We start from the raw sequence: 111826 nt of genomic DNA, 5'->3' as shown, positions 1-111826 counted from the left end.
TGAAGGTGCGCGACACCGGCCTTTTGGCCGCGCAACTTGAGGCTGACCACCGGACGTTTGAAAGGACGTTTGAAAAAGGATTCAGCTTGTTGATAACACTCTTCGACGCGGGTATTGAGTTGCTCGAGCATGCTTTACGGGTCTCCAGAAAGCCGAGTATGCCGCAAGCGTTGGCCGTTGCGAATCGTTGAGGCGCCCAGCGGTCGTCCCAGGCAGAACCACGCACAGAGGAGGGCCGCCTTGCGGCGGCCTGTGGTGGCAGATCGATTTTGGTTGGAGAGCCTTAATCCTTCAATAATCCTTCAATTGGTATAGACCGGGCCCACGCCCAGCCCCCAGACAATCACCGTGAACGCCATGATTGCCACCAGCACCACCAAACCCACGGCCAGCACCGAACTGGAAAACAGGAAACCTTCGTCCTGAGGGATGTTCATGAAGGTCGGCAGCCCTACGTACAACAGGTAGACCGTGTAGCAGATCGCCGCGGTCCCGACGATCATCCCCAGCCACATGTGGGGATAGAGCGCCGCCAGGCCGCCGATGAACAGCGGTGTCGCGGTATAGGTGGCGAACGCGACGCAGCGAGCCAGGCTCGGGTTGGCGTCATAGGTGCGAGCCATCCAGTGGATGAACGCTCCCATCACCGCCACGCCGCCCAACATGGCCAGGTAAGACATGATGGTCATCCACAGGGCGCTTTCCTGGGTGAGCATGACCGGTGGACGATTGCCGATGACCCATCCTACCTGCGTGGTACCGATGAACGCCGATACCGCCGGGATGGCCGCCAGGATCAGCGTGTGGGTGAGGTACATGTGGCTGATGCTTTCCTCCTGATCGCCACGGATTTCCTTCCACTCTTGATCAGGGTGGGTAAAGAGCCCCACGACATGATGGATCATAGTCAGTCACTCCTTTGTTATTGCCATCGCCCCCCAACGGAGCGCCTACGGGCCAATTGGCCAGGTAAGTAAAGGTCTGTAAGTGTGTGCGACCTTATGCCGCAGTATAGGAAGGAGTGGCCCTCAAGGGGATGGGGCGCTTAGAGCAAATCGCGCTGTAGCCGGGAACGCTAATCGCCGTTAGGTCTGTGCGCAGGGTTGCGCAACCCGACGGGGATAAATCCCCTCGCCATAAAGGCACCTGTCGTCAGCCTTCGCCGACAGCCAGTTTTTTGCGTAAAATGCCGGCCTTTCGTCACACCTCACGGATTTCGCGTCATGGGCACTCTTACGGTCAATCAGAACAAACTGCAAAAGCGCCTGCGCCGCCTGGCCGGTGAGGCGGTCGCCGACTACAACATGATCGAGGACGGCGACAAGGTCATGGTCTGCCTGTCCGGCGGCAAGGACAGCTACACCTTGCTCGACGTGCTGATGCATTTACAGAAGGTTGCACCGATCAAGTTCGACATCGTCGCGGTCAACATGGACCAGAAGCAGCCTGGGTTCCCGGAACATGTGCTGCCGGCCTACCTCGAGTCGCTGGGCGTCGAATACCACATCGTCGAGAAAGACACCTATTCGGTGGTCAAGGAACTGATTCCCGAAGGCAAGACCACTTGTTCGCTGTGCTCACGCTTGCGCCGCGGAACGCTCTACACGTTCGCCGACGAGATTGGCGCGACCAAAATGGCCCTGGGTCACCACCGCGACGACATCGTCGAGACCTTTTTCCTCAACATGTTCTACAACGGCTCGCTCAAGGCCATGCCACCCAAGCTGCGGGCCGACGATGGGCGCAACGTGGTGATTCGCCCGTTGGCGTATTGCAACGAGAAGGACATCCAGGCCTATTCGGATTTCAAGCAATTCCCGATCATCCCGTGCAACCTGTGCGGCTCCCAGGAAAACCTGCAGCGCCAGGTGGTCAAGGAAATGCTCCAGGAATGGGAGCGCAAGACTCCGGGCCGTACCGAGAGCATTTTCCGCGGCTTGCAGAACGTCATCCCGTCGCAACTGGCGGACCGCAACCTGTTCGACTTCACCAACCTGCGCATCGACGAAAACGCCACGCCGCGGTTCGTCAATGTGGTGAACCTGTAGGTTGCCAACCGGTTTTATCCACGGCGCTTGCGAGCGCCGTTTCTTTTTCAATACCAGGAGAGGGCATGCGCGATTACAAGTGGCTGCACGAGTATTGTCTGAACCGCTTCGGTTCGGCGGCTGAACTGGAAGCCCACCTGCCTGTACCCAAGACCCCGGCGCAACTGCGCAAGATCAGCGACGACCGCTACCTCTCGACCATGGCCCTGCGGGTGTTTCGCGCCGGGCTCAAGCACAGCCTGGTGGACGCCAAGTGGCCGGCGTTTGAAGAGGTGTTCTTCAAATTTGATCCGGAGAAAGTCGTGCTGATGGGCGCCGAGCACCTGGAGCGGCTGATGCAGGACGCGCGGATCATCCGCCACCTGGGCAAGCTCAAGAGCGTGCCGCGCAACGCGCAGTTGATCCTGGACGTGGCCCACGAAAAGGGCAGCTTTGGGGCGCTGGTCGCCGACTGGCCTGTGACTGACATAGTGGGCCTGTGGACTTATCTGAAGAAACACGGCCATCAACTGGGCGGCCTGTCGGCACCGCGTTTCCTGAGGATGATGGGCAAGGACACATTCGTGCCCAGTTATGACGTGGTAGCGGCGCTCAATGCCCAAGACATCATCGACAAAGCCCCCACGAGCCTGCGGGATCTTGCGACGGTGCAGGCAGCTTTCAATCAGTGGCATGAAGAGAGTGGCGGGCGGCCGATGTCGCAGATTTCGATGATGCTGGCTTATACCGTGAATCATTGAGACCGGGTTGCGGCCATCGTCGGATCGCCGCCCGGAGCAGGCTCGCTTTCACAGGGGATTTTCAGCGTTTACAAGTCCACTGTGGGAGCGAGCCCTCCTCGCGAAGGCGGCGTATCAGGCGACGGCGATATCGCCTTCGCCAGCCAACCGCCGGTTCAACTGAAACCGCCAGCGTACGTACAGCAACGCCGAGCAGAACACCGCCACGCTCGCTGCCATTTCCAGCAAGCCGAACACATGCCGGTTCGGATCGTAGGCGGCCAGGGCGCCCTTGATGAAATACAGATTGACCACGAAACACATCCAGGAATGCCCGCGGGCGCTGCCGCTGAGCATGCCCGGCGCGAGGATCAGCAGGGGCACCAATTCGATCAGCAAGATCACCCACGGGCGCGCGCCGTGCAGGTCGGCGATGAGCAAGTAATACGCGCTGAGCAACCCCACCAAGCCGAAAAAGCACAGCAGGCTGACGGCGCGGGCGATGCGTACGCGTGGCTCCAGCCATTGGATGGGCGGCAGGATTTTCGGCTTCTTAGCCACGGCCGTTCTCCAGCAACAGGGCGGTTTTCGCCAGGCGCAATCCCAAGGCGCGGCACAAGGCAACTTCGTGTTCGTTCAAGCCGCTTTTGCCATCGGCGCCAGCATGGTGGCTCGGCCCGTAGGGCGTACCGCCGCCCTGGGTATCGATCAAGGCCGACTCGCTGTAAGGCAGGCCGGTGATCAGCATGCCGTGATGCAGCAGTGGCAGCATCATCGATAACAAGGTGGTTTCCTGGCCGCCATGCAGGCTCGCGGTGGAGGTAAACACGCCGGCCGGCTTGCCGACGAGGGCTCCGGTGAGCCAAAGGTTGCTGGTGCCGTCGAGGAAGTATTTCAGCGGCGCGGCCATGTTGCCGAAACGGGTCGGGCTGCCGAGGGCCAGGCCGGCGCAATTTTTCAGGTCATCGAGCGTGGCGTACAGCGGGCCTTGTTCCGGAATGTCCGGCGACACCGCCTCGCACTCGGCGGAGATCGCCGGCACCGTACGCAACCTCGCTTCCAGGCCGGCCTGCTCGACGCCCCGGGCAATCTGCCGGGCCATTTCGTTGGTAGAGCCGCTGCGGCTGTAATACAACACCAGGATGTACGGCGCGCTCACGGCAGGATCTCCAGAATCTTTTCCGGCGGACGGCCGATCACGGCTCTGTCGCCGGCTTCGAGGATCGGCCGTTCCATGAGCTTTGGATGGGCGACGATGGCAGCGATCAGATCGTTCTCGCCCAGGTTCTCGTTGGCCAGGTCCAGCGCCTTGTACTCGTCCTCGCCGGTGCGCAGCAATTGCCGCGCGCTGATGCCAAGCTTGCCCAGCAAGGCCTTGAGCTGCTCGGCGTCGAGCGGGGTTTCAAGATAACGGATGACGGTGGGCGTCAGGCCTCGGGCCTCCAACAGTTCCAGCGCACCGCGGGATTTGGAGCAGCGCGGGTTGTGATAAAGCGTCAGATCAGTCATGAGCAGGTCGCATCTTGCGTAAGGTGGCGGCTATTCTACTGTGCAGCGCGGCGCCTAGCACGTGATGGGCGGCCAGCGTTCACATTTCAGACAAGGATTGGCACATGACAAGGCGATTGGCGGCGGCACTGGCTTTTTTCGGCATTCTATTGCTCGCCGGCTGTGGAAACGATTATGGGGTGGACCAGAACGGCCAGCCGATCGCTTCGAAGCGGTTGGACAAACAATGGGTGGTGCTCAATTACTGGGCCGAATGGTGCGCACCCTGCCGCACTGAAATTCCGGAATTCAACGCGCTCGCCGAGCAGCTAAAGGGTCGAAACGTGGGCGTGTTCGGTGTCAACTTCGATCAGGTACAGGGTGAAGAGCTCAGGAGCGCCAGCGAAAAAATGGGGATTCGCTTCAGCGTATTGGCCCAGGACCCGGCCGAATTCTTCGATATCCCTCGCAGCGAAGGATTGCCGGTGACCTACATCATCGATAACCAGGGCAAGGTGCGTGAGCAATTGCTTGGGGAGCAGACGGCGGCGGCGGTGATGGCGAAGCTGGAAGCGTTGCAGGCGCTGAAATAGCGGGGTTCAGTGGCGAGGGAGCAAGTCTCTCGCCAGTGCCTGGTCAGGCAAGGCCTCAGCCTTCCTCCAACCACCAGCGCAGCGGCTTGCCCTGGGCGGGCCAGAAACGCATCTGTTCGATGGGGGAAACATCCCAGCGTTCGACTTTCTGTAGCGCCTGCAAGAATCGCGTCTCCTGCTCCATCACTGCCGGGGGGCAGAGTTTGCGGGTGCTGCCGATCTTGCCGAAACTCAGCCGGTCGCCTTCCAGGGTGTAGGGCGCAAACCAATGGTTGCAGCCGGCATTGCCATAGGCCCGGCCATCATCGCCGAGGGTGATGGTCAGGTGGCTGTAGTCCATCAATGGCCGCTCACCGATCCATTCAAGAATATAGCTGCGGTTTTGCTGTAGCTGCACCGGATCGGCGGCGCAACCCATCAGGCCCGCGCCGACCAGCGTGGCCAGGAACAGGCGTTTCATCAAGCGGCTTCCTGGCATTGGGGGCACAGATGCTTCTCGCCGACCGTCTGCCAGCCCAGCTCGGCAATGCGCGCGGTGGCGGCCGGTTTCTGGGCCTTGGTGCCGAGCTTGGCATCGACGGCGAATTCGAAGCTCAGTTCCTTGGTGCAGCGGTCGCAATTGACCTGCCAGGTGTGGATCGCCAGTTCGCCGAATACCGGGCCGGTAGTCATGGCGGTCCACTGGCCCATTGGCTTGAGCAGATGGCGAACAGTGTCCACGGTCAGGCGCATGGACAGGTCCTTGCTGCCCTTGAGGGTCACGAGCAATACGTCGTTGGCCTGGATCGAACCGCCATTGCCAGTGACCTGGTAACGGCCTGGCGCCAGGGCGCGGACCTCGGTCAAGGTGTGCTGCGGGTTCATCAGGGTGTAGCGAAAATCGTGTTCGGCCATGGGTCCTCCAAATAGGCGCGACATGCTAGCACGGGGCATGGCTGGGGCATGGACTCGATGAAAGGTTGGCCGACGAAACTCCATTCACTCTGGGAGCGAGTCAGCTATCTATCAGGTTCTGCGGCGCGCCGGCGGCCCAGGCTGCGATGTTATCCAGTGTGGTCGTGGCGATGGCGGCCAACGCTTCGTGGGTCAGGCACTGATGCGAGCCTCGCTGGCCAGGCGATTGATGGCCAGCTCCAGGTCTTCCAGGGCCGCCGCGGCCTTCGGATCCTTCTGCTTGAGCAGGGTTTCGCTGCGCTGGCAGGCCGCGCGCAGTTGCGGTACGCCGCAGTAGCGCGTGGCACCGTGCAGGCGGTGGACCCGCTCGATCAGGGCGTTGTGATCGTTGGCTTCGCTGGCCTGGCGAATCGCCTCCCGGTCGGCTTCGAGGGATGCCAGCAGCATCGCCAGCATATCCGCCGCCAAGTCGGCCTTGCCGGCGGCCAGGCGCAGGCCTTCTTCATGATCGAGCACCAGCAGCTCACCGCTGCGATGGGCGTCCGCGCCCCGGTCCGGCACCTGGTTGCGCAAGGCCAGGCCGGTCCATTTGAGCACGACCTGGGCCAGCTGCCGCTCGCTGATGGGCTTGGTCAGGTAGTCATCCATGCCGCTTTGCAGCAGGGCGCGTTTTTCGTTGGCCATGGCGTGGGCAGTGAGGGCAACGATCGGCAGCGGTGTGCAATGCCGCTCACTTTCCCATTGGCGGATCGCCTCGGTGCTCTGGCGACCGTCCATGCCGGGCATCTGCACATCCATCAGGACCAGGTCGAAGGTTTCCTGTTGCACCGCCTCGACCGCGGCGTACCCGCTTTCCACCGCCAGCACCCGGGCGCCCAGGTCCTCCAGCAGGGTTTGCACCAACAGCAGGTTCGCCGGGTTGTCGTCCACGCACAGCACTTTTGGCGCTCGGCTGGCCACCGGTTCATTGGGTTCGTTGCGCGTTGGGCGGGGGTTGACCAGGTCGGAAAGCGACCGCCGCAACTTACGCGTGCAGGCCGGCTTGGCCTGCAATTGGCTGTGGGGGTTCGGGACGGAGAGGTGGTACAGCGTTTGTTCGGTGGTAGGGCACAGCACGAGGACTTTGCAGCCCAGGTGTTCCAAGTCCCAGATGTGCTGGTTCAAGCGCTCGGGTGGCATGTCGTTGCTGGTGATGCCGAGCACCGCCAGGTCGATGGCCTGTTCGGTCTGGTGAGCAACCGTGACTCCGTTGGTCAGGTTCTCCAGCGTGTTGAACGGCGTGACTTGCAGGCCACAGTCTTCGAGCTGGTGCTGCAAAGCCTGGCGCGCCAACTCGTGATTTTCCAGGACGGCCACCCGCCGGCCCAGCAACGGCGGGCCGGGGAGATCCTCGGCGTCATCGCGGGTCTTGGGCAGGCGCAGGCTGATCCAGAACTCCGAGCCTTCGCCTGGCGTGCTGTCCACGCCGATCTCGCCGCCCATCTGTTCCACCAGCCGCTTGGAAATCACCAGGCCCAGCCCGGTGCCGCCGGGTTGCCGGGACAAGGAGTTGTCGGCCTGGCTGAACGCCTGGAACAACGCGCGAACGTCCTGGCTGGACAGGCCGATACCGGTGTCCTGGATGCTGATGCGCAGCTGCACGCTGTCTTCGTGCTCGTCTTCGAGCATCGCGCGGGCGACGATGGTGCCTTCCCGGGTGAACTTGATGGCGTTGCTCACCAGATTGGTGAGGATCTGCTTGAGACGCAGCGGGTCGCCCACCAGCGACAGCGGCGTGTCCCGGTAGACCAGGCTCACCAATTCCAATTGCTTGGCATGGGCGGCGGGGGCGAGGATGGTCAGGGTGTCCTGCAACAGGTCCCGCAAGTTGAACGGGATGCTGTCGAGCACCAGCTTGCCGGCCTCGATCTTCGAGAAGTCGAGGATTTCGTTGATGATGCCCAGCAGGCTGTCGGCGGATTTTTCGATGGTGCCCAGGTAGTCGAGCTGGCGCGGGGTCAGTTCGCTTTTCTGCAATAGATGGGTGAAACCCAGGATGCCGTTGAGCGGCGTGCGAATCTCATGGCTCATGTTCGCCAGGAACTCGGATTTGATCCGGCTCGCTTCCAGGGCTTCCTTGCGGGCCAGGTCCAGCTCGATGTTCTGGATCTCGATGGTTTCCAGGTTCTGGCGCACGTCTTCGGTGGCCTGGTCGATGCTGTGTTGCAATTCCTCCTGGGCGTTCTGCAAGGTCCCGGCCATGCGATTGATGCCCGACGCCAATTCATCCAGCTCTTGACTGCCCAGCGGTGGCAGGCGGGTTTCCAGGTGCCCATCCTTGAGCTGCGCCACGGCCTGCTTGATCTGGCTCAGCGGACGGTTGATGGTGCGGCCCATGCGCAAGGCCAATAGCCCGGTGCATCCCAGCCCGGCGGCGATCAGAAGCAGGCTGGCGAACAGGCTGCGGTAACCGCGCAGCAACATGCCGCTGTGGGACAACTCCAGCTCGACCCAGCCCAGCAGGCGGTCGGCCTCTTCGGGGATCAGTTCGCCGGCCAGGTTGCGGTGCTTGCCGAACACCGGCAGCAGGTAGCGGGTGGCGTCGTTGCCGGTGCGTTGCAGCAGTTGACTGCTGTTGCCTTCCGGTGCCCGGTTGAGCATGGTCGGGCCGGCGTGGGCCAGCGGAGCGCGGTCGGGGGCCAGGAAGGTCACGGCCCGGACATCGGCTTGCTCGAGGGACTGGGTGGCGATGCGCTCCAGCAGTTCGGTGTCTTGGCGGCTAAGGGCGGGGGCGACCAGCGGCGCCAGCTGTTCGGCGATCATTTCGCCCCTTTGCAGCAGTTGGGCATGCAGGTCCGATTGCTGCATCCAGGTGAAATAGCCGCCCAGAACCAGCGCCATCAGGCTGGTTGGCAACAGGGTCAGCAACAGCACACGGCCTTTGATTCCCAGTTTCTTGAGCACACCTTGTCTCCTGCATCCAGCGGTCTGATTGAGCTTTGCGCGCATCCGGCACGCAACACCTGCGCAGTGTAGCGATTTGCAGGCGAGCCTTCTCCGTAAAATTCATGTCGCCGTGCATCCGCGTCGCTGCCAGGATTGAGCGGGGCGATACGCGGCGGTTGCCTGTAGGGAAGCGATCTTGAATAATTGCTCAACTGAGAATTATTTGCAGAAACTGATGAGCCCCCACGCCGCCGTGCCGCCCCGTATCCTTTCCATAGAAGACGACCCCGTACTGGGTGCTTATGTTCATGAGCATCTGGGCCGCAGCGGGTTCGACGTCACTTGGTGCCAGAACGGCCAGGAAGGCCTGGATATCGCCTGCCGGCAGGCTTTTGACGTCGTGTTGATGGACATCCTGCTGCCCGGCCTGGACGGTCTCGCGGTGTTGACGCATTTGCGCAAGCGCCAGGCGACGCCGGTGTTGCTGATGTCCGCGCTGGGCGCCGAAGCGGATCGCATCAGTGGCTTTCGCCTTGGTGCTGACGACTACTTGCCCAAGCCCTTCAGCATGGTGGAGCTACGGGTGCGCATCGAGGCCATCCTGCGGCGCGTCGCGCTGGACCGACGTCCGGCCCAGGTGGCGATCCTGCGCCAGAGCCAGGATCTGGGTTTCGACGAAGAGCGCAGCGATGTGCAGGTCCAGGGACAATGGGCGGGGTTGACGCGCAGCGAATATCGCTTGCTGGACGTGCTGCACCGCAGCGGCGAAGAAGTGTTGAGCAAGGCCTTCCTGTACCAGCACGTGTTACAGCGCGGTTACGCCCCCCACGATCGCAGCCTGGACATGCATGTCAGCCAGATACGCCGCAAGCTCAAGGCCATCGGCTATACCCAGCGCGAATTGCGCACGGTGTGGGGCAAAGGCTATGTCTTGAGTGTTGTCGATGAAATGGTCTGACCTGCCCGGCAGGCACTCGCTGTTCTGGAAGCTGGCATGCCTGCTGGTAGCGTTCTGCTTGCTGATGATCTGGCTGAGCTGGTCCTGGGGGCGCTACATGGAAGTGCGCAATCAGTTCCTGTCGGACGAAGCCCGCGGCACCCTCACGCGTTACGCCGCCGAAGCTGAGCAGGCGTGGCTGACCGATGGAAGCGCGGGCGTCGATCAATGGGTCTACGCTATGCAATATCGTGAAGCGAGCTGGGTAGGGGTCATTGGCGGTGACTTGCAGTCACTGAGCGAACACCCGCTCACGGACAGGGAAATCGAGCGCCTCACCTTTCTGCGCGGCCTCGATTGGCCCATCCACAAAAAGGGACGGCCGTGGTTGCGGGTGCCTTTCCCAGAGAATCCATCCATCGGCAGCCTGGTGATCGAACTGCCCGAGCGTTTCCTGCCGGGACGTTATCGAGTGTTCTGGCGCGTGATCACCAACGGTGTCATTCCTGGGCTGTTTACCCTGCTGCTGTGTGTCGGGCTGTATCGCTTGCTGGTGGTGCCGCTCAATCAGCTGCGCGAACAGGCCAATGTCTGGCGCGCCGATCAGTTGAACGTGCGCCTGCCTGCCCGTACCACCGATCGAGCCGACGAACTGGGCGAACTGGGCCGCGCTTTCGATCAAATGTCCGAACGCCTGCAGTCCACCGTCGCCTTGCAACAGCAACTGCTGCGAGACCTGTCCCATGAATTGCGCACGCCCTTGAGTCGCTTGCAGGTGGCGGGCGACAGTGAGCAGGACCTGATTCGCCTGCGCGAGCGCGTCGCCCGGGAAGTCGACTGCATGCAGGGGCTGGTCGAAGACACCTTGCAACTGGCCTGGCTCGATACCGACCGGGCGCCGTTGCCCGCCGAGGCGATCCAGGTCCAGGCGCTGTGGGAAATGCTCACCGAAAACGCCTGCTACGAAACCGGCTGGCCGGCGAGCCAGTTGCAATGCGCCGTCGACGCCAGCTGCTGGGTGCAAGGCAACCTCAATACTTTGGCTCAGGCCTTGGAAAACATCCTGCGTAACGCTATTCGCCATTCACCGCCCGGCGGCATTGTGCGCCTGGATGGTCGGCGTGAGGATGGGTTCTGGTTGCTGTGGCTGGAAGATGAAGGCGGCGGCGTGGCCGAGCAGGATCTCAACCGCATCTTCGATCCGTTCATCCGCCTGGATGGCTCCCGGCCAGGGAACGGCGGGTTTGGATTGGGGTTGAGCATCGCTCGCAACGCGGTGGAGCGCCAAGGCGGGCGGGTGTGGGCGCACAATGGCGTGAAAGGGTTGCGCTTGAATCTGCGGCTGCTGGCCGTTGAGCCGCACACCGCCGACGTGGCGAGAGAGCTTGTTCCCGCTGGGGCGCGAAGTGGCCCCTTACAAACGGCTTGAAATACCGCGAAGTCCCGATTGGGGCGGCTTTGCCACTCAGCGGGAGCAAGCTCCCTCGCCACGGGACTGCACCGATTCCTAAAGGCTTATTCCCATAAGCCATAACCCCCTCACTTTGCGTGATATGGCCTCGCCCGGTTTGCCGGTATGATAGGCGCCCCCGCAGCCCGGATTGCGAATACGCCATGACTTTGCAGTACCCAACCATCGCCGATTGCGTCGGCAACACTCCGCTGGTTCGCCTGCAGCGCCTGCCTGGCGCGACCAGCAATACGCTTTTGCTCAAGCTCGAAGGGAATAACCCGGCGGGTTCGGTCAAGGACCGACCGGCGCTGTCGATGATCACCCGCGGCGAATTGCGGGGCCAGATCCAGCCCGGCGATACGCTGATCGAGGCGACGTCCGGCAATACCGGCATCGCCCTGGCGATGGCGGCGGCGATCAAGGGCTACAAGATGATCCTGATCATGCCCGACAATTCCAGCGCCGAGCGTAAGGCCGCGATGACAGCCTATGGCGCCGAATTGATCCTGGTAACCCAGGAAGAAGGCATGGAGGGCGCCCGGGACTTGGCCGAACGCATGCAGGCCGAGGGGCGTGGCAAAGTGTTGGATCAGTTCGCCAACGGCGACAATCCAGAAGCCCACTACACCACCACCGGCCCTGAGATCTGGCGCCAGACCGACGGCACGATCACCCATTTCGTCAGCTCGATGGGCACCACCGGCACCATCATGGGCACGTCGCGCTATTTGAAAGAACAGAACCCGAACGTACAGATCGTTGGCCTGCAACCAATGGAAGGCTCGGCCATCCCCGGCATCCGCCGCTGGCCCGAAGAGTATCTGCCGAAGATCTACCAGGCCGACCGCGTGGACCGCATCATCGACATGGCCCAGAGCGAAGCCGAGGACGTGACCCGGCGCCTGGCGCGGGAAGAAGGCATCTTCTGCGGCGTGTCTTCGGGCGGTGCCGTGGCGGGCATGCTGCGCCTGTCCCGGGAAGTCGAGAATGCGGTGATCGTCGCGATCATCTGCGACCGTGGCGACCGTTACCTGTCGACCGGCATTTTCGACGCGCCCAACTGATGGCCAAGCAAGAAAGAGGCTTGCGCTTCCAGCCCAGCGGCGGAAGCCGGGCCCCGCAAGTGCCCACCGGTAAAAAGCAGCGCTTGACCATCGAACGCCTGGCCAACGATGGCCGGGGCATTGCGTTTGTCGACGGGCGCACCTGGTTTGTCATCGGCGCCCTGGCCGGTGAAGAAGTCGAGGCGCGGGTGCTCGGTGCCCACGGCAAGGTGGTCGAGGCCCGCACTGAACGAGTGTTTTCGCCCAGCGAGCTGCGTCGTGCCGCGCCGTGTGTCCATGCCGGTCGCTGCGGTGGATGCAGCGTGCAGCATCTGCCCCACAACGAACAACTCGCCCTTAAACAGCGCATGCTCGCCGAGCAGCTGTCACGGGTGGCGGGCGTTGAGCCGCAAGAATGGGCCGAGCCCTTGAGCGGGCCGGAGTTTGGCTACCGGCGTCGAGCCCGGGTGGCAGTGCGTTGGGATCAGAAAGCGAAGAAGCTCGAAGTGGGTTTGCGTGCCGTCGGCAGCCAGGACATTGTCGCCATCGACCAATGTCCGGTGCTGGTACAGCCCTTGCAACCGATCATGAGTCGCTTGCCCCAGATGCTTCGTCGCCTGGGCAAGCCCCAGGCGCTGGGCCATGTGGAATTGTTCGCCGGCTCGTCCCTCGCGCTGCTGTTGCGGCATATGGCCACACTGTCGGAAGCCGACCTGACGATCCTCAAGGATTTTTGTGCGTTCCACGAAGCCCAACTGTGGCTGCATGGCGAAGGCGAGCCGCAACCGGTCGATCCGGGACGCTCCCTGGGCTATCGCCTGGAAACCTGGGACCTGGACCTGGCTTACCGGCCAGGGGACTTCATCCAGGTAAACGCCGCCGTCAACGAAGCGATGGTCGCCCAGGCCTTGCAATGGCTAGCGCCTCGCTCCGAAGAGCGGGTGCTGGACCTGTTCTGCGGCCTGGGCAACTTTGCCTTGCCACTGGCCAAAAGCGTGCGCGAGGTGGTGGCGGTGGAAGGCGTGCAAACCATGGTCGACCGTGCCGCGGCCAACGCCGTCAGCAACAATTTGCATAACACTGCTTTTTTTCAGGCCGATTTATCCCAGCCGTTGGCGGGTGCCGAATGGATCGGCGAAGGCTTTTCTGCGGTACTCTTGGACCCACCCCGTGACGGTGCTTTCGAGGTGGTGCGCAAGCTGGCATCCCTGGGTGCCAGACGGTTGGTTTATGTATCGTGCAACCCGGCAACTTTGGCGCGGGACACGGTCGAATTGATCAAGCAGGGCTACCGGTTAAAACGTGCCGGGATTCTCGATATGTTTCCTCAGACGGCGCATGTCGAGGCCATGGCGTTATTTGAAGCGAGCCAGGATGGCTTGTCCGACTGACCCGTTCGTGCACTCCGCCACGGCCCTGGGCGGAAACACGGGCAACGAAGGTCAGCGATGTTGACGCATTGAATCTGCGTCGTAGGGAAGGTAAGTAAAGATGGTACAGGTGAGAGCACACCAGCCGATCAACACTGACGGCAGTATCAATCTCGAGGCTTGGCTCGATCACGCGGTCAGTATCGACACGGCACTGGATCGCGAAGCCTTGAAGGCCGCTTGCGAGTTCGCTCGCGAGGCGGAGCAGCAACACAATGCGGCGAAGAACCTGTGGTCCGAAGGCACCTCGAGTTTCCAGACGGGCCTGGAGATCGCCGAGATCCTCGCCGACCTCAAGCTGGACCAGGATTCGCTGGTCGCCGCGGTGCTGTACCGCGGCGTGCGCGAAGGGCAGATCCAACTGCCGGTCGTCAGCCAGCGCTTCGGCACCGTGGTCGCCAAGCTGATCGACGGTGTGCTGCGCATGGCGGCAATCAGCGCCAGCCTCAGTCCGCGGCAATCCATGGTGCTGGGCACCCAGGGCCAGGTGGAAAACCTGCGCAAGATGCTCGTTGCCATGGTCGACGACGTGCGTGTCGCGCTGATCAAGCTCGCCGAGCGTACCTGCGCGATCCGCGCCGTGAAATCCGCCGACGACGAGAAGCGCAATCGCGTTGCCCGGGAAGTATTCGACATCTACGCGCCGCTGGCTCATCGCCTGGGTATCGGTCACATCAAGTGGGAGCTGGAGGATTTGTCCTTCCGCTACCTGGAGCCCGACCAGTACAAGCAGATCGCCAAGTTGCTGCACGAGCGACGCCTGGATCGCGAACGCTTCATTACCGACGTCATGACCCAGTTGCGCGAAGAGCTGCAGGCCACCGGCGTGGAAGCCGATATCAGCGGCCGGGCCAAGCATATCTATTCCATCTGGCGAAAAATGCAGCGCAAGGGCCTGGAATTCAGCCAGATCTACGACGTTCGCGCCGTTCGCGTGCTGGTCCCTGAAATGCGTGACTGCTACACCGCGCTGGGTATCGTCCACACGTTGTGGCGGCACATTCCGAAGGAATTCGACGACTACATCGCCAACCCCAAGGAAAACGGCTACCGCTCGTTGCACACCGCCGTGATCGGCCCGGAGGGCAAGGTGCTGGAAGTGCAGATCCGCACCCACGCCATGCACGAGGAAGCAGAGCTGGGGGTCTGTGCCCACTGGAAATACAAGGGTACCGACGTCAAGTCCGGCTCCAACCATTACGAAGAAAAAATCTCCTGGCTGCGCCAAGTGCTGGAATGGCACGAGGAACTGGGCGACATCGGCGGCCTCGCCGAGCAATTGCGGGTCGATATCGAACCGGACCGGGTCTACATCTTCACGCCTGACGGCCATGCCATCGACTTGCCCAAAGGCGCGACGCCGCTGGATTTCGCCTACCGGGTGCACACCGAGATCGGCCACAACTGCCGTGGCGCCAAGATCAACGGGCGGATCGTGCCGCTCAACTACAGCCTGCAAACCGGTGAGCAGGTCGAGATCATTACCAGCAAGCACGGCACGCCGAGCCGCGACTGGTTGAACCCGAACCTGGGCTACATCACCACCTCGCGGGCACGGGCGAAAATCGTCCATTGGTTCAAGTTGCAAGCCCGCGACCAGAACGTCGCCGCCGGCAAGACCTTGCTCGAGCGCGAGCTGAGTCGCCTGGGCCTGCCGCAGGTGGACTTCGACAAGCTGGCCGAAAAGGCCAACATGAAGACCGCCGAGGACATGTTCGCCGCCCTTGGTGCCGGCGACCTGCGCCTTGCGCAACTGGTCAACCTGGCCCAGCAGCTGGTGGAGCCGGAGCGGGGCAACGAGCAACTGGAGCTGATTCCGCGCAAGGCCACCGGCTACAAGCCGGGCAAACGCGGCGACATCCAGATCCAGGGCGTGGGCAACCTGATGACCCAGATGGCCGGTTGCTGCCAGCCGCTGCCGGGGGATGCGATCGTCGGCTACATCACCCAGGGTCGCGGCGTGAGTATCCACCGCCAGGACTGTGCGTCAGTGCTGCAATTGGCGGGTCGTGAACCGGAACGGATCATCCAGGTCAGCTGGGGCCCGGTGCCGGTGCTCACTTATCCGGTGGACATCGTCATCCGCGCCTACGACCGTTCCGGCTTGCTGCGTGACGTGTCCCAGGTATTGCTCAACGAGCGCATCAACGTGCTCGCGGTGAATACTCGCTCGAACAAGGAAGACAACACCGCGCTGATGTCCCTGACCATCGAGATTCCGGGGTTGGACGCGTTGGGGCGGCTGCTGGGGCGGATTTCCCAGTTGCCGAACATCATCGAGACCCGGCGTAATCGGACGCCGGGCTGATCGCTGGTTGTCTTGGTTGATGTGGGAGCTCGCTCCCACATGTTTTTTTGTGACGGGACGGATTGATGTACAGCCTTGAAGACCTGCTCCACCTGATGAACCGGCTGCGGGACCCGCAGTACGGGTGCCCCTGGGACATCAAGCAAACATACGCCACCATCGTTCCCCATACCCTGGAAGAAGCGTATGAAGTGGCTGATGCGATCGAGCGTGGCGATCTTGATCATTTGCAGGGTGAGTTGGGCGACCTGCTGTTCCAAGTGGTGTATTACAGCCAGTTGGCCCGGGAGGAGAACCGTTTCGAATTCGCCGGCGTGGTCGACAGCATCACCCGCAAGCTGATCCGTCGCCATCCCCACGTGTTTCCCACCGGCGAGTTGTATGCGCCCGTGGATATTCCGCGCCTGAGCGAAGAGCAGGTGAAGCAGCGCTGGGAGGAAATCAAGGCACAGGAGCGAGCTGAAAAGACGTCGGCGCCCGAGCAATTATCGCTGCTCGACGATGTGCCAGCGGCGCTGCCGGCCTTGTCCCGTTCGGCAAAGTTGCAGAAGCGTGCCGCACAGGTGGGGTTCGACTGGCCGGGGCCGTTGCCGGTACTGGACAAGGTTCGCGAGGAGCTGGACGAAGTGCTCGAAGCCATGGCGGACAATGATCCGGCTGCCATCAATGACGAGGTGGGTGACCTGTTGTTCAGCGTGGTCAACCTGGCGCGACACCTCAAGGTCGATCCCGAGACTGCCCTGCGTGGCGCCAACGCAAAGTTCGAGCGACGGTTCCGATTTATCGAACAGGCATTGCGCGACACCCGTCGTCCCATGGAAGATTGCACCCTCGAAGAGTTGGACGCCTTGTGGGGCGAAGCCAAACGTCAGGAAAAGAATTTGCCCAGCTGTGGCTGAGGCCGTTGCCTAAGTGAGTAAGCACCATGAGCCTTTCCCTTCGCGACCAGTTGCTCAAAGCAGGGCTGGTCAACCAAAAGCAGGCCAAGCAGGTCGGCAAAGAGAAACAGAAACAGCAGCGCCTGGCCCACAAAGGCCAGGTCGAACTGGATGATTCCCAGCAGCGGGCGGCTCAGGAAGCCATGGCCGAAAAGGTCAAGCGCGACCAGGAGCTCAACCGTCAGCAGCAGGAAAAGGCCGAGCAGAAAGCCCGTGCGGCGCAGATCAAACAATTGATTGAAGTCTCGCGCCTGCCAAAGCTGACCACTGACGACTACTACAACTTTGTCGATGACAAGAAGGTCAAGCGCATTTCGGTCAACGCGCTGATGCGCAACAAGCTGAGCAGCGGCTCCCTGGCGATCGTCCACCACGCTGGCGGCTATGAAGTGATCCCGCGTGAAGCGGCGCTTAAAATCCAGGAGCGCGATCCCAAGCGCATCGTGCAGCTCAACACCCAGACTGAAGAAGTCGATGCCGATGATCCGTACGCGGCTTATCAGATTCCTGATGATTTGATGTGGTGAGAATGAACTGATCGCAAGACCTGTGGACGACCTGTGGGAGCGAGCCTGCTCGCGAAAGCAGTGTGTCAGCCAATACTGTTTGACTGATGTACCGCTTTCGCGAGCAGGCTCGCTCCCACATTAGGGTATATGTTGTTTTTCAGGATTGCGCGGTCTCACGCAAGCGCTGCAGTTCCTCTCGCTCCAGCTCGGCCTTATAGCTGTGGGCGTCCGTTTCGGAGTGGAACATCCCCACCAGCAAATCCTGTTGATGCACATCCCAGATCCGGATGCCGGCGGCAATGCCTTCGTGGGACATGTGGGCGTCGTCGCGTTCAGTTACTTTCACAGTCATCTTGCAAGCTCCAATCTCTGTTATCTGCAGCAAGGCGTGTGCAGGGTTTTGTTATAGATTTTGATAGCGTGCTAGGTAAATCCCTCGGTTCGTTAAGAAGTTTTCATGGAAAGTCCAACGATCCTGGAGGCCAGGCGGTGCGCGGCATTCGGTCGCAAGTGGTTTTTCATGAAGAAGTTTTCATGTCGTCAAGCAGGCTCGCTCCCACAGGGGTAGGTGGTGGGCTTGGAATAGCGAACAAAAAAAAGCCCCGCGTATGCGGGGCTTCGTGTTGTTGATGTGGATCAGCTGCCTTTCACAGCCTTGCCGTTGACCGTGCCGTCCTGGAGCATGATGTTGTACTCCTTGCCGTCAGTCTCGACCTGTTGCAGGCGTATCAGCAGGTAGTCCCAGTCCTTGGCGAACCAAAGCACGGTGATGCGCTTGCTCTGTGTCGGGTCGCGCACGCGCTCGACCTTGATCGCGTCGATCTGGCCGGCCTTGGTGTCGACTTTCTCCGAGCCCAGCACGCGGAAGTCATAGGTATCGACTTCGCCATCATCAACGACCTGGTAGCTCATGCTTTTCTTGCCGGCCGCGACGTCATGCTGAAGGGCGAGCTGATAAGTGGATTTGTCGACCATGCCCCGGTTCAGCGGGATCTTGACCGCGTCACCGCGATCGGTGCCGGTGACCATCTTGGTGTTCCAGTCGAAGTCCAGATCAGCCTTCTTTGCCTTGCCCAGACCACCGCGCTCGAAGTGGTAGGACTGTGGCAGGAGAGTGTCCTTGTCCAGGGTCAGGGTGCTTTCTTCGGTCAGGCTGGCGATCATCATCGAAGCCTTGAAGCTCAGCTTCCAGATGCCGTTGGCCTCTTTGGTCAGGCTGCGTTCGGCGGTGCCGCTCATGGGCAACTGCTTCCAGTCGGCGGTGTAGCTGGCGGAGAACGGTTGAAGGTCTGCCGCTTGTGCCAGGGGCAGGGCAAGCAGAGCGCAAGCGAAGAGCAGGGCGCGACGCATAAAATCTCCTAGTATCGAATCAAATGGCCGCTGGCGGCGAGCAACTGGCCGTCCAGTGAGGCTCCCCGATCGTCGAGGGCCAGCCGGCCTTCGGCAAACCAACGCACGGCCATCGGGTAGATCTGGTGCTCGCGGGCATGGACCCGTTGCGCCAGGCTTTGCGGCGTGTCGTGCAACTCTACCGGTATTACTGCCTGTACGACCAGTGGTCCGCCATCGAGTTCCTCGGTGACGAAGTGCACCGAGCAGCCATGCTCCGTGTCTCCGGCCTCCAGCGCCCGCTGGTGAGTGTGTAACCCTTTGTATTTGGGCAGCAGCGAAGGATGGATATTGAACAGGCGGCCTTGGTAATGACGCACGAAGCCGGCGCTGAGGATGCGCATGAAACCGGCCAATACCACCAGTTGCGGATTAAAGGCGTCGATCTGTTCGATCAACGCGGCATCGAAGGCTTCGCGGCCTTCGTATGCCTTGTGATCCAGGACGCGGGTGTCGATCCCTGCGTCCGTGGCACGTTGCAGGCCGTAGGCATCAGCGCGGTTGGAAATCACCGCGCGGATACGGACCGGGCTGTCGCCGGTCCGCGTGCTGTCGATCAGGGCCTGCAAGTTACTGCCGGTGCCGGACAGCAGCACCACCACGTCACAGGTTGCGGACATCAGTGTGCCTTAAGGTTTTGCAGCTCGACTTGCGCAGCGCCTTCGGCCGCGGTGGCGATCTGGCCGATGACCCAAGGCTGTTCGCCTGCGTCACGCAGCACGTTCAGGGCAGTCTCGACGTGCTCCTGGGCCACGCAGATGACCATGCCCACGCCGCAGTTCAACACGCGGTGCATTTCGGTTTCGTCGACGTTGCCTTTTTCCTGCAGCCAGTCGAATACCGCCGGGCGGGTCCAGCTCGCCACGTCGACCACGGCCTGGGCGCCTTTTGGCAGCACGCGCGGAATGTTGTCCAACAGGCCACCACCGGTGATGTGGGCCATGGCCTTGACGGCGCCGGTGTCCTTGATCAGCTTGAGCAGCGGCTTGACGTAGATGCGGGTCGGGGCCATCAGCAGGTCGGCCAGCGGCTTGCCGTCGAGCTGGGTGTTCTCGATGTCCGCGCCCGAGACTTCGATGATCTTGCGGATCAGGGAGTAGCCGTTGGAGTGCGGGCCGGAAGAAGGCAAGGCAAGCAGGGCATCGCCGGCGGCAACTTTCGAGCCGTCGATGATTTCGGCTTTTTCCACGACGCCTACGCAGAAACCGGCCAGGTCGTAGTCTTCGCCTTCATACATGCCAGGCATTTCAGCGGTTTCGCCGCCCACCAGGGAGCAGCCGGACAGCTCACAGCCGGCGCCGATGCCGGTCACGACCTGGGCAGCGGTGTCGACGTTCAGTTTGCCGGTGGCGTAGTAATCGAGGAAAAACAGCGGCTCGGCGCCGCAGACCACCAGGTCGTTCACGCACATGGCCACCAGGTCGATGCCGATGCTGTCGTGCTTGTTCAGGTTCAGGGCCAGGCGCAGCTTGGTGCCGACGCCGTCGGTGCCCGAGACCAGTACCGGTTGCTTGTAGCCGGCCGGGATCTCGCAGAGGGCGCCGAAACCGCCCAGGCCGCCCATGACTTCCGGGCGCGCAGTGCGCTTGGCGACGCTCTTGATGCGTTCGACCAATGCTTCACCGGCGTCGATGTCCACACCGGCGTCCTTGTAGCTCAGGGAAGGTTGCTTGCTCATGATCCAGGCCTTTAAAGGGGGGAATTCTGGGTAACGACCGATCGCCGGGGCCCTTGGATAACCGATGTACGATTATTCCGGATGCCCAGCCATTGCCGGTCTGCGAAGGCGCGCGATTTTATCAGGCTTGTGGGGCAGCGGCCATCCTCGCGCCGACGGGCAGGGTCATATCCGCCAAAAAAACCGATATTTCTTCTGTTGGTACTGCACGGCGCGTCTGTATAAGGTGTAGCGGTAAGCGACTGTGGTTGTGACGGTGTCGAAACTTGCCTCGGGCGGCTGAATGTTTTGCCGGGCGCCGTGTCACAGCCATGCTCAGTCTTCTCCACACGGCCGGTGCCAGCCGTTTTGTCCGGGAATTTTCCATGCGTCTGTTCAAACTCTTGTCTGTTGGCTGCCTGTCGCTGATCAGCCTGGCGAGCCATGCCGAAACCCTCAACAACCTTTATCAGGTACGTGAACCGGTCAGCAGCCAGGCACCGGACGAGCGTAACCAGGCAACATTGCGAGCGCTGGATACCCTGGTGCTGCGCCTGACCGGCGACGCCAAGGCCGCGCAGAACCCTGGCCTGGCGGCGATCCGCAAGGACCCGCAACAAATCATTCTTCAATACGGCTACGACGCCGGCCCGCCGGAAAGTCTGCAGGTGGATTTCGATCCCGCCAGCACCGACCGGGCGTTGCGTTCGGCGGGGTTGTCGCTGTGGGGCGCGAATCGCCCCTCGATCCTGGGCTGGTGGCTCAACGACTCGGTAGAAGGTTCCAGCCTGGTGGGGGATGGACAGGCCAGCGCCACGCCGTTGCGCCGCGCTGCCCAGCACCGGGGCTTGCCGCTGCACCTGCCGCTGGCGGACTTGAGCGAGCAGATTGTCGCCACTGCGCCGAACCTTGAAGGCAACGACCCGGCGCCGTTGCGCGAGGTGTCGGAGCGTTATGGTTCCGACGCGTTGCTGGCGGTCCACGCCAAGGAAGAGGGTGGGCAGTGGCAAGCGACGTGGCGCCTGTGGCTGGGCGACCAGCGCGAGCAGGGCAGTGCCCAGGGCGGCGATCCTGCCGCACTGGCCGACGCCGTGATGTTGGCGGTGAGCCAGCGCTTGGCGCCGCGCTTCGTGGCCAAGCCGGGGGTGGCGACGGAACAATTGCTCGAAGTGCAGGGCATGAACCTCGAACGTTACGCGGCGCTAGGGCGGTTGCTCGAACCGTTCGGTGGGCAGTTGCAGCGGGTCGAAGGCGACGTGATCGTCTACAAGGTCAATGGCAGCGCCGAGCAGTTGAAGGCACAACTGGCCTTGGCGAAACTCCAGGAAGTACCCGCCGGTGAGGTTGTCGCGCCGCCGCCCGTGGCTCAGCCTGCTGCCGATGGAACAATCTCGCCCGCGCAGCCAACACCGGCGCCGACCCCGAACCTGCGGTTTCGCTGGTAGGATTTCTTCCTTTATAGAGTCAGGAGTGGTTCATGGGCGATACGCGGCGTTGGTTCTGGTTGGGTGGGGTCGCCCTGCTGATTGCGTTTATCTACTTGCTGCACCCGATTCTCACGCCGTTCCTGGTTGCGCTGCTGTTGGCCTATCTGTTCGATCCGGTGGTGGATCGCCTGGAAAAACTCGGCTTGTCCAGGACGTGGGGCGTGGTGGCGGTGTTCGCGCTGTTCACCTTGATCGTCAGTGCCCTGTTGCTGGTATTGATCCCCATGCTCGCCAAGCAACTGTTGCGCCTGTATGAGCTGGCACCGCAGATGCTTGATTGGCTGCAACACACCGCGGTGCCTTGGGTGCAGTCGAAACTGGGGCTGGCCGATGGCTTCTGGAAGTTCGACAAGGTCAAGGCGGCCATCAGCGAACATATGGGACAGACCACCGATATCGTCGGCGTGGTGTTGAGCCAGGCCACCGCTTCGAGCCTGGCGTTGATTGGCTGGCTGGCGAACCTGGTGCTCATTCCGGTGGTAGCGTTCTATCTGCTGCGCGACTGGGACCTGATGATGGCCAAGATCCGCAGCCTGCTGCCGCGTCACCGCGAAGAACGCATCATGACGCTCACCGGCGAATGCCATGAAGTGTTGGGGGCGTTCGTGCGCGGGCAACTGCTGGTCATGGTCGCGCTGGGCTTTATTTATGCGGCGGGGTTGATGCTGGTAGGGCTGGAGCTGGGGTTGCTGATTGGCATGATCGCCGGATTGGCGGCCATCGTGCCGTACATGGGCTTCGTCATTGGAATTGGCGCGGCGTTGATCGCCGGACTCTTCCAGTTTGGCGGGGACCTGTATCCCATGGTTGGTATCGTGGCGGTGTTCATGGTCGGGCAGGCCCTGGAAGGCATGGTGCTGACGCCGTTGCTGGTGGGTGATCGTATTGGCCTGCATCCGGTGGCGGTGATCTTTGCGATCCTGGCGGGGGGCGAGCTGTTCGGCTTTACCGGGATCCTGCTGGCGCTGCCGGTGGCGGCGGTGATCATGGTGCTGGTGCGGCATATGCACGATCTGTACAAGGATTCGGACATCTACAGCGGCGTTGAAGACCCTGAACTGTAGGTTAAATCCAGGGCGGGGCGTCAGGGAAACTGACGCTTCGCTCCCTTGTCGCTGCAAACCTTTGATTTTGCTCGTGGTCCGGCGCATTGTGCGGTCTGCGTCACGGGTATAAACTTTGCAAACTTTACACAGAGGCCACTAATGGTTCCTTTGGAGCCGTTCAGTCAGCATGAAACCGATTCAGCTGCCCCTTGGTGTGCGTCTGCGTGATGACGCCACCTTTATCAACTACTACCCAGGCGCCAATGCCGCTGCACTCGGCTATGTCGAGCGGCTTTGCGAAGCCGACGCTGGCTGGACCGAAAGCCTGATCTACCTGTGGGGCAAGGACGGAGTAGGGCGCACGCACCTTTTGCAGGCCGCCTGCTTGCGGTTCGAGCAGCTGGGCGAGCCGGCCGTCTACCTGCCGTTGGCGGAACTGATGGATCGCGGCGTTGAAATCCTCGACAACCTCGAGCAGTACGAACTGGTCTGCCTGGATGACCTGCAGGCCGTGGCCGGCAAGGCGGACTGGGAAGAGGCGCTGTTTCATTTGTTCAACCGACTGCGCGACAGCGGCCGACGCCTGTTGATCGCCGCATCGACCTCGCCACGGGAATTGCCGGTGAAGCTGGCGGACCTGAAATCGCGCCTGACCCTGGCGCTGATTTTCCAGATGCGTGCGCTTTCCGATGAGGACAAGCTACGGGCATTGCAACTGCGTGCTTCGCGACGTGGCCTGCACCTGACCGACGAGGTTGGTCATTTCATCCTCACCCGCGGCACGCGCAGCATGAGCGCATTGTTCGAATTGCTCGAACGCCTCGACCAGGCATCGCTCCAGGCCCAGCGCAAGCTGACGATTCCTTTTTTGAAAGAAACCTTGGGGTGGTGAAAATTTTTTGGACGAGATCTTTTGTGGCGAGGGAGCTTGCTCCCGCTTGACCGGGCTGGCGCTCCAGTGCGAAGCGCTCACAAAAGGGGCCGCTGCGCCCGAGGCGTCGGACCGGCCCAACGGGAGCAAGCTCCCTCGGCACCGTTCAAAATGGGCTTAAGCGCTTAGATGTAAACGAAAAACCGAGAAGTCACATTTGCATCGATTGAATTTGCAAATGAGGTCGATAGAAGGCATAGTCTCGCCATCTTTACTACTTCAGCCACGGTCGTGCCCATGCTCAGTCGCTTCGCACCCCTCGTGCCTCTCGCACTCGTTACCCTGTTGTTCGGTTGCGCTGCCCACTCTCCAGTGTCCCAGCAAGCGCAGCAACCCCAAGTCAAGAGTTCTGTAACTGCCCAATCTTCCTCCGTTGCGTTCCAGGAAGAAGTGGCCTCCGATAAAGAGCTGGCAGACTTCGCCGGCAGCAAGCCTTATCAGCTTCCGGTGCTGGCGGACAGCATCCTGGAACGCGGCATGTCCTTGATTGGCACTCGTTACCGTTTTGGCGGTACCTCCGAGGCCGGCTTCGATTGCAGTGGCTTCATCGGTTACCTGTTTCGTGAAGAGGCGGGCATGAACCTGCCCCGTTCCACCCGCGAAATGATCAACGTAAATGCCCCGCTGGTTGCTCGCAACCAGCTTGAGCCTGGCGACCTGCTGTTTTTCAGCACCAATGGTCGTCGCGGTCGGGTCAGCCACGCCGGTATCTACCTGGGCGACAACCAGTTCATCCACTCCAGCAGCCGCCGCAGCGGTGGGGTGCGAATCGACAGCCTGGGCGACAGCTACTGGAGCAAGACCTTCATCGAAGCCAAGCGTGCTCTTGCCATGGCACCGACCGTGGTCACGGCTCGCAAGTAAGCGCACAGTTTGTAGGGCAAACTTAAAGTCTTACTTGAAGTTTGTCCCATAGCCGCTAGAATCCTAGATCATTGATTGATGGCAATCCGCCTGCGTACTACGCGGGCGGATTTGTTTCCATCTCCACGGCAGAAAAGCCGCATCCAGATCAGGATTGTTCCGCATATGTCGACGTCGGCCCGCCTCGTTCTGATTGTTCTTGCCGCGCTGCTCAGCGCCTGCGCCAGTCGCACCCCACCGCCCGCGCCGGTGCGGGCTCCAGTGGTATTCGCGCCCTCCCAGACTTTTTCTCCCGCCGCTGAAGACGTGCTTTTCCGTGCGCTGGGCTTGGTGGGGACGCCCTATCGTTGGGGTGGCAACACGCCGGACTCAGGTTTCGATTGCAGCGGTTTGATCGGCTATGTGTACCGTGACGCTGCCGGGATCTCTTTGCCGCGTTCCACCCGCGAAATGATCAGCATGCACGCGCCAGAGGTTGGCAAAGATGCGTTGCAGACGGGCGACCTGGTGTTCTTCGCCACCAATGGTGGATCTCAGGTCAGCCATGCCGGGATTTATGTAGGGGAGGGACGTTTCGTCCACGCACCGGCCACCGGCGGCACGGTCAAGCTCGACAGTCTGTCCAAGGCCTATTGGCAGAAGGCCTACCTCGGTGCCAAGCGGGTGTTGCAACCGGAACATCTGGCGCGTAATCCCTGACCCTGACGATTGGATTCTTGCGCTGCTGGATCGCTCTTGTGGCGAGGTAGCTTGCTCCCTCGCCACGGGGATCGGTTTGAGCGTTAATTTTTCGATACCCGCCAGATCTTGTTCCCTACGTCATCAGCCACCAACAACCCACCTTGTTTATCGATCACCACGCCCACCGGCCGCCCCTGGGCTTTTTCGTCTGCGTTGAGGAAACCGGTCAGCACGTCCACGGGCTGGCCCACGGGTTTGCCGGCATTGAACGGGACGAAGATTACTTTGTAGCCACTGTGGGGCTTGCGGTTCCAGGAGCCGTGTTGCCCGATGAAGGCGCCTTCTGTAAACGGCGCGGGCAATGTGCCGCCTTCGGCGAAGGTCAGGCCCAATGAAGCCGTATGAGGGCAGACGGCATAGTCGGGAGCAATGGCCTTGGCCACAAGTTCGGGATTTTGCGGCTCGACGCGCACGTCGATGTTCTGCCCGTAGTAGCTGTACGGCCAGCCATAAAAGCCGCCGTCCTTCACCGAGGTGATGTAGTCCGGCACCAAGTCGCTGCCGATCTCATCCCGTTCGTTGACCGCCGTCCACAGGGCGCCGCTGCGGGGCTCCCATGCCAGGCCGTTGGGGTTGCGCAGCCCTGAGGCGAAGATGCGGTGACTGCCGGCGGCCCGATCCACCTCCCAGATGGCCGCGCGGCCTTCTTCCGCGTCCATGCCATTTTCCGCGACGTTGCTGTTGGAGCCGGTCGTGACGTACAACTTGTTACCGTCCCGGCTGGCAATGACGTTCTTGGTCCAGTGGTGGTTGAGGGGGCCGCCGGGCAAATCGACAACCTTGGTGGGTTGCGCCTTTATTTGCGTATCGCCTTCCTTGTAAGGGAAACGGATCAACCGGTCGGTGTCGGCCACATAGAGGTCATTGCCCACCAGCGTCATGCCGAACGGGGAGTTGAGGTTTTCCAGGAAAATCGTCCGGGTTTCGGCGACGCCGTCGTGATTGGCGTCCCGCAGCAGGGTGATGCGATTGGGGCTGGGGACGCCAGCGCCGGCGCGGTCCATGACTTTCTTCATGACCCAGCCACGAATGCCTTGGGTATCGTCGGGCTTGGGGGGGGCGTTGGTTTCGGCCACCAGCACATCGCCGTTGGGTAGCACGTAAAGCCAGCGCGGATGATCCAGGCCTTCGGCAAAGGCAACCACCTTCAGGCCTGGGGCCGGGGTTGGCTTGGCGCCGTCCGGCCATCCGATGGCTTCAGCGATATTCACCGTGGGCATCAGGGTCTTGTTCGGCTCGGGCAGTTTCGGTGACGGGCCGATGCCGTCGGAAACCTGCAATGTCGACGACTCGCCGCAAGCGACAAGCCCTGTAGCAAGGGCGGCGATCAACAGGTGATTTGGCTTGAGCATGCGGACTTCCCTATGAGTGCATGTGATTACTCATAGAGAAGCGTAGACGTGGGATGGTTCAACGGTGGGGCGACCCGCCTGGCAAACGAATTTCCTGAGGGAGCGAGCCTGCTCGCGAAAGCAGGTCAACCTGGCAGTGAAATGCGGATTGCTCCCCCGTCTAGCGAGCAGGCTCGCTGCCACAATCAACCATGAGCCTGCTTGAACAGCACCGCGACCCCTGGGTGATAGTGTCCGGCCTCGTTGCGCAACTTGCGGTAGGCATAAGGGAAGTACCAGGCCACGGCGCAGGTGTTTTCCTTTTGCAGGTCATCGATCATGTCCTGCAACTCTTCTGGCGTCGCGCTTTGCTGGGCTTTTTGCGGGGCGATGAACAGGCAACCCAGTTTCAGGTCGCTGGCGTAGCTGATCCGCTTGGCGTCGCTGGTGGCTTCCAGCAACGGTTGGGTCAGGTTCAGGTTGTTGACCTTCGGCCAGCGCTGCGTGCTCTGGATGTAGGCGCGTTCATCGCTGCTGGCAATCAACAGATCGGCGCTGACATTACGTTCGCCTTCTTCATTCTGCTTGCGAGTCGCTGCGTCCTGCAGCGTGACCATCTCCGCCATCCAGGCTGCGGCCGACAGCAGGCCGAGATTGGCTTTTTCATTGTGCCAATAGGGTGTGTCGTTATCGCCGCGCACGGCGTTGTAGCGGTCGATACAATCGAACCAGCGTTCCAGCACCGGGCGCAGGAATTCCAGTTTCGGATTGCTGATGATCATGCCTTGCATCGCATTTGCCCTCTTGTTCTTGTGATATCGGGTCGTAGTGTCTCTTTGATATCACTTGCCGCAGGATCACACAAGATTGACGTCAGCTTATTGATCCCGGCCAATATCCATTGCGCTGCCCATCGCGGCTTTAATTGACGCTCAACCCCCAACCCTCTAACCTTCGCGGCTTGTTTCAGGTGCTCTATGGCAATGGCCGATAGGGTGAAACAGGGAAGCCGGTGCGTGCACACAAACCCGGCGCTGCCCCCGCAACGGTAAATGAGTCAAGGCTGCGTATAGGCCACTGTGTCGCATGACATGGGAAGGCGCACAGCCAGGCGTTACGCCGCTCATGAGCCCGGAGACCGGCCTGATTCATCCAACGGCATCACGGTGGGCGATGCCAGGCTCGTTGCCGTCCTTTTTTATGCCCGCCCGCCGTTATCCAGTCCCAACGGAGAGCTCCCCCATGACCGACACGCCCGATCGCGACGAACGCCACCTGGCGCGCATGCTGCGCAAGAAAGCCGTGATTGACGAGCGCATCGCCAATTCGCCCAACGAGTGCGGCCTTCTGCTGGTGCTGACCGGCAACGGCAAGGGCAAGAGCAGTTCTGCGTTCGGCATGCTGGCCCGGGCCATGGGGCACGGCATGCAATGTGGCGTGGTGCAATTCATCAAGGGTCGCAACAGCACCGGCGAGGAGCTGTTTTTCCGCCGCTTCCCGGAGCAGGTGCGCTTCCATGTCATGGGAGAGGGCTTTACCTGGGAAACCCAGGATCGCCAGCGCGACATTGCCGCCGCCGAAGCCGCGTGGGCGGTGTCCCGTGAGTTGCTCAGCGACCCGTCCATTGGGCTGGTGGTGCTCGACGAACTGAACATCGCCCTCAAGCACGGTTACCTCGACCTGGATCAGGTCTTGAGTGATCTGCAGGCTCGTCCGCCCATGCAACATGTGATCGTGACAGGCCGCGGCGCCAAGCCCGAGATGATCGAGCTGGCCGACACCGTGACCGAAATGGGCATGATCAAGCACGCTTTCCAGGCCGGGATAAAGGCGCAGAAAGGCGTTGAACTGTGAGCCGAGTGTCGACCGCCAGCCGCCATTGCCCGGCGGTCTTGATTGCCGCCCCGGCTTCAGGCCAGGGCAAGACCACCGTCACCGCGGCTCTGGCCCGGTTGCACCGCAACCAGGGGCGCAAGGTGCGCGTGTTCAAGTGTGGTCCCGACTTCCTCGATCCAATGATCCTTGAGCGAGCCAGTGGCGCGCCGGTCTATCAGTTGGACATGTGGATGGTCGGAGAGCAGGAAAGTCGCCGGTTGTTGTGGGAAGCCGCCGCAGAAGCGGACCTGATTTTGATTGAAGGCGTGATGGGGCTGTTCGACGGCACACCGTCTAGCGCCGACCTGGCCCGGCATTTCGGCGTGCCGGTGCTGGCGGTTATCGATGGCACGGCCATGGCCCAGACATTCGGTGCCTTGGCCTTGGGCCTGGCACGGTATCAGCCGGATTTGCCCTTCGCCGGGGTCTTGGCCAATCGGGTCGGCACCTTGCGCCACGCGCAATTGCTCGAAGGGAGCCTGACCGAAGGCTTGCGCTGGTACGGCGCGCTTTCGCGGGAAACCGGCATCGAGCTGCCGAGCCGCCATCTTGGCCTGGTGCAGGCCAGCGAATTGAATGACCTGGACGTGCGTCTCGATGCCGCCGCCGAGGCGCTGGCGGGCAGTTGTGAAGTGGCATTGCCGCCTTCGGTGGAGTTCGCGGCGCCGGAACTGACGGCCGTTGAGCGGTGGCTCGACGGCGTCCGCATCGCCGTGGCCCGTGACGAGGCATTTGCCTTTACCTATGGCGCCAGCCTCGATCTGCTGCAAGCCATGGGCGCGCAGTTGAGTTTCTTTTCGCCGATCCACGACACCCAATTGCCCGAGGCGGACAGCCTCTATCTACCCGGTGGATATCCCGAGCTGCACCACGTTGCCCTGGCGCAAAACGCGCCCATGCTGGAGGCGATCCGCGCCCACCATGCATCCGATAAACCCTTGCTCGCCGAATGCGGCGGCATGCTGTATCTGCTCGATTCACTCACCGACGTCGACGGCACGCGCGCCGAACTGCTGGGTATGCTGAGCGGCGATGCGCAGATGCAAAAACGCTTGGCGGCCCTCGCGCTGCAATCGGTGGATCTGCCGGAAGGCAACCTGCGCGGGCATACCTATCATCATTCCTTGACCAGCACCACGCTTGAGCCGATTGCCCGTGGGCATAGCCCCAATGGCGGGCGAGGGGCGGAGGCGGTTTTCCGACAAGGGCGGATGACGGCTTCGTACGTGCATTTTTATTTTCCGTCCAATCCGAGGGCGACTGCCGCTTTGTTTGCGCCGGACCGAGAAGCAGCCTTCGCGAACAGGCTCGCTCTCACAGGGGATGGTGTGATCCCCAGTACGACGCCTGCCAGTGTGGGAGCGAGCCTGCTCGCGAATCGGCCATGACAGACAGCACTTTTTCCCAAGCAGAACGCGAGGCCGTCTACCGCGCCATCGCCGAACGCCGAGACATGCGTCATTTCATCGGCGGCAGCGTCGAGCCGCAATTGCTGCGCCGCCTGCTCGAAGCCGCGCACCAGGCGCCTAGCGTCGGGCTGATGCAGCCGTGGCGGTTTCTGCGCATCAGCGATCACGCCTTGCGCGGCGAAATCCAGAACCTGGTGGAAGAAGAGCGCATTCGCACCGCTGAAGCCCTGGGCGAGCGTAGTGATGAATTCATGAAGCTCAAGGTGGAAGGTATCCACGACTGCGCCGAAGTGCTGGTGGCCGCGTTGATGGACGACCGCGAGCGGCACATTTTCGGTCGCCGGACCTTGCCGGAAATGGACTTGGCCTCGCTGTCCTGCGCGATCCAGAATCTGTGGCTGGCGGCCCGCGTCGAAGGGCTGGGGATGGGCTGGGTGTCGTTGTTCGAGCCCCAGGCCCTGGCCGATCTGTTGGGCCTGCCGGAGGGCGCAAAACCCCTGGCGATCCTGTGCCTGGGGCCGGTCGAGGGCTTTTACCCAGCGCCCATGCTCGCCTTGGAAGGCTGGGCGAAACCGCGGCCGCTCGAGGAACTGATTTATGATAATCGCTGGGGAGTGCGTCCATGAGCGTAGCGTTGCTCAGTGCCGCCGCGGTGGCGCTGGATGCGTTGCTGGGCGAGCCCCGGCGCTGGCATCCTCTGGTCGCGTTCGGCCGTCTTGCCAATCGTATCGAACAGCGTTTCAACTCCGGTGGACGGGGCTGGCGCAGTCACGGTGTCACGGCGTGGATCATCGCCGTGCTGCCCTTGACGTTGCTGGCCACAGCCTTGTCCTGGGCGCCCCTGGTAGGGTGGCTGGTGGACATTCTCGCGTTGTATTGCGCCCTCGGCTTGCGCAGCCTTGGTGAACATGTCGAGCCAGTGGCCCGGGCGTTGCGCAGTGGCGATCTGGACGAGGCACGCCAGCAGGTGAGTTATCTGGTCAGCCGCGAAACCGCCGAGTTGGATGAAAACGCCGTGGCCCGCGCCGCCACCGAGTCGGTATTGGAAAACGGCAGCGACGCGGTGTTCGCCGCCTTGTTCTGGTTCGCGGTGGCTGGCGCGCCTGGCGTGGTGTTGTATCGGTTGAGCAATACCCTCGACGCCATGTGGGGTTATCGCAACGAGCGCTTCGAACGTTTTGGCTGGGCGGCGGCAAAGATCGACGACGTGCTCAACTATATTCCCGCGCGCCTGGTGGCCCTGACCTACGCGTTGCTCGGTAAGACCCGACTGGCGTTCAGATGTTGGCGCACCCAGGGGCCAACCTGGGACAGCCCTAATGCCGGGCCGGTGATGGCCGCCGGCGCCGGAGCGCTGGGCGTGGAACTGGGCGGCGCGGCGATCTACCACGGCGAGCTGCACCAACGTCCGTCCTTGGGCGAAGGCGTGCCGGCCAGTGCCGATTCCATTGATCGCGGCTGGCAATTGGTGCAACGCGGCGTATGGTTGTGGCTGCTGATTCTCTGCCTCGGAGCCGAGTTTTATGCTTGAGCATGGTGGACGACTGCGCAAGGCTTCCCGGCAATATGGCATTGCCGAGGCCGACTGGCTCGACCTGTCCAGCGGCCTGGCGCCCTGGCCGTTCGACGTTCCGCCGATCCCGCTGCGGGCCTGGGCGCGCCTGCCCGAGACCGACGATGGATTGGAGCAGGCCGCCTGCGATTATTACGAAGCGACGCACGTGTTGCCGGTGGCCGGTTCGCAGATGGCCATCCAGCTGTTGCCGCGCCTGCGCCGGGCCGGCAAGGTGGGTGTTTTGTCGCCCTGTTACGCCGAGCACGCCGAAGCCTGGCGCCGCAGCGGGTACATCGTGCGCGAAGTGCTGGAGACGGAAGTCGATTTTTTCCTCGACAGCCTCGACGTGCTGGTGGTGGTCAATCCGAACAACCCCACGGGCCTGAGCCTGAGCCCCGAACGCTTGCTGAATTGGCACGCACGGTTGGCCCAGCGCGGTGGCTGGCTGGTGGTGGATGAAGCGTTCATGGACATGACACCGCATCTGAGCCTCAGCGCCCACGCCCATCAGGTCGGGCTGATTGTATTGCGATCGTTTGGCAAGTTCTTTGGCCTGGCCGGGGTTCGCCTGGGGTTTGTCCTGGCGGAGCGGCGTTTGCTCAAGCTGCTCGCCGAGCAAGTCGGACCCTGGGCGGTGAGCGGGCCGACCCGGGTCCTGGGCGAGGCGTGTCTTCTGGATACCGAGGCCCAGGTTCGTCAACGACAGCGTTGCGAAGAAACCAGCCAACGCCTGGCATCGACGCTGCAACGCTTCGGCTTCAAGCCCCAGGGCGGCTGCGCATTGTTCCAGTGGCTGGTCACACCGCACGCCCATGCCCTGTATGAATTCATGGCCCATCGCGGCATTCTGCTGCGCCTGTTCACCCACACCAGCAGCCTGCGTTTCGGGTTGCCCGCCGATGATGTCGGGTTCCTGCGCCTCGAGCAGGCTTTCGAGGCCTACGCCAAGGACATTCGATGACAACCTTGATGGTGCAGGGCACCACCTCCGATGCCGGCAAAAGTACCTTGGTCACGGCGCTCTGCCGTTGGGTTACGCGCCAGGGTGTGAGGGTGGTGCCGTTCAAGCCGCAGAACATGGCGCTCAACAGCGCGGTGACTGCCGACGGTGGCGAAATCGGCCGGGCCCAGGCTGTTCAGGCACAGGCCAGTGGCCTCGAGCCCCATACCGACATGAATCCGGTGCTGCTCAAGCCCAACAGCGATACGGGCGCACAGGTCATCATCCATGGCCGTGCCGTGACCACCATGAACGCGGTGGCCTATCACGATTACAAAGCCATCGCGATGCAAGCGGTACTGGCCTCCCACGCGCGCTTGAGCGCGACATACCCGGTCGTCATGGTTGAAGGCGCGGGATCGCCGGCGGAGATCAACCTGCGGGCCGGGGACATCGCCAATATGGGCTTTGCCGAGGCGGTGGACTGCCCAGTGCTGCTGATCGCCGACATCAATCGTGGCGGGGTATTCGCCCATCTGGTCGGCACACTGGAGTTGCTTTCGCCCAGCGAGCAGGCGCGGGTAAAGGGTTTCATCATCAATCGTTTTCGCGGTGATATCGCCTTGCTGCAGCCGGGGCTGGATTGGTTGGAAACGCGCACTGGCAAACCGGTGATCGGCGTGTTGCCGTATGTAATGGACCTGCACCTGGAGGCCGAGGATGGCCTCGACCAGCGCCAGGCCGACAAGGCTGAACAGGTGCTCAAGGTGGTGGTGCCGGTGCTGCCGCGCATCAGCAACCACACCGATTTCGACCCGCTGCGCCTGCATCCGCAGGTCGACCTGCAATTCATTGGCCCTGGCCAGGCCATCCCGCCTGCCGACCTGATTATCCTGCCCGGGTCCAAAAGCGTGCGCAGCGATTTGGCCTACCTGCGGGCTAATGGCTGGGAAACGGCCATCCAGCGCCATTTGCGCTACGGCGGCAAGTTATTGGGTATCTGCGGCGGTTTGCAGATGCTCGGCCAGCAGGTCCACGATCCGCTCGGGCTGGAAGGCGTGGCAGGTTCCAGCGCTGGGTTGGGCTTGTTGGATTTCGAAACGACCCTGGAGCGCGAAAAGCAACTGCGCAACGTCCGCGGGCGACTGACCCTGGAAGACGCCGAGGTCAGCGGCTACGAAATCCATGCGGGCGTCACCGTCGGCGCGGCCCTGGAACATGCGGCGGTGCGCTTGGACGATGGCCGTTGCGATGGCGCCCAGAGCCGCGATGGACAGATTTTTGGTACTTATCTGCATGGGCTCTTTGAGTCGCCGGCAGCCAGCAGTGCATTGCTGCGTTGGTCGGGTCTGAAGGACGTACAGACGGTGGATTACCACGGCTTGCGCGAGCGAGATATCGAACGGTTGGCGGATTTGGTGGAGCGGCATCTGGACACCGGGCTGCTGCGTGAGCTCTGTGGGATCTAGGGTGGCTGGGCTGGCGTCGTCGCGAGCAGGCTCGCTCCCGCATTGGTCTTGCGGCGCACAGAGATCCTGTGGGAGCGGGCCTGCTCGCGAAGGGGCCGGCACCCACACCGCCTATTTTGAAAGGGTATGAACATGCTCCAACTGATCCTCGGCGGCGCCCGCTCGGGCAAGAGTCGCCTGGCCGAAAAACTCGCCGCGAGCACAGGCTTGCCGGTGACTTACATCGCCACCAGCCAACCCCTGGACGGCGAAATGAACGAGCGTGTCGCCCAGCACCGCGCCCGGCGCCCTGCCGAATGGGCGCTGGTGGAGGAACCGTTGGCGCTGGCGCGGGTGCTGGAAGAAAACGCCGCGCATGATCAATGCCTGTTGGTGGATTGCCTGACGCTCTGGCTCACCAACCTGCTGATGCTTGATGACGCCGACCGGCTGGTCGCCGAGCGTGAAGCGCTGCTGGACTGCATCAGTGCGCTTCCCGGCGAGGTCATATTCGTCAGCAACGAGACCGGCATGGGCGTCGTGCCGCTGGGGGAGTTGACCCGTCGTTATGTCGATGAAGCCGGTTGGCTGCATCAAGCCCTGGCCGAACGTTGTCAGCGCGTCGTGTTGACCGTCGCCGGCTTGCCCCTGACCCTTAAAGGAACTGCGTTATGAATCACCGCTGGTGGCTGGACCCGTGCAAGCCCGTCGATACCCAAGCGCTGGAGCAGGCCGCGGCCCGTCAGCAACAGCTGACCAAACCGGCCGGCTCCCTGGGGCGGCTGGAATCGGTGGCGGTGCAACTGGCGGGCCTGCAAGGGCAGGTCAAACCGAACCTTGACCGGTTGTGGGTTGCGATTTTCGCCGGCGATCATGGCGTCGTGGCCGAAGGTGTCTCGGCGTATCCCCAGGAAGTCACCGGGCAGATGTTGCTCAACTTCGTCAACGGCGGCGCGGCCATCAGCGTTCTGACGCGGCAATTGGGCGCGTCCCTGGAAGTGATCGACCTGGGCACTGTAACGCCTTCGCTGGATTTGCACGGCGTGCGCCATTTGAACCTGGGTCCTGGCACGGCGAATTTCGTCCGGGGGCCGGCGATGACCCTGGCGCAAGGCGAACAGGCCCTGCAAGCCGGACGCGACAGCGTGGCGCGCGCGGTCGCGGCTGGAACGCAATTGTTCATCGGCGGCGAGATGGGCATCGGCAATACCACTGCGGCCAGTGCCCTGGCCTGTGCCTTGCTCGACTGTCCGGTGACGCACCTGGTCGGGCCGGGCACGGGCTTGGACGCGGCAGGTGTCAGCCGCAAGGCCCAGGTGATCGAGCGGGCCCTGGCGTTGCACGGTGGTGCGAGCGGCGACCCGTTGCAGACATTGTTCAACCTCGGCGGTTTCGAAATCGCGGCGTTGGTCGGTGCGTACCTGGCCTGCGCTCAGCAGGGCGTCGCCGTGCTGGTGGATGGGTTTATCTGCAGCGTAGCGGCGCTGGTGGCGGTGCGGCTCAATCCCGGATGCCGCCCATGGCTGCTGTTCGGTCATCGCGGTGCCGAGCCGGGTCACCAGCACGTGTTGGAAACCCTCGGCGCCGAACCGCTGCTGGACTTGGGCTTGCGCCTGGGCGAGGGCAGTGGCGCGGCGCTGGCGGTGCCGTTGTTGCGCCTGGCCTGTGACCTTCACGGGCAGATGGCGACGTTTGCCGAAGCGGCCGTGGCGGATCGCCCGGCATGACCTTGCGCCTGGACCTGCTGCGTCACGGTGAAACCGAGCTGGGCGGCGGCTTGCGCGGCAGCCTCGACGACGCCCTGACGGCCAGGGGCTGGGAGCAGATGCACGAGGCGGTCGCCCAAGGCGGGCCGTGGGATCGCCTGGTGTGCTCGCCATTGCAGCGATGCGCCCGTTTCGCCGAACAACTTGGCGCCCGACTTGGCGTTCCGGTGCAGGCGGACAAAGACTTGCAAGAGTTGCATTTCGGCGCCTGGGAAGGTCGCAGCGCGGCGGCATTGATGGAGACCGACGCCGAGGCCCTCGGTCGCTTTTGGGCCGATCCTTACGCCTTCACACCTCCCGGAGGTGAGCCGGTATCGGCGTTTTCGGCGCGGGTGCTGGCGGCGGTCGAGCGCTTGCACCTCGCATATGCCGGTCAGCGCGTGTTGCTGGTCAGTCATGGCGGCGTGATGCGCTTGCTACTGGCCCAGGCCCGGGGGTTGCCACGCGAGCAATTACTGAATGTCGAAGTCGGCCATGGTGCGCTGTTTTCCCTGGCGGTGTCCTCCGGCCCCGTGCTTAGAGAGGCTGGCTGAGCATGTTGTCCTTCTGGATCGCCCTGCAATTTCTCAGCAGCTTGCCGATTCGCTTGCCGGGCATGCCTGAGCCCCGCGAGCTGGGGCGTTCGCTGTTGTTCTATCCCGTGGTGGGGCTGTTGTTCGGCGGTTTGCTGTGGTTGCTCGATGCACTGTTGGCGGGCGCGCCGGTGATGCTGCATGCCGCGCTGCTACTGATGGCGTGGGTGCTGCTCAGCGGCGGGCTGCACCTGGACGGCCTGGCCGACAGCGCCGATGCCTGGCTCGGCGGTTTCGGCGATCGTGAGCGTACGTTGCTGATAATGAAGGATCCACGCAGCGGGCCGATCGCCGTGGTCACGCTGGTGCTGGTGTTGCTGCTCAAATGGACCGCGCTGGTAGCGCTGATCGAGCAGGGGGATGCGTTGGCCTTGCTCGTTGTGCCGGTGCTGGGGCGTAGCGCCTTGCTGGGGTTGTTCCTCACCACGCCGTATGTGCGTGCCGGCGGGCTGGGCCAAGCGTTGGCCGATCATTTGCCGCGCCGCTCGGGCTGGCAGGTGTTGTGGGCCGGAGCGCTGGGGTGCGTGCTGGTGATGGGATGGGCGGGGCTGTGGACGTTGGCGGTCGCCGTGCTGGTATTTATCGGTTTGCGCCACATCATGCTGCGCAGGCTGGCGGGATGCACCGGCGACACGGCGGGCGCCTTGCTGGAATTGCTGGAAATGGCGGTTCTGGTGGCGTTGGCCTTGAGCTGAATCCCGGCTTGTCAGCGGTCAGGGCCTCATTTAAATTTGCATTCATTTAGTCGCGGGTATATACACGCATCATGCTTCCTTCCCAATGTCTGTGCATCAACCTGCGTCGCGCCGCGCGTGGCGTCAGCAGGTACTACGACGGCGCTCTCGATGGCTTCGGGATCAACGTTGCCCAGTATTCTTTGCTCAATAACCTGGCGCGCCTGGACCAGCCGAGCATTTCGTCCCTGGCCGAGGCCATGGGCCTGGACCGCAGCACCCTAGGGCGCAACCTACGGGTGCTGGAAGGCGAGGGGTTGGTGAAGTTGGCTGAGGGCGACGATTTGCGCAACCGCATCGTTGTGCTCACCGAGGCGGGAAATGCCCGGTTGGCGGCGGCATTGCCGGCCTGGGAAGCGGCACAACAGAAATTGATCGACAAGCTCGGTGCCGAAAAGCGCGCGACCTTGCTGGCCTTGCTGGATGAGTTGGCGTGACGCCGGTTCGTCCGATGATAAGTGGGTATATACCCGCGACCGGAGAATAAGAATGACATCGATGTGGCGTACCTGTGGTTGGGTCCTGGTGGGCAGTGCGCTGATCCTGGCGTTGTCCCTGGGCGTGCGGCATGGCTTCGGGTTGTTCCTGGCGCCGATGAGCGCCGAATTCGGCTGGGGCCGGGAGGTGTTTGCCTTCGCCATCGCTTTGCAGAACCTGATCTGGGGCCTGGCGCAGCCTTTCACGGGCGCCCTGGCGGATCGCTTCGGTGCGGCAAAAGTGGTGTTGATCGGTGGTGTCCTGTATGCGGTCGGCCTAGTCTTCATGGGCATGGCCGACTCGCCCTGGTCGCTGTCGTTGAGCGCCGGCCTGTTGATCGGCATCGGCCTGTCCGGCACTTCGTTCTCGGTAATCCTTGGTGTGGTTGGGCGGGCCGTGCCGCCAGAGAAACGCAGCCTGGGCATGGGTATCGCCAGTGCGGCCGGCTCGTTTGGCCAGTTCGCGATGTTGCCGGGCACGCTGGGGCTGATTGGTTGGCTCGGCTGGTCCGCGGCGCTGTTGGCGCTGGGCCTGCTGGTGGCGTTGATCGTGCCCTTGGTCAGTATGCTCAAGGATGCACCGGCACCCCTGAGCGGCAACGAGCAGACCTTGTCCGAAGCATTGCGCGAGGCGTGCAGTCATTCCGGTTTCTGGCTGTTGGCGGTCGGTTTTTTTGTCTGCGGTTTCCAGGTGGTGTTCATCGGCGTGCATCTGCCGGCCTATCTGGTGGACCAGCACCTGCCGGCCAGCGTCGGCACCACCGTGTTGGCACTGGTCGGTCTGTTCAATATCTTCGGCACCTACACCGCCGGCTGGCTGGGCGGGCGCATGTCCAAGCCGCGCCTGCTGACTGGCCTGTACCTGGTGCGAGCGGTGGTGATCGGCCTGTTCCTGTGGTTGCCGGTGACGACGACCACGGCTTATCTGTTCGGCATGGCGATGGGTTTTCTCTGGTTATCGACGGTGCCATTGACCAACGGGACGGTCGCCACGTTGTTCGGTGTACGAAATCTCTCGATGCTGGGTGGGATCGTGTTCCTGTTCCACCAGTTGGGCTCGTTCCTCGGTGGTTGGCTGGGCGGCGTCGTGTACGACCGCACGGGCAGCTACGACTTGATCTGGCAGGTGTCGATTTTGCTCAGCCTGCTCGCGGCTGCGTTGAACTGGCCGGTGCGTGAGCGCCCGGTTGCCCGCCTGCAAGCCCAGGCGGGTGCGGCATGAGCCGCGTCGGCCCATGGTTGATCGCAGCCGGCGCCGCCGCGCTGCTGGCGGTCGCCTGGTGGGGCTGGCGCCAGGGCGGGTTGGCTTTGATGCAGCTGGGCATGGGCAGCTGCTGACGTGTGGACGGCATCGGGCGCGCGGAGTAACGTCGTGGTCTGACAGGCTTACAAGGAAAATCCGACATGATGCGTTGGTTTGCTGTTCCCACCCTGTTACTGGCTATGACCGGGCATGTATGGGCGGCTGAATGCCCGTCACTCTTGGAGGGTTCGCTGCCCAAGCTGCGGGCCAAGGAAACCGTCGATTTGTGCCAGCGTTTCGCCGGCAAACCGTTGGTGGTGGTCAACACGGCCAGCTTCTGTGGGTTCGCTCCACAATTCAAAGGGCTCGAGGCGCTTAACCAGCGCTATAAAAGTGAAGGGCTGGAAGTGCTGGGCGTGCCGTCCAACGACTTCAAGCAGGAATCCAAGGACGGCGCGGAGACCGCCAAGGTTTGCTACGTCAACTATGGCGTGACCTTTACCATGACCGAACCGCAACCGGTACGGGGCGCGGATGCCATTCCCTTGTTCAAGCACCTGGCCGAACAGTCCAGCGCGCCGAAATGGAATTTCTACAAATACGTCGTGGATCGCCAGGGCAAGGTGGTTGGCAGCTTTTCCAGTCGGATAAAACCCGACGATCCTGATTTCATCAAGGCGGTGGAGACGGCTATCGCTTCCAAACCCTGATCCTCAACCACGAAAAAGCCCCGCTTTCTTTACAGAGAGCGGGGCTTTTTTTTGCTTCAGGTGGCGACCGGCTGTTTATGCCTGCTCGCCGTGGATCATCAGAAGCGGTAGGTTGCGCCGACGCCGAAGCCGTTGGCGCTGTTTTCGTATTCAGCATTGTAGGCCTGGCCCAGGGCGTTGGCTCTGTTGACGTTGACTTTTTCTTCCTTGAGATAGGAATAGGCCACGTCGATGGTCAGGTCGTCGGTTGGGCTCCAGCCGGCACCCAGGCTGAAGATGGTCCGGTCGCCGGTAGGAATGCGAGGCGAACGGTCGGCGTTGTTGGTCGGCGACTGGTCGAAGGACAGGCCGGTGCGCAGTACCCATTGCTTGTTCAACTGGTAGGAGGTACCGATGGCGTAGGCCCAGGTGTCGTGCCAGTTCTGTTCTTCGGTGATGGTGCCGAAGAGGGTTGGGTTCAATGCGCCGCCGCCGGTGATGTCGTTGTTCACGGTGATGTCTTTCAGGCGGCTCCAGCGAGTCCAGGTGCTACCGGCATAGACAGTCCAGGCATCGTTGATTTCCTGGGTTACCGAGAAGTCCACGGACTCAGGGGTCGTGATGTCCAGCGATGCGTCGTATCGGTCACCGCTCAACAGGAAGCCTGGCGTACCAGCACCCGGGCTCACTTCGGTGTGGCCCTCAAGCTTGTATTTGACCTTCGAGTGGTAAGTCAGGCCGACACGGGTGGTGTCAGTGGCTTGCACCAGCAAACCGATGTTGTAGCCGTAGCCAATATCGTCGCCCTTGATCTGGACGTTGCCATCATTAGGCGAGAATGGCGTGGTCAACGCCGACTCCAGCGAACCCGAAATCCGGTTGATAGTCGGGCCAAAACCGATCGACACCTTGTCATTGAAGGCGTAGCTGATGGTTGGCTGGAAGGTCACGACCTTCACTTCGCTCTTGCTGCCGAAATTGCGGCCCTGGAAGCTGCTTTCGTAGTCGGTGATCAGGCCAAAGGGGGCGTAGACGCCCAGGCCGAATGCCCATTGATCGTCGATTGGCTTGACGTAGTAGCCCATCGGAACGCCGGTGAACGGGACCATGTCGCCATCGTTCGTACCGGACTGGGTGCCGCTGGCATCGTTGATGTCGGTGGATGCGTCGATGACGGCGAAGCCGCCGGTGACTTGTTGGCGCTTGAGGCGCGACATGCCGGCAGGGTTGCCAAACACGGTGCTCGCATCATCGGCAGAAGAAGAACGACCCGCGAAGCCAGTGCCCATGCCACTGATGCTTTGTTCGTTCAAGGCAAAGCCACTGGCGAAAATTTGGGTGGATGCCAAGGTAACGGCAAGGCCAAGGGTGGTTTTGAGCATCATTTTTTTCATTGTTAGAACTCCAGGTGATCACCGGGGCGAAAATTACCAACATTTTTGCCCAAGCGCTATAGCTTGTATGGCTTGATTTAGAGGGGTTTTGTAGGACAATCCGACCAAAATCGTCGCAGTTGTAGGAAGTTTCCTTTTTTCCATTCAGCAAGCGACCTGGTTCAAGGGTGAAACACAGTTTTGCCACGCGCAGGTAAAATCCCGCAGGCGACCAGTGGGATGAAAAACCTGGCGCCAGATGCGGGCCATGGCGAGCAAATCGTTTGAATCGGGAAGCGAGGTGGCGTGTTCTTCAACCAGCAACCAAGCGATGGCCGTGGCGTAGCGCAAATTGACGGTCAATTCCTGATGAGGGCCGCTCAGGAAAGCATGCTGGCTCGCCAGGCCTCGCACCAGGCTGGCTCGTTCCGGATCCAACGCCAGGTAATCGTCCCACAGGGCTTGATGGCGCGGTTCAGTGATGCGGTACAAGCCGTGCCCACGACGATCGTGCAACGCGGCGCCCAGGCCTGATTGACTGGCGGCGATCCCCAGCAACAGGTTTTCCGCCGTTGTGCTGTGGCTCCCCAGGTAAAGGAGCGTCGGGCGGATCACATAACGACACAGTTCGCTGGCAGCGATACCCATAAAATCCTCGAAACGGGAAATGGGCGGAGCCTGACGGTGTGGGCTTGGCAGCAGGTGGATCGGATCAGGCTCCGCCGAAGCGGATCATGCCGCTCGAGTTGAAGTGTAGTGTCATATCTGCGCTGTAAAGGCCTGTTTTTAAACCATGTTCATCGAACGGTTATGACCGTTATAGCTGTTTGTACTTAAGCCGTTGCGCTTTATCGAGAAATGCCGGGCAATAAAAAGCCCCGCGTTTTGGGCGGGGCCTTGGATGCTTCAGTGTCCTGGCGTGTCAGGCAACGAGTGCCTGACGGGTACGCTCGATGACCGCCTGCAGCGGTTCTGCGCTGGAGTACTGGTCGGGATACAAGCGTTCGCTGTGACGGGCGATGCCGTGTTCGTTGACCAGCGTGAAGCTGAAGCAGCCTTTGCGAGCGGCCATGATCAGGCAGTTCATTGGAGCAAAGGCGTTGGTTAGGGTGCGGATGGCATCCTGTGTCTGGATTTGATTAGACATGTTATGGGTGTTCCTACAAATGACACGATTAAGAACCGTGCAACGTTAAAACGTTCCAGTAACGTCGACCACCATTGGTCGAACGAAGAACCCGACTGGAACAAAGCAGCCAGTTTGAGCGCTATAAAAGGGCGCGCTTGGGCTGGCAGGTAGGTACTTAGGAGGGCAGGCAACACATCGAGGGCAAAGGTTCTGGGCCCGGGGTGAAGATCCTGATCAATTTGCAGGTTGGTTCGGTCAGAATAATGAGCCTGGCGGCAGCTTCGGATTCGTTCGAAGTGCGCAGCGCGAGCATTACCTGGAAACCATCGAGGGGGGCGGTCTCTTTTTCGGCAGGCCTCCCGTGGGGATAGCTGACCGCTGAGATGTTTCCGACCCGGAATTGACTTTCAGCTTGGTACTAACGCCGCGGATATTATCGAATCAAGCCGCGTTAGGGAAGGCCGTTGGTCAGAAAAATGCCGGTGCTGCCGCTGGGGCGCGAAAGCGCGCAGCGTGTAAAAGTCTGGGATCGGGGGCTTTTCCACAGGGTCTTGAGCGCCAGATGCGTCAAAAAAGCGCAGCGATATAACCACTTCAGCTGTTACTTGTACACACTCCTATGGGCCGCTGTCACCGTATTGTCATCTTTGAACAATCCGGGGCGGGTGCCTGTATCCAAAATTTAAGTCAATGAAAAACATCGCTTTTTTTTACTGGTGAAAAAATCGACAGTTTGAGCGCAGGCCCCGTTCCATAGGGCTTGCGGCGAGTTCAGGGTAGGTTGTCCACTGAGTTATCCACAGCTTCTGTGGATTGTCCCAAGCGCTTGCTCTAGAACGGGCGTGCCGGTTTTTTTCGACTTTACCCGTACGAAAAAAGGAGTAGAGTTGCGCGCCTTCCGATCTGTCCCGTAGTGCGTTATGAAGTTTCGCTCAGTATCAAATCCTGTTACCTCCGCACCCTCAGGTGTTACCCCTCCCAAGCGCATATCGATGCGAGTTGCCGAGTGGCTGCTGGACAGCCCGAGCCTGGGAGAGCGTCCCAGCGTCAAGCACCTGGCTGGACGCCTGCTCAAACAACCGGCGCGCGAAGGCGTGGTGGCCGCACAGAGTCGCCTCGGTCAGCTGATGTGCCGCGAATGCGGCAATGCACGGGACCGGCGTATTGGCCAGGACCTGCTGCGCCAGGCCGCGCGGGCCGGCGATCATCGTGCCCGCCAGGCATTGGGCGAGATCGAAGACTGAGCTGGGCAACGCCGGGTTGCTTGGTTAACCTTCGGGCTTTATCTCTTGCGCGGGAATTGTCATGGCGATGGATTTGACCAGCCTGTTGCTTGGCCTGGCAGGCGCTGCGGTGCCGCTGTTGGCATTGGCCTGGCACCTGAAACGCCAGGCAAGCGCGGCACAGACCGAGCTGGCGTTGATGGAAGAACGCCTGGCGACCGCCCACATGGCACACGATGGGTTGAATGCCCAGCTCGATGCCTGCCGCGACGAAATCAGTGACTTGGGCCAGGCCAATGCCGCCAGGCAAGCCGAGCTTGCGGCTGCGCGTCGCGAGGTCGAAATGCTGCAGATCGAGCGTGACAACGCAAGGGACGCGGCGCATGCCTGGAACCTGGAGCGTGCCAATAAGGAAGCTGAATTGCGACGCCTGGATGCCCAGGCTGCTTCGTTGCAGGCCGAATTACGCGAGCAGCAAGAGAGCCATCAGCAGCGCCTGGACGATCTTCAAGGCTCGCGGGACGCATTGCGGGCCCAGTTCGCCGAGCTCGCGGGAAAAATCTTCGACGAGCGTGAACAGCGTTTCGCCGAAACCAGCCAGCAGCGCCTGGGTCAGTTGCTCGACCCACTGAAGGAACGCATCCAGTCCTTTGAAAAACGCGTCGAGGAAAGCTACCAGGCCGAGGCCCGGGAGCGATTTTCCCTGGGCAAGGAACTGGAGCGCCTGCAACAGCTGAACCTGCGCCTGAGCGATGAAGCCACCAACCTGACTCGTGCGCTCAAGGGCCAGAAGACCCAGGGCAACTGGGGCGAGTTGATCCTCGAGCGGGTCCTGGAACATGCCGGCTTGGAGAAGGGCCGCGAATACCAGACCCAGGTCAGTCTCAAGGGGCCGGATGGCGAACGGTTCCAGCCGGACGTATTGATTTATCTGCCCGGCGACAAGCAGGTGGTGGTCGATTCGAAGGTCAGCCTCACGGCCTACCAGCAATATGTGGCGGCCGAAGACAATGCCATCGGCCAGTTGGCTCTCAAGCAGCACGTCGTGTCATTGCGAGCCCACGTCAAAGGCTTGGCCGGCAAGGACTACAAGCGTCTGGACGGTCTGCACAGCCTCGATTTCGTCTTGCTGTTCGTGCCGATCGAAGCGGCATTTTCCGCAGCCTTGCAAGCCGAGCCGAACCTGTTCCAGGAAGCTTTCGACCGCAACATCGTGATCGTCAGCCCGACCACGCTGCTGGCGACGCTGCGGGTGATCGACAGCTTGTGGAAGCAAGAGCGCCAGAGCCAGAACGCCCGGGAAATCGCCGAACGGGCGGGGTGGCTGTATGACAAGTTCGTCCTGTTTATCCAGGACCTGGACGAAATCGGCAGTCGCTTGCAGCAGTTGGACAAAGCCTACAGCGCCGCACGCAATAAGCTGACGGAAGGGCGCGGCAACTTGGTCAGCCGCAGCGAGCAGTTGAAACTGCTCGGCGCCAGGGCGAGCAAGAGCTTGCCTACGGAGTTGCTTGAACGGGCGATGGCGGACATGGATGGGTTGCCAGAGGAGACCGGCGAAGAAAGCCAGGGTCAGTAGCCTCCGAGGTTTGCACCGGACCCCTGTGGCGAGAGAGCTTGCTCCCTCGCCACAGGGGTTTACTTTTTCCCCTATTACAACGGCAAGTGCCGGCTCAACAACGCCCTCAACGCCGCCGGCTTCACCGGCTTGGCCAAGTAATCCAATCCCGCCGCATGCACCTGGGCCACGGTCTCGGGCCGGCCATCGGCACTGATCACCACTCCGGGCACCGGCTCGCCCATGCGCGTGCGCAACCAGGCCATCAGTTCGGTCCCGGTTTCGCCGTCGTCCAGGTGAAAATCCACCAGCGCCAGTTGCGGCCGGCCGCCCTGGGCGAGCCAGCGCTCGCATTCTTCACGATTACGCGCCGTCCATACGCGGCACCCCCAGCGGGTCAGCAGGCTGTTCATGCCGATCAGGATGCTGTCTTCGTTATCGACACACAGCACCTGTGCGCCGCTGGGCAAATGGCCGTTGGCTTCGATCACGATAGTGGGCTCGACGGCTTGGCTACTGGCCAATGGCACGCTGACGCTGAACACGCTGCCGCGCCCTGGCCAGGAACGCACGCGCAAGGTATGGCCGAGCACGCGACACAGCCCATCGGCAATTGCCAGGCCGAGGCCGAGCCCTTTTTCGGCCCGGGTCTGATGGCTGTCCAGGCGTTTGAATTCTTCGAAGATGACTTGCAGCTTGTCTTCGGCGATCCCCGGCCCGCGGTCCCAGACCTCCAGGCACAGCTCGCCGTTGCCCCGGCGCACGCCTAGCAGCACCGGGCCCTTGGCGTAGCGGAAGGCATTGGTGAGGAAGTTCTGCAGCACGCGGCGCAGCAGCTTGATGTCGCTGTCGACTCGCAGCCGCGAGCCGCGAACCCGGAATTTCAAGCCTTGCTCTCGAGCCAGCACGGTAAACTCGGCGCCGAGGGTATCGAATAGATCATTGAGGACAAACGGCTTGCGGTCGGGGTTGATCTTGCCGTTTTCCAATCGGGAGATGTCCAGCAGGTCCGTGATCAAGTCCTCGGCCGAGCGCAACGAGCTGTCCAGATGTTGCACCAACTGCCGGGCTTCGCTCGGCAAGCCGTCGTGCTGATGGGAAAGCGCGGCGGAGAACAGGCGCGCGGCGTTGAGAGGCTGCATCAAGTCATGGCTGACGGCGGCCAGAAAGCGGGTCTTGGACTGGTACGCGGCTTCGGCCGTGCTCTTGGCTTCGGTCAGCGCGAGGTTGAGTTGCGACAGTTCGCGGGTGCGTTCGGCCACCCGCTGTTCCAGCCCTTCGTTGGCTTCGGTCAAGGCCTGTTCGGCTTCGCGGTAAGCAGTGATGTCCGTGAAACTCATGACGAAACCGCCGCCGGGCATCGGGTTGCCGATCAGCTCGATCACACGGCCGTTGGGGAACAGGCGTTCCGAGGTGTGTGCGCGGCCCTGGCGCATCCAGTGCAGGCGCCGGGCGACATGGACTTCGGCCTCGCCCGGGCCACAAAGGCCGCGCTCGGCGTTGTAGCGGATGATGTCGGCGATTGGCCGACCGACGCTGATCAAGCCGTCGGGGTAATTGAACAGTTCCAGGTATCGACGGTTCCAGGCCACCAGCCTGAGGGACTGGTCGACCACGCTGATGCCCTGGGTAATGTTTTCGATGGCGCCTTGCAGCAGCGCTCGGTTGAATTGCAGCACTTCGGACGCTTCGTCGGCGATCCGCACGACGTCTTCCAGTTGCATCTCGCGGCCTTCGATGGCCGCTTTCACCACGGCTCGCGTCGACGACGCGCCGAGTACACCGGCCAGCAGCCGCTCGGTATGGGCGATCCATTCGCTGTCGGCGTTCTGGCTCGGGTTGAAGCCTTTGCCTTGGCGATAGGCAAAGCGAATGAAGCTCTGGCGCGCCCGTTCTTCGCCGACGAAGCGGGCCGCCAGCTGCAACAGATCCTCGATCTGGACCGCCAGCATCGAGCGAGGATTGGGTCGGGCGCTGATCTCCTGACCGATGAAGCGTCCAGCCTGCCAATGCTCCGACACGCGTGTGCGCGACAGGACCGAAACCCAGGCGAACAATATGAAATTGCCCGCCAGGGACAGGACGACACCTTGGGTCAGCGGCGTGATCGGCAAATCCAGCGGATTGCCATGCAGCCAGGCCAGGCCGGGGAAGCTGCTCAGTGACCAGCCCAGGCTATGGGCGGCGATCGGCAGCACCAGCGTGTAGAACCACAGGAATATGCCCATGGCGAGGCCGGCGAACACGCCGCGTCGATTCGCCTGTTTCCAGTACAGCGCGCCGATCATGGCGGGTGCCAGTTGCGTCACGGCGGCGAAGGCGATCTGGCCGATGGTGGCCAGGCTCGCGGTCGAACCCAGCAGCCGGTAGCTGACATAAGCCAATAGGAGAATCGCGACGATGCTCACCCGGCGTACCGACAGCATCCATTGGCGGAACACTTCGAAAGGCCGCTCGGCGTTGTTGCGGCGCAATAGCCATGGCAGCAGCATGTCGTTGGAGACCATGGTCGACAGGGCGACACTCGCCACGATGACCATGCCGGTGGCGGCCGAGGCGCCGCCGATGAAGGCCAGCACCGCCAGCGCCGGATGGGCCTGGGCGAGTGGCAGGCTGATGACGAACGAATCCGGCAGTACCGAGCTGGGCAACATCATTTGCCCGGCGAGGGCGATCGGCACCACGAACAGGGCGGCCAGGGCCAGGTAGGCTGGGAACACCCATTTGGCCAGGCGCAGGTCCTGGGGTTCGATGTTCTCCACCACGGTGACGTGGAACTGCCGTGGCAGGCAGATGATCGCCATCATCGCCACGCCTGTTTGCACCACCATGGACGGCCAGTTGATGGTCTCCTTCCAATACTGCTCCAACCGTGGCGCGAGCATCGCCTGGTTGAACAGGTCGTCGAAGCCGTCATAAAGGCCAAACGTGACGAACGCGCCAACCGCCAGGAAGGCGAACAGCTTGACCAGCGATTCAAAGGCAATCGCCAGCACCATGCCGCGGTGGTGCTCGGTGGCGTCGAGGTTGCGAGTGCCGAAGACTATGGTGAACAGCGCCAGGATCAGCGAGACGATCAACGCAGTATCCTGCGCTCGGGTGCCCATGGCGTCGGCACCGGCGCCGATCAACAGGTTCACGCCGAGCACGATACCCTTGAGCTGCAAGGCAATGTAAGGCAGCACGCCGACCAGGCAGATCAGGGCGACCACCACTGCCAGTGATTGGGATTTGCCGTAGCGGGCGGCGATGAAGTCGGCGATGGAGGTGATGTTCTCCTGCTTGCTGATCATCACCATCTTCTGCAAGACCCACGGCGCCAGTACCAGCAGCAGGATCGGCCCGAGGTAGATCGGCAGGAATGACCAGAGCTGTTCGGCGGCCTGGCCCACGGCGCCGAAAAACGTCCAGCTGGTGCAATACACCGCCAGCGACAGGCTGTAGACCCACGCGCGCACACGTGGTGGCAGCGGTGTGCTGCGTCGGTCGCCGTAAAAGGCGATGGCAAACATGATGGCCATATAGGCCAGGGCGACAACGGCGATCAGCCCGCTGGACAGCGACATGGAAACTCCCAGACAAATACGCCCGGGCTTGGGCCCGGCAAGACAGTCTCGCACGCCCGCTCGGGTTCGTCAGTGTCGACCAAGGTCGAGGCGTGGCGGGGTGTCGCGGGTGGGATTTTTTTATGCAGCGATGTTGCCGGCCTCATCGCGAGCAAGCTCGCTTGTATGTTTAGACTTGAAGGGGTGGGCAGGACTAAAAGCTCGATTCCGACTCTAGCCAGTACGGACCGTGGGAGACTTCTCATCCCGCCCTTTCTACCTAAAGCGCCGATAAGGAATTCATCGGTAAAACCGACGATAGAAGCAAGCCAGCGCTACGGTAGACCCCGACAAGCATCTAAACCCTAGCTCCGAGGATTCGAGATGACAATCCTTACCTCTCCAGCGGTTATCGGTATTGATGTCGCCAAGGCTGAAATTGTCGCTTATCGCGAGGATCTGAAAAGCATTCAAATCGTCGATAACAATCGTGAAGCCCTTGTCCGTTGGCTCAAAATGTTGCCAGCGCAAAGCTTGATTGCCTTGGAAGCCACCAGCTTTTATCACCTGGATACGGCTGAACTGGCCCATGGGATGAGGCACAGGGTTTATGTTGTGGATGCCTATCGTGTGGCCCATTACCGCGAAAGCATTGGGCAGCGGGCAAAAACCGACCCTTGTGATGCACGTTTGCTGGCGCGTTATCTGACGAATGAACAGCAACGGTTACGTGCCTGGACACCACCTTCAGATGCCTACAAAGTGCTAAGAAGCCTGCTACGCAAGCGTGCAGAACTGATCAAAGCTCGCGTCAGCCTCATGCTGAGCTGGTCGAGCGAACCGCTTCTGAAAGATATCCTGACCCAGCAACTGGACGCCTTCAAGCAAAGCGATCGGGCCATTCAGAAGTTATTGCGTGAAGCCAGCCAAGGGGCGGGGATTACTGAGAATATCAACCGCTGCAAAGCCATTGAGGGTGTGGGCGAACTGACGGCAACAAGCCTGGCGACCGCATTCATGCGAGGTGACTTCGCCAGCGGCGATGCGTTCATTGCCTTTTTAGGGATGGACCTGAGGCCAAAAGACTCCGGAAAAAAACACAGTCCCAGACACCTGAGCAAGAAAGGAGATGGCGAGCTGCGACGCTTGGCACACACCGCAGCAATGGCGGCTTGCCGGTCTCCAGTCTGGAAGCCTTACTACGAGTCCTGCTTGGCAAGAGGTTTCGCCAGAACCCAAGCGTTGGTGAGCCTCGCCCGTAAATTGTGTCGGGTGGCATTCGCCCTGATGAAAAACCAGAGCGAATATCGCTCTAATTCTATGCTGCAGGGTTCCCCTGCAACATAGAATCTCCCACAATGGCTATTTATCGAATACAAGATTTGTGGCACACCGAAATCCAATGTGGGAGCGAGCTTGCTCGCGATGGCATTTTCACTGATCCAACGCCATATCCACCAACCGATACAGCTCCTCGACCTCCAGCGGCGCAGTGGCGAAGAGGATTCGAAATACCGTCGGCGCAACGATCACATTCACCAGTCGCTCGATACCCGGGTTCGGCTCGTCGGGATAACGATCCAGGATGATCTGCAACTGGCCGCTGATAATGCCCACGCAATACCCCGGCGTGGCGCAAGCCTGGATGTCACGCATCATATTGCGGCCAGGTTCTGAACTCATCTCGTCGAGGTACTGCTCGGCCCAGGCGCGCAGGTCGCCGCGCAGGCTGCCAGTGTTGGCCGGCTCGCTGTCCGGGCGCATGCGCGCGATGGCAACGTCGGCCAACAGCGCCGGCAGATCGCCCCAGCGCCGGTAGATGGTGGACGGCGTGACCCCGGCGCGCGCGGCGATTTGCGGCACGGTCAAGGTGGCGCGGTCCTGCTCCTGGAGCAGGGCGCGTACCGCCGAGTGAATCGACTCCTGAACCCGGGCACTTCTGCCGCCGGGGCGTAAACCTTCTTTAATAGCCATGCATCGGACCTTAACACAAAGAATTTGCTTTAAGCGCATGCCGGTAGCACACTCCGCAAAAGCAAAAAATTAGCTTTTATGAATCTCCTCGTGGAGCGTGCCCATGTCTCGTCCAGCTTCGACCCGCGCCAGTCTCATCTTCCTGGCGATCACCTTGCTCGGTTTTCTGGCGGCCTCCAGCGCGCCGACGCCGTTGTATCACCTCTACCAGGAACATCTGCAGTTCTCTCCGGCGATCCTCACGCTGATCTTCGGTGTGTATGCGTTCAGTCTGTTGGCGGCCTTGCTGGTCGTCGGCTCGTTGTCCGACTACCTCGGTCGCAGACCGGTGATCTTCGCGGCATTATTGCTCAACATGCTGGCGATGCTGCTATTCATCAATGCCGACAGTGTGGGCTGGTTGATGGGCGCGCGACTGATACAAGGCTTCGCCACCGGCATGGCCACCAGTGTGCTGGGCGCCGCGTTGCTGGACTTCGATCGCCAGCAAGGCCCCCTAGTCACCAGCTTTGCGCCCCTGCTGGGCATGGCGTGTGGCGCGATGGGGTGTGGCCTGCTGGCAGAATTTGCGCCGATGCCGTTGCAACTGACTTATTGGCTGCTGCTGGCGTTGTTTCTGGTCCAGGCGGTTTATCTCTGGCGCCTGGCCGAAAGCGTTAGCCCGCAGCCCGGGGCCTGGCGGTCGTTGCGCCCCACCTTGCATGTGCCGGTCCAGGCGCGGCGCGCGTTGTGGCTGATCCTGCCGCTGGACCTGGCGGCCTGGGCGGTCGGTGGTTTCTATCTGTCCCTGGCGCCGTCCCTGGTTCGCGCCGCCACCGGTTCGACATCGAACCTGATCGGCGGCTCGCTGGTGGCCGTGCTGACACTCAGCGGCGCATTGTCGATCTACATGTTGCGTAACCGCGCCGCGCAAATGATGCTGCGTCTTGGCGCGACGCTGCTGGTGCTTGGCCTGGCCCTGGTGTTGATGGCCGTACACGCGGCCAGCCTGCCGTTGTTTTTCATCGGCACGCTGGTGACCGGCAGCGGTTTCGGCGCGGGATTCATCGGCGCGCTGCGCAGCATCATGCCCTTGGCCTTGCCCCACGAGCGGGCTGGCTTGATGTCGGCGTTCTATGTGCTCAGCTATCTGGCCTTCAGCCTGCCATCGTTGCTGGCGGGGAATCTGACCCGTATTTTCGGCCTGATTCCGACCACGGACGGCTACGGCGCGGTGTTGATTGTCATGGCCGCCGGCGCGCTGGTGGGCTTGTTGCGTGAACCCGCACGGCCGCTGGCGGACGGGCTTCGGCCCTGATTGCTTATCTATAGAACAGAATAGATATAGAGAAATTACCCGTTATATAGATATTCGATCCGGTTCTAGCATAGCTCCACCTCATCCGAGGAGAGGAGTGATCATGACCTGCTTTGCTGAAAACCGTTTTCGACCGCTGAGCCATTTGCCGGGGCCATTGGAGGTCGTCCGCCAATTCACGCCGAACTGGTTTGCCGCGACCATGGGCACCGGTGTGCTGGCGTTGGCCCTGGCACAACTGCCTGGGGCCAACCCTGGCGTATATGCGATTGCGCAAGGATTGTGGCTGTTCAATATCGTCCTGTTTGCCCTGTTCACCGGGCTCTACACTGCTCGCTGGGTGTTGTTCTTCGACGAGGCCCGGCGGATTTTCGGGCATTCAACCGTGTCGATGTTCTTCGGCACGATCCCGATGGGGCTGGCAACGATCATCAACGGTTTCCTGGTGTTCGGCGTACCGCGCTGGGGCGAGGGCGTGTTGTCGCTGGTCGAGGCGTTGTGGTGGACTGACGTGGCGATGTCGCTGGCCTGCGGTGTGCTGATCCCGTTCCTGATGTTCACCCGCCAGGAACACCGCATCGACCAGATGACCGCCGTGTGGCTGTTGCCCGTGGTGGCCGCCGAAGTCGCCGCCGTCAGCGGTGGCCTGCTGGCGCCGCACCTGGCTGACGTGCATTCGCAACTGATCATATTGGTCACCAGCTACATACTCTGGGCATTTTCCCTACCGGTGGCGTTCAGCATTCTGACCATCCTGCTGTTGCGCATGGCCTTGCACAAACTGCCCCACGAGAACATGGCCGCTTCGAGCTGGCTGGCCCTCGGCCCCATCGGCACCGGCGCACTGGGCATGTTGGTGCTGGGCGGCGATGCGCCGGTGATCCTTGCCGCCAATGGCCTGCCGGGCGTGGGCGAGGTTGCATCGGGCCTGGGGTTGGTCGCCGGTATCACCCTGTGGGGCTTCGGATTCTGGTGGATGTTGATGGCGCTATTGATCACCGCGCGCTATTTGCGTGAAGGCATCCCGTTCAACCTCGGCTGGTGGGGCTTCACCTTTCCCTTGGGCGTGTATGCGCTGACGACGCTGAAGCTGGCAAGCCTTCTGGACCTGGATTTCTTCAGCGTGTTCGGCTGCGGGCTGGTGGCGCTGCTGGTGGTGATGTGGATGATCGTCAGCTGGCGCACGCTGGTCGGCGCCTGGCATGGCGAGTTGTTTGTGTCGCCGTGCCTAGTGTCCTGTACCTCAAATACTGCTCCTTCTTGACTGCGTCTGTTGTCGTCATGCAGCGTTGCCGCTCCTCGCCATAACGGACTATGACTCTTTGCTACGCCTTGCCTGACGACAACAGCCACTCGCCAAAAAGAAACGTATTTGCGAAACAGGACACAGGAAGTGCTGGGGAAATAATCGCCAAAGACAGGTAATGTGTGGCCTGGATCGAAAAAGCGTCATTCCAATAAGCGTCCACGCCACTCAGGAACATGGAAGATGAGTCACCCTTCACAGTTCACCTTGCTTCGCACGCGGCGCTTCCTGCCGTTCTTCGTTACGCAGTCCCTTGGCGCGTTCAACGACAACGTCTTCAAGCAATCATTGATCCTCGCCATCCTCTACAAACTGGCCATCGAGGGCGACCGCTCGATCTGGGTCAACCTTTGCGCGCTGCTGTTCATTCTGCCGTTCTTCCTGTTCTCGGCGCTGGCGGGGCAGTTTGGGGAGAAGTTCGCCAAGGACGCCTTGATCCGCCTGATCAAGCTGGGCGAAATCGCGATCATGGCGGTCGGCGCGGTGGGTTTCCTGTTCGATCACCTGTGGCTGATGCTGGTGGCGCTGTTCGCCATGGGCACCCACTCGGCGTTGTTCGGGCCGGTGAAATATTCGATCCTGCCGCAAGCCCTGCGCGAAGACGAACTGGTCGGTGGCAATGGCCTGGTGGAAATGGGTACGTTCCTGGCCATCCTGGCGGGGACCATCGGTGCGGGGATCATGATGTCTTCGGCGCACTACGCGCCGGTGGTGTCGGTGGCCATTGTCGGCATTGCCGTGGCCGGTTACCTCGCCAGTCGCGGCATCCCACGGGCGGCGGCGGCCTCGCCGCAGATGCGCTTGAACTGGAATATTTTCAGCCAATCGTGGGCGACCTTGAAGCTGGGCCTCGGGCAGACTCCGGCGGTGTCCCGCTCCATTGTCGGCAACTCCTGGTTCTGGTTCGTCGGGGCGATCTACCTGACGCAGATTCCCGCGTACGCCAAGGAATGGATGCACGGCGACGAAACCGTGGTGACCCTGATTCTCACGGTTTTTTCCGTAGGGATTGCCCTGGGTTCGATGCTCTGCGAAAGACTGTCAGGGCGCAAAGTGGAAATCGGCCTGGTGCCGTTCGGTTCGTTCGGGCTGACGGTGTTCGGCCTGCTGCTGTGGTGGCACTCCGGTGGAATCCCCGACAGCGCCGACGGCCATGGCTGGCTGCAGATTCTCGGGTTTGGCCACGCCTGGCTGGTCCTGATCGATATCCTCGGCCTGGGTATCTTTGGCGGCTTCTACATCGTGCCGCTGTATGCGCTGATCCAGTCGCGTACCGTTGAAAACGAGCGGGCGCGGGTGATCGCCGCCAACAATATTCTCAACGCCTGGTTCATGGTGGTCTCGGCGATCGTTTCCATCGTCCTGCTGAGCCTGGCCAAGCTGTCGATCCCCCAGCTGTTTTTGGTGGTGTCGCTGCTGAACATTGGCGTCAACGCCTACATCTTCAAGATCGTCCCCGAGTTCAGCATGCGCTTCATGATCTGGCTGCTCAGCCATTCCATGTACCGTGTGGAGCATCGCAACCTGGAGGCGATTCCCGATGAGGGTGCCGCGCTGCTGGTGTGCAATCACGTGTCGTTTGTCGATGCCTTGCTGATTGGCGGTGCGGTGCGTCGGCCGATTCGCTTCGTGATGTACTACAAGATCTACAACCTGCCGGTCCTGAACTTTATCTTTCGAACCGCTGGGACGATTCCGATTGCCGGACGCCAGGAAGATATTCATATCTACGAAAAGGCCTTCAGCCGTATCGCCCAATATTTGGAAAACGGCGAACTGGTGTGCATCTTCCCGGAAGGAAAGTTGACCGCCGACGGTGAGATCAATGAATTCAGGAGCGGCTTGACGCGCATCCTTCAGGAAACGCCGGTGCCGGTGATTCCGCTGGCGTTGCAGGGCTTGTGGGGGAGTTTCTTCAGTCGCGACCCGGGTAAAGGGATGTTCCGTCGGTTCTGGTCCCGCGTGACCTTGGTGGCGGGGACGGCGGTAGCGGTCGAGTCGGCTGAGCCTGCGAAGTTGCAGGCGTTGGTGGGCGAGTTACGTGGGGCTGTCAGGTGATAGCTGTTATTTTGCGGGCCTCTTCGCGAGCAGGCTCGCTCCCACAATGGACCGCATTCACTCGGTCGACTGTGGGAGCGAGCGTGCTCGCGAAGGCGGTGGAGGCTTAAGCGCTGGCCTTGAGCCCGATCAGCCCGGCAATGATCAACGCGACGCTGGCCAATCGGATCAGTGCCATCGATTCACCAAACAGAATGATCCCGGCGATCACCGTGCCTACGGCACCGACCCCGGTCCAGATTGCGTAGGCCGTACCCAGCGGCATTTCCTTCATGGCAAGGCCCAGCAGGCCAAGGCTGATCGCCATGGCCGCGATGGTCAATGCGGTAGGAAGCGGGCGGCTGAAACCGTCGGTGTACTTAAGGCCGACAGCCCAGCCGACTTCGAACAGGCCGGCAAAAAATAGAATGATCCAGGACATCACACACCTCATCGATGGATGGGGTCGTCCCCGGACAAAAACGCTATGGCGCGCAGGGTCGTCCCCGCATCGGGCGCCAGAATGCCCAATGCTGACTGTTCGGTCAAGTCCGCCTGTCAGTCCGCCGTCTGCCGGGAGAGCTCTTCTCTGTCCTGCTTTTCGCTCATGCGACGGAACCAGGTCGAGAGCAGGGCGCCGGAGATGTTGTGCCAGACGCTGAACAAAGCGCTGGGCACCGCCGCCAGCGGCGAGAAGTGCGCACTGGCCAATGCCGCGCCTAGGCCGGAGTTCTGCATGCCTACTTCCAGGGACAAGGTTTTGCGCTGGGCCAGTGGCAATCCAAACAGCCGACCGGTGAAATACCCCAGCAGATAACCGAAGCTGTTATGCAGGATGACGATAGCCATGATCAACAGGCCGGATTCGGCGATTTTCGCCTGGCTGGCCGCCACCACGGCGGCGACGATGATCACGATACTGACCACCGATACCAGCGGCAGGACTTCTACGGCGTGACGTACCCGCGCACCCAACAAGCGCTGGGCAACGATGCCCAAGGCAATGGGTAGCAACACGATTTGCAGGATCGACCAGAACAAGGCGGAGAACGACACCGGCAACCAGGCCGACGCCAGCAGCCAGATCAGCGCCGGGGTCAGCAAAGGGGCAAGCAGGGTGGTGATGGCGGAAATCGCCACGGCCAGCGCCAGGTCACCGCGTGCGAGCCAGGTCATGACGTTGGACGAGGTTCCACTCGGGCAGCAACCCACCAGAATGACCCCGACGGCAATTTCCGGCGGCAGGCTGAACGCTTGGCAGAGCAGCCACGCGGTGCCCGGCATGATCACGAACTGGGCAATCACGCCCAGGGCCACGCGTCCTGGACGACGAGCCACCTCGGCGAAGTCTTCGAGCTTGAGTGCCAGGCCCATGCCGAACATCACCAGTCCCAGCAGTGGCACGATGGCGACTTTCAAATCGACGAACCATTGCGGTTGCATGAACGCCAGCACCGCAAAGAACAGCACCCAATAAGCGAATGTATTGCCGACAAAGCGGCTTAACGCAGCCAACGCACGCATGACCTGATCCTTATTATTAAGAACACCAAATACTAATGTGGGAGCGAGCTTGCTCGCGATAGCGGCGTGTCAGTCAACACCTCGGTGGCTGTCATACCGCTATCGCGAGCAGGCTCGCTCCCACAGGGCAATCGTTACTTCTTAGATCCCCTGCGGAATCTCTTCCCCACCCAGCGCTTCAACCAACGCCGGCAGGAATTCGCCGAACGTCAGCATCATGAGGGTAAAGCTGGCATCCAGTTGGCCGAGGGCTTCATCGCCGCCATCCTGCTCCGCCTGGTCCTGCAACAGGTCTTCGAACTTGAGGCGCTTGACCACCATCTTGTCGTCGAGCACGAAGGACAGCTTGTCCTGCCAGGCCAGCGACAGCTGCGTCACCACCTTGCCGGTGTTCAAGTGCAGTTGGATCTCGTCACTGGTCAGGTCCTGGCGCTTGCAACGGACGATGCCACCGTCTTCATGGGTATCGCGCAGCTCACATTCGTCCAGAACGTAGAAATCATCCGCAGCTTTCTGCGTCTTGACCCAGTCGGTCATGATCGCGGTAGGCGCTGTCTTCACTGTGAGTGGGCGTACCGGCAGTGAGCCGATGACTTCGCGCAGGGTGGAGAGCAGGTCTTCGGCACGTTTCGGGCTGGCGGAGTTGACCAGAATCAGGCCCTGTTTTGGCGCGATGGCGGCAAAGGTAGACGAGCGTCGGATAAACGCACGAGGCAGGAACGCCTGGATGATTTCATCCTTGATCTGGTCCCGTTCCTTTTTATAGACCTTGCGCATTTGCTCGGCTTCGATCTCTTCGACCTTTTCCTTGACCGCGTCGCGCACGACGCTGCCCGGCAGGATGCGTTCTTCCTTGCGTGCGGCGATCAACAGGAAGTCCTGGCTGACGTGCACCAGGGGTGCGTCTTCGCCTTTGCCAAATGGCGCGACGAAACCGTAAGTGGTCAACTCCTGGCTTGCACAGGGGCGCGCCAGTTTGCTCGCCAGTGCAGTTTCCAACGCCTCGGCATCAAAAGGCAGATCTTGGGTCAGGCGATAGATAAGCAGGTTCTTGAACCACATGGGGTGAGTCTCTCCTTTATACAAAGGGGGGCATTATTCTCTTCGCGGCGTCATAGGCCAACCCTTCGCTAAGCCTTTGGAAGACCTGAAAAAATTAATTTAAAAAGTGCTTGCCAGGTCGGGGAGTGCTCCGTAGAATGCGCGCCACACCGAAAGTGAAGGGTGATTAGCTCAGCCGGGAGAGCGTCTGCCTTACAAGCAGAATGTCGGCGGTTCGATCCCGTCATCACCCACCATTCGCTTCCAGTGTTACGCGCAGCGGTAGTTCAGTCGGTTAGAATACCGGCCTGTCACGCCGGGGGTCGCGGGTTCGAGTCCCGTCCGCTGCGCCATATTCGGTTACCTGGAACACTGAACGCCAGGTCACCACAGAAAGCCCGCTAACGCGGGCTTTTTGCTGTTTGCAGTTACCGCGGTGCGTGTGAATCACATTTTTTTGCTGAATTTATCAATTAAATCAGCACGTTATAAAAAACTGTGAGAGAATGCGCCCCGCATCGAAAGTGAAGGGTGATTAGCTCAGCTGGGAGAGCGTCTGCCTTACAAGCAGAATGTCGGCGGTTCGATCCCGTCATCACCCACCAAACTTTCAATGTTACGCGCAGCGGTAGTTCAGTCGGTTAGAATACCGGCCTGTCACGCCGGGGGTCGCGGGTTCGAGTCCCGTCCGCTGCGCCATATTCGGCACTTGGAACACTGAACGCCAAGTGCTAACCAAAAAGCCCGCTCATTGAGCGGGCTTTTTGTTGCCTGTCATTTGGCCCCTTGCTACTGCTCAGCGTTCCGGCTGTGGCGGTAATCACTGACCGCCTCGTACACCGCCTTGCGCAAACGGTTGATCCCACCAATGGGTCGATGGGCCTCGATGCCAAACCACGGGTTGAAAGACTGGTTGTCACACGCCAGGTTCAGCTTGGGCGTATCGAAATCCTGTGCCGGAACCTTGATCCGCGCTACCGTTTCGAACGGCGCATCGCTTTCCTTCCATTCAATACTGGTGTCTTCGATCGGCATGTATTTGCTCGGGTCCTGGCGCTGGATCTGCAAGACAAAACAGGCCGGCACGCGATCGGTGGATAACTGCTGATTCAGCGCGCTACGCAAGAAATTCGGCAGATCCTGGTTTTGAGGCGGCAAGGTGTAGCCTGGGCAACTGTCTGCATCCGGCGTGACGCGAAACTTGGCATTGGCTTCGCCGAACTTGTAAGGCGAAACCGAAAAATAGGTGGTCTGGGTCGGGCTTGCCGGAGGCGGCGAAAGTGTCGCCAGGGCGATAAACAGATGGCGGATCTGCCAAGTGCGTGGGTCCAGGCTTGGAAAGAACGCCATTGCCTTTTTTCCATCGGCTTGCGCGGCCACATTCTGACGGTACTCGGCGACATCACTGACGAAGAAATTCGGATGATTGAACATCACGAAGTCCTGCTCGCCCTGTGATTGCCGATCAGCCAGCAGTTGCTTGCCGGGCACGTCCCGCAGTTTGATCGCCATCCCCCGCGCATCGCGCAGGCTGTCGAACTGGGGATAAGCGTTGCCATTGGAGAGGCGGATCGTTGCCTGCCAGGTCTTGCCCGGTTCAGCGAACACACCCTGGCGCAATGGCGCAGGCAGGTCACTGGGCACCTGGACTTCGGCCATGACGCAACCGTGGGCTTTGGCATGGGCATCGCGCAGGTAGCGGGTACCTTCGCGGTGCTGGTCGACGATGCGGATGGCGGTCTGGATGATGTCCTGGGTCATGGCGCTTTCGTCGGGCGGTATCTGTTCCTTGTCCGGGACCGGTCCGCTGTGTTGCCAGGCGAACCAAGCGGCAGCCAGGGCCCAGCCGAGCAGCCCGATGCCCAGCAGCCATAGAAGCGTCTTGCCCAAAAAGGCGCCGAGGCGCAGCCAGAGCGTGATCAGCATGCAAACATCCTTTTACCTGTGGGGTTCGTCATTACAGTTGCGACTCCAGTGGCCCGCCGAGCACCTTTAAATATTCCAGCAAGGCCCAGCGCTCTTGCGGTTGCAGCAAGCGACCGATAACGCCATTGCCTCGCTCGCCCGCGCGGAACTCATGGCCGCTGTTGTGATTGCCAGTGACCCGCGTATCGAAGAGAAATCCATTGGCAAAGGCCTCCGTGCGATAGCCCAGGTGCCGCGGATCGTACTCGAAGCTGCCTTTATAGAAGGTGGTGGCCCGCTCAGCCTGGGGCGACAACAATTGATAGAGGGTTGGCACGGAGCCGTTGTGCAGGAAGGGCGGGGTGGCCCAGACGCCCGCCAGCGGTCGCGCTTTGTAGGCGCGCAGTTCACGCACGCCGATGGGCAGGCCAAAACCATCCAGGGCCGGGCGCTCGGCTGGCGTGACGCCGGCGTCGCGATAGGCGCGGTTTTCGACGAATGCCGTGACATAGGCCAGGCCCTTGGCGACCGAGACCCGGCTAAGGTCCAGTGGCTCTGTCGGGGTCGGGTGCAGTTGTACATCCAGCTTCGCCAGTTCAGCCGGATCCCATTGCAGACTGGTCAGATTGAAACGGTGGTCGGCGATATTGTTCGCAGTGCCGGGGTCGGTGCCGATCACTTTCACCGGCAGCATGTGCAATTGCTGGACCGGTCTGTCGGGGCCCTGGATAACCTTGGGCACATGGCAGCCGGCACAGTTTTCGGTAAACAGCTCCCGGCCTTTTGCGGCCAACGGCTTGTCGATCGAGCCCAGCAATGCTTCCGGCCACGCTGGGGGCTTGAGCAGTTGCAGGGTTTCTTCGATCTTGTTCAGGTCGCGCACGCGTACGCTGGATGGATAGCGTGCGTCGCCCTGTAGCGGTTTGCCCTGGGCGTCGAAGAAGCTCAACGTGGCACCGACGCCCAACGCTTCGCCGACATTGCGGGCCATCGGTTGCTGGGCCGAGCCGTTCCATTGCACCCAGTCGAATGTCCACATTTCCCATAATTGCGGGTAATCCACCGGCGCGTTGGCGACCCGGTAGTTTTCTGCCGAGATGGCATCGCCAAAGCTTGCATTGGCGATACGGCCGAAGGCGTCGGTACGGCCAGGGCCTTCCTCGGTAGGGTAGAGGCCGCGGTGGGTGTCGTTCCAGGCCGTGCGCAGAAAAGTGTTCAGGGACACCTTGAACGCCTTGCGCAACTCTTCATGGCGGGCGTCGTAGTCGTTGCCCAACACCTGGCGGGCGAAGCGTTCGAATTTCCATGGGTTGTAGTAAGTCGAGGCGAGACTCGCGACCAATGCCTGTCCGAAACTACCTCCACGCAGTGTCGGAACAGTCGATGGCAACACGTGCTGGGCTGAACCGCCGTCGATCCGTATCGCTTGGCCCTTGAAGCGCAATTCGCCGGTGTGGCAGGCCGCGCAGGTGATGTCCAGATATTGCTCGCTGCTGTTGGCGTTTTGGTGCCGCGTGAAGCCTACCGGCAGGTTGCCGGGGTTTTCCGGCGTGGCCTTCTGCGCCGGATCGACGAGGAAACCGAAGCGCGCCAGGTACTCCGGCGAAGCGAAGCGCTGTTGCGAAAAAGGAAGTTCCAAGGCGGTGAACCAGTCATAGCGCAGGCCTTTGACCTGGGTGCCCTGGGGCGTGAAGTAGTAGGTTTGGCGCTCGGCGGGGCTCCATTGCTCCAGGTAATGCACCTGTTCGACAGGTGTATAGGCGGGCAGGCGCGGGTTGGCGACGTAATAAAGCACCACGGCCGCGGCGACGACCAGCAGTGTGAGGATCAGCAAAAGAATGCGAGAGAGGAGGCGCACGGTAACGTCCTTGTTTTTTTTGATATGCCCTTATGCCTCAGTGCCGCTTGGCCGGCAAGTGGCCATTACCGTGGGCTGGCGGCGGGGCGGCTATTTGTCCCGGTTCGTAATAGATGACAGATGCTTCATCTGCCCAGGATTAAAAAGCGTTTGCCGGCCTGAACTTATCATCACTTTGCGGCTCACATGCCGGTAGCCATTGGTCGTGGCCGCCTGATAAGCTCGCGGCTTTACTCGATTGCCCTTTAGGCGCATGAACAAGGAAATAGCATGAAACAGCATCGGTTGGCGGCGGCGGTTGCCCTGGTTGGCCTGGTACTGGCGGGTTGCGACTCGCAGACCAGCGTAGAGCTGAAAACCCCGGCGCAGAAAGCTTCCTACGGTATCGGCCTGAACATGGGCAAGAGCCTGGCTCAGGAAGGTATGGATGACCTGGACTCCAAAGCAGTGGCCCAGGGCATCGAAGATGCCGTCGGCAAGAAAGAACAGAAGCTGAAAGACGAAGAGTTGGTCGAGGCCTTTGCCGCACTGCAAAAACGTGCCGAAGAGCGCATGGCCAAGATGAGCGAAGAGTCGGCTGCGGCTGGCAAGAAATTCCTCGAAGAAAATGGCAAGAAGGCCGGCGTGACCACCACCGCTTCGGGCCTGCAGTATGAAGTCGTCAAGAAAGCCGACGGCGCGCAGCCCAAGCCGACCGACGTAGTGACCGTTCACTACACCGGCAAGCTGACCAACGGTACTGTCTTCGACAGTTCCGTGGAGCGTGGTAGCCCGATTGACCTGCCGGTCAGCGGTGTGATCCCAGGTTGGGTCGAAGGCCTGCAATTGATGCACGTCGGTGAGAAGTACAAGCTGTACATCCCAAGTGACCTGGCGTACGGCGCCCAGAGCCCGAGCCCGGCGATCCCTGCCAACTCGGTCCTGGTGTTCGACCTGGAGCTGCTGGCCATCAAGGACCCGGCAAAAGAAGACGCAGCCAAGTAATCGCGTCTGCTATAAAGACAACGCCTCGCTCATGCGGGGCGTTGTTGCATTCGGCTTTCGGCAAATGAACAAAAAAACCGAACGCCCGGCAGCGACCACAGTCATAGGCAATACAGGCGTCGTGCTAGACCCAGTCGGCCAACCAAGTCAATGAAATATTGGGTTTTTTTATGTGAGTAAAAAACGCCCGATCTAAGCCGAGCCCTTATGAACCGTGGGCTTCAGCGGTGAAATGCAGCTCTGTTCACAAGGTTATCCACAATTTGTGTGGATAACATTTCAGTGGGAGAAGAAATGAAGGCGCCGTGGAATTTCACGAGATTTCTGCCCCTGGCGGGACGGCTTTTGGCCCGCGGCCGATTGCCGACATTACTGTTTGCCGTCGCCAGCAAGGGCGCGCGTGAAGGAGGGCGGCTGGGCAAGCTCAAGGACGACCTGCGCTTGCTTCAGGCGTTGTGCCTGGCTTACTGGCGTGGTGAGTACCGGGCAGTCAGCGCCAAGTCGTTGCTTTCGATAGTGGCCGGGCTCATGTATTTCCTGAGTCCCTTGGACGCGATTCCGGACTTGCTGCCCATGCTCGGCATGTTCGACGACATCGCCGTGCTGGCGTGGATCATGAAGACGCTCGACGACGAACTGAGCGCCTTCCGTGCCTGGCGAGACCGGCAGTCACCCGAGAAGCTCGCGTTGGTGGAAAGACTTCCCGATACCCCGGAACAACTTCAGCTCCAACGCCCGAAAAAGATCTGATCCAGCCCTATCCCTTCAGAAGATCATCGCCCCCGCGACCTTAGCCGCTATTTAGGATTACACTTCCTAGGAAAAAAGCTGACTCGCTAAGTGTTGTTGTCCTACGGGGTAGTCATGGATATTCAAGTAATCACACGCGACGGAGAGCCCGAGTACGCGGTTTTACCGTGGGATCAGTACCAGTCGTTATTGAAGGCAGCAGGCATTAAACAAGCTCCGCCGCGCGAGGCAGACGTCCAGCCTGCGGCGGCACCCGGCCAGGTTCTCCCTGGTCTGGATCAATTGCGCAGTCTGCGCGAAGGGAAGGGCATCGCCATCGAGGCGTTGGCCCGCACGGTAGGCATCAGCCCGTCTTATCTGGCCATGATCGAGAGTGGTGAGCGTCAGCCCGACGCCGCTATCAAGCGCAGTCTGGCCTGGGAACTGACGGTGCCGGGTTGGAGGGATGAATCGTGAGTGTACGCATCAGTCGGCAACATTGGGACGGGTTGTTGGGTGAGTTGGACCAGGCGCGGCGCCAGCGCCATTTGTTGACCTATCGCGCCTTGCTGGAACGCTTGCAACTCCCCAGCCCGGCCATGCAGACCTTGACCGCAGCGCTTGAACACCTGGCCGCGCTGGACGCCCGCGCCGAACAACCGCTGCGCAGTTCGCTGGTCATCAGCCAAGGCGCCAGCCGGCTGCCGCGTACTGGATTTTTCGAATGCGTCGAGCGTCTTGGGCGCTTTTCCGGTCCTTCCGACGGCGTAGCCGCCGCGTCCTGGCATGCTTCGGAAGTGGTCCGGGTGTTCGAGTACGAATATCCCGAATCGGCGGAAGCCTAGTGCTCTGGCGTATCAAGGCCCGTGCTGGTTATTGGCTCGCGCGCCGGTTGTTTCATTGGCCATGGTTCGTTCGACAGCCGCGTGGCTGGGCCTGGCTCGAAGGTCAGTTCGCACGCATGGCGAACCTGGGCGACGTTGGCGCCCAGAGTTTCTACGGGCACATCCTGACATTTCGTGGCCAAGGGCTGGGCGCCCGGGAAGAGGGCATTCGCTTGCTGCGCCTCGCCGCACTGGCCGGCGATGGCAAAGCCGCATACCAGCTCGGTGTCATCAGCCTTGCCGGCAGCACCACTGGCGCGCCGGATCCGGTGGAAGCGGCTCGCTGGTGGACCTTGGCCGCAAAGGCTGGGCACCCACTGGCTGAAATAAAGCTCAAGTCGCTCAAGGGCCAGGAACCTTAGTTTCCTCAGTCTTTATTCCCCCGTTCTGAGGGGGATTGCCCTGCGGGGCTAATCAAAGAATTGTCCTACGCGCTCCGCCTCCTTATCTGACTTATTTCCCAAGCCGTCCCCGGCAAAGTCTCGCGCTCCGATTTCTTGCGAGACGCTTGCCCATGCCCGATCGTTTTCTCCTGCCGGTTCTTGATCGAGCCATGCGCTGATGGATCAGGCGCGCCGCATCGAGGCTGAACTCGACAGCTTCCAGGACACCCTTTCGCTTTATCGCGAGCAGCTTGATCGTTGGTATAGCCGGGCTGCGGATCGCCTCAGCCAAGCGGCCGACCTGCCTTCGCTGATGGGCATGGAACGACTGATTCGTTTCGGCCAAAGCACCACGGCAGTCGACGTCCGGGACAGGGACTTTCTATCCGTCGTCGCCCAGTGCCCGCAAGGCGGGATCATGACGATCGAGAGCAAGCTCGAGTCCGTGTACGACATCCCGCTGGGCGATATCGTGGTGGATGTGGTGGCGGTGGACACGGGCGAGGCCACGCCGGTCACGCTGGATGCTCAGGGCGTGGGTCGCTTCAAGGGCGAGGCGGGGCGGTCTTACCGGGTGCGTGTCCAGGGCGAAGTGTCCCCCAAGCGAATCGATGAGCTGTTTTCTTCCTACGACGGCCTGACGAATGATCTGACGGACTGGCTTCGCGGCGAGTGGCAGGGCTTCAAGCCGCAGTGGGCCCAGCAGTCATTGGCGACTTCGGCGGTAGCGGTGGGCAATGGCTTGCTCGCCGGCGGTTGGGCGGCGATCGAAGGCGTGTGGGACAGCATCAGTTTGCTGTCGGACATCCTCAAGGATCCCTCCCGGTTCGGCGGACGGTTGGGCAGCAGCGCAGCCGAGCTGGCCCAGCTTGCCGAGTCGGCGCCGCTGGTCATGGCGAAGCTGCAATTGCTCGCCAGCGACGAAGCGGCGCTGTGCTTGTTGGTGCGCACCGCCAGTCTCTGGCTGGACATGCTGCCCCCCAGTGAACTGGCGGGCGACACGGCGACGGTGTTATCCACAGTGGTCGTGCAGTTGGTCATTGACCTGTTGATCGGCGTGGTGCTGACCTTCGTCGGGGCAGGCGCGGGCATTGCTTATCTCTCGATGCGCCTGGGCCGGCACGGTGCTCGTCTGCTGGATGCCGTGAAGCGTTTCATCAGTGCCATTTTCGAGCTGGTGAACGGCTTCATGGGCTACGTTGACCGCTACAAGGCTGTGGCCGCGCGGGGCATTGCCGCCGGCGTAAAGAAGGGGCGCATGCAGTTGCGCTGGGATGCGCAGCGCAACACCACGCTGAAAAAGCAAGAACACCACGAAGACGCCCCCGCCCAATCGAAAAACCCCAACGGTGACCCCGCCGACAGCGCCGCCCAGACCCGCACCGACGGTTGCCCGGTGTCCATGGTCACCGGCGAAGAGCTGCTCACCCTCGAAGACGGCACCCTCGACGGCCGCTTGCCCTTCGTCTTCACCCGCCTCTACCGCACCAGCGCCGCCGACCTGGACATCGGGCTCGGCCGCGGATGGACCCATGCCCTGGCCCATCGCCTGTTGATCGACGGCGAGCAGGTGACCTGGGTCGACCAGGAAAACCGCCGCACCACGTTTCCCCGGCCCAGCCTGCAACGCCCCGCCATCCACAACAGCCTGGCCCGCGCGGCGATTTACCTGAGCAACGAGCCGGACGAATTGATCGTCGCCCAGCCCGACGAAGACGCTCCTTTCCTACATTTTCGCGACGGTCATCTGACGGCCCTGAGCGATCGGTACGACAACCGCCTGACCGTCCAACGCAACATCTACGGCGACATCAGCCGTCTGGACAACGGTGCCGGCCGCTGTTTGCGTTTGCGCTACGAACATCGGCACTTGGTCGCCATCGACTATCAGAGCTTCCACCCGGCGCTGACCCTCGACGAAGCCTGGCGCACCGAACAGACCCTGGTGACCTACCGCTACGATGCGCGTTCGCGCCTCATCGAAGCGACCAACGCCGCCGGCGAGAGCGAGCGCTACGACTACGACGACCAGCACGTCATCCTCCAGCGGCAACTGGCCGGAGGCGCGAGTTTCTACTGGGAGTGGCAAGGCCTCGGCCCGGCGGCGCGCTGTGTCCGGCATTGGGCCTCGTTCGCGCAGATGGACAGCCGCTACACCTGGGGCGACGACGGCAGCGTCACGGTCCGGCATATCGATGGCAGCCAGGACGTGTATGTCCACGACGACCACGCGCGGCTGGTGCGCCAGGTCGATCCCGCCGGCGGCGAACACCTCAAGGCTTATGACGAACAGGGCCGGCTGATCGCCGAGCAAGACCCGCTGGGCGCCGTCACCGAATACCGCTACGACGAAGTCGGACGGCTGGTGGCGCTGATTCCGCCGGAAGGCGAGCCCACGTCCTACGAATACCGAAACGGTTTCCTGCACGCCCGGACTCGCGGCAAGGCCGTGTGGACCTACTGGCGCAATGCCCAGGGCGACATCATCGAAGTCGTCGACCCGGCTCGCCAAAGCACCTGGTATCACTACGACGACCAGGGGCAACTGAACACCATCAGCTACCCGGACGGCGGTGCCCATCATTTTGTGCGAAACCCGTTGGGCCAACTGACGGAAGAAATCCTGCCGGACGACGGCCAGCGAGTTTTTTCCTACGACGCCCTGGGCCGTCTGCTGACCCGTCAAGACGAACGCGGCGCCGTCACCCATTACCAATGGGACGCCGTGGGCCGCTTGCTACAGACCACCCTGCCCACCGGCGCGACCCGTGCATGGAGCTACAACGCCTACGGCAAGGTCACCGCGGAGCGGGACGAACTGGGGCGCATCACCCGCTACGAATACGCCGACGATCTGCACCTTGTCAGCCGCCGCCTCAACCCCGACGGCAGCGAACTGAAGTACCGCTACGACTCGGCGCGGCTGTTGCTGACCGAAATCGAGAACGAATCCGGCGAAAAGTATCAGCTGGACTACACGCCCAACGGACTGATCCGACAGGAAACCGGCTTCGACGGCCAGCGCACCGGCTACGCCTACGACCTCAACGGCCACCTGCTGGAAAAGACCGAATTCGGCGCCGACGGCAGCCAGCGGATCACCGCCTACCAACGCGACACCGCCGGCCGCCTGCTGCGCAAGACCTTGCCCGACGGTGCCACGGTCGAGTACGGCTACGACGCCCTCGGGCGACTGATCAGCGTTGAAGACGGCCATTGGCCGCTGGCCTACGAATACGACAACCAGGACCGCCTCGTCGCCGAACACCAGGGTTGGGCGAGCCTGCATTATCGCTACGACAATGTCGGCCGGTTGGTCCATTGCCGCCTGCCCGATCGCAGCACCCTGGATTACCGCCACCTGCGAGGCGGGGCGCTGATCACCATCGACCTCAACGGCACGTGCCTGACCGAACACCGCTTCAAGGGCGGCCGCGAACGCCAGCGCCAGCAGGGCCAGTTGCTCAGCGACTACAGCTACGACGAACAGGGTCGCCTCAAGGCCCAGACCGTGTGGCAAAGCCAGCAAAAACAACTGTTCTGGCGTGACTACTCCTACAGCGCCAACGGCAACCTCGCCGCGCTTTCCGACACGCGAAACCGACGCGGCTACCAGTACGACGCGCTGGATCGCCTGGTGCGCATCGACTACGCCCACAGCCAACCCCCGGAACACTTCTCCCACGACCCGGCCGGCAATGTGTTGTTCAACGACCGTCCCGGCCCGACCACCCTCAAGGGCAACCGCCTGCTGATGGAGGGTGATCGTCACTATGACTACGACGCCTACGGCAACCTGGTCCGCGAACGCCGCGGCCATGCCCAGTGCCTCGTCACGCAATACCGCTACGACAGCCAACATCGGCTCATCGGCGTCACCACCCCCGACGGGAGCGAAACCTCCTACCGCTACGACGCCTTCGGCCGACGCATCGAGAAGACCGTGGACGGCCTCACCACGGAATTCATCTGGCAGGGCGACCAGGTCATCGCTGAAAGCAGCGACCGTCACTACCAGAGCTACGTCTATGAACCCGGCACCTTCCGCCCCCTGGCCCTGCTGGAAGGCGCAGGCCCGGAAAAAGCCACGCCGTTCTACTACCACCTCGACCACCTCGGCACTCCCCAGGAACTGACCAGCCACCAAGGCGAAGTCGTCTGGGCCGCGCGCTGCAACGGCTACGGCAAACTCACCGAACTGCGCCACGGCGACGGCAAACGACTGGAGCAACCGCTGCGCTTTCAGGGGCAATACCACGACCGGGAAAGCGGCCTGCATTACAACCGGCACCGGTACTACAATCCGGAGACGGGACGGTATTTGACGCTGGATCCGAGCAAGCTCAAGGGTGGGCTCAATGGGTATCGGTACACCCTGAACCCGACGGGGTGGGTGGATCCGTTGGGGTTGGAAGGTTGCCCTGGCGACGGATGTAAAAAACCTGCCATTGGTAAACAAGACCCGGCGACTAAGGTTGGGGTAGATGAGGGTGAGCCTGCGTTGCCGATGACGGCGGAGCAGCGGAGGGCTCGGATTGATGCGTTGGCGGAAACGAATGCTTATCGGCGTTTGGATGAGATGGAGCGATCGATACCAGGCGCGCATTTCCTACAGAAACATGGTGCTCAGACTACTACGGAGGCTCAGTTGGAGCGCGTTACGACAGGGCGAAATCCTGGCACTGGGCAAATCGATGTATATCACAGTGGAAGTAATGCAGGGCTACCTGCTATTCCGTCTGCCGCAACTCGTTTCCTTAATCATCGTGATCAGCTCAATGCTATTTATCGAGCTCAATTGATTTTCAGGCGAGCAGGAATCGCCGAGTCTAAAGAACCAATTGAAATGGGGCGGGTAATTGGTGAGGGTTATAAAAGAGATGGTTTGGAGTATATACAGCAAACTAAGGCGATTGTTATTCTTGATACAAGTGGCCTACCTAAGACAGCTTATACAGGACCGAGCACATGAAAAAACCGTTTGATTTGCACTGTATTTGGGGGTTGCTTTTTGTTTTCAGTATTGAGAATACTAATGATGTGGCGCGTGAGGAAATAATAACTTCAAAAAATGTAAATGATGACGAGGAATTGAGCCAGCTATTTGACTTGTTGATTCGTCCGGATTTTTTATGTCACACTTCAAAAGAGCAGATTTTACTAATTGATACTCTTGCCTATTTCTTAGGGTGCGATGACAGTTTTGATAGAGTTTTTTTAAATTTGGATACATACTTCGATCAGAAGGTTGAAGATCAGCGCAGATTTATGAGGGTTCTACTGGCTTCTTTAATGAAGTATAGAGCCGAGGCAATCTGATTAAGTTAGGGTTGGTTATAAATCTAGAAACAGCCTACGCAATTAACCAGACACACAACGTTTTCCATAAGAGGGGCTGCTACGCAGCCCAGCGGGAGCAAGCTCCCTCGCCACAGGATTTGTAGCTGCCATGCCGTTGGGGTGAAGGCACCCATTTTCACACCGACAGCCCCAACTCCAGGACCGGTACCTGCTCGATCGCACCATTAATCAAGTATAAACTCCCCCCAACAATTTCCTTGGCATGGTGCTTAGCCTGGGAAGCGAGTTCGGCCAGCTGACTGGCATCCAGCCCCGCACAAGCCTCCGAGCGCAGGTGCACCACCCCAATCGACAGCGACAGCAACGCAAATTCCTGCCGCACCCCCTGTCGGTTCAGCGCAGTAAAACAACCAGCCTCCAAGTGCTCGGGCCGGTAGAAGCGGCGGCAGTGGTTCTGGAAGTCTTTCAATAATTGGGTCAGGCGTTTGCGCCAATCATCCGGGCCGAGGACCAGTAGGAAGTCGTCGCCGCCGATGTGGCCGACGAAGTCGCGGCTGGGGTCGATGCGTTCGTTCAGGCATTGCGCCAGGCACAGTAGGACTTCGTCCCCGCGACCGTAGCCGTAGATGTCGTTGAAGGGTTTGAAGCTGTCGATGTCGACGTAGCAGATTACCGACTCCTGACGCTGCTGCAGCAAGCGGGTAAGGCATTGTTGGATCGGCACGTTGCCGGGCAGCAAGGTCAGCGGGTTGGCGTAGCGGGCCTGTTGGATCTTCAGTTCGGTGATGAGCTTGAGCACGTCGATCACGCGCCCCAATCCCATGTAGCTGCCATTGAGGGTGATGATGAAATCTTCTTCGATGCGTTGTCGGGCGCGGCTGGTGATCAGGCGGCTGACTTGTTGCAACGATTGGTTGAGTTCCACCGCGAGGAAGTCGTCGCTCATCAGGCGGCTGATGGGCTTGCGCGCGAAGAGGTCGGTGGCGAATGGTTTGAGCAGCGCGTCCGAGAGCGAATGACGATGGACGATGCCGCACGGCTGGGCACGGTCATCCAACACTGCTAGGGAGTTGAGGTTGGCCTGGCGGCGGAACGCATCCAGGACTGCCGCCGTCGGGGTGTCGTGGGCCACCGCCGGTTGTTCGTTGAGCAGGGCGCCGAGGTCGCTCACTTCATCGCCCAAGGGCACCACCCCGCTGTCCTGCCGGGGCATCAGCGCTTTGGCATCCTGGCACGGGTGTTCCTGGGGCCGGGCAAGCAGATAACCCTGGACCAGATCGACGCCCATCTCGATCAGCACGGCCAGTTCTTCCGGCAGTTCTATTCCCTCGGCGATCACTTGGGCCCGTGATGCCTGGGCGATTTTCAGGATGGAACCCACGAATTCTCGCTTGAGCGCGTCCTGGTGAATGCCATCGATGAAGTGCCGGTCGATCTTCACGTAATCGGGGCGCAGTTCCGACCAGAGCCGCAGGCTTGAATAACCGGCGCCAAGGTCGTCCAGCGCAATGGAAAAACCCATCGCCCGATAATGATGCAGAGCGGTTTGCAGGAGCTGGAAATCATCGATCGGGGTTTGTTCGGTCAGTTCGATGACGACTTGGCTGGGCGGGATGCCGAAGTCCTGCAACAACTGCAACGTACGACCGGTCTGGTGTGCCGATTCAAGCAGGGATTCGGGCGAGACGTTGAGAAACAGCTTGCCCGGCAGTTTTTGCTCATTGAAGCGCTGGCAGGCGCTGCGACGGCAGGCCAGCTCCAGTTCGCTGAGCCGCCCGGCCTGGCGAGCCACCGACAGCAATGCGACAGGGGAGTGCAAGGGGCTGTTGGATGGGCCGCGAGTCAACGCTTCGTAACCCAGGATGCGTCGTTCGGAGAGGCATACGATGGGTTGGAACAGACTGTGCAAACCGCTTTGACTCAGGATCGAGCTCAAGGCACCCAGCTGTTCTATCGTGGTCATGGCAGTCTCTGGCGATAAAAAAAGGACGGGGCGCAACCCCTGCTGGGGCGCGCCCGGTCCTGTATTTCACGACAGACTGATGTCAGTTTGATGACACTCCGACGAGCATCACCATTAAATGGCCATCATCTCAGTGCTTGGCGACCGCCGTGTTGAGTTTCAGGTAATCCAAAAGGATTCGCCCGGTTTCACTCAGGTAGGCATCATCTTCCGGCTTGGTCTTTTCCGGCTCGGTGATCAGGTCTTCGTCTTCTTTCTTCAGCTCTTTGAGCGGCTCTTCGCCCTTGGCCTTGCGACGCAGGTTTTCCATCGCCAGTTGCTTGGCCTCGATGTCGGCATGCTGTGCGCGGCGGTCGGCTTCATTGAGCGTGACGGTTTTTTCGGTCATCAATTTTTGCGCCAAGGCCAGCTTGTCGCGAATGAACACGAATTCTGCGTCCTGGGCGGTGCGGGTGTCATGTTCGGACTTGAGCTGGGCCAGGAATGGCTTGAACGGGTCCACGGCCGGCTTGATCGCGGGACGGATGGTGTCCCACGGCATGGCTTCGGGCAGGGCGCTTTCACCGATTTCCTTGGTGTCGATGATCGACGGGTAATCGATATCAGGCAGCACGCCCTGATGCTGAGTGCTCTGGCCGGAAACACGGTAGAACTTCGCCAGGGTCAGTTTCAGTTCGCCGTGGTTCAACGGCTGGATGGTCTGCACGGTGCCCTTGCCGAAAGTCTGGCCGCCGATGATCAAGGCGCGGTGGTAGTCCTGCATGGCACCGGCGAAAATCTCCGAGGCCGAAGCGGACAGTCGATTGACCAGCAAGGCCATCGGGCCTTTGTAGAATGCGCCCGGGTTCTCATCTTCCAGCACATCGACCCGGCCATCGGCATTGCGCACGAGCACGGTCGGACCTTTGTCGATGAACAGGCTGGTCAATTCGGTGGCTTCTTGCAGCGAGCCGCCGCCGTTGTTGCGCAAATCGATGACGACGCCGTCGACCTTTTCCTTTTGCAGTTCGGTCAGCAGCTTCTTGACGTCGCGCGTGGTGCTCTTGTAGTCCGGATCTCCGGCGCGGAAAGCCTTGAAGTCCAGGTAGAACGCCGGGATCTCGATGATGCCGAGCTTGTAGTCCTTGCCGTCCTGCTTGAGTTTCAGGACCGATTTCTTCGCGGCCTGTTCTTCCAGCTTCACTGCTTCACGGGTGATGGATACGACTTTGCTGGTCTGGTCATTTGGCGCATTGCTGGCCGGAATGACCTCCAGGCGGACGACCGAGCCTTTCGGGCCACGGATCAGCTTGACCACTTCATCCAGGCGCCAGCCGACCACGTCGACCATTTCCTTGTTGCCTTGGGCGACACCAATGATCTTGTCCGCCGGACCGACCTGCTTGGTCTTGTCCGCCGGGCCCGCGGGCACCAGGCGCACGATTTTGACCTGGTCGTTGTCGCTTTGCAGGACCGCGCCGATGCCTTCCAGTGACAGGCTCATGTTGATGTCGAAGTTCTCCGCGTTATCCGGCGACAGATAATTGGTGTGCGGGTCGTAGGACATTGCAAAGGTATTGATGTAGGCCTGGAAGATATCCTCGGCTCGGGTCTGGTCCAGACGCGCCAATTGGTTCTTGTAGCGCTTGGTCAGGGTTTCCTGGATCTGCTTGGGATCCTTTCCGGCGATCTTCATGCGCAGCACTTCGTCCTTGACGCGTTTGCGCCACAGGTCGTCGAGTTCGGCCGTGCTTTTGAGCCAAGGCGCGTCCTTGCGGTCGACCAGCAAGGTTTCCTTGGCATTGAAATCGATTTTGTCGACACCCTTGTTCAATTCGGCAAGGGCGTAATCCAGGCGCGCCTTGACGCGGTCCAGGTAACGTTTGTAGATAATGAACCCGGCGTTCAGGTCGCCGCTTTTGAGGAAGTCGTCGAATTGAGTCTTCCACTTGTCGAATTCGGCAATGTCACTGGCCAGGAAATAGCTGCGCGACGGATCAAGCAGCTTCAGGTAGCTGTCATAGATGATGACAGAGCGCGCGTCATCGAGCGGCGGCTTGCTGTAGTGATGACGCTTGAGCAACTCAACGACGTTAAGGCTGGCGATCACCTCGTCGCGATCGGGCTGAAGCTTGTCCCAGCTGTTGGCCGCGAGCGCAGTGCTCGAAAGCGTCGAAACGCCGAGGCCAATGAAGAGGGCAAGTGCAGTACTGGGGAACAAGTGCTTCATGCTGATTCGACGCAGGGACAATTGATAACGCATATTAGGCCGTCTTTGAAGTCGCCGGTTCCATGTGGCCCGGGCGCATAATGCAAGAAAGCCCGGCGTTATAGCAGCGGGCCCAGTCGAGACTCACTATGGAGGCACCGTGAAAGCATTGCAAGGCGTTGAAGGCCAAGTGGTATGGGCAGATGAGCCAAGTCCGGCCTGCGATGCGGGCCAAGTTCGCATCCGCGTGGCTGCCGCCGGCCTGAATCGGGCCGATTTGCTGCAAAAAGCCGGGCATTATCCACCGCCACCCGGCGCGAGCCAGGTGTTGGGGCTGGAATGTTCGGGAGTGATCAGTGAAGTCGGGCCGGGCTCCTCCTGGCAGGTCGGTGACCGCGTCTGCGCGTTGCTGGCTGGCGGGGGAATGGCCGAAGAGGTAGTGGTCGATGGCCGCCATGTCTTGCCCGTGCCGGAAGGCCTGTCGATGGCCGAAGCGGCCGCGCTGCCTGAGGTCTACGGCACCGCGTGGCTGAATCTGTTCCAGCTTGCCGGCCTGCGGCCAGGTGAAAAAGTGTTGCTGCATGCCGGCGCCAGTGGCGTCGGTTCGGCGGCGATCCAGCTCTGCAAGGCGTTTGGCAACCCGTGCTGGGTCAGCGTCGGTTCGGCGGATCGCCTGGCCTATTGCGAAGCATTGGGGGCCCAGGGCGGCGTGGTTCGCACCGACGATATCAACAGCCTGAACGACTTCGCGCCCTTCGACGTCATTCTCGATCCGGTCGGCGCGAACTACGCCGGCCTCAACGTGAAACTTTTGTCAGTTGACGGCCGCTGGGTGCTGATCGGCCTCATGGGCGGCCGCACGACCGAACTCGACCTGGCCCAGGTGCTGGGCAAGCGCATCCAACTGCTGGGTTCGACCCTGCGCAGTCGCAACGATCAGTTCAAGGCTGACTTGATCAGCGAATTGGGGCAGAACGTATGGCCGCTGTTTACCGATAAACGCCTGAGTCCGCAGTTGGCCAGGACGTTTGCAATCACCGATGCCGAGGCGGCGTTTGCGGAGCTGGCGACCAATCAGGTGTCCGGAAAACTGGTGCTGGTGGTCGATGAAAGCTTGAGCTGATACAGACCTTGTGGGAGCGAACTTGCTCGCGATAGCGGTGTGACAGTCAACAAAGCTATTGAATGCTCGACGGCCATCGCGAGCAAGCTCGCTCCCACAGGTTTGTTTTTTTGCCGTAATACACAGGCCGGTACTCACTTATCACTTTTGATCGACGAACAATTCAAGCAGACCTTTGGTCGGTGATTCGTATCCGATGCCCGCGCCCTGCTAGCGTTAGTCAATGAGGGGATGGGGTAACCGCGGCTTTCATTTCACCAGCAGGTGAAGAGGGTGATCATGGCCATCGCCGAATGGCGCATGCAGGGCGTCGAGTTCATAGCCTGCAACTGCAACTGGGGCTGCCCTTGTCAGTTCAATGCGCCACCGACCCATGGCCACTGCCAGGCAGTGGCATCGATGCGAGTGGAGCGCGGGGATTTCAATCAAGTCACGCTGGACGGCTTGTGCTGGGCCGCCACCTTCGCTTGGCCAGGCGCTATCCATGAGGGCAACGGTAGTTGCCAGGTGTTCATCGATGAACGCGCCGATGAGGCGCAACGCCAGGCCCTGTTGACCATCCTCTCTGGCCTGGAGAGTGACCCCGGGGCCAACGTGTTCCAAGTGTTCAGCAGCACCATGACTGAAGCGTTCGAACCGCAGTTCGTGCCCATCACCCTGTCCATCGATGTCGATCAGCGCTTGGCGCACCTGGACATTCCAGGCGTGCTCCAGGCCAGCGGCGAGCCGATCCGCAGCCCGATCGACGGCTCCCCCCATCGCGTCCGCCTGTCCCTGCCCGACGGCTTCGAGTTCCATGAAGCTGAAGTCGCCAGCGGCAGCTACCAGACGCATTCAGCCCTCAAGCTGCAATCCCGAGGCAGCCATAGCCACCTCGCCCATGTGCATTTCACCGGCCACGGCATAGAGCCGTAGCGATGGCAGAACCCCAAGCCGTAACGCCCGGTAAGCGACTGTCCGGCGAGCAGCTGCTGTTCCTGTTCTGCCTGCTTGTGCTGATCGCCCTGGCCTGGCTGATGCTGCTGCGCATGTCCCGCGACATGGGCGCGCCGGGCGCGATGGCGGATGTGGCCATGGCAGGCATGGTCATGCCCTGGAGCCTGGCCGATGCTCTGGTGATGTTCACGATGTGGGTGGTGATGATGCTCGGCATGATGCTGCCCAGCGCGTTGCCCATGCTGCTGATCTACCAGCAGATGCTGCGCAAGCGCATCCCGTCGCCGCAACGACACTTCGCCCTGCTGCTGTTCTGTAGCGCGTATGTTCTGGTCTGGGTCGGTTTCGCCCTGGGCGCCACGGCGTTGCAGTGGGCGCTCGAACAATTGGCCTTGCTCAGTCCGGCGATGCGCAGCAGCAGCACCTCGCTGGCGGCTGGCCTGCTGCTGGTCGCGGGCGTCTACCAGTGGCTGCCCGGCAAGGCGGCCTGCCTTGAGCATTGTCGCGGGCCGTTGCATTTTCTTCTCAGCTACTGGCGCCCCAACGTGCTCGGCGGCTGGCGCATGGGCCTGGCCCACGGGGCGTACTGCCTGGGCTGCTGCTGGGCGCTGATGGGCCTGCTGTTCGTCGTTGGCGTGATGAACCTGTTCTGGGTGGCAATGATCGGTGCCTTCATCCTGCTGGAGAAAAACCTGCCCCAAGGACTCTGGCTCAGTCGCATCTGCGGTCTGTTGTTGCTCGGCTGGGGCCTGTGGCTGCTGCTGGGCCAGGGCTGAACCCGTGGGAGCGATCTTGCTCGCGATGGCGGTGTGTCAGCTGGTACAGATGCTGGCTGTGCCGCCATCTTCGCGAGCAAGCTCGCCCCCACAAGTAAGAGGGGTTACTTCCAGGTATGGATTGGCCAGCCAGCCAACTCAGCGTGAGCTTTCAATACCGGGTCCGGATTCACCACATGCGGATAATCCACCCGCAGCAGCAACGGCAGGTCATTGCGCGAATCGGAGTAAAAACTGGCGCCTTCGAGGTTCTCTTCCTCGGCATCCAACCAATCCAGCAAGCGGGAAATCTTGCCCTCGCGGTAGGTCAGGGTGCCCACGGTCTTGCCGCTGTACACCCCATGGGCCACTTCGAGGTCGATCGCCAGGATCTCATCGATGCCCAGGCGGTCGGCAATCGGCTTGACCAGGTGCGTGCCCGAAGCCGAGATCACCAGGATCCGGTCGCCGGCCTTGCGGTGTTCGGCGATGGCCTTGGTGGCGTCGCTGAAGATGATCGGCTCGATGAAATCTTCCACCCACGGTGTCACCAGGTGCTCGATCTCTTCGGGCGTGCGGCCGATCATCGGTTCCAGGCTGAAGTCCATGTACTCTTCCATGCGCAATTTACCGTGGCTGTAGGCATCCATCAGCTCGTTGTTGCGACGCATGAACGACTCGGGATCGACCCAACCCAGGCGCCCCATCTGTTCGCTCCAGAGGGTGGCGCAGTCGCCGTGGATCAGGGTTTCGTCCAGATCAAAAATTGCCAGGGCCATCAGCGCGTTTTCCTTCTCAAGATCAGCTTCAAAAATCAACAAGGCCGTCAGGCTACCTCACACAGCGCCGACGGATCGATGGAAAGTGCCAACCGCGCACCGTCAGGATGCAGGTCGGCGGCCGAACGGTTGAGCACATCGACCACCAGCTCCACGCCACGGGCCTCGACCCGGTAGCGGATGACATTGCCCAGCAGGCTGTGGCTGCGGATCAGTGCATCGGGCTCTCCATTGCGACTCAGTTCGATGGCTTCCGGGCGAATGGCGATGCGACCGTTCACTGGGCGTTGCAGCAGCTTCGTGGCGCTGTCGGCGTCCAGCAGGTTGTAGTTGCCGATGAAGCCGGCGGCAAAGACATCGACTGGCGCAGTGTAAAGGGTCTCTGCATCGCCGCTCTGTACGATCTTTCCCTGGTTCATCAGGAAAATCCGGTCAGACATGGTCAGGGCTTCTTCCTGATCGTGTGTGACGAAGATCGTGGTCAAGCCCAGTTCGCGCTGGATCTGTCGGATCTGTTCACGCAGGTGTTTGCGAATCCGTGCGTCGAGGGCCGAGAGGGGTTCGTCCAGCAGCAACAGGCGCGGCCGGGTCACCAGGGAGCGGGCAAGGGCGACACGCTGGCATTGGCCTCCTGAAAGCTGGTGGGGATAGCGCGCTGCAAAATCATGCAACTCCACCAGACGCAGGATCTCCAGTACACGCTGACGGCTGTCCGAGGCATCAACCTTTTGCATGCGCAGGCCGAAGGCGACGTTCTGTTCCACGGTCATGTTCGGGAACAAGGCGTAGCTCTGGAAGACCATGCCGATCCCACGCTTCTGCGGGCTCAACGGGACGATGTCCTGGCCGTCCAGCAAGATCTTGCCGTCATCCACCGCCGTCAGGCCGGCAATGCAGCGCAACAAAGTGGACTTGCCGCAGCCCGAGGGGCCGAGAAGGGTGACGAATTCGCCCTTCTGGATTTCGCAGTTGATGTCGCTGAACACCGGCGTGCCGGCGTAGCTTTTTTGCAAGTGTTGGACGCTGACGTAGCTCATTGGCTTTTGTCCTTGTTCAAGATGTTGGCCGCCCAGGTCAGGACCAGTACGAAGAAAAAGTAGGAAATCACCAGCGCACTGGTGAAGTGGCCGCTGCTGTTGCGCATGTTGTTCAGGTACACCTGCAGGGTTTCATAGCGGGTGCCGACGAGGATGTTGGCGAACACGAACTCGCCGAACAGGAACGAGAAGGACAGCAACAGCGCCACCATCAGGCCCTTGCGCAGGTTCGGCAGCACCACCAGCAGGGCGGCCTGGAAAGTACTGGCGCCGAGCAGTTGGGCAGCGTCCATCAGGTCACGCAGGTTGATGGCTTGCAGGTTGTTGGTGATCGCTCGGTACATGAACGGCAGGGCGACGGTGAAATAGCAGCCGATCAGGATCCACGGCGTGCCAACCATCGCCAGAGGCCCGGAACCATAGAGTTGCAACAGCCCCACCGACGACACCACCGGCGGCACCGCGAAGGGGAGCAGGATGAGGATGTTCATCAGCGCATCGAGCTTGGGAAAGTGGTAATGCACCACGAACAGCAGCGGCAGGATCAGCACCACCGAGAGCACCAGCGCCCCCACACAGACGACTAGCGATTGGCCGAAAGCATGGAGAAAGCGCGGATCGCTCCACAACTGCACGTACCATTTGAAGGTAAAGCCGCTGGGTAACACGGTGGCCGACCAGCTGCTAGCGATGGAGTAGACCAGTGTCCCGACCAGGGGCAGCAACAGAATGGCGAACAGCAGGTACACCACCGCTCGATGATAGAGCCCGACGGAGCCCGATTCAGCGCGAGACATGGTAGCTCCTCTTGAGCAGCAATTGATGGACGATGGTTACCAGAGTCATCAGCGCCACCAGCACCACGGCCAATGCACTGGCCATGTTCGGGTCGAGGGAAATGTCGCCGGAGACCATGGCGGCGATGCGAATCGGCAGGACGTTGAAGTTGCCGGTGGTCAATGCATAGACCGTCGCGTAGGCGCCGAGAGCGTTCGCCAGCAGGATCACGAACGTGCCCAGCAGCGCCGGGGTCAGCACCGGCAAGCCGATGTGCCGCCAGAACTGCCAGCCGCTGGCGCCCAACAGGGCGGCGGACTCACGCCAGTCTTCACGCAGCGCGTCGAACGCCGGGTAAAGCAGCAGTACGCCCAGGGGAATCTGGAAATAGGTATAGAGAATGATCAACCCGGTTTTCGAGTACAGGTTGAAATCCTCGATGATGCCCGCCTGCTTGAGCATGATCGTGATACTGCCGTTGAACCCCAGCAAGATGATGAAGGCGAATGCCAGGGGCACGCCGGCGAAGTTGCTGGTCATGTTGGCGAATGCGTTGACGAAGTTGCGCAGCCGCGAATCCACCCGACGCAGGGAGTAGCTGCCGAGCACGGCGATAACGATGCCGAACACGCTGGACCAGAAGCTGATTTCCAGGCTGTGCTGGATCGCTTGCCGATAAAACTTCGAACTGAAGATCTTGCTGAAGTTGGCCAGGCCCCAGCCGAACTCTTCCGATTCCAGGCTGTTGACCAGCACCCAGAGCAGCGGGGCGATCTGGAAGACGATGAAGAATATCGCGAAGGGCACCAGGCACAACGCTGCCAGCCATTTGCCGCGCGTCATGGCGTTCACTTGAGCAACTCCTGGCAAAAGGGTTTGTCGTGGGCGATGCCAAGCAATTGGCAAATCGTGCCGCACAGTTCGGTTTGCAGGGGAGCCGCGTCGGCGTTCAGGCTGAAACCATCCCCGAGGACAAACAGCGGCACTTCCCGTTCTTCCGCCAGCAGCCCGTTGTGGGAGCGATCGTTGTTCATGCCATGGTCGGACGTCACCAGCACTTGGTAACCGGCGTCGAGCCAGGCTTGCAGGTAGACGGCCAGGTTGATGTCGGCCGAGCGGGCACTGTTGCGGTATTGCGCAGTGTCGAGGCCGTGCTTGTGGCCGGCGTCGTCGATGTTCATCGGATGCACCAACAGAAAATTCGGCAAGTAGCGCTGCCGCAGGTGTTCGGCATCAGCGAACAGGTGGGAATCGGGGTAGTGGTCGTTCCAGTAGAAATGGCCGTATTGGATCGGCAGGTCGGGGTTATGCGTATGGCGGTCGCGACCGGCAACGAAGGGCGAAACGTTATAGAGCTCGCTGACCCAATGGTAGGCAGCGGCCGCCGTGCTCAGGCCGGCCTCGGTGGCGTAATGGAAAATGCTGCGCTGGTTCGACAGGCGCGAGACGTTGTTGTGCACGATCCCGCTGTCGATAGGCACGACGCCGGTGAGTATGCATTCATAGAGCGGGCGGGACAGTGCGGGCAATTCACATTCCAGTTTGTAGAGCGCCGCGCGTCCTGCGCCGACATACGCCTGCAAATGTCCCATGGCATGCCGGGCGACCTCGTAGTTGAGACCGTCGAGCACCACCAGGATGACGTTGTGCTTCATGGGGACCGGGACTCCGGGCAAGAACCAAAAAACCGGGTTCACCAAGCGTCCAATGTGGGAGCGAGCCTGCTCGCGATTGCGGTGTGTCAGCCAATATTCATGTCGACTGACACTCCCTCATCGCGAGCAAGCTCGCTCCCACAATGGATCAGCGGTGATCCGGGAGTGGACGCTAGCGCCTCACTTCATCTCGACGATGACTTCTTCGTTCCACTGCTGCGGCAGTGCCTTGGAGGTCTTCTCCCACGCATCCGCATCCTTGATCGGGGTCACGCCTTTGTACTGCTCGTTCGGCAGCAGCTTTGCCTGGACCTCTTCCGGCAGTTTCAGGTGCTCGGCGCGAATCGGGCGGGCGTTGCCCTTGGCGAGGTTGATCTGGCCGGCGTCGCTGAAGATGTATTCGCGGGTCAGCTTGGCGGCGTTCGGGTGCTTGGCGTATTTGTTGATGATGGTGGTGTAGCCGGAGATCACCGAGCCGTCGGACGGGATCAACACGACGTAGTCATCCGGGTTGGCCATCTTGGCCTTGTAGCTCAGGCCGTTGAAATCCCAGACCACGCCGACTTCGACTTCACCTTTTTCCATCGTGGCGATGGTCGGGTTGGCCATGGACAGGCGCCCTTGCTTGGCAATCTCGGCGAACATCAACAGCGCGGGCTTGATGTTCTTCTCGTCGCCACCGTTTGCCAGGGCCGCGGCCAGCACACCGTTCGCCGCCTGGGCAGCGGTGCTCACGTCACCAATCGAGACTTTGTATTTACCGGTTTTCAGGTCGGCCCATTTGGTCGGGACGTCGGAGCCATGCAGCAGCTTCTTGTTGACGATGAAGGCAATGGTGCCGGTGTAGGCCAGGGCCCAGTTGCCGTCCTTATCCTTGGCCCAGTCCGGCACTTGCTCCCAGGTGCTTGGCTTGTAGGGCTGGACCACGCCCTGCTTGACCGCAATCGGGCCGAAAGCGGCACCGACGTCGCCGATGTCGGCGCTAGCGTTGTCTTTCTCGGCCGCGAATTTGGCGATTTCCTGGGCGGAGCTCATGTCGGTGTCGATGTGCTTCAAGCCATAGAGCTTGGCCAGGTCGTCCCAGGTGCCTTTCCAGTTCGCCCAGTCATCGGGCATGCCGACGCTGTTTACGGCGCCTTCCGCTTTCGCAGCGGCTTCCAGTGTTTTCAGATCGGTATCAGCGGCCATGGCGGCGGTGCACATGGCAATGGTCGAGCCTAACAGTGATGCCAGGAAAAGCTGTTTCATCCGAAGCTCCTATGGGCGTTTTCAACGCTGCGATTGCGGTTGTGTTGGTCTAGGTCAGCAATACCTGAGCCAATGTAGGCGTCTCCCATGACATTTTGATGTCGACTGCAAGCGCGCCAGCAATCGTCGGGCTCACGGAGGGTCGCTGCGTCATAAGCGTAGACCATGAGTAAACAACTGATCTGCAAGGACTTGGCCGTTTAATTGCAAGCCAGCAAATAGACCGTTCAGCGGTTGTGTCATCTCTCAGTCATGCTCAGCGCCTAGGCTTGCAGGCATGCGATACGGATCGAAGCGGCAAAGATCCCGCCCCGAAACAGTGCTGGTCTAGTCCAGATAGGTAACGTTGATGCGCGTTGAGGCAACCAAAGCGGTGACATCCATCGGACAAGTTCTGCAAGAGCAGATCGACCACGGCTTGCTGGCGGCCGGCAACAAATTGCCAGCCGAGCGCAAACTCAGCGAATTGTTCGGCACCACTCGGATTACCGTGCGCGAGGCATTGTTGCAGTTGGAAGCCCAAGGGCAGATTTACCGCGAGGAACGTCGGGGCTGGTTCGTTTCGCCACCGCGGCTGGCCTACAACCTGATGCAGCGCAGCCATTTCCACGCGATGGTTGCCGCTCAAGGCCGGGTGCCGCGCACCGAAGTCATATCGGCCCGCTTGCAACCCGCCTCGGCGGCAATCTGCGCCTGGCTTCAACTGCCGGCGCTGTCCAGCGTCATCCAGATCTGTCGCACCCGGCGTATCGATGAAAGACTGGTGCTTTATGTGGAGCATTATCTGAACCCGTCGTACTTTCCGGACATTCTCGCGTTCGATCTCAACCAGTCCATGACCGAGCTGTACGCCCGCCATTACGACTTGCATTACGGCCGGGTGAAATTCGACATCGTGCCTACCTCGTTGCAACCCGAGGCCGCGGCAGCGCTGAAAGTGTCGGTCGGCAGCCCCGGGCTGCGGATTGCTCGGGTCAACTATGACCAGCACCAACGGCTGATCGATTGTGACTTGGAATTCTGGCGGCACGACGCGATCCACGTTGGCGTGGACGTGCCGGAACAACCCGCCTGAGGCGTATTCAGGAGGACTCGTTGAGCTTCGCCATAATCCTGAACAGCACTGTGATAAGGATCAGCAACATGCCGATCCACATGGCGAACACCCCGACATTTTTGTCTCGGAAGTTGAAGCCAATGGCCAGCAGGATCATGCCGGCGATGATGGGCACGAGCATGGCGTTGAACGAGGACATGGAGATCATTGCGACGGCCTTGTCGGGAGGGATAAGGTCAGTCTAGTTCGGGTTTGCTTGGGGTGTGGTGAGGTGTGTCATGAGTTATCCAAACCTTTCGCTGGATACCCTTGTGGCGAGGGAGCTTGCTCCCGCTCCAGTGCGCAGCACTGGCAAAACCGGTTTGGGGTGGCTGCGCCACCCAGCGGGAACAAGCTCCCTCGCCAGAAGGTTTTATGGCAACTCGCGAGAAGCGTAGAACGCGCTCAGCACTTTCACCAGGTGCGCCAGGTCTTGGCTACCGCACAGTTCGCGGATCGAATGCATGGCAAAGGTCGGCAGGCCAATGTCCACGGTGCGCACACCCAGTTGACTGGCGGTGATCGGGCCGATGGTCGAGCCGCAACCCATGTCGCTGCGCACCACGAAACTCTGCACCGGTACTTCTTCGGCCATGCACAGGTGGCGGAAGAAGCCGGCGGTTTCGCTGTTGGTGGCGTAGCGCTGGTTGGTGTTGACCTTGATCACCGGGCCGGCGTTGAGCTTGGGGCCATGATTGGCGTCGTGCTTGTCGGCATAGTTGGGGTGTACGCCGTGGGCGTTGTCTGCGGAGACCAGCAGGGATTTCTGAATGGTGCGTACGAAATCTTCACCGTCGGGCAGCAGACGGCGCAGGGTCTGTTCGAGCATCGGGCCGTCCGCGCCACACGCTGAAGTAGAACCGACCTCTTCGTGGTCGTTGCACACCAGCACGCAGGTTTCTTCGGTGTCGGCGGTCAGCAAGGCTTGCAGGCCGGCATAGCAGGAGAGCAGGTTGTCCAGTCGCGCGCCGGTGATGAAATCACCATGCAAACCGATGACCGCTGCGCTTTGGGTGTCATAGAAGCTCAGCTCGTAATCGAGCACCACGTCGGCGTTCAAGCCGTGTTCCCGGGCCAACTGGTCAGTGAGCACGGCGCGGAAGTCGACGCGTTCGTCGCCAGCAAACTGGGCGAGGATCGGCGGCAGCTCGTTCTGCGGATTGATCGCCCAGCCTTGGTTGGCTTCACGGTTGAGATGAATGGCCAGGTTTGGAATCGTGGCGATCGGCGCCTTGAAATCGATCAGCTGACTCTCGACCTTGCCGTCACGGCGGAAGGTCACGCGGCCGGCCAGCGACAAGTCGCGGTCGAACCACGGCGCCAGCAGTGCGCCGCCGTACACTTCCACGCCCAGTTGCCAGAACCCCTGACGTTGCAGTTCCGGCTGGGGCTTGACCCGCAAGCAAGGGCTGTCGGTGTGGGCGCCGACCAGGCGGATGCCGTCGTGTAGCGCAGAGTTGCGGCCCAGTTTGAAAGCGATGATCGAGGAATCGTTGCGCGTGACGTAATAGCGACCGTTGGCCTCGGTGGCCCAGGTCTCGCGCTCATCGAGACGCTGGTAACCCGCCGCCTCCAGGCGCTGGGCAAGGCTGGCGGTAGCATGGAACGGGGTGGGGGAGGCCTTGAGGAAGTCGATCAGGCCCTGGTTCAACTCTGCGCGCATAAATAACTCCAGACAGCAATGGGCGCAAGTTTACCCCATCGGGCAGCGACATAGCAGGGCCAATGCCGCGCCCCGAATGGCTCAGTCAAGCAGGAGCCGGCCTTGCAGGAACACTTCTCGGCGCTCCTTGCGGCCCAGGTGGCAGTGCTTGCTGACCTGATACACGTTGTTGAAGTTTTCCATCGAGACCGTTGGCTTGCGATCGAGGTATTCCTCGACCAGGCTGTCGTACCGTGCTTCGGTGATGTACCGGTAGATTTCACGGTGGTACAGGAACCCGAGCTGGAAGCCGAGTGTTTCGCTGTGAAACGGCGTCGGCCGGGAAAAACAGTTCTCGAAATCGATCGCCATCAGCGGACGTTGTGGATCAGCCGGGTGCATGAGATTGCCAGCCCAGAAATCCATGTGGCTTATGTTCCTGCTTGTCAGGGAATCCAGCAGTTCTAAGGCTTTGTGGGTGAATGTTTCAATCTGTCCGGGATGTTCCGCCAGCCATTTTGCGCCGTCGGTGTAATCCTCCAGCAACTCGGTGATCAGGAAGTAATCCTGGGCCAGGCCTAATCCACTCCTGGTGTAGCCAAACCCCTGGAGCGTCGGCATCCGGACGCCGCGATGCTGGGCCAGCAGCGTGTTCTGCAGCTCTTCCAGTGGCCAGTCAAAGCGCCCGTTGCGCTGGGGGGTGCCCAATGTGACGCGTACTTTGCTTCGCCAACTGCCCAGGCGCTGGACCTTGGCAAACAAAGCCTGTTTGCTGCCCGCAATGATTGCCGTCGCCCTGGTCACCGCGCGCTTGCGGCGATTGATGATGAGCTGGCGCAGCGCTTGCTCGGTGCGATGACAAGGTTCGTCCCGTAGATGTAAATCCGTATTCAAGAAGCGGAAGGTATAACGGTAGTCTTGCTGAAGCGGTGGAGAATCTGGCACGGGCGTCCTGGCCTTGGCTAAATGCCACCATCTTAAGCATATTCCATTGAATGTGAAGACTTTTCCTACACGCGGTGTCCCGGTCGAGGCCTCTGGCGCGTATCGCCAGAAGGCTCGACTTCGTTTGATCCCTTGTTCAGAACGGTGCCGGGCACTCGAAGCGCAAGCGCTCGCCGCTTTGCGGATGGGTAAAGCTGAGCATGCTGGCGTGCAGGCACAGGCGCGGCCAGGCCGCCAATGCCTGCGGATGGGCATAGAGTCCGTCGCCCAGCAATGGATGACCGATGGACAGCATGTGCACGCGCAACTGATGTGAGCGTCCGGTGATGGGCGTCAGTTCGACCCGACACCAGTCGCCGCAACGTTCGAGTACACGCCAGAACGTCAGGGCATGCTTGCCGTGCTCATGGTCCACGACGTGACGGGGCTTGGTCGGTGGGTCGTAGCGCAAGGGCAGATCGATGCTGCCACTGTCCAGCTCGGGCTGGCCCCAGCACAACGCGGTGTAGGCTTTTTCGGTTTCGCGGTCATGAAACTGGCGGGACAGTTCGCGATGGGTATCCGGATCGCGGGCCAGCAGGATGATGCCGGAGGTTTCCCAGTCGAGCCGGTGCACGATTCGCGCTTCCGGATAGCCGTTTTCCTGCAGGCGAGTGATCAGGCAATCTTTATTGTCGTCCGCCCGGCCAGGCACGGACAGGAGCAGGGTCGGCTTGTCGACCACAAGTACGGCGGCGTCCTGGTGGAGGATGCGGATGTTGGACAGGGGCATTAAACAGTCTCGTAACAAACGGCAACGGCGGCTCGGGCCCTTCTCCAGTCCCAGGGGGAGAGGAGAGGGCCCGAGCCGCCGTGGCTCCCCGCAGGGTCGATCAGCGATCCGGCAGGGTGATATTGAGTTCCAGAATCGAGCAGCTGCCCTGGCTTTCGAGCGCCACATGCACGTCATCGTTGCCGATGTTGACGTATTTGCGGATCACTTCCACCAGTTCCTTCTGCAAGGCCGGCAGGTAGTCAGGGGTGCTGCGTTGGCCGCGTTCGTGCGCCACGATGATCTGTAGACGCTCTTTCGCGACCGAGGCGGTACTTGGCTTTTTGTTGGCACGAAAGAAGTCAAAAAGGTTCATTACCTACCTCCAAACAGGCGCTCGAAGAAACCTTTCTTCGTGACGTCGAGGAATCGATGTTCGACGGTTTTGCCCAGTAGACGATCGACTGCATCGCTGTACGCCTGGCCAGCGTCGCTCTGGTCGTCAAGAATGACCGGCACGCCGGAGTTCGAGGCCTTGAGTACCGCTTGGGATTCTGGAATCACGCCCAGCAGGGTGACCGCCAGGATTTCCTTGACGTCCTCGACGCCGAGCATTTCGCCGTCGCTGACGCGCTGAGGGTTGTAGCGGGTCAGAAGCAAGTGTTCCTTGATCGGCTCTTCGCCCTGCTCGGCGCGACGGGACTTGCTCGCCAGAAGGCCCAGCATGCGGTCGGAGTCACGCACCGACGACACTTCCGGGTTGGTCACGACGATCGCTTCGTCAGCGAAGTACATGGCCAGGTGGGCACCTTTTTCGATACCGGCCGGGGAGTCGCAGACCACGAATTCGAAGTCTTCCTTGAGCTGCATCAGCACCTTTTCCACGCCTTCCTGGGTCAGCGCGTCTTTGTCGCGGGTCTGGCTCGCGGCCAGCACGTACAGGTTCTCAAGGCGCTTGTCCTTGATCAGGGCTTGTTGCAGGTTCGCTTCGCCATTGACCACGTTGACGAAGTCATAGACCACGCGACGCTCGCAACCCATGATCAGGTCGAGGTTACGCAGGCCGACGTCGAAGTCGACGATGACTGTTTTGTGGCCGCGCAAGGCGAGGCCGGTACCGATAGCGGCGCTGGTGGTGGTCTTACCCACACCACCCTTGCCGGATGTAACCACGAGAATCTTGGCCAAGGTGTTTCACCCCTAAGGAAAAAGGACTTTGTCAGCCCCTGAAAAACATCTCTGGAAAACTGCTGCAACTGCACAGGCTTGGCTGGAATAGGACATTGGGCCGGGTCTACTTCTGGTAAACACTGCCTGATCCTTTTTCCTACGTCGTTAAGCTGTTTTCGCTACGTTTTAGAGATGCTTGGAAAATGCGGCAGTATCCGTTAAAGCCGAATGATGTTCAACACGTCGCCCGACAGGCTGACCTGGACGCCAGCCCCCCACAACGGGTCGCGACGCAAATCCTCGGAAACCTTGTAATGCCCGGCGATGGAGACCAGTTCGGCGCTCAACTGCTGACAGAAGATCCTTGCCTTGGTGTCGCCCTTGACACCGGCCAGCGCACGGCCGCGCATCGGGCCGTATACATGGATGTTGCCATCGGCCAGAAGTTCCGCGCCCGGACTGACCGAGGACACGACGACCAGATCGCCACCCTGGGCATAAATCTGCTGTCCGCCGCGTACCGGCGTGGTGATCACACGGGTTGGCTTGACGGTGGGCTCTGCTGGTTTCTCGGGTTTCTTCGGTTCGGCCGGGCTCAGTTCCAGCACCCGCTCACGAGCACCGGAAGGCGGTAGCACCGGGATGTCAATGGCGATGGCGGCGGCGATGTCTTCGATGCGGCTGGCGCGGATCGCCAGCGTGCGCAGGCCGTGTTGGCGGCAGACGCGCATCAGGCCAGGCAAGTCCACTGAACCTTCGCCGGCAGGCAGCTTGTCCAGTGCCAGTACCAGGGGGGCATTGCTGAAAAAATTCGGGGCCTGGGCGACTTTCGCCGCCAACTGCCGGTCAAGACCTTCCAGGTCGTTACGGGCCAGTTCCAGCACCGTAATGGCGAGCATGCTGCCCTTCAGCTGGAACACGGGATCTTGGTCTAGCGGTTCGGTTTGGCTCATGGTCGGCGTACAACGACTTGTCACTAAAAGTGCCGAGACTTATAACGAGATCGCCCGTCAGCCGCAACCCGGGTCGAACAATGTAGAATGCGCGGCCCAAGTCTTTGTGGAAGCTGTAATGGATCGCCCGCGTCTTCGAGCTGCATTTTTTCATCCGCGTTTCTGGCTGCTGTGGTGCGGCCTGGGGCTGTTGTGGCTGATCGTTCAGTTGCCGTATCCGTTGCTGCTGCGGATCGGCCGGGCGCTGGGCGCGCTGATGTACCGGGTGGCCGGCGACCGGCGGCGCATCGCCAGTCGCAACCTGGAACTGTGTTTTCCCGAGAAGTCCGCCGCTGAGCGCAAGCGCTTGCTCAAGGAAAACTTCGCCTCCACCGGCATCGCGTTCTTCGAAATGGCCATGAGCTGGTGGTGGTCGCGTTCGCGCCTGGCGAAGCTGGCCCATGTCGAAGGGTTGGAGCATCTCAAGCAGGCCCAGCGCGAGGGCCGGGGTGTGATCCTGATGGCGCTGCATTTCACCACGCTGGAAATCGGCGCGGCGTTGTTGGGCCAACAGCACACCATCGATGGCATGTACCGCGAGCACAAGAACCCGTTGTTCGACTATATCCAGCGCCGCGGTCGCGAACGGCACAACCTCGATTCCCTCGCGGTGGAACGCGATGATGTGCGCGGCATGCTCAAGTTGCTGCGCGCGGGCCGGGCGATATGGTATGCACCGGACCAGGACTACGGCGCCAAGCAAAGTGTATTCGTGCCATTGTTCGGCATCCAGGCGGCGACGGTCACCGCCACCAGCAAATTTGCGCGCTTGGGCAAGGCACTGGTCGTGCCGTTCGTCCAGGAGCGTCTGGCTGATGGCAGCGGCTATCGTCTGGTGATCCAGGCGCCGCTGGAGGATTTTCCGGGGGAGACCGAGGAAGCCGATTGCACTCGCATCAACCAGTGGGTAGAAAAATCGGTCAGCCAATGCCCCGGGCAATATCTCTGGGCCCATCGGCGCTTCAAGACCCGTCCGCCGGGTGAGCCGAAGTTGTACGAAAAACGCGGTTGAAATGTAGCCTAATTGACTGAGCACGGAGCAACGCGATGACCCCAGCTGAACCGGTAACAGGTTTGATTCTTTCCGGCGGCGGGGCTCGAGCGGCATATCAGGTGGGCGTATTGGCGGCCATCGCCGAGTTATTGCCAGACGGCGCAGACAACCCGTTCCCGGTGATCGTCGGCACGTCGGCTGGCGCGATCAACGCGGTCAGCCTGGCAAGCGGTGCGATGGATTTCAAAAGCGCCATCGAGCGGCTGACGGCGTTCTGGCAAGCGGTGCGCAGCCACCAGGTGATGCGCAGCGATTGGCGTGGCGTGCTCGTCCAGGCGACGCGTTTCATCACGCACAGCCTGTTGGGCCTGGGGGCCAAGTTGCCGGTGGCGCTGGTCGACAGTTCACCGTTGCGCGAATTGCTCCGGGCACAATTCCATGCGTCGGGTATCGAGCAGGCGATCGCCGAGCACCAGCTGCGAGCGGTGGCGGTGACCGCGTTCGGCTACGAGTCCGGACAGGCGGTGACGTTCTATCAAGGTCGCGGCACTATAGATGCCTGGTTGCGGCACCGGCGCATCGGTGTCCCGACGCAGTTGTCGGTGGAGCATCTGCTGGCCAGTTCCGCGATCCCCTTGCTGTTCGCACCGGTCAAGATCGGCCCCCAGTACTTCGGCGACGGCGCGGTGCGCCAATCGGCGCCGATCAGTCCAGCCCTGCACCTGGGGGCCAATCGTGTGTTGGTCATCGGCGTCAGTGGCAACCCCCGCGGCGCGGGTGGGCAAACGCCCCAGGAGCGCAGCTACACCGGCCAGCAACCCACCCTGGCGCAGATCGGCGGACACATGCTCAACAGCACGTTCATCGACAGCCTGGAAAGCGACATCGAGTTGCTTGGGCGCCTCAACCAGTTCAGTCACCTCCTGCCCGAGGGCGTGCCTGCCCATACCCTCGGTGCGGCACCGGTGGAGGTGTTGGTGATTTCGCCAAGCCAACCGATCGACGAGATCGCCGCCCGTCATCGCCAGGAACTGCCCCGTGCGTTGCGGGTGTTCCTGCGCGGGCCGGGCGCGACCAAGACCAGCGGGGCTGGGGTGTTGAGCTATCTGCTGTTCGAGGCGGGGTACTGCGGCGAGTTGATCGAGCTGGGGCGCCAGGATGCGTTGGCGCAGCGTGAGGCGTTGAGCCGGTTCCTGGGCTTGGCTCAGGGGTAGCGGGTCTGACGCCATCGCGAGCAGGCTCGCTCCCACAAGGAATTCCCTGTGGATGCTGAGCGGGTGTCCGCTCCGGGAATCACTGTGGCAGCGAGCCTTGGTCGATCAGAAATGGTACTTCAGCAAGAAACTGGTATTGCTCTGGTTGGTCTTGAAACTACCGCTGTCTTCGATCGCGTATTTGTTTTTCCAGTAGTCGTATTCCACACCGACATACAGTTGCTTGGCGCCCAGTTTCAAGGCCTTGCCCAAGTCATATTTGATCTGCGGGACGATGTGCAGGTTGGCGTGGTAGGTGCCCTTTGAGTTGGTGTCGTTGTCCACGACCCAGTCGATGAAACCATCGATCAGGATATCGGACGACCCCACGGGCACGGTGTAGGCCCAGGCCGGTGTGATCTGCCAGACGTTGTCGCCGGCACGCGAGCCTTCGGTCTGGCGGTTGTAGAAATTCAGCTGGAAATAATCGAAACCGGGAATGGCCAGGTCGAAACCCGGGCCGATCAGGTAAGACTCGTTGTCGCCTTCGCCAAACTCATAGGTCATCGCCAGCAGCACGTCCTTGATCGGACCCAGTTCGAGCTTCTGGTCAAAAATCTTGCCGAACGACAAGCGTGGGCTGAACTCGCCGTAATAGGTATTCGGGCCAGACTGGCTGTCGTCCTGGCCGTTGTAGAAGATCCGGTCGAGGAAGAAAAAGTTGTCGCCGTATTTCCACGCATCGGCGTGCTCGAACGTCACGGTCTGCTGGATGCGTGGGTTGATCTGGAAGTCCTTGCCATACAGGTAGCTCAGGCTGTTGCTCTGCCATTGGAGCAGGTCGCCTGCCACGGCCTGTCCCCCTGCCAACAAAGATCCCGCAACGATCAGGTTGGTGCACGTGCGTTTCATTCGGTTTGCTCCCAAAGGTAAGTGGTATCGCGTTTCTTGTCGTCAGCGCTCTGGTGTGGCGCTTTTTCTACGGATAAACATCCGTTCGGTCAGCTTTTTGTTTGTGACAAGAGCTGAAAACAGCGGCGTCGGTCAGGATCCGATTGTTATTTGGAGACGTCCGGATTCGAACGGCCGCGCAGGATACGGGCTTGCATGGAGGGGCTCAAGTGCGTTGCGACAGCGCATGGGCAACGGATGCGGGGCGTGAGTGTGGAACGTGTGCATGGGGTGCTTTCCTCTTGTTGTTATTGTTGAGGCGCAGGTGGCCGCTGACGGGCGACCGGCGTGTGCCGGTCTGCCCGTCAGCGGTATTGCTGTGGATCGAGGCTTGCTCGGGTGGACTAGTTGGTCCGTGCACCTTGGGTGATCCAGGCGCCAATCAGATCGCGCTCCTGCTGGGTCATCTGGGTGATATTGCCCAGTGGCATGATCTGGGTGGTCACGGCCTGGGCCTGGATGCGCGCGGCTTCCTGCTGGATCTGCTGTGGCGTATCGAACATCACCCCGCCCGGCGCCGCGCTGAACAGCGGGCTGGTGGGCTTGGCCGAATGGCAGACCGAGCAGCGTTCCTGGATCACGCTGTGGACTTTATCGAATGACGGGCCCTGGGCATTGGAAGCCTGGGCAGGCGCGGGCGCCTGCGCTGGTACTGCGGGTTTGGCGCCGCCGCCCACCGCCGTCTCCGGCAGTGGCTGATACTCGATCACGCCGGGCACCTTCGCGACTTCCGGCGCGCCAGGCATCGGCTTGGGACCGGTGACATAAGCCAGGCAGATCATCGCCAAGGCGCCCACCGGCAACGTCCAGGCAAACCGATTGCTGTCATGACGCGTGTTGAAGTAATGCCGCACCAACACCGCCGCCACTGCGATACCCGCCAGGATCAGCCAGTTGTATTGGCTGCCGTAGGTGCTTGGGAAGTGGTTGCTGATCATGATGAACAGCACCGGCAGGGTGAAGTAGTTGTTGTGGCGCGAACGCAACAAGCCTTTGGCCGGCAGCGCCGGGTCGGGGGTGCGGTTCTCGGCGATAGCCGCCACCAGCGCACGCTGGGCCGGCATGATGATGCGGAACACGTTGCCGACCATGATCGTACCGATGACGGCACCGACATGCAGGTAGGCGCCGCGACCGCTGAACACCTTGCTGAAGCCATATGCCGCGGCGATCAACAGCACGAACAGAATCAGGCCGAGCAGGGCGGGGCGCTTGCCCAGGGCCGAATCGCAGAGAAAGGAATAGATGAACCAGCCGACCAACAACGAGCCGAGGCCCAGGGCGACGCCTTCAGGGCCGCTCAGGCTGCTGCCGGGAGCCAGCAGGTAGACGGTCGGGTTCCAATAGAACACCACGCACAACAGCGCGATGCCCGACATCCAGGTGAAGTAGGCTTCCCACTTGAACCAGTGCAGGTTGTCCGGCATGGCCGGTGGTGCGAGTTTGTATTTTTCCAGGTGATAGATACCGCCACCGTGGATGGCCCACAAGTCGCCGGCCAGGCCGCTCTTGGGGTTGACGCGATTGAGGTTGTTTTCCAGCCAGACGAAGTAGAACGACGCGCCGATCCAGGCTACGCCAGTGATCATATGAACCCAGCGAATGCTCAGGTTCAGCCATTCCAGCATATGTGCTTCCACAGTCTTTACCTCTCGCCCGTCACGCTTGTTTTCGCGTGATCGGACCTTCTCTTATTGGTGGGGGGCGAGGATCAAAAACTCATCCTCTTTGAAAAAATGCTCATCGCAGTTGTTGCCTGTGCCACTGCGATCAACCACCAGGAAGTCATCCCGCTTTTCGATCGTCAGCACCGGGTGGTGCCAGACGCCGCGATGGTAATTGATGCCCTGCCTGCCGTTGGTGACGAAGGCGCGGACCAAGCCTGATACAGGTGCATCGCCAAGTGGCGCGACCACGATCAGAAAGGGGTTGCCGAGCAGCGGAATGAAGGCCTGGCTGCCCAGCGGATGGCGCTCCAGCATGCGCACGGTCAGTGGCATCTCCAGCGCGTCGGCGCGGAAGATGCTGATGATCGCCTTGTCGTCCGGCGTGGCGGTTTCCACCGTCGCCAGGCGATGAAAGCGCATGGTCGAACCGTTGTTGATCATGAAGTGATCGCTGCCGTCGGTTTCGATCACGTCACCGAACGGGGCGAAGGCTTCTTTGGTCAACGGTTCGATCTTGAGAGTGCGCATGCTGGTCTTCTTTACCTTGAATTCATTGTTGTCTGTTCTATTGCTATCGCGAGCAGGCTCGCTCCCACATTTGACCGCATACCCTGTGGGAGCGAGCCCTGCTCGCGATTGGCTTCACCGCTATTTAGCGACCTTGCCAAGCACCCGCAGGCGACTCACGCCACCATCCGGGAACACGTTCAGGCGGATATGGGTGATTGGCCCCAGCGCCTTGATCTGTTCGGCGAAGGTGTGTTCGGCGTGCATTTCCAGCTTCTGGCTCGGCAGCAGCTCGCGCCAGAACAGCGATTGGGTTTCGATCTGGCTGTCGGTGCCACCTTTGACGAACGCGCCCTGGATCGAGCAGCTGTCCGGGTAATTGCCCTTGAAGTGCAGGGTGTCGACGACAACTTGTTCAACGATACCGGCATGGCCCAGGGCGACGATTACCCAGTCATTGCCAGGCGTGCGACGACGGGCGGTTTCCCAGCCATCGCCCATGTTGATGCCGCGGCCCGGGTTGAGAATGTTGCTCATGCGGCCGAAGTGCTCGTCGGAGCAGGCCAGGGCGCGCCCGCCATTGAGGGCGGCGGCCAGGTCAATCTGTTCGTTGTCGCCCACGGCGGACCAGTCGCGATACGGAACACCATAGACCCGCAGGCGAGCCACGCCGCCATCCGGATAAATGTTGAAGCGCAGATGGCTGAAGGCTTGCTCGTCGCTGATTTCGTGGTAGTGGTGACTGTTGCCTTGCAGCTCGACGGCCGACAGCACTTCAGTCCATTGGGTGTTTTCGTCCGGCTCGCCTTCGGCCAGGAAGCAGGCTTCCAGGGAAGCCGATGGCGGGTAGTTGCCGGTGAAGAATGAAGTGTCGATGTCCACGCCCTTGATCGAGCCCGGCACGCCCAGGCGGATCACCGCGCTGTCGTAGCCTTCGAAGCGCTTGCGGCGCGACTCCCAGCCATCCATCCACTTGCCGTTGTCATCGAACACGCCCTCCTTCCACACGGCCGGGGTCGGCTGGAACAGGCGGTTGGCGTCGGCGAACCAGTCGTCGGTGACCGAGATGATCTTGGTGCCCAGGCGGGCGTCGGCCAGGTTGACGAACTTTTCGAACGGTACGGCGTAAGCTTTCATTCTTCTTGTCTGCCTTTGATAAGTTGGCTGGGGATGCTTGCAGGACCTGTCTTCAGGAGCCGCTCGCTAAAGGGTCAGTAATCGGAACAACGCGATCTTGTTGATCTCTGCCAGCGCGCATTTGAATTCGGCGTCTGCCGAGTGGTGGATGCGCGTCTCGAACGCGGCGAGGATCTGGTGCCGGTTGCTGCCTTTTACCGCCATGATGAAGGGAAACTTGAACTTGGCTTTATAGGCCTCGTTCAGCTCGGTGAAGCGCTGGAACTCTTCGGCCGTGCATTGGTGGATACCGGCGCCAGCCTGTTCGTTGGTGCTGGCTTCGGTCAGTTGTCCCTGGACGGCGGCTTTGCCGGCCAGGTCCGGGTGAGCGTTGATCAGGGCCAGTTGGCTGGCGTGATCGGCACTCAACAGGATGTCGCTCATGCGCTGGTGCAGGGTCTCGATCTCGTCGATCGAAGGGTCCTGGCCCAGGTCGAAAGCCTTTTCGGCCACCCATGGCGAATGTTCGTAAATGTCAGCGAAGGCTTTGACGAACGCTTCGCGGCTCAAGGTGGAAGGCTTGAGGGTTTGGAAAGCGGTCATTTGGACGCTCCCTGATACGGATGGGTCTGCTGCCAATGGCGAGCGATGTCGACGCGGCGACTGAACCACACCTGCTCATGACCCTTGACGTATTCGAGGAAACGTTTGAGGGAGGCCAGGCGCGCGGGGCGGCCGATCAGGCGGCAATGCAGGCCGATGGAAAGCATCTTCGGCGCTTCGGCGCCTTCGGCATACAACACGTCGAAAGCGTCCTTGAGGTACTGGAAGAAATCGTCGCCCTTGTTGAAACCCTGCACTTGGGTGAAGCGCATGTCATTGGTGTCCAGGGTGTAAGGGATGACCAGGTGCGCCTTGCCGGTGGGGTTGTTTGGCTCCCAGTAGGGCAGGTCGTCGTCGTAGGTGTCGCTGTCGTAGAGGAAGCCGCCTTCTTCCATCACTAGCCGGCGGGTGTTCGGGCCGGTGCGGCCGGTGTACCAGCCCAGCGGACGCTCGCCAGTGATTTCGGTGAGGATGCGGATCGCTTCGAGCATGTGCTCGCGTTCCTGGGCCTCGTCCATATATTGGTAATCAATCCAGCGATAGCCATGGCTGCAGATTTCGTGGCCGGCGGCGACCATGGCGCGAATCACGTCCGGATGACGCTGGGCAGCCATGGCCACGGCGAAGATGGTCAGTGGTATATCGAACTCCTTGAACAGCTTGAGGATCCGCCAGACCCCTGCGCGGCTGCCATACTCGTACAGCGACTCCATGCTCATGTTGCGCTCGCCCTGCAGCGGTTGCGCCGCGACCATCTCCGAAAGGAACGCTTCGGACTCCTTGTCGCCATGCAACACGTTGCGCTCGCCACCTTCCTCATAGTTGAGTACGAAGGAGAGGGCAATGCGGGCATTGCCCGGCCATTGGGGATGGGGAGGGTTACTGCCGTAACCGATCAGGTCGCGTGGGTAGTCAGCGCTCACTGCAGTCTTCCTTCTTGTTCGAACCATGTAGGTGGCGCCCTGGCGATGGATATCGGGCTGGCGTCACGACGATGGGCTGATTGTATACAACTTTGTCTTCGACTTGTAAGCCTGTATTTTGCATTTTTTACCGCCAACGTTGCCGTATCGGCGCTGCAAGAAACTTGCCTACCCAGTCAGCTAATGTTGCATAAGCCCTTATATGCCTGGGGTTGGGGTAAAAACAAATGACGATTGCCGTGGTTGGCGAAGTGAAGCAGATATCTGTTTTTTATTGTGTACAATTCAGCTTTAAAGTGTCTTAATTCGCTCACTGCCGTGATCTTTCGTGCTTCGAAATGGTGCGGCTTGTCTTTCAACTGACTCAGGAGGCGCCGTGCCTGGCTGTTCCGCATCCGGGCACGCACAATCGATGGGACGTCTGACTACACACGTTTTAGATGCCGCACACGGCTGTCCAGGCAGCGCGATCAAGATCGAACTGTATCGCGTCGAAGGTTCCGAACTGCAACGGGTTGCCAGTGCAGTGACCAACAGCGATGGCCGTTGTGACGCACCACTGCTGCAAGGAGACGACTACCGCAGCGGCGTTTACCAAATCCAATTCCACGCCGGCGATTACTACCGCGCCCGTGGCGTGCAACTGTCCGAGCCGGCCTTCCTGGATGTGGTGGTGCTGCGCTTTGGCATTTCGCAAGAGCAGGAGCATTACCATGTGCCGTTGCTGATTTCGCCCTACGCCTATTCAACCTATCGAGGCAGCTGAGCCCCCAAGCAGCTGCCTTGCCCTGGAAGCGACTGCGCATAGAGCTTCTTTGGTTTTTAGCCCGCTCACACTGCGGGCTTTTTTTCGCCTATCAAATAGGCGAGGGCCTTATCGCGAGCAAGCTCGCTTCCACAATCGAATGCGTTTCAACTGTGGGAGCGAGCCTGCTCGCGAAGATTTTTTTCTCAGCGGCTCAGCAAGGAAGCCGCCCCGGCCCCGCTGAACAACCCGGCGCTGACCCGGTTGAACCAGCTCTGGCCCTTGCCCGTGCGCAGATAGCGGGCAGCGCCATGGGCACCGAGGCCATACGCCAGCTTGCAGAGCAGGTCGAGCACGGTCCAAGTGGCGATCATCACCAGCAGTTGCGGCAAGAACGGCTGCTCGGCACTCAGGAATTGCGGCAGGAATGCCGCGAAGAAAAGGATGTCCTTCGGGTTGCTCGCGCCGAGTACGAACGCACGGCCGAACAGCGCGCGGAAACGCGGAATGGGGGCGGCTTGCGGTACCTCGGCACCCTGGGAAGGCTGGCGCGATTGCTGCCAGCTCTGCCAGGCGAGGTAGAACAGGTACAGCGCGCCGACGATTTTCAAGGCGCTGAACAACTGCTCCGACGCCAGCAACAGGGCACCGAGCCCCAGCGCCGACGCACTCAACAAGCAGATCGATGCCATCACTCCACCAAGGAAAGCCGGGTAGGATCGGCGCAAGCCGTAGTTCAGGCTGTTGCTGATCATCAGTAACGATAACGGGCCGGGGATAAGGATTACCACCAACGCGGCACCACTGAACAACAACCAGGTTTCCAGATTCATTGCTTTGCTCCTGACGTACAAAAGCCCCACCCGACAGGGTGAGGCGGGTAAGGCTCGTGCCGCTTACAAGAAGATGAACTTGGCGATAAAGATCGCACAAAGCACCCAGAGGCTGACGGATATTTCCTTGTGCTTACCGGTGCCAGCCTTTAGCACGACGTAAGTGATGAAGCCGAGCGCGATGCCATCGGCGACCGAGAACGTCAGAGGCATCATGATGGCGGTGACGATCGCTGGAATGCTGTCGGTCGCTTCGTCCCATTCGATATGGGCCATGCCACCCATCATCAGCATGGCGACATAGATCAGGGCGCCGGCTGTCGCATAAGCAGGGATCATCCCGGCCAGCGGCGCGAAGAACATGGCGGCGATGAATAGCACGCCGACCGTGACTGCGGTAAGCCCCGTGCGGCCACCGGCCGCGACTCCGGCGGCGCTTTCCACGTAGCTGGTCACGGGCGGCACGCCGACCATGGCGCCGAACACGCTGGAGGCGCTGTCCGCCTTCAACGCCTTGGACAGGTTTTCGATCTTGCCATCCGGTTTCACCAGACCGGCGCGCTGGGCCACGCCCATCAGCGTCCCGGCGGTATCGAACATATGTACGAACAGGAAAGCCAGCACCACGCTGATCATGCTGACGTTGAATACACCGGCCACGTCCATGGCCATCCAGGTCGGTGCCAGGCTGGGCGGCGTGGACATCACGCCGTTGTATTGCACCAGCCCCAGGCCCCAACCGGCCAGGGTCACGGCGATGATGCTGATGAGAATCGCGCCGAACACGCGGTGGTAGCTCAGCACGGCAATCATCAGGAAGCATACGGCAGCCAGCAGCGGTCCCGGTTCATGCAGCGAGCCCAGCTTGATCAGCGTGGCGGGGCTGTCGACGATGATGCCGGCGGTCTTCAGGCCGATCAGCCCGAGAAACAGCCCGACCCCCGCGCCCATCGCGTAGCGCAGGCTCACCGGGATACTGTTGAGCAGCCATTCACGCACCCGTGACAAGGTCAGGAACATGAACAGCACGCCGGAAATAAACACCGCGCCCAAGGCGGTTTCCCAGTTGTAGCCCATGGTGCCGACCACGGTGTAAGTGAAAAAGGCGTTTAATCCCATGCCCGGCGCGAGGCCCACCGGCCAGTTCGCGTAGAGGCCCATCAGCAGGCAACCCAGGGCGGCGGCAATGCAGGTGGCGACGAACGCGGCGCCATGATCGATGCCCGCGTCGGCCATGATGTTGGGGTTGACGAAAATGATGTAGGCCATGGTGATGAAAGTCGTCACACCGGCAATCAACTCGGTCTTCACCGTGGTGCCATGCAAGCTGAGTTTGAAGATGCGCTCCAGCCAGCCACTGCGTGATGGCGGCGAAAGATCCAAGGTCTGGGCTTCGGGTTTGCGGCTTTCCACAGCGAGTACTCCTCAAGAGTTTTATTGTTATTTCCGGCACCGCACGCCCCCTGAGGGTGGCGGCGAGGCATTGAGGCAGGTAAGGCTGGCGTAGTAGTTGACTTGTTGGTCAGGAACTCGCACGAAGCGAATTATGCTTTTGTATACAAATAAAGCAAATAATGTTTTCTGTTTTGTTGACGAAATTTCGAGCGATAGGGATATATCCCTTGTGCGGACGCTATCGCGAGTGAGCTCGCTCCCACAGTGGACTGTGATGAATGCAAGATTTGTGGTCACCGCTGAACGCTGTGGGAGCGAGTTTGCTCGCGATAGCGTTGGGTCAGACGCTTTCACTCGCCAGATTTACCCAAGGCCAGGTTCACCGCCAGCCAGCCATCCACCGCCGCTTCCCCGGCCTCGGCAAACACCCGCTCCAGCAATTTCACTTGTTCGCGGCGTAGCGCCTGTTCGAATCGCTGGCCCTCGGCGGTCAGCTCCAACAATCGTTTGCGCTTGTCGGCCTCGGACGCGACGCTGTTGACCAGATGCATTTCCATTAATTGCCGCAATGGCATGTTCAATGCCTGTTTGGTCACGCCCAGCAGCGCCAGCAACTCCTTGACGCTCAAGGATGGGTAACGGGCGATGAAAAAGACGATGCGCTGATGCACTCGGCTCAAGCCCCGGCGTTCGAGCATCTCATCGGCCTTGGCGGTGAATGCCTGGTAACCAAAGAAGAATGCTTCCATGGCCATTTGCTGGGAGGTGGGGTTTTTAAGGTCAAGCATATTGACGTTTCCAGAAAGAGCGGGGTAATTTCAGTCAAGCAGTTTGACTTATATTTCCAACGCTTCGCTACAGGTGACCCCATGGCTTTTTCCGAACGTGTCTCGCGCCTCAAAAGTTCTCTTATCCGCGAAATCCTCGCCGCGGCGCAGCGCCCGGAAGTGATGTCGTTCGCCGGTGGCCTGCCGGCCGAAGCCATGTTGCCAAAAGTGGAGTGGACGGCGATGCCGTTGTCCATGGGGCAATACGGCATGAGCGAAGGTGAGCCGGCCCTGCGCGAAGCGTTGGCGGCGCAGGCGCGATCGTTAGGGCTGGCTTGTGAGGCGAGCCAGGTTTTGGTGGTCAGCGGTTCCCAGCAAACCCTTGATCTGACGGCGAAGTTGCACATCGACGTCGGCACCGAGGTGATGCTCGAGGCACCTACCTACCTGGCGGCCCTGCAGATCTTCCAACTGTTCGGCGCCGACTGCATCACTGTTCCCCTTGAGGCGGACGGCCCGGACCTGGAACAACTGCGGGCGCGCCTGGAGCGGCATCGCCCGGCGTTCATCTACCTGATCCCGACGTTCCAGAATCCATCGGCGGTACGCTACAGCGAGGCCAAGCGCGATGCCGTGGCGGCGCTGCTGGATGAATTCGGCGTGACCCTGGTCGAAGACGAACCCTATCGCGAACTGACCTTCGACGGTGGCAGCGCCACGCCAATCGCCAGTCGCTTGAAAACGGCCAGTTGGATCTACACCGGCACCGTGTCGAAAACCCTGCTGCCGGGGCTGCGCGTGGGTTACCTGATCGCCAGTCCAGACCTGTTCCCGCACCTGTTGCGGCTCAAGCAGTCGGCGGACCTGCACACCAATCGCATCGGCCAATGGCAGGCGCTGCAGTGGATTGGCACCGAGCAATATCGCCGCCATATGCAGGAGTTGAGGGATTTCTATCGGGATCGGCGCGACCGCTTCGAGGCTGCATTGCAAAGGCACTTTGCCGACATCGCCGATTGGAACACGCCCCAGGGTGGGCTATTTTTCTGGCTGACGCTCAAGCAACCGCTGGACACCCGCACCTTGCTCGCCGCAGCGCTGGCGGCTGACGTGGCGTTCATGCCAGGGGAACCGTTTTTCCCTGAGCCTGACAAGCATCCTGGCCACTTGCGCTTGAACTTCAGCCACATCGATCCGGCGCGACTGGATGAAGGGTTGAAGCGGTTGGCGGGGGTGGTACGGGGGGCGTTGGCGGCCAGGGCAGCCTGAGATATCCAGTGGATGGGCCGACCCCATCGCGAGCAAGCTCCCACAGGGGACCGTGCATGATTGCAGATTTGTAATCAGCACCAGCCTCCTGTGGGAGCGAGCTTGCTCGCGATGAGGCCTTGAAGCTCACCACAAAACAATCAGACCGCCGAAAACCGCTTATCCAGATAATCAATGATCACCTTGGATTCATACATCCAGGTGGTCTCGCCATTTTCTTCAATGCGCAGGCACGGCACCTTGATCCTGCCGCCCTGTTCCAGCAGCGTCTGGCGATCCTGCTCGTTGTTCTTGGCATCGCGCAAGGCCACCGGTACGTTCAGGCGACGCAGGGTCCGGCGAGTCTTCACGCAGAAGGGGCAGGCATGAAATTGATACAGGGTCAGGCTGCGAGCGGCCTGGTCGACTTGCGCCTGGGCGTCGGCCGGGCGCTGTTTCTTGCCGGGGCGGGTGATGAAATCGATAAGGATGATGAGCTGGCCCAGGCCAACTCGAAGCGCTTTGACGATCACGTTATAGCCTCACGGCAGGGAAGAAGAGGGCGCGCAGCTTACCTGATTTTTCGCAGGCGAAAAAAAACCGGCGATCAATGCCGGTTTTCTTCGAACGACTTTTTTATTTGATCAGGCTTAGGAATTCCATGCGGGTCGCCGCATTTTCGCGGAATTCGCCCAGCATCACTGAAGTGATCATCGACGAGTTCTGCTTTTCCACACCGCGCATCATCATGCACATGTGCTTGGCCTCGATCACCACCGCCACGCCCAGGGCACCGGTCACCTGCTGGACCGCATCGGCGATCTGGCGACTGAGGTTTTCCTGGATCTGCAGGCGACGGGCGTACATGTCGACGATGCGCGCGACCTTCGACAGGCCCAATACCTTGCCGCTCGGGATGTAGGCCACATGGGCCTTGCCGATAAACGGAAGCAAATGGTGTTCGCACAGCGAGTACAACTCGATGTCCTTGACCAGCACCATCTCGCTGTTGTCGGAGCTGAACAAGGCACCGTTGGTGACTTCTTCCAGGGTCTGTTCATAACCGCGGCAAAGGTACTGCATGGCCTTGGCAGCGCGCTTGGGCGTGTCGAGCAGGCCCTCGCGGGAAACGTCCTCGCCCAATTGGCCGAGAATCGCGGTGTAATTCTGTTCCAGAGACATGAAACTACCTGTGGGATTTTACGCAAAGGGCAAGGGTACGGTGGCGGACACGGCGCTGCAAGCTCGGCAATCGAGCGGTTACTCGTCGCGGCCTTCCATCATGGTGCGCTTGAGCATCACGTAGACCGCACCGGCGCCGCCGTGCTTCGCCTGGCAGGAGGTGAAGCCGAGCACTTGCGGGTGCTGGCGCAGCCAGGTGTTGACGTGGCTCTTGATCATGGGGCGCTTGCCGTCCAGCCGCACGGCTTTGCCGTGGGTGACGCGTACGCAGCGGATTTCGAATCTGGTGGCTTCGGCCAGGAAGGCCCAGAGGGTCTCTCGGGCTTTTTCGACGGTCATGCCGTGCAGGTCGAGGCTGCCTTCGAAGGGGATCTGGCCTACCTTCAGCTTGCGCATCTGGCTTTCCTGAACGCCGTCGCGCGCCCACATCAATTCATCTTCGGGGCCGACGTCGATGACGAACTGATCGGACAAGCCATCCACGGTCGTCGCGTCGGTGCGCACGGTGGCGGCTTGGCGCAGCTTGGCGATTTGTGCGCGATCGGCCTTGGGTTTGCCCGTTTCGGCGCGATCGTGTTTGATTGGTTTTACGCCCTGGATCGCACTTTTGAACAGGGAAAAGTCGTCGTCTTGCATGTCAGCCTCCGCGAAGGCCGGCCAGTTTACCCAACTCCCGGGGATTAGGGCGCGACAAAACGTCGGATGGCGGATCAGTCGTGTTTTTTCATCAGATGCGGAGCCATGGCCAGCTCCAGGGATTGGCGGGCGCGACGGCGGCAGCGCCGCCAGAGCCAGATGCCCAACAGCAGTACCAGCAGTCCGATTGCCAGGATGACCGCCGAACCCAGCGGTGTGGCGTTCAGCTCGCCCAGTGCGGGCGGGCGGCCAAGCAGGCTTGCGGCGCCAGCCATCGCCAGTAGCACGCCGAGCGTCGCCAGCAGGGCCGCGATCCCCGCGCCGATACGAAATCGCCAGTTGCTCGGGCCCTTGGGCCGCAAGCGACGTGCGTCAAAACCATCGGATATCTTCATTCCGACCTTCCTCAATGGGTATCGGCCCTTCGACCGGAAGATGTTCGGGTTGTTCCTGATACTCCAGTAATTGAAGCAAATGAGAGGCTTTTGCGGATGAGCGGCGCAGCAGGCCGCTCATCGAGCGCTATCAGGTGAAATCGTGGGTCAAGGCCAGTGTGGCGAAGTTGTCTGCCATGATCGCCATTTCGGTCTGGTGCACGTGATCGGCGCTGAGTACGCCGCCCTTGTGCGGCAGATCACGAGTGGCGCAGGCGTCCTCGACCAGGGTGCAACGAAAACCCAGGTTCTTGGCTGCCCGCACCGTGGTGCTGACGCTGGAGTGGCTCATGAAACCACAGACGATCAGGTCCAGGGGACCGAGGTCTTCCAGGCGCTTCTTCAGGTCAGTGCCGTGGAAAGCGCTCGGCAGCAGTTTTTCGATCACGGTTTCGTCGCCCTGGGGTTCAAGGCCCGGAATGAATTCGCCGCGCTCACCCTGTGGATCGAATAGCCCGCCATGGGTGCCCAGGTGGCGCACATGTACGATCGGCCGGCCGGCGGCGCGGGCAGCGCCGAGCAATTGCTTGATGTTCGCGACCGCCGCATCCATGCCGCTCAGGGCGAGGGGGCCGGCGAGGTATTCTTTCTGGGCATCGATGATGATCAGGGTCGCTTGACTCAGGTTGGCCGCTGCGTAACCGCGGCCGCTGAGTTGAAACATCGTTTTTGGAACGGACATTCTGGGGCTCCTTCGAGTGGGGCTTTTGCGACATTGTCCTCTGGCGGAGCGGTTCTGTGAATCGCTTCCATCACAAGCACCGTCGTTGCTGGCCTACAGCCTTGTCAAGATAGACATCTTGTTCAATAGGGTTGACGGAAAACGGAAGGATCCTACGATTGCAGCGATATTTACTGTCGTCCTTGGAGCGCGTTTGGGTAGGCATGCGTTTGGCTGGTAGACTCGCCCGTCGATTTTCCTGGAGTTTGCCGCCGTGATCACTTCCCGCCTTCGTACCCTGCGCGACCATATCCGTTGGGCCGTCAGCCGTTTCCATGGGGAGGATCTGTTCTTTGGCCATGGCACCGACAACGCCTGGGACGAAGCGCGCCAGCTAGTCCTGGGCGCGTTGCACCTGCCTTGGGAAATTGCCGACAGCTACCTGGACTGCCGTCTAGAAGACGAGGAGTTGGTGCATGTGCAGCGTCTGCTGCGCCGACGTATCGCTGAGCGCATTCCGGCCGCTTACCTGTTGGGCGAGGCCTGGTTCTGCGGCATGTCGTTCATCGTCGACGAACGCGTGCTGATTCCGCGTTCGCCCATTGGCGAGTTGATCGAAAAACGCTTCGAGCCTTGGCTGGGCCAGGAGCCCGCGCGAATCCTCGACTTGTGTACCGGCTCCGGTTGCATCGGGATTGCCTGCGCCTACGAGTTCCCCGAGGCCGAGGTGGTGTTGGCCGACCTGTCGTTCGAAGCGCTGGAAGTCGCCAACCAGAACATCGAGCGCCACGGTGTGGACGAACGGGTGTTTACCGTCCAGGGCGATGGTTTCGATGGGCTTCCTGGGCAACGTTTCGACCTGATCGTGTCGAACCCGCCCTACGTCGACGCGGAAGATTTCGCCGACATGCCCCAGGAATACCAGCACGAGCCTGAGCTGGGCCTGGCCTGTGGCGACGACGGTTTGAACCTGGTACGCCGGATGCTCGCCGAGGCGGCCGATCATCTGACGGACAAAGGATTGTTGATCGTCGAAGTGGGCAACAGCCAGGTTCATGTCGAGGCGCTTTATCCAGAAGTCGACTTCGCCTGGCTGGAGTTCGAGCGCGGTGGGCACGGCGTGTTCATGCTCAGCGCCGAGCAGTGCCGTGAGCACCAGGCGTTGTTCGCTTCGCGGGTTTGACGCTGGCTGTGTTGGCGACCGCGTTCGTGGCGAGGGGATAAATCCCCTCGCCACGGGAGTTGCGTCAGACACTTCTGAGCAGCCATCAATGCCGCGTAGCAATCCAGATCAGCAACCCGGCCTGGAACATTGCAAACGCCACCAGGCAGGTGATGGTGAAGCGCAGGCCCGTGTCTTCACGCTTGAACTTATTGACCTTCTCTTCCTGCTTCTGCAGCTTGACTTCCTGCTCCGCCAGATTCTGCTCGGCCTGTTGCAACATCTGCGCGGCTTCGAGAATCTCGACGAACTGCAGCTTCTCGGTGTTCCAGTCGCCCAGCAGCTCGCCAACCTGGGCTTGCTTGACGCTGCCCTTGAGGTGTTGGGCATCGGCGTAGACCACTTCGAAGCCGTGGGCTTTGAGGAAGTGATCACGACGCAAGCGGGTGTCTTCGTTCAGCGCGTCCTTATTGTTCAGGTCAGTGCCGTCAACCCGATAGGTCGACCAACGCTTCTTGGCCCAAGTGATGCCCTGGGCGGCGAGGAAGCGGCCAATGCCCCGGTTCAAGGGCTCGACTTGCAAGCTGTCGGGCGAGAAGAACAGGCGTTTCTCGACGTGGTCGGCCCACACGTCGAGGTGATTCTGTTCCTTGCGCACTCGCTGGCCGGGCAACTGAATGCTCATGCGCAGCAAGCTGCGTTCCTTGCTATGGCGCTCGGCATAGCTGAACTCGACAAACCGCAGCGGCCGCGCACCGGTGGCGCGATCGGTCTTGAGCGGGGCCAGCCGAAGCATCTTATGATGTTCGGTCTCAACGTCCGTCCAAGGCAGCTCGGGCGCCGATGGGCCTGCTGGCGCGGCCGCTTCGGCGGCGATGTCGGGAGAAGTCTGAGTCTCAGTCATAACGGCAAAAATCCTGTCCAGGCCGGCTTGTCGGCAGCCATTGCGCTGTCCGACACCGGTTTATCGGCCGGATTTGCCAAGACTAGAGGGCTATAGGCCACCAAACGCGCTTAACGGGCGGCCAACGTGCCAATAAAACTCAGGATGTGGGCACTGAGCTCCGCCGCGAGGGGCAGGTTCGGATCCTTGTAGGAGGCCAGTTGCCGCTTGACGTCGTTGGGCACGATGCGCATCACATGGTTCATGCCCTTGATCAGCGCCAGTTCGGCGTCGGGCTTGGCCACTTTCAATTGCCGGGCATCGTCGACGCTGACCTGGATATCGTGGCTGCCCTGGATGATCAGCGCCGGCATTTTCAGGGCTGCGAAGGCCTGGGCCGGATCCTGGCGGAACAGCGAGATCAAGTAAGGCTGCACGCTGGGGCGAAAGATGACCTGCAGTTGCGCAGGAACATTCGGGTCGGGACGGCCGGCCTTGAGGCTGTCGAGCAACTCGTTGCTGCGCAGCATCAGCGGCGGTGGCAGGCGGGCGCTGAGTTGCTGGCGCAAGACCTCGTCGATGGGGCGCGCGCTGCCGGCCACCGAGATGACCGCCGCCGCGTTGGCCAGGGGCGCGGCGAGGCTTGCGATCAGCGCCCCTTCGCTGTGGCCCAGCAGGATCAGTGGGCCCAGGCGAGGATCGGCGGCCAGCTTGTGGCTCCAGGCCACGGCGTCGGCTACGTAGGCTTCGACGCTCAGGTTGCGTTCGTCCGGTGTGGCGGCGAGGCTGGCGGCCACCCCGCGCTTGTCGTAGCGCACGCTGGCGATGTTCTGCCGGGCCAACACCCAGGCCAGGCGCTTGAGGCTGTCATTGCGCCCGCCTTCGGGGTTGTTTCCGTCACGATCCGTAGGGCCTGAGCCAGAAATGATCAGGACGACGGGCACCGGCGTGTCGGACTTTGGCAGCAGCAGGGAGCCGAAAAGTTCACCGTTGCCGGTGTCGAGGCTGATGGGACGTTGCAGGACGGTGGCCTGGGCGACGCCGCAGACCAGGCCCGTGAAGAGGGTAAGGCTCAACACAAACAGTTTTAACATCATGACGCCATGAGTTGCGAAGGTGCCGGTTGGACTGGCGGGCACTGATAAGGTTCGAGGATGAACTACTCGGGGAGCCTGCGTATACTGGCGCCCATCTCGATTTCTCAGCGATTTCTCGGAGCACCCTGCATGTCCGGCAATACCTACGGCAAGCTGTTCACCGTCACCACCGCGGGCGAAAGCCATGGCCCGGCGTTGGTCGCCATTGTCGACGGCTGCCCGCCGGGCCTGGAGATTTCCCTGGACGACCTTCAGCGTGACCTGGACCGCCGCAAGCCCGGCACCAGCCGCCACACCACCCAGCGCCAGGAAGCCGATGAGGTCGAAATCCTTTCCGGCGTCTTCGAGGGGCGCACCACCGGCTGTGCCATTGGCCTGCTGATCCGTAACACCGACCAGAAGTCCAAGGACTACTCGGCCATCAAGGACCTGTTCCGCCCGGCTCACGCCGACTACACCTACCACCACAAATACGGCGAGCGCGACTACCGCGGCGGCGGGCGCAGCTCGGCCCGGGAAACCGCGATGCGCGTGGCGGCCGGGGCGATCGCCAAGAAATACCTGGCCAGCCAGGGCATCGTCATCCGCGGCTACATGAGCCAACTGGGCCCGATCGAAATTCCGTTCAAGACCTGGGACTCGGTCGAACAGAATGCCTTCTTCAGCCCCGACCCGGACAAGGTGCCGGAGCTGGAGGCCTACATGGACCAGCTGCGCCGGGACCAGGATTCGGTTGGCGCGAAGATCACCGTGGTCGCCGAAGGCGTGATGCCTGGCCTTGGCGAGCCGATCTTTGACCGTCTCGACGCCGAGCTGGCCCACGCGCTGATGAGCATCAACGCGGTGAAGGGCGTGGAAATCGGCGCCGGTTTCGCCTGCGTCGCCCAGCGCGGCACCGAACACCGTGACGAACTGACGCCACAAGGCTTCCTGAGCAATAACGCCGGTGGGATTCTCGGCGGCATCTCGTCGGGCCAGCCGATCGTCGCGCACCTGGCCTTGAAGCCGACGTCCAGCATCACCACGCCGGGGCGCTCCATCGATATCCATGGCAACCCGGTGGACGTCATCACCAAGGGCCGCCATGATCCGTGCGTGGGCATCCGCGCCACGCCGATCGCCGAAGCGATGATGGCCATCGTGCTGATGGATCATCTGTTGCGCCATCGCGGCCAGAATGCCGACGTTCACGTCGGCACCCCGGTGCTGGGTCAGCTTTGATGGCTGGCCTGCCGACCGCCGTGGCCTGACGACCATGGCGGCGTTGCCGTACTGGCGGCTTTCCAGTTTCTACCTGTTCTATTTCGCGTTGCTCGGTTCGACCGCGCCGTTCCTGGCGCTGTACTTCGATCACCTGGGGTTCAACGCGGCACGCATCGGCGAGCTGGTGGCGATCCCCATGCTGATGCGCTGCGTGGCGCCGAATCTCTGGGGGTGGCTGGGGGACTACACGGGCCGGCGCCTGGCGATTGTGCGGTTCGGCGCGATCTGCACGCTGCTGAGCTTCTCCCTGATCTTCATCGACAAAAGCTATGCCTGGCTGGCGATGGTCATGGCGCTGCATGCATTCTTCTGGCACGCGGTGCTGCCGCAGTTCGAAGTCATCACCCTGGCTCACTTGAGCGGACAAGCCTCGCGCTACAGCCAGATCCGCCTGTGGGGCTCCATCGGGTTCATCATTACGGTCGTTGTGCTCGGCCGCCTGTTCCAATGGCTGAGCCTGGACATTTATCCGGTGGCCCTGGCCTTGATCATGGGTGGCATCGTGCTGAGCAGCTTCTGGGTGCCCAACGCTCAGCCGGTGCAGGGGCCGCGGGTGGCCGGGGACGGATTCCTGCGGCAGTTGCGCAACCCGGGGGTGCTGGCGTTTTATGCCTGCGTCGGCCTGATGCAAATGAGCCACGGGCCGTATTACACCTTCCTGACGCTGCACCTGGAGCGCCTGGGCTACAGCCGTGGATTGATCGGCGTGCTCTGGGCCGTCGGCGTCGTGGCCGAAGTGTTGGTGTTCCTGTTCATGAGCCGGATCCTGGCGCGGTATTCCGTGCGTCGGGTGCTGATGGTCAGTTTCCTGTTGGCGGCGCTGCGCTGGTTGCTGCTCGGCTCGCTGGCCGAATTCCTCTGGGTATTGTTGTTTGCCCAGGTGCTCCACGCCGCGACGTTCGGCAGCTTTCACGCCGCTGCCATCCATTTCGTGCAACGTAGTTTCGGCCCGCGCCAACAAGGTCAGGGCCAGGCGCTGTACGCCGCGCTGGCCGGCACCGGTGGAGCGCTGGGGGCGTTGTACTCCGGCTATAGCTGGAACGCCATGGGCGCCGGTTGGACATTCAACATCGCCAGCCTCGCAGCCTTCGCTGCAGCCGTTATCATTGCCACACGCATGCAAGAGGACAGGCCATGAGCCTTACCCGTGAACAGCTCGCCCAGCAGATCATCGACGCCGGGCGTTTTTTGTACGGTCGCGGTTGGTCCCCGGCCACCAGCAGCAATTATTCGACCCGTTTAGCGCCCGACCAAGCCTTGCTCACCGTGTCGGGCAAGCACAAAGGGCAGTTGGGCATCAACGATGTGCTCGCCACCGACCTGGATGGCAACAGCCTGGAGCCGGGCAAGAAACCGTCGGCTGAAACCTTGCTGCACACCCAGCTGTATCGCTGGCGCCCACAGATCGGCGCGGTGCTGCACACCCACTCGGTAAACGCCACGGTGCTGTCGCGCCTGACCGGCGAAGCGTTCCTTGACTTTGAAGACTATGAACTGCAAAAAGCCTTCAGCGGCGTCACGACCCATGAGTCCCGGGTCCGCGTGCCGATTTTCGACAACGACCAGGACATCGCGCGCCTGGCCGCCAAGGTCCAACCCTGGCTGGACGCGCATCCCGATTGCGCCGGCTACCTGATCCGTGGCCACGGCCTGTACACCTGGGGGGCGGGCATGAACGATGCGCTGCGCCAGATCGAAGCGTTCGAATTCCTGTTCGAGTGCGAACTCAAGACCCGCGCACTCCTGAACCGATAATTGCTGGAGCCATTGCCATGAGCAGCCTGTCCGTCTACCACGTCTCAAGTCCAGAGATTCCGAACAAGGTACTGACCCACTTCGAGGACATCGCCTCGACCCTGGCCGAAAAGGGCGTGCGGTTTGACCGTTGGGAAGCCGCGGCGAAAATCCAGCCCGGCGCCAGCCCGGAAGAGGTGATCGCCGCCTACAAGTCCCAGATCGACCAATTGATGACCGAGCGCGGCTACGTCACGGTCGACGTCATCAGCCTCAACAGCGACCATCCCCAGAAAGCCGAACTGCGGGCCAAGTTTCTTGATGAACACCGGCATGGCGAGGACGAGGTGCGATTTTTCGTCGCCGGTCGGGGCCTGTTTACCTTGCACATCGACGATTACGTCTACGCGGTCCTGTGTGAGAAGAACGACCTGATCTCGGTGCCCGCCGGTACCCCGCACTGGTTCGACATGGGCGAGCACCCGCATTTTGTCGCCATTCGCCTGTTCAACAACCCGGAAGGCTGGGTCGCGAAATTCACCGGCGATGACATCGCCAGCCGCTTCCCGCGCCTGGAGGACTGACGTCGTGACGATCAAAGCCATCCTCACCGATATCGAGGGCACTACCAGCGCGGTGAGTTTTGTCTTCGACGTGCTGTTTCCCTATGCCGCCGAGCACCTGCCGGACTTTATCCGCCACAACGCCGGGCGCGCCGACGTTGCTCAACAGTTGGACGCTGTGCTTCGGGACAGTGGCGAGCCGGACGCTGATATCGAACGGGTTATCGCGATCCTCTTGGGCTGGATCGCCGAGGACCGCAAGGCTACGCCGCTCAAGGCGTTGCAAGGCATGGTCTGGGAGCAGGGCTACGAGGCCGGGCAATTGAAAGGTCACGTTTATCCGGATGCGGTGGATGCGCTGAAACATTGGCATCAGCAAGGCTACCGGTTGTTTGTGTATTCCTCGGGCTCGATCCAGGCGCAAAAGTTGATTTTCGGTTGCTCCGAAGCTGGTGACTTGTCGCCGCTGTTCAGCGGTTATTTCGACACGACCTCGGGGCCCAAGCGGGACGTGCAGTCCTACCAGCGGATCAGCGAGGCGGTGGGTGTCGCGCCGGGGGAAATCCTGTTTCTGTCGGATATCGTCCAGGAACTGGACGCGGCTCGTGGCGCCGGGATGGCCACGTGTGGCCTGGCGCGTGACGGGGGCGACCTGTCCGGGCACGAAACCGTTGAAAGTTTTGCTCGAATCGATCCGTCCCGGTTCGGCGCTTGAACGGCGGA

Annotated in this window: 110 protein-coding genes, 4 tRNA genes, 1 pseudogene and 1 riboswitch (1 of these 116 only partly in view); of the genes and pseudogenes, 59 read left to right on the top strand and 56 right to left on the bottom strand. The window is 61.1% G+C overall.

Annotated features, from left to right (window positions below; translation table 11 throughout):
- Both J3P81_RS18385 and J3P81_RS18380 read right to left on the bottom strand, forming a co-directional pair.
- Positions 1-131: the start of a SprT family zinc-dependent metalloprotease gene (locus J3P81_RS18385; RefSeq protein WP_030142420.1), read on the bottom strand. 364 nt of this gene lie to the left of the window's left edge; only the first 131 of its 495 coding nucleotides appear in the window; its start codon is at positions 129-131; the stop codon falls past the left edge of the window.
- Positions 132-302: 171 nt separating this feature from the next.
- Positions 303-905 (bottom strand): Yip1 family protein, encoded by a 603-nt coding sequence (locus tag J3P81_RS18380; RefSeq protein ID WP_039591896.1) that lies wholly within the window; start codon positions 903-905, stop codon positions 303-305.
- A gap of 318 nt (positions 906-1223) precedes the next feature.
- Between J3P81_RS18380 and ttcA the strand changes: the two genes are divergently transcribed.
- The gene (gene ttcA / locus J3P81_RS18375) at positions 1224-2048 is read left to right on the top strand and encodes a tRNA 2-thiocytidine(32) synthetase TtcA (RefSeq protein WP_030142418.1); all 825 of its coding nucleotides are present in this window, start codon (positions 1224-1226) and stop codon (positions 2046-2048) included.
- 65 nt (positions 2049-2113) lie between these two features.
- The gene (locus J3P81_RS18370) at positions 2114-2788 is read left to right on the top strand and encodes a DNA-3-methyladenine glycosylase I (protein WP_420767466.1); all 675 of its coding nucleotides are present in this window, start codon (positions 2114-2116) and stop codon (positions 2786-2788) included.
- Between the two features lie 114 nt (positions 2789-2902).
- Here J3P81_RS18370 and J3P81_RS18365 read toward each other — a convergent pair whose 3' ends face one another.
- Genes J3P81_RS18365 through arsC form a run of 3 tightly spaced genes read right to left on the bottom strand, consistent with a single transcriptional unit; the run spans position 2903 to position 4276 of the window.
- Entirely contained in the window at positions 2903-3328 is a 426-nt protein-coding gene (locus J3P81_RS18365; protein ID WP_434560209.1) for a DUF2069 domain-containing protein, read from the bottom strand.
- Entirely contained in the window at positions 3321-3926 is a 606-nt protein-coding gene (wrbA, locus tag J3P81_RS18360) for an NAD(P)H:quinone oxidoreductase (RefSeq protein WP_434560207.1), read from the bottom strand. Before wrbA ends, J3P81_RS18365 begins: the two co-directional genes overlap by 8 nt.
- Positions 3923-4276, bottom strand: a complete 354-nt coding sequence (arsC, locus tag J3P81_RS18355; protein WP_420767463.1) for an arsenate reductase (glutaredoxin) — start codon at positions 4274-4276, stop codon at positions 3923-3925. The genes wrbA and arsC overlap by 4 nt, the downstream gene beginning before the upstream one ends.
- A 104-nt stretch (positions 4277-4380) precedes the next feature.
- Between arsC and J3P81_RS18350 the strand changes: the two genes are divergently transcribed.
- On the top strand, positions 4381-4848 hold the full coding sequence (locus tag J3P81_RS18350; RefSeq protein ID WP_434560205.1) for a TlpA family protein disulfide reductase: 468 nt from the start codon (positions 4381-4383) through the stop codon (positions 4846-4848).
- 55 nt (positions 4849-4903) lie between these two features.
- Here the strand turns inward: J3P81_RS18350 and J3P81_RS18345 are convergent, their stop codons facing one another.
- From J3P81_RS18345 to J3P81_RS18330, 4 genes and pseudogenes are all read right to left on the bottom strand, one after another.
- Positions 4904-5308: an META domain-containing protein gene (locus tag J3P81_RS18345; protein WP_420767461.1), complete on the bottom strand. Its 405-nt coding sequence runs from the start codon at positions 5306-5308 to the stop codon at positions 4904-4906.
- Positions 5308-5742, bottom strand: a complete 435-nt coding sequence (locus J3P81_RS18340) for a hypothetical protein (RefSeq protein WP_420767460.1) — start codon at positions 5740-5742, stop codon at positions 5308-5310. Before J3P81_RS18340 ends, J3P81_RS18345 begins: the two co-directional genes overlap by 1 nt.
- A 100-nt stretch (positions 5743-5842) precedes the next feature.
- Positions 5843-5950, bottom strand: a pseudogene (locus tag J3P81_RS18335) (2-hydroxyacid dehydrogenase); the annotation flags it as partial.
- Entirely contained in the window at positions 5935-8685 is a 2751-nt protein-coding gene (locus J3P81_RS18330; protein WP_434560203.1) for a response regulator, read from the bottom strand. The gene J3P81_RS18330 and the pseudogene J3P81_RS18335, both read right to left, overlap by 16 nt.
- 217 nt (positions 8686-8902) lie before the next feature.
- Here J3P81_RS18330 and J3P81_RS18325 point away from each other — a divergent pair, with 217 nt between their 5' ends.
- From J3P81_RS18325 to J3P81_RS18295, 7 genes are all read left to right on the top strand, one after another.
- Positions 8903-9625: a response regulator transcription factor gene (locus J3P81_RS18325; RefSeq protein ID WP_434564136.1), complete on the top strand. Its 723-nt coding sequence runs from the start codon at positions 8903-8905 to the stop codon at positions 9623-9625.
- A complete protein-coding gene (locus J3P81_RS18320; RefSeq protein WP_434560201.1) occupies positions 9612-11033 on the top strand; it encodes a histidine kinase sensor domain-containing protein in 1422 nt (473 codons plus the stop codon). The genes J3P81_RS18325 and J3P81_RS18320 overlap by 14 nt, the downstream gene beginning before the upstream one ends.
- Positions 11034-11218: 185 nt before the next feature.
- Entirely contained in the window at positions 11219-12121 is a 903-nt protein-coding gene (gene cysM / locus J3P81_RS18315; protein WP_420767457.1) for a cysteine synthase CysM, read from the top strand.
- Positions 12121-13491: a 23S rRNA (uracil(1939)-C(5))-methyltransferase RlmD gene (rlmD, locus tag J3P81_RS18310; RefSeq protein WP_434560199.1), complete on the top strand. Its 1371-nt coding sequence runs from the start codon at positions 12121-12123 to the stop codon at positions 13489-13491. Before cysM ends, rlmD begins: the two co-directional genes overlap by 1 nt.
- A gap of 100 nt (positions 13492-13591) precedes the next feature.
- Positions 13592-15838: a GTP diphosphokinase gene (gene relA, locus J3P81_RS18305; protein ID WP_030142406.1), complete on the top strand. Its 2247-nt coding sequence runs from the start codon at positions 13592-13594 to the stop codon at positions 15836-15838.
- 65 nt (positions 15839-15903) lie between these two features.
- Positions 15904-16737 carry a nucleoside triphosphate pyrophosphohydrolase gene (gene mazG, locus J3P81_RS18300; RefSeq protein WP_420767455.1) on the top strand — a complete coding sequence of 278 codons (834 nt, stop codon included), beginning with the start codon at positions 15904-15906 and terminating at the stop codon, positions 16735-16737.
- Positions 16738-16763: 26 nt separating this feature from the next.
- Positions 16764-17303 carry a DUF2058 domain-containing protein gene (locus tag J3P81_RS18295; protein ID WP_420767454.1) on the top strand — a complete coding sequence of 180 codons (540 nt, stop codon included), beginning with the start codon at positions 16764-16766 and terminating at the stop codon, positions 17301-17303.
- A gap of 139 nt (positions 17304-17442) precedes the next feature.
- Here J3P81_RS18295 and J3P81_RS18290 read toward each other — a convergent pair whose 3' ends face one another.
- From J3P81_RS18290 to purM, 4 genes are all read right to left on the bottom strand, one after another.
- Complete coding sequence (locus tag J3P81_RS18290) at positions 17443-17637, bottom strand: hypothetical protein (protein WP_420767453.1); 195 nt, start codon at positions 17635-17637, stop codon at positions 17443-17445.
- A 284-nt stretch (positions 17638-17921) separates the two neighbouring features.
- The gene (locus tag J3P81_RS18285) at positions 17922-18635 is read right to left on the bottom strand and encodes a DUF3108 domain-containing protein (RefSeq protein WP_434560197.1); all 714 of its coding nucleotides are present in this window, start codon (positions 18633-18635) and stop codon (positions 17922-17924) included.
- Between the two features lie 8 nt (positions 18636-18643).
- Entirely contained in the window at positions 18644-19294 is a 651-nt protein-coding gene (purN, locus tag J3P81_RS18280) for a phosphoribosylglycinamide formyltransferase (RefSeq protein ID WP_434560195.1), read from the bottom strand.
- Positions 19294-20352 (bottom strand): phosphoribosylformylglycinamidine cyclo-ligase, encoded by a 1059-nt coding sequence (gene purM, locus J3P81_RS18275; RefSeq protein ID WP_420767450.1) that lies wholly within the window; start codon positions 20350-20352, stop codon positions 19294-19296. The genes purN and purM overlap by 1 nt, the downstream gene beginning before the upstream one ends.
- 365 nt (positions 20353-20717) lie before the next feature.
- Between purM and J3P81_RS18270 the strand changes: the two genes are divergently transcribed.
- The 5 genes from J3P81_RS18270 (at position 20718) to J3P81_RS18250 (ending at position 25358) form a co-directional block, all read left to right on the top strand.
- A complete protein-coding gene (locus J3P81_RS18270) occupies positions 20718-21776 on the top strand; it encodes a DUF2066 domain-containing protein (RefSeq protein WP_434560193.1) in 1059 nt (352 codons plus the stop codon).
- Between the two features lie 32 nt (positions 21777-21808).
- A complete protein-coding gene (locus tag J3P81_RS18265; protein ID WP_420767448.1) occupies positions 21809-22882 on the top strand; it encodes an AI-2E family transporter in 1074 nt (357 codons plus the stop codon).
- Positions 22883-23051: 169 nt separating this feature from the next.
- On the top strand, positions 23052-23756 hold the full coding sequence (gene hda / locus J3P81_RS18260) for a DnaA regulatory inactivator Hda (protein WP_420767447.1): 705 nt from the start codon (positions 23052-23054) through the stop codon (positions 23754-23756).
- A gap of 276 nt (positions 23757-24032) precedes the next feature.
- Positions 24033-24659 carry a C40 family peptidase gene (locus tag J3P81_RS18255; RefSeq protein WP_420767446.1) on the top strand — a complete coding sequence of 209 codons (627 nt, stop codon included), beginning with the start codon at positions 24033-24035 and terminating at the stop codon, positions 24657-24659.
- A 165-nt stretch (positions 24660-24824) separates the two neighbouring features.
- Positions 24825-25358 (top strand): C40 family peptidase, encoded by a 534-nt coding sequence (locus J3P81_RS18250; RefSeq protein ID WP_434560191.1) that lies wholly within the window; start codon positions 24825-24827, stop codon positions 25356-25358.
- A gap of 83 nt (positions 25359-25441) precedes the next feature.
- Here J3P81_RS18250 and J3P81_RS18245 read toward each other — a convergent pair whose 3' ends face one another.
- Positions 25442-26752: a PQQ-dependent sugar dehydrogenase gene (locus J3P81_RS18245; RefSeq protein WP_434560189.1), complete on the bottom strand. Its 1311-nt coding sequence runs from the start codon at positions 26750-26752 to the stop codon at positions 25442-25444.
- A gap of 185 nt (positions 26753-26937) precedes the next feature.
- Entirely contained in the window at positions 26938-27522 is a 585-nt protein-coding gene (locus tag J3P81_RS18240) for a hypothetical protein (protein ID WP_434560187.1), read from the bottom strand.
- 160 nt (positions 27523-27682) lie between these two features.
- Positions 27683-27892, top strand: a riboswitch (cobalamin riboswitch).
- An 81-nt stretch (positions 27893-27973) separates the two neighbouring features.
- Here J3P81_RS18240 and cobO point away from each other — a divergent pair.
- The 13 genes from cobO to J3P81_RS18175 all read left to right on the top strand — a co-directional run bounded on the left by cobO (position 27974) and on the right by J3P81_RS18175 (position 39459).
- Positions 27974-28585 carry a cob(I)yrinic acid a,c-diamide adenosyltransferase gene (gene cobO / locus J3P81_RS18235; protein WP_420767442.1) on the top strand — a complete coding sequence of 204 codons (612 nt, stop codon included), beginning with the start codon at positions 27974-27976 and terminating at the stop codon, positions 28583-28585.
- Positions 28582-29994 (top strand): cobyrinate a,c-diamide synthase, encoded by a 1413-nt coding sequence (locus J3P81_RS18230; protein WP_434560185.1) that lies wholly within the window; start codon positions 28582-28584, stop codon positions 29992-29994. The genes cobO and J3P81_RS18230 overlap by 4 nt, the downstream gene beginning before the upstream one ends.
- Positions 29991-30641 (top strand): 5,6-dimethylbenzimidazole synthase, encoded by a 651-nt coding sequence (gene bluB / locus J3P81_RS18225; protein ID WP_434560183.1) that lies wholly within the window; start codon positions 29991-29993, stop codon positions 30639-30641. The genes J3P81_RS18230 and bluB overlap by 4 nt, the downstream gene beginning before the upstream one ends.
- A complete protein-coding gene (gene cbiB / locus J3P81_RS18220) occupies positions 30638-31546 on the top strand; it encodes an adenosylcobinamide-phosphate synthase CbiB (protein ID WP_434560181.1) in 909 nt (302 codons plus the stop codon). The genes bluB and cbiB overlap by 4 nt, the downstream gene beginning before the upstream one ends.
- Positions 31539-32531 (top strand): threonine-phosphate decarboxylase CobD, encoded by a 993-nt coding sequence (cobD, locus tag J3P81_RS18215; RefSeq protein ID WP_434560179.1) that lies wholly within the window; start codon positions 31539-31541, stop codon positions 32529-32531. Before cbiB ends, cobD begins: the two co-directional genes overlap by 8 nt.
- The gene (locus tag J3P81_RS18210; protein WP_434560177.1) at positions 32528-33979 is read left to right on the top strand and encodes a cobyric acid synthase; all 1452 of its coding nucleotides are present in this window, start codon (positions 32528-32530) and stop codon (positions 33977-33979) included. Before cobD ends, J3P81_RS18210 begins: the two co-directional genes overlap by 4 nt.
- Before the next feature lie 132 nt (positions 33980-34111).
- Entirely contained in the window at positions 34112-34633 is a 522-nt protein-coding gene (gene cobU, locus J3P81_RS18205; protein WP_420767519.1) for a bifunctional adenosylcobinamide kinase/adenosylcobinamide-phosphate guanylyltransferase, read from the top strand.
- Positions 34630-35685 carry a nicotinate-nucleotide--dimethylbenzimidazole phosphoribosyltransferase gene (gene cobT / locus J3P81_RS18200; protein WP_434560175.1) on the top strand — a complete coding sequence of 352 codons (1056 nt, stop codon included), beginning with the start codon at positions 34630-34632 and terminating at the stop codon, positions 35683-35685. The genes cobU and cobT overlap by 4 nt, the downstream gene beginning before the upstream one ends.
- A complete protein-coding gene (gene cobC, locus J3P81_RS18195; RefSeq protein WP_434560173.1) occupies positions 35682-36257 on the top strand; it encodes an alpha-ribazole phosphatase family protein in 576 nt (191 codons plus the stop codon). The genes cobT and cobC overlap by 4 nt, the downstream gene beginning before the upstream one ends.
- A gap of 2 nt (positions 36258-36259) precedes the next feature.
- Positions 36260-36991, top strand: a complete 732-nt coding sequence (locus tag J3P81_RS18190) for an adenosylcobinamide-GDP ribazoletransferase (protein WP_434560171.1) — start codon at positions 36260-36262, stop codon at positions 36989-36991.
- 71 nt (positions 36992-37062) lie between these two features.
- A complete protein-coding gene (locus tag J3P81_RS18185; RefSeq protein ID WP_030142382.1) occupies positions 37063-37467 on the top strand; it encodes a MarR family winged helix-turn-helix transcriptional regulator in 405 nt (134 codons plus the stop codon).
- Positions 37468-37519: 52 nt separating this feature from the next.
- Positions 37520-38728, top strand: a complete 1209-nt coding sequence (locus J3P81_RS18180; protein ID WP_434560169.1) for an MFS transporter — start codon at positions 37520-37522, stop codon at positions 38726-38728.
- Between the two features lie 182 nt (positions 38729-38910).
- Positions 38911-39459 (top strand): glutathione peroxidase, encoded by a 549-nt coding sequence (locus tag J3P81_RS18175; protein WP_420767432.1) that lies wholly within the window; start codon positions 38911-38913, stop codon positions 39457-39459.
- Between the two features lie 98 nt (positions 39460-39557).
- On the opposite strand, the gene J3P81_RS18170 is transcribed toward J3P81_RS18175, so the two are convergent.
- The 3 genes from J3P81_RS18170 to J3P81_RS18160 all read right to left on the bottom strand — a co-directional run bounded on the left by J3P81_RS18170 (position 39558) and on the right by J3P81_RS18160 (position 41958).
- Complete coding sequence (locus J3P81_RS18170) at positions 39558-40832, bottom strand: OmpP1/FadL family transporter (RefSeq protein WP_434560167.1); 1275 nt, start codon at positions 40830-40832, stop codon at positions 39558-39560.
- 144 nt (positions 40833-40976) lie between these two features.
- Positions 40977-41459 carry a hypothetical protein gene (locus J3P81_RS18165; protein ID WP_434560165.1) on the bottom strand — a complete coding sequence of 161 codons (483 nt, stop codon included), beginning with the start codon at positions 41457-41459 and terminating at the stop codon, positions 40977-40979.
- A 274-nt stretch (positions 41460-41733) separates the two neighbouring features.
- The gene (locus J3P81_RS18160; RefSeq protein WP_249875763.1) at positions 41734-41958 is read right to left on the bottom strand and encodes a hypothetical protein; all 225 of its coding nucleotides are present in this window, start codon (positions 41956-41958) and stop codon (positions 41734-41736) included.
- 902 nt (positions 41959-42860) lie between these two features.
- On the opposite strand from J3P81_RS18160, the gene J3P81_RS18155 reads away from it, so the two are divergent.
- Positions 42861-43184 (top strand): sel1 repeat family protein, encoded by a 324-nt coding sequence (locus tag J3P81_RS18155; protein WP_434560163.1) that lies wholly within the window; start codon positions 42861-42863, stop codon positions 43182-43184.
- Positions 43185-43359: 175 nt separating this feature from the next.
- On the top strand, positions 43360-44742 hold the full coding sequence (rmuC, locus tag J3P81_RS18150; RefSeq protein WP_434564135.1) for a DNA recombination protein RmuC: 1383 nt from the start codon (positions 43360-43362) through the stop codon (positions 44740-44742).
- Positions 44743-44816: 74 nt separating this feature from the next.
- On the opposite strand, the gene J3P81_RS18145 is transcribed toward rmuC, so the two are convergent.
- Entirely contained in the window at positions 44817-48287 is a 3471-nt protein-coding gene (locus tag J3P81_RS18145) for a hybrid sensor histidine kinase/response regulator (RefSeq protein ID WP_434560161.1), read from the bottom strand.
- Between the two features lie 363 nt (positions 48288-48650).
- Here J3P81_RS18145 and J3P81_RS18140 point away from each other — a divergent pair, with 363 nt between their 5' ends.
- Entirely contained in the window at positions 48651-49613 is a 963-nt protein-coding gene (locus tag J3P81_RS18140; RefSeq protein ID WP_434560159.1) for an IS110 family transposase, read from the top strand.
- 87 nt (positions 49614-49700) lie between these two features.
- Here the strand turns inward: J3P81_RS18140 and J3P81_RS18135 are convergent, their stop codons facing one another.
- Positions 49701-50240 carry a TetR/AcrR family transcriptional regulator gene (locus J3P81_RS18135; protein WP_420767880.1) on the bottom strand — a complete coding sequence of 180 codons (540 nt, stop codon included), beginning with the start codon at positions 50238-50240 and terminating at the stop codon, positions 49701-49703.
- Positions 50241-50343: 103 nt separating this feature from the next.
- Between J3P81_RS18135 and J3P81_RS18130 the strand changes: the two genes are divergently transcribed.
- The 3 genes from J3P81_RS18130 (at position 50344) to J3P81_RS18120 (ending at position 54901) form a co-directional block, all read left to right on the top strand.
- Positions 50344-51537, top strand: coding sequence for an MFS transporter (locus tag J3P81_RS18130; RefSeq protein ID WP_434560157.1), 1194 nt, complete (start codon positions 50344-50346; stop codon positions 51535-51537).
- A gap of 103 nt (positions 51538-51640) precedes the next feature.
- On the top strand, positions 51641-52801 hold the full coding sequence (locus tag J3P81_RS18125) for a TDT family transporter (protein ID WP_434560155.1): 1161 nt from the start codon (positions 51641-51643) through the stop codon (positions 52799-52801).
- Between the two features lie 225 nt (positions 52802-53026).
- On the top strand, positions 53027-54901 hold the full coding sequence (locus J3P81_RS18120; RefSeq protein WP_434560153.1) for an MFS transporter: 1875 nt from the start codon (positions 53027-53029) through the stop codon (positions 54899-54901).
- A 106-nt stretch (positions 54902-55007) separates the two neighbouring features.
- Here J3P81_RS18120 and sugE read toward each other — a convergent pair whose 3' ends face one another.
- The 3 genes from sugE to rdgC all read right to left on the bottom strand — a co-directional run bounded on the left by sugE (position 55008) and on the right by rdgC (position 57466).
- Positions 55008-55322, bottom strand: coding sequence for a quaternary ammonium compound efflux SMR transporter SugE (sugE, locus tag J3P81_RS18115; protein WP_434560151.1), 315 nt, complete (start codon positions 55320-55322; stop codon positions 55008-55010).
- A gap of 116 nt (positions 55323-55438) precedes the next feature.
- Positions 55439-56404, bottom strand: coding sequence for a bile acid:sodium symporter family protein (locus J3P81_RS18110; RefSeq protein WP_420767875.1), 966 nt, complete (start codon positions 56402-56404; stop codon positions 55439-55441).
- Between the two features lie 141 nt (positions 56405-56545).
- A complete protein-coding gene (rdgC, locus tag J3P81_RS18105; RefSeq protein WP_434560149.1) occupies positions 56546-57466 on the bottom strand; it encodes a recombination-associated protein RdgC in 921 nt (306 codons plus the stop codon).
- A gap of 160 nt (positions 57467-57626) precedes the next feature.
- Between rdgC and J3P81_RS18100 the strand changes: the two genes are divergently transcribed.
- The 4 genes from J3P81_RS18100 (at position 57627) to J3P81_RS18085 (ending at position 58144) form a co-directional block, all read left to right on the top strand.
- A tRNA-Val gene (locus J3P81_RS18100) sits at positions 57627-57702 on the top strand.
- Positions 57703-57721: 19 nt separating this feature from the next.
- Positions 57722-57798: transfer RNA gene (locus J3P81_RS18095), tRNA-Asp, on the top strand.
- Positions 57799-57974: 176 nt separating this feature from the next.
- Positions 57975-58050: transfer RNA gene (locus J3P81_RS18090), tRNA-Val, on the top strand.
- Between the two features lie 17 nt (positions 58051-58067).
- Positions 58068-58144 (top strand) — tRNA-Asp (locus tag J3P81_RS18085).
- Positions 58145-58234: 90 nt separating this feature from the next.
- On the opposite strand, the gene J3P81_RS18080 is transcribed toward J3P81_RS18085, so the two are convergent.
- Entirely contained in the window at positions 58235-59371 is a 1137-nt protein-coding gene (locus J3P81_RS18080; RefSeq protein ID WP_434560147.1) for a catalase family protein, read from the bottom strand.
- A 31-nt stretch (positions 59372-59402) separates the two neighbouring features.
- A complete protein-coding gene (locus J3P81_RS18075) occupies positions 59403-61208 on the bottom strand; it encodes a di-heme-cytochrome C peroxidase (protein WP_434560145.1) in 1806 nt (601 codons plus the stop codon).
- Positions 61209-61478: 270 nt separating this feature from the next.
- On the opposite strand from J3P81_RS18075, the gene J3P81_RS18070 reads away from it, so the two are divergent.
- The 7 genes from J3P81_RS18070 (at position 61479) to J3P81_RS18040 (ending at position 69507) form a co-directional block, all read left to right on the top strand.
- Complete coding sequence (locus J3P81_RS18070) at positions 61479-62192, top strand: FKBP-type peptidyl-prolyl cis-trans isomerase (RefSeq protein WP_030142016.1); 714 nt, start codon at positions 61479-61481, stop codon at positions 62190-62192.
- A gap of 294 nt (positions 62193-62486) precedes the next feature.
- Positions 62487-62942, top strand: a complete 456-nt coding sequence (locus J3P81_RS18065; RefSeq protein ID WP_420767871.1) for a YkvA family protein — start codon at positions 62487-62489, stop codon at positions 62940-62942.
- A 114-nt stretch (positions 62943-63056) separates the two neighbouring features.
- Complete coding sequence (locus tag J3P81_RS18060) at positions 63057-63398, top strand: helix-turn-helix domain-containing protein (protein WP_434560143.1); 342 nt, start codon at positions 63057-63059, stop codon at positions 63396-63398.
- The gene (locus tag J3P81_RS18055) at positions 63395-63766 is read left to right on the top strand and encodes a hypothetical protein (protein WP_003179080.1); all 372 of its coding nucleotides are present in this window, start codon (positions 63395-63397) and stop codon (positions 63764-63766) included. Before J3P81_RS18060 ends, J3P81_RS18055 begins: the two co-directional genes overlap by 4 nt.
- Positions 63766-64167: a sel1 repeat family protein gene (locus J3P81_RS18050; RefSeq protein WP_434560141.1), complete on the top strand. Its 402-nt coding sequence runs from the start codon at positions 63766-63768 to the stop codon at positions 64165-64167. The genes J3P81_RS18055 and J3P81_RS18050 overlap by 1 nt, the downstream gene beginning before the upstream one ends.
- A 199-nt stretch (positions 64168-64366) precedes the next feature.
- Positions 64367-69160: an RHS repeat-associated core domain-containing protein gene (locus tag J3P81_RS18045; protein ID WP_434560139.1), complete on the top strand. Its 4794-nt coding sequence runs from the start codon at positions 64367-64369 to the stop codon at positions 69158-69160.
- Positions 69157-69507: a hypothetical protein gene (locus J3P81_RS18040; RefSeq protein ID WP_420766993.1), complete on the top strand. Its 351-nt coding sequence runs from the start codon at positions 69157-69159 to the stop codon at positions 69505-69507. Before J3P81_RS18045 ends, J3P81_RS18040 begins: the two co-directional genes overlap by 4 nt.
- Positions 69508-69664: 157 nt before the next feature.
- On the opposite strand, the gene J3P81_RS18035 is transcribed toward J3P81_RS18040, so the two are convergent.
- Together J3P81_RS18035 and J3P81_RS18030 are read right to left on the bottom strand one after the other, a co-directional pair.
- Positions 69665-71452, bottom strand: a complete 1788-nt coding sequence (locus J3P81_RS18035) for a bifunctional diguanylate cyclase/phosphodiesterase (protein ID WP_434560137.1) — start codon at positions 71450-71452, stop codon at positions 69665-69667.
- 130 nt (positions 71453-71582) lie between these two features.
- Positions 71583-73661 carry a carboxy terminal-processing peptidase gene (locus J3P81_RS18030; RefSeq protein ID WP_434564134.1) on the bottom strand — a complete coding sequence of 693 codons (2079 nt, stop codon included), beginning with the start codon at positions 73659-73661 and terminating at the stop codon, positions 71583-71585.
- Positions 73662-73800: 139 nt separating this feature from the next.
- Here J3P81_RS18030 and J3P81_RS18025 point away from each other — a divergent pair, with 139 nt between their 5' ends.
- From J3P81_RS18025 to J3P81_RS18015, 3 genes are all read left to right on the top strand, one after another.
- The gene (locus J3P81_RS18025; protein ID WP_434560135.1) at positions 73801-74763 is read left to right on the top strand and encodes a zinc-binding dehydrogenase; all 963 of its coding nucleotides are present in this window, start codon (positions 73801-73803) and stop codon (positions 74761-74763) included.
- A gap of 279 nt (positions 74764-75042) precedes the next feature.
- Positions 75043-75678, top strand: a complete 636-nt coding sequence (locus tag J3P81_RS18020; RefSeq protein ID WP_434560133.1) for a DUF1326 domain-containing protein — start codon at positions 75043-75045, stop codon at positions 75676-75678.
- A 2-nt stretch (positions 75679-75680) separates the two neighbouring features.
- On the top strand, positions 75681-76475 hold the full coding sequence (locus J3P81_RS18015) for a DUF2182 domain-containing protein (protein WP_434560131.1): 795 nt from the start codon (positions 75681-75683) through the stop codon (positions 76473-76475).
- A 104-nt stretch (positions 76476-76579) separates the two neighbouring features.
- On the opposite strand, the gene J3P81_RS18010 is transcribed toward J3P81_RS18015, so the two are convergent.
- From J3P81_RS18010 to J3P81_RS17985, 6 genes are all read right to left on the bottom strand, one after another.
- The gene (locus tag J3P81_RS18010; protein ID WP_420766990.1) at positions 76580-77233 is read right to left on the bottom strand and encodes an HAD family hydrolase; all 654 of its coding nucleotides are present in this window, start codon (positions 77231-77233) and stop codon (positions 76580-76582) included.
- A gap of 47 nt (positions 77234-77280) precedes the next feature.
- Positions 77281-78270, bottom strand: coding sequence for an ABC transporter ATP-binding protein (locus tag J3P81_RS18005; protein ID WP_420766989.1), 990 nt, complete (start codon positions 78268-78270; stop codon positions 77281-77283).
- Positions 78267-79067: an ABC transporter permease gene (locus J3P81_RS18000; protein ID WP_420766988.1), complete on the bottom strand. Its 801-nt coding sequence runs from the start codon at positions 79065-79067 to the stop codon at positions 78267-78269. The genes J3P81_RS18005 and J3P81_RS18000 overlap by 4 nt, the downstream gene beginning before the upstream one ends.
- Positions 79054-79890 carry an ABC transporter permease gene (locus J3P81_RS17995; protein WP_420766999.1) on the bottom strand — a complete coding sequence of 279 codons (837 nt, stop codon included), beginning with the start codon at positions 79888-79890 and terminating at the stop codon, positions 79054-79056. Before J3P81_RS17995 ends, J3P81_RS18000 begins: the two co-directional genes overlap by 14 nt.
- A 5-nt stretch (positions 79891-79895) precedes the next feature.
- Positions 79896-80702: an alkaline phosphatase family protein gene (locus J3P81_RS17990; protein WP_434560129.1), complete on the bottom strand. Its 807-nt coding sequence runs from the start codon at positions 80700-80702 to the stop codon at positions 79896-79898.
- Positions 80703-80882: 180 nt separating this feature from the next.
- Positions 80883-81950, bottom strand: coding sequence for an ABC transporter substrate-binding protein (locus J3P81_RS17985; RefSeq protein ID WP_420766986.1), 1068 nt, complete (start codon positions 81948-81950; stop codon positions 80883-80885).
- Between the two features lie 349 nt (positions 81951-82299).
- Here J3P81_RS17985 and J3P81_RS17980 point away from each other — a divergent pair, with 349 nt between their 5' ends.
- Positions 82300-83025, top strand: coding sequence for a UTRA domain-containing protein (locus tag J3P81_RS17980; RefSeq protein ID WP_420766985.1), 726 nt, complete (start codon positions 82300-82302; stop codon positions 83023-83025).
- Between the two features lie 7 nt (positions 83026-83032).
- On the opposite strand, the gene J3P81_RS17975 is transcribed toward J3P81_RS17980, so the two are convergent.
- The 7 genes from J3P81_RS17975 to minC all read right to left on the bottom strand — a co-directional run bounded on the left by J3P81_RS17975 (position 83033) and on the right by minC (position 88507).
- A complete protein-coding gene (locus J3P81_RS17975; protein WP_420766984.1) occupies positions 83033-83215 on the bottom strand; it encodes a hypothetical protein in 183 nt (60 codons plus the stop codon).
- 204 nt (positions 83216-83419) lie between these two features.
- On the bottom strand, positions 83420-84709 hold the full coding sequence (locus tag J3P81_RS17970) for a M18 family aminopeptidase (RefSeq protein ID WP_420766983.1): 1290 nt from the start codon (positions 84707-84709) through the stop codon (positions 83420-83422).
- A gap of 81 nt (positions 84710-84790) precedes the next feature.
- Entirely contained in the window at positions 84791-85633 is an 843-nt protein-coding gene (locus J3P81_RS17965) for a lipopolysaccharide kinase InaA family protein (protein ID WP_434560127.1), read from the bottom strand.
- Positions 85634-85769: 136 nt separating this feature from the next.
- The gene (locus J3P81_RS17960) at positions 85770-86405 is read right to left on the bottom strand and encodes an RluA family pseudouridine synthase (protein ID WP_420766981.1); all 636 of its coding nucleotides are present in this window, start codon (positions 86403-86405) and stop codon (positions 85770-85772) included.
- Positions 86406-86505: 100 nt separating this feature from the next.
- Positions 86506-86760, bottom strand: a complete 255-nt coding sequence (gene minE / locus J3P81_RS17955) for a cell division topological specificity factor MinE (protein ID WP_039594520.1) — start codon at positions 86758-86760, stop codon at positions 86506-86508.
- A complete protein-coding gene (gene minD / locus J3P81_RS17950; protein WP_025214989.1) occupies positions 86760-87572 on the bottom strand; it encodes a septum site-determining protein MinD in 813 nt (270 codons plus the stop codon). Before minD ends, minE begins: the two co-directional genes overlap by 1 nt.
- Positions 87573-87772: 200 nt before the next feature.
- On the bottom strand, positions 87773-88507 hold the full coding sequence (minC, locus tag J3P81_RS17945) for a septum site-determining protein MinC (RefSeq protein WP_420766980.1): 735 nt from the start codon (positions 88505-88507) through the stop codon (positions 87773-87775).
- A gap of 118 nt (positions 88508-88625) precedes the next feature.
- Here minC and J3P81_RS17940 point away from each other — a divergent pair, with 118 nt between their 5' ends.
- Both J3P81_RS17940 and J3P81_RS17935 read left to right on the top strand, forming a co-directional pair.
- A complete protein-coding gene (locus tag J3P81_RS17940) occupies positions 88626-89558 on the top strand; it encodes a lipid A biosynthesis lauroyl acyltransferase (protein WP_434560125.1) in 933 nt (310 codons plus the stop codon).
- A gap of 35 nt (positions 89559-89593) precedes the next feature.
- A complete protein-coding gene (locus tag J3P81_RS17935) occupies positions 89594-90754 on the top strand; it encodes a patatin-like phospholipase family protein (RefSeq protein WP_434560123.1) in 1161 nt (386 codons plus the stop codon).
- Positions 90755-90859: 105 nt separating this feature from the next.
- On the opposite strand, the gene J3P81_RS17930 is transcribed toward J3P81_RS17935, so the two are convergent.
- The 6 genes from J3P81_RS17930 to puuE form a co-directional block, all read right to left on the bottom strand.
- Entirely contained in the window at positions 90860-91645 is a 786-nt protein-coding gene (locus tag J3P81_RS17930; RefSeq protein ID WP_434560121.1) for an outer membrane protein OmpK, read from the bottom strand.
- 383 nt (positions 91646-92028) lie between these two features.
- Positions 92029-93324: a urate hydroxylase PuuD gene (locus J3P81_RS17925; protein ID WP_434560119.1), complete on the bottom strand. Its 1296-nt coding sequence runs from the start codon at positions 93322-93324 to the stop codon at positions 92029-92031.
- A 51-nt stretch (positions 93325-93375) separates the two neighbouring features.
- A complete protein-coding gene (locus tag J3P81_RS17920) occupies positions 93376-93879 on the bottom strand; it encodes an ureidoglycolate lyase (protein ID WP_025214983.1) in 504 nt (167 codons plus the stop codon).
- Positions 93880-93999: 120 nt separating this feature from the next.
- Positions 94000-94995 (bottom strand): allantoicase, encoded by a 996-nt coding sequence (alc, locus tag J3P81_RS17915; protein WP_420766975.1) that lies wholly within the window; start codon positions 94993-94995, stop codon positions 94000-94002.
- Between the two features lie 66 nt (positions 94996-95061).
- Positions 95062-95577, bottom strand: coding sequence for a 2-oxo-4-hydroxy-4-carboxy-5-ureidoimidazoline decarboxylase (gene uraD, locus J3P81_RS17910; protein ID WP_420766974.1), 516 nt, complete (start codon positions 95575-95577; stop codon positions 95062-95064).
- Positions 95574-96500: an allantoinase PuuE gene (puuE, locus tag J3P81_RS17905; protein WP_420766973.1), complete on the bottom strand. Its 927-nt coding sequence runs from the start codon at positions 96498-96500 to the stop codon at positions 95574-95576. Before puuE ends, uraD begins: the two co-directional genes overlap by 4 nt.
- 412 nt (positions 96501-96912) lie before the next feature.
- On the opposite strand from puuE, the gene uraH reads away from it, so the two are divergent.
- Complete coding sequence (gene uraH / locus J3P81_RS17900; protein ID WP_420766972.1) at positions 96913-97266, top strand: hydroxyisourate hydrolase; 354 nt, start codon at positions 96913-96915, stop codon at positions 97264-97266.
- 185 nt (positions 97267-97451) lie between these two features.
- Here the strand turns inward: uraH and J3P81_RS17895 are convergent, their stop codons facing one another.
- From J3P81_RS17895 to J3P81_RS17885, 3 genes are all read right to left on the bottom strand, one after another.
- The gene (locus J3P81_RS17895) at positions 97452-98078 is read right to left on the bottom strand and encodes a LysE family translocator (protein ID WP_434560117.1); all 627 of its coding nucleotides are present in this window, start codon (positions 98076-98078) and stop codon (positions 97452-97454) included.
- Positions 98079-98141: 63 nt separating this feature from the next.
- The gene (locus J3P81_RS17890) at positions 98142-99491 is read right to left on the bottom strand and encodes an NCS2 family permease (RefSeq protein ID WP_434560115.1); all 1350 of its coding nucleotides are present in this window, start codon (positions 99489-99491) and stop codon (positions 98142-98144) included.
- Between the two features lie 332 nt (positions 99492-99823).
- Entirely contained in the window at positions 99824-100261 is a 438-nt protein-coding gene (locus tag J3P81_RS17885; RefSeq protein ID WP_420766969.1) for a MarR family winged helix-turn-helix transcriptional regulator, read from the bottom strand.
- A gap of 81 nt (positions 100262-100342) precedes the next feature.
- Between J3P81_RS17885 and J3P81_RS17880 the strand changes: the two genes are divergently transcribed.
- Complete coding sequence (locus J3P81_RS17880; RefSeq protein ID WP_434560113.1) at positions 100343-101509, top strand: PLP-dependent aminotransferase family protein; 1167 nt, start codon at positions 100343-100345, stop codon at positions 101507-101509.
- Between the two features lie 140 nt (positions 101510-101649).
- Here the strand turns inward: J3P81_RS17880 and J3P81_RS17875 are convergent, their stop codons facing one another.
- The 5 genes from J3P81_RS17875 to J3P81_RS17855 all read right to left on the bottom strand — a co-directional run bounded on the left by J3P81_RS17875 (position 101650) and on the right by J3P81_RS17855 (position 104422).
- Positions 101650-102021, bottom strand: coding sequence for a glutathione S-transferase N-terminal domain-containing protein (locus J3P81_RS17875; protein WP_434560111.1), 372 nt, complete (start codon positions 102019-102021; stop codon positions 101650-101652).
- Between the two features lie 103 nt (positions 102022-102124).
- Positions 102125-102670, bottom strand: a complete 546-nt coding sequence (gene folE, locus J3P81_RS17870) for a GTP cyclohydrolase I FolE (RefSeq protein ID WP_030142335.1) — start codon at positions 102668-102670, stop codon at positions 102125-102127.
- A gap of 78 nt (positions 102671-102748) precedes the next feature.
- Positions 102749-103306, bottom strand: coding sequence for a Smr/MutS family protein (locus J3P81_RS17865; RefSeq protein ID WP_045156639.1), 558 nt, complete (start codon positions 103304-103306; stop codon positions 102749-102751).
- Between the two features lie 74 nt (positions 103307-103380).
- Positions 103381-103701 (bottom strand): hypothetical protein, encoded by a 321-nt coding sequence (locus J3P81_RS17860; protein ID WP_420766966.1) that lies wholly within the window; start codon positions 103699-103701, stop codon positions 103381-103383.
- 130 nt (positions 103702-103831) lie between these two features.
- Positions 103832-104422: a cysteine hydrolase family protein gene (locus tag J3P81_RS17855; protein ID WP_420766965.1), complete on the bottom strand. Its 591-nt coding sequence runs from the start codon at positions 104420-104422 to the stop codon at positions 103832-103834.
- Positions 104423-104675: 253 nt separating this feature from the next.
- On the opposite strand from J3P81_RS17855, the gene prmB reads away from it, so the two are divergent.
- Entirely contained in the window at positions 104676-105584 is a 909-nt protein-coding gene (gene prmB / locus J3P81_RS17850) for a 50S ribosomal protein L3 N(5)-glutamine methyltransferase (RefSeq protein ID WP_420766964.1), read from the top strand.
- 85 nt (positions 105585-105669) lie between these two features.
- Here the strand turns inward: prmB and J3P81_RS17845 are convergent, their stop codons facing one another.
- Together J3P81_RS17845 and J3P81_RS17840 are read right to left on the bottom strand one after the other, a co-directional pair.
- Positions 105670-106467 carry a hypothetical protein gene (locus J3P81_RS17845; RefSeq protein ID WP_434560109.1) on the bottom strand — a complete coding sequence of 266 codons (798 nt, stop codon included), beginning with the start codon at positions 106465-106467 and terminating at the stop codon, positions 105670-105672.
- A gap of 110 nt (positions 106468-106577) precedes the next feature.
- Positions 106578-107543 carry an alpha/beta hydrolase gene (locus J3P81_RS17840; RefSeq protein WP_434560107.1) on the bottom strand — a complete coding sequence of 322 codons (966 nt, stop codon included), beginning with the start codon at positions 107541-107543 and terminating at the stop codon, positions 106578-106580.
- A gap of 129 nt (positions 107544-107672) precedes the next feature.
- Here J3P81_RS17840 and aroC point away from each other — a divergent pair, with 129 nt between their 5' ends.
- From aroC to mtnC, 5 genes are read left to right on the top strand one after another with little or no spacing between them, the layout of a single operon-like run.
- Complete coding sequence (gene aroC, locus J3P81_RS17835; RefSeq protein WP_434560105.1) at positions 107673-108764, top strand: chorismate synthase; 1092 nt, start codon at positions 107673-107675, stop codon at positions 108762-108764.
- 34 nt (positions 108765-108798) lie between these two features.
- Positions 108799-109944, top strand: a complete 1146-nt coding sequence (locus J3P81_RS17830) for an MFS transporter (RefSeq protein ID WP_434564133.1) — start codon at positions 108799-108801, stop codon at positions 109942-109944.
- Positions 109941-110561, top strand: coding sequence for a methylthioribulose 1-phosphate dehydratase (locus J3P81_RS17825; protein ID WP_434560103.1), 621 nt, complete (start codon positions 109941-109943; stop codon positions 110559-110561). The genes J3P81_RS17830 and J3P81_RS17825 overlap by 4 nt, the downstream gene beginning before the upstream one ends.
- Before the next feature lie 17 nt (positions 110562-110578).
- Complete coding sequence (locus J3P81_RS17820) at positions 110579-111124, top strand: 1,2-dihydroxy-3-keto-5-methylthiopentene dioxygenase (RefSeq protein WP_434560101.1); 546 nt, start codon at positions 110579-110581, stop codon at positions 111122-111124.
- A 4-nt stretch (positions 111125-111128) separates the two neighbouring features.
- Complete coding sequence (gene mtnC / locus J3P81_RS17815; protein WP_434560099.1) at positions 111129-111818, top strand: acireductone synthase; 690 nt, start codon at positions 111129-111131, stop codon at positions 111816-111818.
- Positions 111819-111826 lie beyond the last annotated feature (8 nt).

Source organism: Pseudomonas sp. R1-6 (assembly GCF_051132115.1).
Taxonomy (GTDB): domain Bacteria; phylum Pseudomonadota; class Gammaproteobacteria; order Pseudomonadales; family Pseudomonadaceae; genus Aquipseudomonas.
Note: the sequence above shows the minus strand (reverse complement) of the source record. Positions and strands in the feature narration are given on the sequence as shown.

Excerpts from the sequence above, each read along its gene's own strand:
- J3P81_RS17995 (WP_420766999.1), bottom strand. The coding sequence starts at position 79,890 with ATGACGCGCGGCAAATGGCTGGCAGCGTTGTGCCTGGTGCCCTTCGCG.
- J3P81_RS18320 (WP_434560201.1), top strand. The coding sequence starts at position 9,612 with ATGAAATGGTCTGACCTGCCCGGCAGGCACTCGCTGTTCTGGAAGCTG.
- J3P81_RS18295 (WP_420767454.1), top strand. The coding sequence starts at position 16,764 with ATGAGCCTTTCCCTTCGCGACCAGTTGCTCAAAGCAGGGCTGGTCAAC.
- J3P81_RS18285 (WP_434560197.1), bottom strand. The coding sequence starts at position 18,635 with ATGCGTCGCGCCCTGCTCTTCGCTTGCGCTCTGCTTGCCCTGCCCCTG.
- cobC (WP_434560173.1), top strand. The coding sequence starts at position 35,682 with ATGACCTTGCGCCTGGACCTGCTGCGTCACGGTGAAACCGAGCTGGGC.
- J3P81_RS18340 (WP_420767460.1), bottom strand. The coding sequence starts at position 5,742 with ATGGCCGAACACGATTTTCGCTACACCCTGATGAACCCGCAGCACACC.
- J3P81_RS18380 (WP_039591896.1), bottom strand. The coding sequence starts at position 905 with ATGATCCATCATGTCGTGGGGCTCTTTACCCACCCTGATCAAGAGTGG.
- bluB (WP_434560183.1), top strand. The coding sequence starts at position 29,991 with ATGACAGACAGCACTTTTTCCCAAGCAGAACGCGAGGCCGTCTACCGC.
- J3P81_RS17895 (WP_434560117.1), bottom strand. The coding sequence starts at position 98,078 with ATGAATCTGGAAACCTGGTTGTTGTTCAGTGGTGCCGCGTTGGTGGTA.
- arsC (WP_420767463.1), bottom strand. The coding sequence starts at position 4,276 with ATGACTGATCTGACGCTTTATCACAACCCGCGCTGCTCCAAATCCCGC.
- J3P81_RS17960 (WP_420766981.1), bottom strand. The coding sequence starts at position 86,405 with ATGCCCCTGTCCAACATCCGCATCCTCCACCAGGACGCCGCCGTACTT.
- J3P81_RS17930 (WP_434560121.1), bottom strand. The coding sequence starts at position 91,645 with ATGAAACGCACGTGCACCAACCTGATCGTTGCGGGATCTTTGTTGGCA.
- mazG (WP_420767455.1), top strand. The coding sequence starts at position 15,904 with ATGTACAGCCTTGAAGACCTGCTCCACCTGATGAACCGGCTGCGGGAC.
- J3P81_RS18370 (WP_420767466.1), top strand. The coding sequence starts at position 2,114 with ATGCGCGATTACAAGTGGCTGCACGAGTATTGTCTGAACCGCTTCGGT.
- J3P81_RS17840 (WP_434560107.1), bottom strand. The coding sequence starts at position 107,543 with ATGATGTTAAAACTGTTTGTGTTGAGCCTTACCCTCTTCACGGGCCTG.
- J3P81_RS18120 (WP_434560153.1), top strand. The coding sequence starts at position 53,027 with ATGAGTCACCCTTCACAGTTCACCTTGCTTCGCACGCGGCGCTTCCTG.
- J3P81_RS17885 (WP_420766969.1), bottom strand. The coding sequence starts at position 100,261 with ATGCTTGACCTTAAAAACCCCACCTCCCAGCAAATGGCCATGGAAGCA.
- J3P81_RS17865 (WP_045156639.1), bottom strand. The coding sequence starts at position 103,306 with ATGCAAGACGACGACTTTTCCCTGTTCAAAAGTGCGATCCAGGGCGTA.
- J3P81_RS17845 (WP_434560109.1), bottom strand. The coding sequence starts at position 106,467 with ATGACTGAGACTCAGACTTCTCCCGACATCGCCGCCGAAGCGGCCGCG.
- cobO (WP_420767442.1), top strand. The coding sequence starts at position 27,974 with ATGACCGACACGCCCGATCGCGACGAACGCCACCTGGCGCGCATGCTG.
- rdgC (WP_434560149.1), bottom strand. The coding sequence starts at position 57,466 with ATGTGGTTCAAGAACCTGCTTATCTATCGCCTGACCCAAGATCTGCCT.
- J3P81_RS18140 (WP_434560159.1), top strand. The coding sequence starts at position 48,651 with ATGACAATCCTTACCTCTCCAGCGGTTATCGGTATTGATGTCGCCAAG.
- J3P81_RS17920 (WP_025214983.1), bottom strand. The coding sequence starts at position 93,879 with ATGCGCACTCTCAAGATCGAACCGTTGACCAAAGAAGCCTTCGCCCCG.
- J3P81_RS18345 (WP_420767461.1), bottom strand. The coding sequence starts at position 5,308 with ATGAAACGCCTGTTCCTGGCCACGCTGGTCGGCGCGGGCCTGATGGGT.
- J3P81_RS18000 (WP_420766988.1), bottom strand. The coding sequence starts at position 79,067 with ATGTCTCGCGCTGAATCGGGCTCCGTCGGGCTCTATCATCGAGCGGTG.
- cobT (WP_434560175.1), top strand. The coding sequence starts at position 34,630 with ATGAATCACCGCTGGTGGCTGGACCCGTGCAAGCCCGTCGATACCCAA.
- uraH (WP_420766972.1), top strand. The coding sequence starts at position 96,913 with ATGGGACGTCTGACTACACACGTTTTAGATGCCGCACACGGCTGTCCA.
- J3P81_RS18325 (WP_434564136.1), top strand. The coding sequence starts at position 8,903 with ATGAGCCCCCACGCCGCCGTGCCGCCCCGTATCCTTTCCATAGAAGAC.
- J3P81_RS17880 (WP_434560113.1), top strand. The coding sequence starts at position 100,343 with ATGGCTTTTTCCGAACGTGTCTCGCGCCTCAAAAGTTCTCTTATCCGC.
- cobD (WP_434560179.1), top strand. The coding sequence starts at position 31,539 with ATGCTTGAGCATGGTGGACGACTGCGCAAGGCTTCCCGGCAATATGGC.
- J3P81_RS18035 (WP_434560137.1), bottom strand. The coding sequence starts at position 71,452 with ATGACCACGATAGAACAGCTGGGTGCCTTGAGCTCGATCCTGAGTCAA.
- J3P81_RS18005 (WP_420766989.1), bottom strand. The coding sequence starts at position 78,270 with ATGAGCTACGTCAGCGTCCAACACTTGCAAAAAAGCTACGCCGGCACG.
- J3P81_RS18040 (WP_420766993.1), top strand. The coding sequence starts at position 69,157 with ATGAAAAAACCGTTTGATTTGCACTGTATTTGGGGGTTGCTTTTTGTT.
- J3P81_RS18125 (WP_434560155.1), top strand. The coding sequence starts at position 51,641 with ATGACCTGCTTTGCTGAAAACCGTTTTCGACCGCTGAGCCATTTGCCG.
- ttcA (WP_030142418.1), top strand. The coding sequence starts at position 1,224 with ATGGGCACTCTTACGGTCAATCAGAACAAACTGCAAAAGCGCCTGCGC.
- uraD (WP_420766974.1), bottom strand. The coding sequence starts at position 95,577 with ATGACCGCTTTCCAAACCCTCAAGCCTTCCACCTTGAGCCGCGAAGCG.
- J3P81_RS17830 (WP_434564133.1), top strand. The coding sequence starts at position 108,799 with ATGGCGGCGTTGCCGTACTGGCGGCTTTCCAGTTTCTACCTGTTCTAT.
- J3P81_RS17980 (WP_420766985.1), top strand. The coding sequence starts at position 82,300 with ATGCGCGTTGAGGCAACCAAAGCGGTGACATCCATCGGACAAGTTCTG.
- J3P81_RS18165 (WP_434560165.1), bottom strand. The coding sequence starts at position 41,459 with ATGGGTATCGCTGCCAGCGAACTGTGTCGTTATGTGATCCGCCCGACG.
- J3P81_RS18350 (WP_434560205.1), top strand. The coding sequence starts at position 4,381 with ATGACAAGGCGATTGGCGGCGGCACTGGCTTTTTTCGGCATTCTATTG.
- purM (WP_420767450.1), bottom strand. The coding sequence starts at position 20,352 with ATGAGCAAGCAACCTTCCCTGAGCTACAAGGACGCCGGTGTGGACATC.
- J3P81_RS18065 (WP_420767871.1), top strand. The coding sequence starts at position 62,487 with ATGAAGGCGCCGTGGAATTTCACGAGATTTCTGCCCCTGGCGGGACGG.
- J3P81_RS18015 (WP_434560131.1), top strand. The coding sequence starts at position 75,681 with ATGGCAGAACCCCAAGCCGTAACGCCCGGTAAGCGACTGTCCGGCGAG.
- J3P81_RS18245 (WP_434560189.1), bottom strand. The coding sequence starts at position 26,752 with ATGCTCAAGCCAAATCACCTGTTGATCGCCGCCCTTGCTACAGGGCTT.
- J3P81_RS18250 (WP_434560191.1), top strand. The coding sequence starts at position 24,825 with ATGTCGACGTCGGCCCGCCTCGTTCTGATTGTTCTTGCCGCGCTGCTC.
- J3P81_RS17975 (WP_420766984.1), bottom strand. The coding sequence starts at position 83,215 with ATGATCTCCATGTCCTCGTTCAACGCCATGCTCGTGCCCATCATCGCC.
- alc (WP_420766975.1), bottom strand. The coding sequence starts at position 94,995 with ATGAAAGCTTACGCCGTACCGTTCGAAAAGTTCGTCAACCTGGCCGAC.
- J3P81_RS17970 (WP_420766983.1), bottom strand. The coding sequence starts at position 84,709 with ATGCGCGCAGAGTTGAACCAGGGCCTGATCGACTTCCTCAAGGCCTCC.
- J3P81_RS18135 (WP_420767880.1), bottom strand. The coding sequence starts at position 50,240 with ATGGCTATTAAAGAAGGTTTACGCCCCGGCGGCAGAAGTGCCCGGGTT.
- cbiB (WP_434560181.1), top strand. The coding sequence starts at position 30,638 with ATGAGCGTAGCGTTGCTCAGTGCCGCCGCGGTGGCGCTGGATGCGTTG.
- cobU (WP_420767519.1), top strand. The coding sequence starts at position 34,112 with ATGCTCCAACTGATCCTCGGCGGCGCCCGCTCGGGCAAGAGTCGCCTG.
- J3P81_RS17820 (WP_434560101.1), top strand. The coding sequence starts at position 110,579 with ATGAGCAGCCTGTCCGTCTACCACGTCTCAAGTCCAGAGATTCCGAAC.
- J3P81_RS18060 (WP_434560143.1), top strand. The coding sequence starts at position 63,057 with ATGGATATTCAAGTAATCACACGCGACGGAGAGCCCGAGTACGCGGTT.
- sugE (WP_434560151.1), bottom strand. The coding sequence starts at position 55,322 with ATGTCCTGGATCATTCTATTTTTTGCCGGCCTGTTCGAAGTCGGCTGG.
- J3P81_RS18175 (WP_420767432.1), top strand. The coding sequence starts at position 38,911 with ATGATGCGTTGGTTTGCTGTTCCCACCCTGTTACTGGCTATGACCGGG.
- J3P81_RS18110 (WP_420767875.1), bottom strand. The coding sequence starts at position 56,404 with ATGCGTGCGTTGGCTGCGTTAAGCCGCTTTGTCGGCAATACATTCGCT.
- folE (WP_030142335.1), bottom strand. The coding sequence starts at position 102,670 with ATGTCTCTGGAACAGAATTACACCGCGATTCTCGGCCAATTGGGCGAG.
- J3P81_RS18170 (WP_434560167.1), bottom strand. The coding sequence starts at position 40,832 with ATGAAAAAAATGATGCTCAAAACCACCCTTGGCCTTGCCGTTACCTTG.
- J3P81_RS18155 (WP_434560163.1), top strand. The coding sequence starts at position 42,861 with ATGAAGTTTCGCTCAGTATCAAATCCTGTTACCTCCGCACCCTCAGGT.
- J3P81_RS18290 (WP_420767453.1), bottom strand. The coding sequence starts at position 17,637 with ATGACTGTGAAAGTAACTGAACGCGACGACGCCCACATGTCCCACGAA.
- hda (WP_420767447.1), top strand. The coding sequence starts at position 23,052 with ATGAAACCGATTCAGCTGCCCCTTGGTGTGCGTCTGCGTGATGACGCC.
- purN (WP_434560195.1), bottom strand. The coding sequence starts at position 19,294 with ATGTCCGCAACCTGTGACGTGGTGGTGCTGCTGTCCGGCACCGGCAGT.
- J3P81_RS18145 (WP_434560161.1), bottom strand. The coding sequence starts at position 48,287 with ATGTCGCTGTCCAGCGGGCTGATCGCCGTTGTCGCCCTGGCCTATATG.
- J3P81_RS18130 (WP_434560157.1), top strand. The coding sequence starts at position 50,344 with ATGTCTCGTCCAGCTTCGACCCGCGCCAGTCTCATCTTCCTGGCGATC.
- J3P81_RS18265 (WP_420767448.1), top strand. The coding sequence starts at position 21,809 with ATGGGCGATACGCGGCGTTGGTTCTGGTTGGGTGGGGTCGCCCTGCTG.
- J3P81_RS18240 (WP_434560187.1), bottom strand. The coding sequence starts at position 27,522 with ATGCAAGGCATGATCATCAGCAATCCGAAACTGGAATTCCTGCGCCCG.
- minC (WP_420766980.1), bottom strand. The coding sequence starts at position 88,507 with ATGAGCCAAACCGAACCGCTAGACCAAGATCCCGTGTTCCAGCTGAAG.
- J3P81_RS18270 (WP_434560193.1), top strand. The coding sequence starts at position 20,718 with ATGCGTCTGTTCAAACTCTTGTCTGTTGGCTGCCTGTCGCTGATCAGC.
- minE (WP_039594520.1), bottom strand. The coding sequence starts at position 86,760 with ATGAACCTTTTTGACTTCTTTCGTGCCAACAAAAAGCCAAGTACCGCC.
- relA (WP_030142406.1), top strand. The coding sequence starts at position 13,592 with ATGGTACAGGTGAGAGCACACCAGCCGATCAACACTGACGGCAGTATC.
- J3P81_RS18210 (WP_434560177.1), top strand. The coding sequence starts at position 32,528 with ATGACAACCTTGATGGTGCAGGGCACCACCTCCGATGCCGGCAAAAGT.
- J3P81_RS18030 (WP_434564134.1), bottom strand. The coding sequence starts at position 73,661 with ATGAAGCACTTGTTCCCCAGTACTGCACTTGCCCTCTTCATTGGCCTC.
- J3P81_RS18010 (WP_420766990.1), bottom strand. The coding sequence starts at position 77,233 with ATGGCCCTGGCAATTTTTGATCTGGACGAAACCCTGATCCACGGCGAC.
- J3P81_RS18160 (WP_249875763.1), bottom strand. The coding sequence starts at position 41,958 with ATGTCTAATCAAATCCAGACACAGGATGCCATCCGCACCCTAACCAAC.
- J3P81_RS17935 (WP_434560123.1), top strand. The coding sequence starts at position 89,594 with ATGACCCCAGCTGAACCGGTAACAGGTTTGATTCTTTCCGGCGGCGGG.
- aroC (WP_434560105.1), top strand. The coding sequence starts at position 107,673 with ATGTCCGGCAATACCTACGGCAAGCTGTTCACCGTCACCACCGCGGGC.
- rlmD (WP_434560199.1), top strand. The coding sequence starts at position 12,121 with ATGGCCAAGCAAGAAAGAGGCTTGCGCTTCCAGCCCAGCGGCGGAAGC.
- J3P81_RS17940 (WP_434560125.1), top strand. The coding sequence starts at position 88,626 with ATGGATCGCCCGCGTCTTCGAGCTGCATTTTTTCATCCGCGTTTCTGG.
- J3P81_RS17825 (WP_434560103.1), top strand. The coding sequence starts at position 109,941 with ATGAGCCTTACCCGTGAACAGCTCGCCCAGCAGATCATCGACGCCGGG.
- J3P81_RS18080 (WP_434560147.1), bottom strand. The coding sequence starts at position 59,371 with ATGCTGATCACGCTCTGGCTGCGCCTCGGCGCCTTTTTGGGCAAGACG.
- J3P81_RS18185 (WP_030142382.1), top strand. The coding sequence starts at position 37,063 with ATGCTTCCTTCCCAATGTCTGTGCATCAACCTGCGTCGCGCCGCGCGT.
- J3P81_RS18020 (WP_434560133.1), top strand. The coding sequence starts at position 75,043 with ATGGCCATCGCCGAATGGCGCATGCAGGGCGTCGAGTTCATAGCCTGC.
- J3P81_RS18045 (WP_434560139.1), top strand. The coding sequence starts at position 64,367 with ATGGATCAGGCGCGCCGCATCGAGGCTGAACTCGACAGCTTCCAGGAC.
- J3P81_RS18180 (WP_434560169.1), top strand. The coding sequence starts at position 37,520 with ATGACATCGATGTGGCGTACCTGTGGTTGGGTCCTGGTGGGCAGTGCG.
- J3P81_RS18070 (WP_030142016.1), top strand. The coding sequence starts at position 61,479 with ATGAAACAGCATCGGTTGGCGGCGGCGGTTGCCCTGGTTGGCCTGGTA.
- J3P81_RS17860 (WP_420766966.1), bottom strand. The coding sequence starts at position 103,701 with ATGAAGATATCCGATGGTTTTGACGCACGTCGCTTGCGGCCCAAGGGC.
- J3P81_RS17855 (WP_420766965.1), bottom strand. The coding sequence starts at position 104,422 with ATGTCCGTTCCAAAAACGATGTTTCAACTCAGCGGCCGCGGTTACGCA.
- J3P81_RS18190 (WP_434560171.1), top strand. The coding sequence starts at position 36,260 with ATGTTGTCCTTCTGGATCGCCCTGCAATTTCTCAGCAGCTTGCCGATT.
- cysM (WP_420767457.1), top strand. The coding sequence starts at position 11,219 with ATGACTTTGCAGTACCCAACCATCGCCGATTGCGTCGGCAACACTCCG.
- J3P81_RS18255 (WP_420767446.1), top strand. The coding sequence starts at position 24,033 with ATGCTCAGTCGCTTCGCACCCCTCGTGCCTCTCGCACTCGTTACCCTG.
- J3P81_RS17990 (WP_434560129.1), bottom strand. The coding sequence starts at position 80,702 with ATGAAGCACAACGTCATCCTGGTGGTGCTCGACGGTCTCAACTACGAG.
- J3P81_RS17985 (WP_420766986.1), bottom strand. The coding sequence starts at position 81,950 with ATGAAACAGCTTTTCCTGGCATCACTGTTAGGCTCGACCATTGCCATG.